The organism is Salimicrobium humidisoli (assembly GCF_002295105.1).
Classification (GTDB): domain Bacteria; phylum Bacillota; class Bacilli; order Bacillales; family Halobacillaceae; genus Salimicrobium; species Salimicrobium humidisoli.
In genome coordinates this window covers 1-106246 of record NZ_NSGH01000010.1, presented here as the reverse complement: position 1 = coordinate 106246, position 106246 = coordinate 1, and the positions used below count along the sequence as shown (strand labels likewise).

General features: G+C 49.7%; 107 protein-coding genes, 1 pseudogene and 2 riboswitches. Of the genes and pseudogenes, 79 read left to right on the top strand and 29 right to left on the bottom strand.

The window, feature by feature from the left end; translation table 11 throughout:
• Positions 1-135: 135 nt before the first annotated feature.
• On the bottom strand, positions 136-1518 hold the full coding sequence (gene gdhA / locus CKW00_RS07975; RefSeq protein ID WP_095822135.1) for an NADP-specific glutamate dehydrogenase: 1383 nt from the start codon (positions 1516-1518) through the stop codon (positions 136-138).
• Between the two features lie 163 nt (positions 1519-1681).
• On the opposite strand from gdhA, the gene CKW00_RS07970 reads away from it, so the two are divergent.
• Together CKW00_RS07970 and CKW00_RS07965 are read left to right on the top strand one after the other, a co-directional pair.
• Positions 1682-2575: a LysR family transcriptional regulator gene (locus CKW00_RS07970; RefSeq protein WP_095822134.1), complete on the top strand. Its 894-nt coding sequence runs from the start codon at positions 1682-1684 to the stop codon at positions 2573-2575.
• Positions 2576-2668: 93 nt separating this feature from the next.
• On the top strand, positions 2669-3820 hold the full coding sequence (locus CKW00_RS07965; RefSeq protein WP_095822133.1) for an MFS transporter: 1152 nt from the start codon (positions 2669-2671) through the stop codon (positions 3818-3820).
• Between the two features lie 101 nt (positions 3821-3921).
• Here CKW00_RS07965 and CKW00_RS07960 read toward each other — a convergent pair whose 3' ends face one another.
• Genes CKW00_RS07960 through CKW00_RS07950 form a run of 3 tightly spaced genes read right to left on the bottom strand, consistent with a single transcriptional unit; the run spans position 3922 to position 8185 of the window.
• The gene (locus tag CKW00_RS07960) at positions 3922-4308 is read right to left on the bottom strand and encodes a carboxymuconolactone decarboxylase family protein (RefSeq protein ID WP_233129743.1); all 387 of its coding nucleotides are present in this window, start codon (positions 4306-4308) and stop codon (positions 3922-3924) included.
• A 2-nt stretch (positions 4309-4310) separates the two neighbouring features.
• Positions 4311-5939, bottom strand: a complete 1629-nt coding sequence (locus CKW00_RS07955; RefSeq protein ID WP_095822131.1) for a thiamine pyrophosphate-binding protein — start codon at positions 5937-5939, stop codon at positions 4311-4313.
• Positions 5940-5941: 2 nt separating this feature from the next.
• Entirely contained in the window at positions 5942-8185 is a 2244-nt protein-coding gene (locus CKW00_RS07950) for an EAL domain-containing protein (RefSeq protein ID WP_095822130.1), read from the bottom strand.
• A 258-nt stretch (positions 8186-8443) separates the two neighbouring features.
• On the opposite strand from CKW00_RS07950, the gene CKW00_RS07945 reads away from it, so the two are divergent.
• Positions 8444-9424, top strand: a complete 981-nt coding sequence (locus CKW00_RS07945; protein ID WP_095822129.1) for a CAP domain-containing protein — start codon at positions 8444-8446, stop codon at positions 9422-9424.
• Positions 9425-9514: 90 nt separating this feature from the next.
• On the opposite strand, the gene CKW00_RS07940 is transcribed toward CKW00_RS07945, so the two are convergent.
• A complete protein-coding gene (locus CKW00_RS07940) occupies positions 9515-11881 on the bottom strand; it encodes a sensor domain-containing protein (protein ID WP_095822128.1) in 2367 nt (788 codons plus the stop codon).
• A 237-nt stretch (positions 11882-12118) separates the two neighbouring features.
• Here CKW00_RS07940 and CKW00_RS07935 point away from each other — a divergent pair, with 237 nt between their 5' ends.
• Positions 12119-12799: a hypothetical protein gene (locus tag CKW00_RS07935; protein ID WP_095822127.1), complete on the top strand. Its 681-nt coding sequence runs from the start codon at positions 12119-12121 to the stop codon at positions 12797-12799.
• Positions 12800-12918: 119 nt separating this feature from the next.
• Here the strand turns inward: CKW00_RS07935 and CKW00_RS07930 are convergent, their stop codons facing one another.
• Positions 12919-13395, bottom strand: coding sequence for a hypothetical protein (locus CKW00_RS07930; RefSeq protein ID WP_143544235.1), 477 nt, complete (start codon positions 13393-13395; stop codon positions 12919-12921).
• Positions 13396-13515: 120 nt separating this feature from the next.
• Here CKW00_RS07930 and CKW00_RS07925 point away from each other — a divergent pair, with 120 nt between their 5' ends.
• The 3 genes from CKW00_RS07925 to CKW00_RS07915 all read left to right on the top strand — a co-directional run bounded on the left by CKW00_RS07925 (position 13516) and on the right by CKW00_RS07915 (position 17666).
• Entirely contained in the window at positions 13516-14808 is a 1293-nt protein-coding gene (locus CKW00_RS07925; protein ID WP_095822125.1) for an acetamidase/formamidase family protein, read from the top strand.
• Positions 14809-14996: 188 nt separating this feature from the next.
• Complete coding sequence (locus tag CKW00_RS07920; RefSeq protein WP_095822124.1) at positions 14997-16382, top strand: YjiH family protein; 1386 nt, start codon at positions 14997-14999, stop codon at positions 16380-16382.
• A 15-nt stretch (positions 16383-16397) separates the two neighbouring features.
• The gene (locus CKW00_RS07915; protein ID WP_095822123.1) at positions 16398-17666 is read left to right on the top strand and encodes an aspartate aminotransferase family protein; all 1269 of its coding nucleotides are present in this window, start codon (positions 16398-16400) and stop codon (positions 17664-17666) included.
• Positions 17667-17721: 55 nt separating this feature from the next.
• Here the strand turns inward: CKW00_RS07915 and CKW00_RS07910 are convergent, their stop codons facing one another.
• Complete coding sequence (locus tag CKW00_RS07910; RefSeq protein ID WP_095822122.1) at positions 17722-19230, bottom strand: BCCT family transporter; 1509 nt, start codon at positions 19228-19230, stop codon at positions 17722-17724.
• A 342-nt stretch (positions 19231-19572) separates the two neighbouring features.
• On the opposite strand from CKW00_RS07910, the gene CKW00_RS07905 reads away from it, so the two are divergent.
• A complete protein-coding gene (locus CKW00_RS07905; RefSeq protein ID WP_095822121.1) occupies positions 19573-20214 on the top strand; it encodes a YczE/YyaS/YitT family protein in 642 nt (213 codons plus the stop codon).
• Between the two features lie 42 nt (positions 20215-20256).
• Here the strand turns inward: CKW00_RS07905 and CKW00_RS07900 are convergent, their stop codons facing one another.
• Positions 20257-21156, bottom strand: a complete 900-nt coding sequence (locus tag CKW00_RS07900; protein ID WP_095822120.1) for an acetamidase/formamidase family protein — start codon at positions 21154-21156, stop codon at positions 20257-20259.
• A 62-nt stretch (positions 21157-21218) separates the two neighbouring features.
• On the opposite strand from CKW00_RS07900, the gene CKW00_RS07895 reads away from it, so the two are divergent.
• On the top strand, positions 21219-21623 hold the full coding sequence (locus tag CKW00_RS07895) for a VanZ family protein (protein ID WP_095822119.1): 405 nt from the start codon (positions 21219-21221) through the stop codon (positions 21621-21623).
• Between the two features lie 70 nt (positions 21624-21693).
• Here the strand turns inward: CKW00_RS07895 and CKW00_RS07890 are convergent, their stop codons facing one another.
• The 7 genes from CKW00_RS07890 to hmpA form a co-directional block, all read right to left on the bottom strand.
• A complete protein-coding gene (locus CKW00_RS07890; RefSeq protein WP_095822118.1) occupies positions 21694-22986 on the bottom strand; it encodes a nucleobase:cation symporter-2 family protein in 1293 nt (430 codons plus the stop codon).
• Positions 22986-23570, bottom strand: coding sequence for a xanthine phosphoribosyltransferase (locus tag CKW00_RS07885; RefSeq protein WP_095822117.1), 585 nt, complete (start codon positions 23568-23570; stop codon positions 22986-22988). The genes CKW00_RS07890 and CKW00_RS07885 overlap by 1 nt, the downstream gene beginning before the upstream one ends.
• A gap of 153 nt (positions 23571-23723) precedes the next feature.
• A riboswitch (purine riboswitch) is annotated at positions 23724-23825 on the bottom strand.
• Positions 23816-24796 (bottom strand): GMP reductase, encoded by a 981-nt coding sequence (gene guaC, locus CKW00_RS07880; RefSeq protein WP_095822116.1) that lies wholly within the window; start codon positions 24794-24796, stop codon positions 23816-23818. (Overlaps the previous riboswitch by 10 nt.)
• Positions 24797-25134: 338 nt before the next feature.
• Positions 25135-25857, bottom strand: coding sequence for an amino acid ABC transporter ATP-binding protein (locus tag CKW00_RS07875; protein ID WP_076571092.1), 723 nt, complete (start codon positions 25855-25857; stop codon positions 25135-25137).
• A 5-nt stretch (positions 25858-25862) separates the two neighbouring features.
• Positions 25863-26519 carry an amino acid ABC transporter permease gene (locus CKW00_RS07870; protein WP_095822115.1) on the bottom strand — a complete coding sequence of 219 codons (657 nt, stop codon included), beginning with the start codon at positions 26517-26519 and terminating at the stop codon, positions 25863-25865.
• A gap of 84 nt (positions 26520-26603) precedes the next feature.
• Positions 26604-27425, bottom strand: coding sequence for a glutamine ABC transporter substrate-binding protein (locus CKW00_RS07865; RefSeq protein WP_095822114.1), 822 nt, complete (start codon positions 27423-27425; stop codon positions 26604-26606).
• 247 nt (positions 27426-27672) lie between these two features.
• Positions 27673-28860, bottom strand: a complete 1188-nt coding sequence (gene hmpA / locus CKW00_RS07860; protein WP_095822113.1) for an NO-inducible flavohemoprotein — start codon at positions 28858-28860, stop codon at positions 27673-27675.
• Positions 28861-29026: 166 nt separating this feature from the next.
• On the opposite strand from hmpA, the gene CKW00_RS07855 reads away from it, so the two are divergent.
• From CKW00_RS07855 to CKW00_RS07845, 3 genes are read left to right on the top strand one after another with little or no spacing between them, the layout of a single operon-like run.
• Positions 29027-29458, top strand: coding sequence for an RrF2 family transcriptional regulator (locus tag CKW00_RS07855; protein ID WP_095822112.1), 432 nt, complete (start codon positions 29027-29029; stop codon positions 29456-29458).
• Between the two features lie 27 nt (positions 29459-29485).
• Positions 29486-30958 (top strand): Na+/H+ antiporter NhaC family protein, encoded by a 1473-nt coding sequence (locus tag CKW00_RS07850; protein WP_095822111.1) that lies wholly within the window; start codon positions 29486-29488, stop codon positions 30956-30958.
• A 36-nt stretch (positions 30959-30994) separates the two neighbouring features.
• Positions 30995-31447 (top strand): hypothetical protein, encoded by a 453-nt coding sequence (locus tag CKW00_RS07845; protein WP_095822110.1) that lies wholly within the window; start codon positions 30995-30997, stop codon positions 31445-31447.
• A 23-nt stretch (positions 31448-31470) separates the two neighbouring features.
• On the opposite strand, the gene CKW00_RS07840 is transcribed toward CKW00_RS07845, so the two are convergent.
• On the bottom strand, positions 31471-32391 hold the full coding sequence (locus CKW00_RS07840; RefSeq protein WP_095822109.1) for a prenyltransferase: 921 nt from the start codon (positions 32389-32391) through the stop codon (positions 31471-31473).
• 100 nt (positions 32392-32491) lie between these two features.
• Positions 32492-33412 carry a prenyltransferase gene (locus CKW00_RS07835; RefSeq protein ID WP_095822108.1) on the bottom strand — a complete coding sequence of 307 codons (921 nt, stop codon included), beginning with the start codon at positions 33410-33412 and terminating at the stop codon, positions 32492-32494.
• 147 nt (positions 33413-33559) lie between these two features.
• On the opposite strand from CKW00_RS07835, the gene CKW00_RS07830 reads away from it, so the two are divergent.
• The 3 genes and pseudogenes from CKW00_RS07830 to CKW00_RS07820 all read left to right on the top strand — a co-directional run.
• A complete protein-coding gene (locus CKW00_RS07830) occupies positions 33560-33994 on the top strand; it encodes a YkvA family protein (protein WP_095822107.1) in 435 nt (144 codons plus the stop codon).
• 80 nt (positions 33995-34074) lie between these two features.
• Positions 34075-35244, top strand: a complete 1170-nt coding sequence (locus CKW00_RS07825) for an MFS transporter (RefSeq protein WP_095822106.1) — start codon at positions 34075-34077, stop codon at positions 35242-35244.
• A 140-nt stretch (positions 35245-35384) separates the two neighbouring features.
• Positions 35385-35819: pseudogene (locus CKW00_RS07820) on the top strand (PTS transporter subunit EIIC); the annotation flags it as partial.
• A 185-nt stretch (positions 35820-36004) separates the two neighbouring features.
• On the opposite strand, the gene CKW00_RS07815 reads toward CKW00_RS07820, so the two are convergent.
• Both CKW00_RS07815 and CKW00_RS07810 read right to left on the bottom strand, forming a co-directional pair.
• Positions 36005-37177, bottom strand: a complete 1173-nt coding sequence (locus CKW00_RS07815) for an iron-containing alcohol dehydrogenase (RefSeq protein ID WP_233129742.1) — start codon at positions 37175-37177, stop codon at positions 36005-36007.
• Between the two features lie 44 nt (positions 37178-37221).
• Positions 37222-38787, bottom strand: coding sequence for a long-chain-fatty-acid--CoA ligase (locus CKW00_RS07810; protein ID WP_095822104.1), 1566 nt, complete (start codon positions 38785-38787; stop codon positions 37222-37224).
• 147 nt (positions 38788-38934) lie between these two features.
• On the opposite strand from CKW00_RS07810, the gene gvpQ reads away from it, so the two are divergent.
• The 21 genes from gvpQ to CKW00_RS13710 all read left to right on the top strand — a co-directional run bounded on the left by gvpQ (position 38935) and on the right by CKW00_RS13710 (position 53671).
• Positions 38935-39408, top strand: a complete 474-nt coding sequence (gvpQ, locus tag CKW00_RS07805; RefSeq protein WP_095822103.1) for a gas vesicle protein GvpQ — start codon at positions 38935-38937, stop codon at positions 39406-39408.
• Positions 39409-39532: 124 nt separating this feature from the next.
• Complete coding sequence (gene gvpA / locus CKW00_RS07800) at positions 39533-39841, top strand: gas vesicle structural protein GvpA (protein ID WP_076570741.1); 309 nt, start codon at positions 39533-39535, stop codon at positions 39839-39841.
• A 21-nt stretch (positions 39842-39862) separates the two neighbouring features.
• Entirely contained in the window at positions 39863-40120 is a 258-nt protein-coding gene (locus CKW00_RS07795) for a gas vesicle protein GvpR (RefSeq protein ID WP_008586912.1), read from the top strand.
• A 14-nt stretch (positions 40121-40134) separates the two neighbouring features.
• Positions 40135-40974, top strand: coding sequence for a gas vesicle protein GvpN (gene gvpN, locus CKW00_RS07790; RefSeq protein WP_095822102.1), 840 nt, complete (start codon positions 40135-40137; stop codon positions 40972-40974).
• Between the two features lie 12 nt (positions 40975-40986).
• On the top strand, positions 40987-41745 hold the full coding sequence (locus CKW00_RS07785) for a GvpL/GvpF family gas vesicle protein (RefSeq protein WP_095822101.1): 759 nt from the start codon (positions 40987-40989) through the stop codon (positions 41743-41745).
• A 2-nt stretch (positions 41746-41747) separates the two neighbouring features.
• Positions 41748-41999, top strand: a complete 252-nt coding sequence (locus CKW00_RS07780) for a gas vesicle protein GvpG (protein WP_095822100.1) — start codon at positions 41748-41750, stop codon at positions 41997-41999.
• Between the two features lie 11 nt (positions 42000-42010).
• Positions 42011-42820: a GvpL/GvpF family gas vesicle protein gene (locus CKW00_RS07775; RefSeq protein WP_095822099.1), complete on the top strand. Its 810-nt coding sequence runs from the start codon at positions 42011-42013 to the stop codon at positions 42818-42820.
• A gap of 12 nt (positions 42821-42832) precedes the next feature.
• The gene (locus CKW00_RS07770; RefSeq protein WP_076570751.1) at positions 42833-43081 is read left to right on the top strand and encodes a gas vesicle protein; all 249 of its coding nucleotides are present in this window, start codon (positions 42833-42835) and stop codon (positions 43079-43081) included.
• Entirely contained in the window at positions 43065-43376 is a 312-nt protein-coding gene (locus tag CKW00_RS07765) for a gas vesicle protein K (protein WP_095822098.1), read from the top strand. Before CKW00_RS07770 ends, CKW00_RS07765 begins: the two co-directional genes overlap by 17 nt.
• 48 nt (positions 43377-43424) lie before the next feature.
• On the top strand, positions 43425-43748 hold the full coding sequence (locus tag CKW00_RS07760; protein WP_095822097.1) for a gas vesicle protein: 324 nt from the start codon (positions 43425-43427) through the stop codon (positions 43746-43748).
• Positions 43745-44740, top strand: coding sequence for a hypothetical protein (locus tag CKW00_RS07755; RefSeq protein WP_095822096.1), 996 nt, complete (start codon positions 43745-43747; stop codon positions 44738-44740). Before CKW00_RS07760 ends, CKW00_RS07755 begins: the two co-directional genes overlap by 4 nt.
• Positions 44741-44754: 14 nt before the next feature.
• Positions 44755-45120, top strand: a complete 366-nt coding sequence (gvpU, locus tag CKW00_RS07750; RefSeq protein ID WP_095822095.1) for a gas vesicle accessory protein GvpU — start codon at positions 44755-44757, stop codon at positions 45118-45120.
• Positions 45121-45194: 74 nt separating this feature from the next.
• Positions 45195-46037, top strand: a complete 843-nt coding sequence (locus CKW00_RS07745) for a Cof-type HAD-IIB family hydrolase (protein WP_095822094.1) — start codon at positions 45195-45197, stop codon at positions 46035-46037.
• A 33-nt stretch (positions 46038-46070) separates the two neighbouring features.
• Positions 46071-47060 carry a LacI family DNA-binding transcriptional regulator gene (locus CKW00_RS07740; RefSeq protein WP_095822093.1) on the top strand — a complete coding sequence of 330 codons (990 nt, stop codon included), beginning with the start codon at positions 46071-46073 and terminating at the stop codon, positions 47058-47060.
• A gap of 115 nt (positions 47061-47175) precedes the next feature.
• A complete protein-coding gene (locus CKW00_RS07735; RefSeq protein ID WP_095822092.1) occupies positions 47176-48573 on the top strand; it encodes a sucrose-specific PTS transporter subunit IIBC in 1398 nt (465 codons plus the stop codon).
• An 80-nt stretch (positions 48574-48653) separates the two neighbouring features.
• The gene (locus CKW00_RS07730) at positions 48654-50027 is read left to right on the top strand and encodes a glycoside hydrolase family 32 protein (protein ID WP_233129741.1); all 1374 of its coding nucleotides are present in this window, start codon (positions 48654-48656) and stop codon (positions 50025-50027) included.
• The gene (locus CKW00_RS07725) at positions 50024-50899 is read left to right on the top strand and encodes an ROK family protein (RefSeq protein WP_095822090.1); all 876 of its coding nucleotides are present in this window, start codon (positions 50024-50026) and stop codon (positions 50897-50899) included. The genes CKW00_RS07730 and CKW00_RS07725 overlap by 4 nt, the downstream gene beginning before the upstream one ends.
• A 50-nt stretch (positions 50900-50949) precedes the next feature.
• Positions 50950-51459, top strand: a complete 510-nt coding sequence (locus CKW00_RS07720) for a macro domain-containing protein (protein WP_095822089.1) — start codon at positions 50950-50952, stop codon at positions 51457-51459.
• A 111-nt stretch (positions 51460-51570) separates the two neighbouring features.
• Positions 51571-51843, top strand: a complete 273-nt coding sequence (locus CKW00_RS07715; RefSeq protein WP_095822088.1) for a YhdT family protein — start codon at positions 51571-51573, stop codon at positions 51841-51843.
• Positions 51840-53294, top strand: coding sequence for a sodium/pantothenate symporter (gene panF / locus CKW00_RS07710; protein ID WP_095822087.1), 1455 nt, complete (start codon positions 51840-51842; stop codon positions 53292-53294). The genes CKW00_RS07715 and panF overlap by 4 nt, the downstream gene beginning before the upstream one ends.
• Positions 53295-53500: 206 nt before the next feature.
• A complete protein-coding gene (locus CKW00_RS13710) occupies positions 53501-53671 on the top strand; it encodes a hypothetical protein (RefSeq protein WP_158221296.1) in 171 nt (56 codons plus the stop codon).
• Between the two features lie 109 nt (positions 53672-53780).
• Here CKW00_RS13710 and CKW00_RS07705 read toward each other — a convergent pair whose 3' ends face one another.
• On the bottom strand, positions 53781-54485 hold the full coding sequence (locus tag CKW00_RS07705; RefSeq protein WP_095822086.1) for a DsbA family oxidoreductase: 705 nt from the start codon (positions 54483-54485) through the stop codon (positions 53781-53783).
• Between the two features lie 125 nt (positions 54486-54610).
• Here CKW00_RS07705 and CKW00_RS07700 point away from each other — a divergent pair, with 125 nt between their 5' ends.
• The 5 genes from CKW00_RS07700 (at position 54611) to CKW00_RS07680 (ending at position 62466) form a co-directional block, all read left to right on the top strand.
• Positions 54611-55282 (top strand): M15 family metallopeptidase, encoded by a 672-nt coding sequence (locus CKW00_RS07700; protein WP_095822085.1) that lies wholly within the window; start codon positions 54611-54613, stop codon positions 55280-55282.
• A gap of 127 nt (positions 55283-55409) precedes the next feature.
• The gene (locus CKW00_RS07695) at positions 55410-60137 is read left to right on the top strand and encodes a 5'-nucleotidase C-terminal domain-containing protein (protein ID WP_095822084.1); all 4728 of its coding nucleotides are present in this window, start codon (positions 55410-55412) and stop codon (positions 60135-60137) included.
• A gap of 147 nt (positions 60138-60284) precedes the next feature.
• Positions 60285-60470, top strand: a complete 186-nt coding sequence (locus tag CKW00_RS07690) for a hypothetical protein (RefSeq protein ID WP_095822083.1) — start codon at positions 60285-60287, stop codon at positions 60468-60470.
• Between the two features lie 16 nt (positions 60471-60486).
• Positions 60487-60792 carry a DUF4212 domain-containing protein gene (locus CKW00_RS07685; RefSeq protein WP_095822082.1) on the top strand — a complete coding sequence of 102 codons (306 nt, stop codon included), beginning with the start codon at positions 60487-60489 and terminating at the stop codon, positions 60790-60792.
• Positions 60793-60804: 12 nt separating this feature from the next.
• Positions 60805-62466, top strand: a complete 1662-nt coding sequence (locus CKW00_RS07680; RefSeq protein ID WP_095822081.1) for a sodium:solute symporter family protein — start codon at positions 60805-60807, stop codon at positions 62464-62466.
• 129 nt (positions 62467-62595) lie between these two features.
• On the opposite strand, the gene CKW00_RS13775 is transcribed toward CKW00_RS07680, so the two are convergent.
• The 3 genes from CKW00_RS13775 to CKW00_RS07670 are packed head-to-tail and all read right to left on the bottom strand — an operon-like array spanning position 62596 to position 63543.
• Positions 62596-62760 (bottom strand): hypothetical protein, encoded by a 165-nt coding sequence (locus tag CKW00_RS13775; RefSeq protein ID WP_180962568.1) that lies wholly within the window; start codon positions 62758-62760, stop codon positions 62596-62598.
• Positions 62761-62776: 16 nt separating this feature from the next.
• On the bottom strand, positions 62777-63055 hold the full coding sequence (locus CKW00_RS07675; protein ID WP_095822080.1) for a hypothetical protein: 279 nt from the start codon (positions 63053-63055) through the stop codon (positions 62777-62779).
• A 38-nt stretch (positions 63056-63093) separates the two neighbouring features.
• Positions 63094-63543, bottom strand: coding sequence for a helix-turn-helix transcriptional regulator (locus CKW00_RS07670; protein WP_095822079.1), 450 nt, complete (start codon positions 63541-63543; stop codon positions 63094-63096).
• 158 nt (positions 63544-63701) lie between these two features.
• Between CKW00_RS07670 and CKW00_RS07665 the strand changes: the two genes are divergently transcribed.
• Positions 63702-64202, top strand: a complete 501-nt coding sequence (locus CKW00_RS07665; RefSeq protein ID WP_095822078.1) for a sigma-70 family RNA polymerase sigma factor — start codon at positions 63702-63704, stop codon at positions 64200-64202.
• Positions 64203-64226: 24 nt separating this feature from the next.
• Here the strand turns inward: CKW00_RS07665 and thrB are convergent, their stop codons facing one another.
• Genes thrB through CKW00_RS07650 form a run of 3 tightly spaced genes read right to left on the bottom strand, consistent with a single transcriptional unit; the run spans position 64227 to position 67499 of the window.
• A complete protein-coding gene (gene thrB, locus CKW00_RS07660; protein ID WP_095822077.1) occupies positions 64227-65150 on the bottom strand; it encodes a homoserine kinase in 924 nt (307 codons plus the stop codon).
• Entirely contained in the window at positions 65143-66201 is a 1059-nt protein-coding gene (gene thrC, locus CKW00_RS07655; protein WP_095822076.1) for a threonine synthase, read from the bottom strand. The genes thrB and thrC overlap by 8 nt, the downstream gene beginning before the upstream one ends.
• Positions 66201-67499 (bottom strand): homoserine dehydrogenase, encoded by a 1299-nt coding sequence (locus CKW00_RS07650; protein WP_095822075.1) that lies wholly within the window; start codon positions 67497-67499, stop codon positions 66201-66203. The genes thrC and CKW00_RS07650 overlap by 1 nt, the downstream gene beginning before the upstream one ends.
• 273 nt (positions 67500-67772) lie before the next feature.
• On the opposite strand from CKW00_RS07650, the gene CKW00_RS07645 reads away from it, so the two are divergent.
• From CKW00_RS07645 to CKW00_RS07615, 7 genes are all read left to right on the top strand, one after another.
• The gene (locus CKW00_RS07645) at positions 67773-67991 is read left to right on the top strand and encodes a hypothetical protein (RefSeq protein ID WP_095822074.1); all 219 of its coding nucleotides are present in this window, start codon (positions 67773-67775) and stop codon (positions 67989-67991) included.
• A 60-nt stretch (positions 67992-68051) separates the two neighbouring features.
• Positions 68052-69023 (top strand): mannose-6-phosphate isomerase, class I, encoded by a 972-nt coding sequence (gene manA / locus CKW00_RS07640; RefSeq protein ID WP_095822073.1) that lies wholly within the window; start codon positions 68052-68054, stop codon positions 69021-69023.
• Between the two features lie 4 nt (positions 69024-69027).
• Complete coding sequence (locus tag CKW00_RS07635; protein WP_095822072.1) at positions 69028-70722, top strand: phospho-sugar mutase; 1695 nt, start codon at positions 69028-69030, stop codon at positions 70720-70722.
• A gap of 79 nt (positions 70723-70801) precedes the next feature.
• Entirely contained in the window at positions 70802-71257 is a 456-nt protein-coding gene (locus CKW00_RS07630; RefSeq protein WP_158221295.1) for an IDEAL domain-containing protein, read from the top strand.
• A 262-nt stretch (positions 71258-71519) separates the two neighbouring features.
• Positions 71520-71750 (top strand): helix-turn-helix domain-containing protein, encoded by a 231-nt coding sequence (locus tag CKW00_RS07625; protein WP_008586984.1) that lies wholly within the window; start codon positions 71520-71522, stop codon positions 71748-71750.
• An 18-nt stretch (positions 71751-71768) separates the two neighbouring features.
• Positions 71769-71870: a DNA-binding anti-repressor SinI gene (gene sinI, locus CKW00_RS07620; RefSeq protein WP_073991979.1), complete on the top strand. Its 102-nt coding sequence runs from the start codon at positions 71769-71771 to the stop codon at positions 71868-71870.
• A 12-nt stretch (positions 71871-71882) separates the two neighbouring features.
• Positions 71883-72416 (top strand): hypothetical protein, encoded by a 534-nt coding sequence (locus CKW00_RS07615; RefSeq protein ID WP_095822070.1) that lies wholly within the window; start codon positions 71883-71885, stop codon positions 72414-72416.
• Between the two features lie 71 nt (positions 72417-72487).
• Here CKW00_RS07615 and CKW00_RS07610 read toward each other — a convergent pair whose 3' ends face one another.
• Positions 72488-73951 (bottom strand): APC family permease, encoded by a 1464-nt coding sequence (locus CKW00_RS07610; protein ID WP_095822069.1) that lies wholly within the window; start codon positions 73949-73951, stop codon positions 72488-72490.
• A 311-nt stretch (positions 73952-74262) separates the two neighbouring features.
• Between CKW00_RS07610 and CKW00_RS07605 the strand changes: the two genes are divergently transcribed.
• Positions 74263-75318: a glycosyltransferase family 4 protein gene (locus CKW00_RS07605; protein ID WP_095822068.1), complete on the top strand. Its 1056-nt coding sequence runs from the start codon at positions 74263-74265 to the stop codon at positions 75316-75318.
• Positions 75319-75403: 85 nt separating this feature from the next.
• Here CKW00_RS07605 and CKW00_RS07600 read toward each other — a convergent pair whose 3' ends face one another.
• The gene (locus tag CKW00_RS07600) at positions 75404-76393 is read right to left on the bottom strand and encodes an LCP family protein (RefSeq protein ID WP_095822067.1); all 990 of its coding nucleotides are present in this window, start codon (positions 76391-76393) and stop codon (positions 75404-75406) included.
• A 4-nt stretch (positions 76394-76397) separates the two neighbouring features.
• Entirely contained in the window at positions 76398-77051 is a 654-nt protein-coding gene (locus CKW00_RS07595) for a YigZ family protein (protein WP_095822066.1), read from the bottom strand.
• A gap of 147 nt (positions 77052-77198) precedes the next feature.
• Here CKW00_RS07595 and CKW00_RS07590 point away from each other — a divergent pair, with 147 nt between their 5' ends.
• From CKW00_RS07590 to CKW00_RS07455, 29 genes are all read left to right on the top strand, one after another.
• Positions 77199-78344 (top strand): sensor histidine kinase, encoded by a 1146-nt coding sequence (locus tag CKW00_RS07590; RefSeq protein WP_095822065.1) that lies wholly within the window; start codon positions 77199-77201, stop codon positions 78342-78344.
• 75 nt (positions 78345-78419) lie between these two features.
• Positions 78420-79097 carry a response regulator gene (locus CKW00_RS07585; protein WP_008587000.1) on the top strand — a complete coding sequence of 226 codons (678 nt, stop codon included), beginning with the start codon at positions 78420-78422 and terminating at the stop codon, positions 79095-79097.
• A 176-nt stretch (positions 79098-79273) separates the two neighbouring features.
• Positions 79274-80116, top strand: a complete 843-nt coding sequence (locus tag CKW00_RS07580) for a DegV family protein (RefSeq protein ID WP_095822139.1) — start codon at positions 79274-79276, stop codon at positions 80114-80116.
• Between the two features lie 283 nt (positions 80117-80399).
• Positions 80400-81437 (top strand): helicase-related protein, encoded by a 1038-nt coding sequence (locus CKW00_RS07575; protein ID WP_233129740.1) that lies wholly within the window; start codon positions 80400-80402, stop codon positions 81435-81437.
• Positions 81434-82066, top strand: coding sequence for a ComF family protein (locus tag CKW00_RS07570; protein ID WP_095822063.1), 633 nt, complete (start codon positions 81434-81436; stop codon positions 82064-82066). The genes CKW00_RS07575 and CKW00_RS07570 overlap by 4 nt, the downstream gene beginning before the upstream one ends.
• Before the next feature lie 36 nt (positions 82067-82102).
• Entirely contained in the window at positions 82103-82537 is a 435-nt protein-coding gene (locus tag CKW00_RS07565; RefSeq protein ID WP_095822062.1) for a TIGR03826 family flagellar region protein, read from the top strand.
• Between the two features lie 55 nt (positions 82538-82592).
• Positions 82593-82880, top strand: coding sequence for a flagellar biosynthesis anti-sigma factor FlgM (gene flgM / locus CKW00_RS07560; protein ID WP_233129739.1), 288 nt, complete (start codon positions 82593-82595; stop codon positions 82878-82880).
• 14 nt (positions 82881-82894) lie between these two features.
• On the top strand, positions 82895-83374 hold the full coding sequence (locus CKW00_RS07555) for a flagellar protein FlgN (protein WP_095822061.1): 480 nt from the start codon (positions 82895-82897) through the stop codon (positions 83372-83374).
• Positions 83375-83395: 21 nt separating this feature from the next.
• The gene (gene flgK / locus CKW00_RS07550; protein ID WP_233129738.1) at positions 83396-85309 is read left to right on the top strand and encodes a flagellar hook-associated protein FlgK; all 1914 of its coding nucleotides are present in this window, start codon (positions 83396-83398) and stop codon (positions 85307-85309) included.
• A gap of 9 nt (positions 85310-85318) precedes the next feature.
• Positions 85319-86254 carry a flagellar hook-associated protein FlgL gene (gene flgL, locus CKW00_RS07545; protein ID WP_095822059.1) on the top strand — a complete coding sequence of 312 codons (936 nt, stop codon included), beginning with the start codon at positions 85319-85321 and terminating at the stop codon, positions 86252-86254.
• A 71-nt stretch (positions 86255-86325) separates the two neighbouring features.
• Positions 86326-86862 (top strand): DUF6470 family protein, encoded by a 537-nt coding sequence (locus tag CKW00_RS07540; RefSeq protein ID WP_143544234.1) that lies wholly within the window; start codon positions 86326-86328, stop codon positions 86860-86862.
• 20 nt (positions 86863-86882) lie between these two features.
• The gene (gene fliW / locus CKW00_RS07535; protein WP_095822057.1) at positions 86883-87335 is read left to right on the top strand and encodes a flagellar assembly protein FliW; all 453 of its coding nucleotides are present in this window, start codon (positions 86883-86885) and stop codon (positions 87333-87335) included.
• Positions 87322-87549, top strand: a complete 228-nt coding sequence (gene csrA, locus CKW00_RS07530; RefSeq protein WP_095822056.1) for a carbon storage regulator CsrA — start codon at positions 87322-87324, stop codon at positions 87547-87549. The genes fliW and csrA overlap by 14 nt, the downstream gene beginning before the upstream one ends.
• 131 nt (positions 87550-87680) lie before the next feature.
• Complete coding sequence (locus CKW00_RS07525; RefSeq protein WP_095822055.1) at positions 87681-88871, top strand: flagellin N-terminal helical domain-containing protein; 1191 nt, start codon at positions 87681-87683, stop codon at positions 88869-88871.
• A 147-nt stretch (positions 88872-89018) separates the two neighbouring features.
• Complete coding sequence (gene fliD / locus CKW00_RS07520) at positions 89019-91124, top strand: flagellar filament capping protein FliD (RefSeq protein WP_233129737.1); 2106 nt, start codon at positions 89019-89021, stop codon at positions 91122-91124.
• Positions 91125-91139: 15 nt separating this feature from the next.
• Entirely contained in the window at positions 91140-91529 is a 390-nt protein-coding gene (gene fliS / locus CKW00_RS07515; RefSeq protein WP_095822054.1) for a flagellar export chaperone FliS, read from the top strand.
• On the top strand, positions 91529-91873 hold the full coding sequence (locus CKW00_RS07510) for a flagellar protein FliT (protein ID WP_095822053.1): 345 nt from the start codon (positions 91529-91531) through the stop codon (positions 91871-91873). The genes fliS and CKW00_RS07510 overlap by 1 nt, the downstream gene beginning before the upstream one ends.
• Before the next feature lie 319 nt (positions 91874-92192).
• Positions 92193-92972: a 3'(2'),5'-bisphosphate nucleotidase CysQ gene (gene cysQ / locus CKW00_RS07505; protein WP_095822052.1), complete on the top strand. Its 780-nt coding sequence runs from the start codon at positions 92193-92195 to the stop codon at positions 92970-92972.
• A gap of 157 nt (positions 92973-93129) precedes the next feature.
• Positions 93130-93681 carry a ribosome hibernation-promoting factor, HPF/YfiA family gene (gene hpf / locus CKW00_RS07500; protein WP_095822051.1) on the top strand — a complete coding sequence of 184 codons (552 nt, stop codon included), beginning with the start codon at positions 93130-93132 and terminating at the stop codon, positions 93679-93681.
• A gap of 285 nt (positions 93682-93966) precedes the next feature.
• Entirely contained in the window at positions 93967-94110 is a 144-nt protein-coding gene (locus CKW00_RS13705; RefSeq protein WP_158221294.1) for a DUF4806 domain-containing protein, read from the top strand.
• An 84-nt stretch (positions 94111-94194) separates the two neighbouring features.
• Positions 94195-96708 carry a preprotein translocase subunit SecA gene (gene secA, locus CKW00_RS07495; protein WP_095822050.1) on the top strand — a complete coding sequence of 838 codons (2514 nt, stop codon included), beginning with the start codon at positions 94195-94197 and terminating at the stop codon, positions 96706-96708.
• A 51-nt stretch (positions 96709-96759) separates the two neighbouring features.
• Positions 96760-97864 (top strand): peptide chain release factor 2 gene (gene prfB, locus CKW00_RS07490; protein WP_143544233.1). Its coding sequence is split into 2 segments (ribosomal slippage): positions 96760-96831 and positions 96833-97864, totalling 1104 coding nucleotides; the frame shifts between segments, so codons are not numbered across the junction.
• Positions 97865-98070: 206 nt separating this feature from the next.
• Positions 98071-98910: a YitT family protein gene (locus CKW00_RS07485; protein ID WP_095822136.1), complete on the top strand. Its 840-nt coding sequence runs from the start codon at positions 98071-98073 to the stop codon at positions 98908-98910.
• Between the two features lie 43 nt (positions 98911-98953).
• On the top strand, positions 98954-99325 hold the full coding sequence (cccB, locus tag CKW00_RS07480; RefSeq protein ID WP_095822048.1) for a cytochrome c551: 372 nt from the start codon (positions 98954-98956) through the stop codon (positions 99323-99325).
• Between the two features lie 236 nt (positions 99326-99561).
• Positions 99562-100248, top strand: coding sequence for a cell division ATP-binding protein FtsE (ftsE, locus tag CKW00_RS07475; protein WP_076570859.1), 687 nt, complete (start codon positions 99562-99564; stop codon positions 100246-100248).
• On the top strand, positions 100238-101131 hold the full coding sequence (ftsX, locus tag CKW00_RS07470) for a permease-like cell division protein FtsX (RefSeq protein ID WP_095822047.1): 894 nt from the start codon (positions 100238-100240) through the stop codon (positions 101129-101131). The genes ftsE and ftsX overlap by 11 nt, the downstream gene beginning before the upstream one ends.
• Positions 101132-101156: 25 nt before the next feature.
• On the top strand, positions 101157-102677 hold the full coding sequence (locus CKW00_RS13910; protein WP_095822046.1) for a murein hydrolase activator EnvC family protein: 1521 nt from the start codon (positions 101157-101159) through the stop codon (positions 102675-102677).
• Between the two features lie 213 nt (positions 102678-102890).
• A riboswitch (cyclic di-GMP riboswitch) is annotated at positions 102891-102976 on the top strand.
• A 571-nt stretch (positions 102977-103547) separates the two neighbouring features.
• On the top strand, positions 103548-105044 hold the full coding sequence (locus tag CKW00_RS07460) for a S41 family peptidase (RefSeq protein WP_095822045.1): 1497 nt from the start codon (positions 103548-103550) through the stop codon (positions 105042-105044).
• A gap of 198 nt (positions 105045-105242) precedes the next feature.
• Entirely contained in the window at positions 105243-106088 is an 846-nt protein-coding gene (locus CKW00_RS07455) for an ABC transporter ATP-binding protein (protein WP_093107268.1), read from the top strand.
• The last annotated feature ends 158 nt before the right edge of the window (positions 106089-106246 follow it).

Genomic DNA, 106246 nt, shown 5'->3' with positions numbered 1-106246 from the left:
AGCAGAGGGATCTCTTTTTGTGTATAAACGTACAGAAACATCCATAGAGAAAGGGCGTCCCTTGCAATGAAAGTCATTGGAAGGGACGCCCTTTTTTACTAATATTTACTGGTTTTGTCCCAGACTCTGTGTCTATTATATACCCTGCATGAGCATTGCACCGGCCACTCTTTTGAAGCCGGCAATATTCGCTCCTGCTATAAGATCTCCGGGCTTTCCGCATTCTTCCGCAGCTTCCTGGGAACGATCGTGAATATCTTTCATAATCGCTTTCAATTGCTCATCCACTTCCTCGAAGGACCAGGAGAGACGCGCACTGTTTTGGGCCATTTCCAAAGAAGATACTGCAACTCCTCCGGCATTGGCCGCTTTTGCCGGAGCAAAAAGAACGTCGTTCTCCTGGAAGAAATCGATCGCTTCAGCGTCGCATGGCATATTCGCTCCTTCTCCGACGGCGAGCAGTCCGTTTGCGACAAGGATACGTGCAGCTTCTTCACTGAGCTCATTTTGCGTAGCACACGGTAAAGCTATGTCACAGGGGACGGACCAGATGTCCGGACAGTTATCGAAGTAGCGGGCATCCGGGTGTTCTTCCACATACTTGGATATCCTTTCTCCTTCATCGATTTTCAAACGTTTTACCGTTTCAATATCAATTCCGTCTTCGTCATAGATATACCCTGAAGAATCACTGCAGGCTACAACGTTGCCTCCAAGTTCATCGGCTTTTTCCATCGCAAAACAGGAGACGTTCCCGGATCCTGAAACGACAACTGTTTTTCCACGGAAAGAAAGACCACGCGTTGCGAGCATTTCTTTAACGAAGTAGACAGTACCGTATCCCGTAGCTTCGGTACGCACAAGACTGCCTCCGAATTGTGGACTTTTTCCGGTCAGTACGCCGGCTTCAAAAGCTCCGCGCATCTTTTTGTATTGTCCGAACATATAGCCTATCTCCCGGGGCCCGACTCCGATGTCTCCGGCAGGTACGTCCGTGTCAGGGCCGATATGGTTGGAAAGTTCAGTCATGAAACTCTGGACGAAACGCATAATTTCACGGTCGGACTTTCCTTTCGGATCAAAGTCCGAGCCGCCTTTCCCGCCGCCGATCGGCTGGCCGGTAAGAGAGTTCTTGAAAATCTGTTCAAAGCCGAGAAATTTAATAATGCTTGAATTTACGGTCGGGTGAAAACGGAGCCCGCCTTTGTAGGGGCCGATTGCGCTGTTGAATTGGACCCGGAATCCGCGGTTAACGCGAACGGCACCGGTGTCATCCGTCCAGGGCACCTGAAAGCTAATCATTCTCTCGGGTTCTACGAGACGTTCGAGGATTCCGTTATTGATATACTCCGGATTTTCTTCAAGAAGGGGAATAAGGGAATGAAGGGTCTCCTTTACAGCCTGATGGAACTCGGGCTCATGAGGGTTTCTTTCTTTTACAGTCTGAAGAACCTCGGAAACATATTTGGTCGCCTTGTCTTTTTGTGGTTTCGTTATATATTGTTGGGTTGTTGGCATAAAATTACGTGCTCCTCTCTGACATTTTCTATAAGTGAAAGTACGATCGTTACAGTTGTATTTGAGTGTTATCTATTTTACAATTTATTTTTAATAAAACCAATCTAATTATTAGATTGGAATCATGAAGTTTTTCGATAATTTAGATAAAGGAGGGTTCAGTGTGGAATTAAAACAGCTTCGTTATTTCATGAAAGTAGCGGAATTGGAGCACGTTACAGACGCCGCTCTGTCTCTCGATATTTCCCAGTCGGCCGTGAGCCGCCAGATTTATAACCTGGAACAGGAACTCGGGGTCGAGCTTTTTTATCGCCGGGGGAGAAATGTCATACTGACTCATGCCGGTAAAATGTTTTATGAACATATGGACAGGATTCGTGTCCTGTTTCATCAGGCGGAGAGGGAAATACGGGAGTTTCAGAGTCCGAAAACAGGGACTGTCCATATAGGGTTTCCTTCAAGTATTGCTACCTATATTATGCCGGAGGTAGTTTCCGCTTTCAGGGAAGAGTATCCGGAAGTGAAATTCCGGCTGAGCCAGGGTTCTTATTACGAATTGATCAATATGGTTGTGAAGGGTCAGGTGAACATGGCTCTCCTCGCTCCCCTGCCGGAGGACGAGAGAGTGGAGGGGGAAACCCTGTTTACGGAGAAAGTAGTAGCTCTTCTGCCTTCGAGTCATCCCCTGGCTCAAGAGGAGGAGGAAATTGAAATCAACAGTTTAAGAAACGAAGAATTCGTCACGTTTCCGGAAGGATATATTTTGCGGGATCTGATTATGGAAGCTTGCCATAAAGGCGGGTTCGCGCCTGACGTTTCCTTTGAAGGGGAAGATATTGAAACGATCAAGGGCATGGTGTCGGCAGGTCTCGGTGTTTCTTTCATACCGGAAGTGACGCTGGTGGACGGCATGCCGAGGAACGCTGTCAAAATCCCCCTCAAAAACCCGGCCGTCACCAGGTCGATCGGAATCGTCAAATCAAAAGAGCGCCCCCTTCTGCCTACGGAGGAGACGTTCTACAAGTTTTTAATCGACTTCTTTTCCCATAGACGGTAGTCAAACAGGAAGTGGAAAGTTCCGGATACTGGAAAGAACGGAAGGTCGAGGGTAAAATAGGGGTATCTGCGGTGAGTAGAGGAGAGGTTGATTTTGAAAGAAATAACGGAACGTGATTACACCCTGCTTTCTATTATTTCTATATTTTTTATGACAGCCGGTATGGGAACCAGGCCGCTCGTGTCGATTCTCGGAAACGAACTGGGAGCCACTTCGTTTCAGATCGGGCTGATCATTTCCCTTTTCCCGCTGCTCCCTCTGTTTTTATCCGTACCGATCGGTCGATTTATAAACTTCCATGGAAGTAAAGGGCCACTGCTTCTCAGTGCTGCACTGACGATGGCTGCGCTCAGTCTGCCATTCTTCTGGACTTCCCTCACCGGGCTCATCGTATCCCAGGTGATAGCCGGGGCCTTTCACACTGCTTTCATCATTTCGGCCCAGAGTTATGTAGGTCAGTCGCGGGACGGAACGAAACGGGATCATCATGTCATGAAGTTCAGTATCGGAGCTGCGACAGGAACATTTCTCGGTCCGGCGATAGGCGGAAGCGTGGCGGACGGTTTCGGAACGCCGACAGCTTTCCTTCTTCTCAGTATCATCGGAATGATAGCCGTGGCGATGACGTTCCGACTCACGAAAGAACCGGAAAATGAACCGGGAGAAGAGGATGCGAAACGGAATGCGTCGATGGGAGAACTTGTCGGTATCGTGAACTTCCGTCGCGCTATATATATTAGTACGATGGTGCTCACGGGAAAAGATGCGTTCACCTCTTTCTTCCCGCTTCTCGGGGTGGAAATCGGTCTTTCCGGTACTGAAATCGGTCTTATCGTATCGGCCAACGCTCTGGCCGGTCTGCTCATTCGTTGGGGAATGACTTTTTTTCTGGCACGTTTTTCAAGAAATACGGTTGTGCTCACTTCCATTCTCGGTTCCGGAGTCATGTTCCTTCTTGTGCCGGTGTTCAATTCCGTCTATATCATAGGAATTATCGCTTTTATTCTCGGATTGGGGGTAGGGCTCGGGCAGCCCCTTTCCATATCGACCGCCCTTCATTCCCTGCCGAAAGATGTCGTCAGCCAGGGTCTCGGCGTACGTATTACGGCAAACCGCTTCGTCCAGGTCACTTCGCCTCTGTTGTTCGGAGGCGTAGCCCAGTTCATCAGCATTTCAAGCATCTTCTGGCTGACCGGGGCTCTCTATCTTTTCGGTTCGGTAAAAACGCGGATCCGGCAGGAGTGAGGACTTCCCGTAAATTTGAAGTAGTTGGGGATAACATTTTCCTCCGGATAACCAAAAAAGAAGAAGAAGGCGCATCTGCGCGCCTTCTTCTTCTTTTGGTTTCATCTGGAACTGTATTCCGAATTCTCCTGAAACACTTCCGCTGCTATCTGCATAGCCTGTACGGCTTTCGGAAAACCGACGTAGCCGGTACATTGGATAATGATTTCAGTTATCTCCTCCCGGGAGAGACCGACGTTCAGCGCCGCCTCCAGGTGGACTTTCAGCTGATCGAAAGCACCCTGGGTAATAAGCGAGGTAATCGTTACAATTTCCCGTTGCGAAAGAGAAAGGGCCTTCCGGGAATAAAGGTCTCCGAAACCGAAGGATACGATCATGTCCCAGAGGTCGGGGGAGACGTCTTTCATGCCTTTCATATCCTGCCTCACCTGTTCCGAAAAAAGTTCTTCCATCACTTTCTGTCCAGCTTCATACCTGCTGTTCTCCATCATTACTGCCTCCCCATGGTCGGCGGTATTTCATTACCGTCGACAATTGCATCGATGACTACCGGTTTATTCGTTTCTTTCATCGTCTGAAGGGAAGTTCGAATCGCTTCCTCCACCTCTTTTTTATTATAGCACGTATGAGCTTCCAGTCCCATAGAGCGGGCGAAAGCTGCCCCGTCAAGAGGGGTGTCGTATACTCCGCCGATCGAGGTCCCGATCATTTTTCTCATACCTTTTTCGACCATGTCGAGACGTCCATTATTCATCATAATGAACAACACGGGCGCATTGTAGTTGTAGGCAGTGGAGATTTCGGTGCCATGCATGAACATGCACCCGTCCCCCGTCAGACATGCGACCGTTTTATCGGGAGTGGCGAGAGAAGCGCCGATGGAATAACCGATACCGTTACCCATCGCTCCGAAAATATCGTCGAAGAAGTAGGTGCCCGGCTGCCGCACATCGAAGTGGCGGATGCCGTAAAAGGAATGGCTCCCGTCATCTCCGAACAGCACAGCTTCATCCGGCAGAGAATCCCGCATCGCTTCGATGACCGTGACCGCCGACATCAGTTCTGTATCTGCAACAGCCGGATGTCCGGCTGGAGGGAGGGGGCGTGGGTCTTTATTACCCGGCGGTGCTGCGGCGATAAGCGACTGAAGGTTCGCTTTTAAATCCCCGAGTACGGCTGTCGTCTCTGAATTCAGGGACTTGCCGATGAATGTAGGGTCATGATCGAAATGAAAGAGGCGTTTCGGCGTCATGTCTTCGGTGAATCCGGGGATGCTCATGTCGCTCAGTCTCGTTCCGAGTACCAGCATCAGGTCCGTTTTCTGTTTCAGATAGGCTGCTGCTTCCTCTGTACCGCCGAGCCCGAATCCTCCGAGGGAGAGGGGATGGTCCGAACGGAAACATCCTTTCCCGCCTGGAGTGGTGATGACCGGAATCTGCCAGCGTTCGGCAACCTCTCTCACTTCTTCATAGCTCCTGCTTGCATGAACCCCTTTTCCGAGAAAAAGCACCGGTTTTTCGGCTTCTTCCAGGAGAGGGGGGAGGTTGTATATCTCGGGGGAGATGACGGGAGTCCGGTCGGGAATATCGAGAAGAAACGGTTCCGCTTCTTCGAGAAGTATATCGAAAGGAATTGACAGGTGCACGGGTCCCTGTACTCCGGTAACTGCTTTTTCAAGGGCGTGGGCCAGAAGCGGAGCCAGACGTTCCGCATGTTCTACTCTTACGCTGAATTTCGTCACGGGTTCAAACATGCGGCACAGATCGGTGCCGAACATACTGGAATCCTGTCCCTGACCTTTGCCGGTGTCCTTCATGGAAGGGTGTCCGGTAATGATGAGCAGCGGAGTATGGAAAGCTTTAGCCTGCCCGGCTGCGGTAAGAAGGTTCGTCCCGCCGGGTCCGGACGTGCCGATAGCCACTCCCGGAGTATCTTTCATCATTGCGTACCCGGCCGCTTCGAAGCCCGCTGCTCCTTCATGCTTGCTCAGAACGAATTCGATGTCGGTGTTCAACAGTTCGAAAAGGATGGGAGAGATGGCTTTCCCCGGTATCCCGAAGACGTGTGTGATCCCCCAGTGGACGAAATGGTCGGTCAGTATAGAAGCGAGTTTCTTCATTATTAATTCCCCTCCTGTGGTGCCTGTGGGCGGATGTAGGATTTTTCGATATCATCAGCGGTGAGCGGTTTACTGAAATAGAACCCCTGGGTCACGTCACAGTTCTGGCGGATGAGGAAGTCGAGCTGTTCGCTCGTTTCTACCCCTTCGGCGATGACCTGCATACCGAGGTTGTGGGCAAGACTGATGATAGCATTCACGATAATCGCATCGTTCTCGTCGTGAAGGATTTCATTAACGAAGGATTTGTCTATTTTAATGTAGTCGATCCGGAACTTTTTCAGGTAGTTCAGGGAACTGTATCCGGTACCGAAGTCGTCGATGCTGATTCCTACACCGATTTCTCTCAGTTTTTCGAGTACGAGAAAAGAGCTGTCGTATTCCATCGCCATATACTCCGTAACTTCGAGGACGAGATACTCCGGAGCTAACCCCGTCCGTTCCAGAACGTCCTGGACGAGGTTAATTGTATTTTTCGTAAGGAACTGCTGGGTGGACATGTTGACGGAAACTTTTACCGGTCTGCCTCCCGCCTCCTGCCACTTCTTATTCTGAAGGCACGCTTCCTCGATAACCCATTCTCCGATTCTCGTTATGAGACCATTCTTTTCGGCAAGATGGATAAAGGAACCGGGAGAAATCAGACCGAATTCCGGATGCTGCCACCGTATAAGTGCTTCGACCCCCACCACTTCACCGGTAGTGTTATTGATCTGGGGCTGGTAGTGCAGAACGAATTCATTTTTCTCCAGCGCTTCCCGTAAGTCGGCTTCGAGCCGGAATTCTTCCATCATGTTCTCAAGGGAATAGGAGGAGTAAACGAAGTACCGGTCTTTCCCGTCCAGTTTCGCCTGGTACATGGCATTGTCGGCGTAAACCATGAACGTTTCCAGAGAGACGTACTCTTCCGGATAGTAGACGACTCCGATACTTGCGGTTGTATATAAATACTCATCGTCCACCTGAAAAGGATGGCGGAATTCCTGGAGTACTTCTTCGGCTTTTCGGGTCACGTAGTCCTCGTCTTCGAAATTTTGGAGTAACAGAACGAATTCATCTCCGCCCATCCGGGCAAGAATGTCGTTTTCACCGAGGTACTTTTTCAAATGCTTGCTCACTTCAATAAGAAGATGGTCTCCGCACGTATGACCGAAATTGTCGTTGATGATTTTAAAACGGTCGAGGTCTATGAACAGTAAAGCAAGACTGCTGCTTTCCCCGCTCTGAATTTCTTCGATGGCCCTTTTTGTCTCAATGTTCACATAGCGGCGGTTCGGAAGTCCGGTAAGGTCATCATGGTAGGCCAGGTAGTTAAATTTCTCCTGAAGGTTGTAGCGCTCGGTGATATCACGGAACTGACCGAAAGCGCCGGCCAGCTTCTCTCCTTCGTAAATAGGCTGGGCGTCGAAAAGGCAGATGACGCGGTCCCCGTTTTCGTCCGTGAATTTCAGTATTTCGTTGGAAAAGCTTTTCTCCTGTTCGAGAAGTTCTTCGAAATAGGAACCGGTGATCGGGGATTCCCGGATGTTGCGGCCGAGGACGTCATCTTTATCTGTTCCTGATATCTTTTGGGCGAAATCGTTGAACTCGGTAGTGATACCGTTCTCATCCGTGACAACTATGCCGTTTCTTGTACGGCTCAGCATGATCTGGTTCATAATATTCAGTTTTTTGTTCTGTTTCCTGAGCAGCAGTTCCCTTTCAATGGAGTCCACGACCTGCGAGAGCATTGTCAGGAATAAAGGGTTTCTGTATTCGATCGGCATCATGATCGACAGACTGCCGAGCAGATTATTATTATCGGTATAGCGGAAAGCGGTCCCGTAACAGGCGGTGCTGTGCAGGAACGTGTGGTAGTGACTTTTTCCTATGAGGCTGATGGGGTGTTGCTGATCAAGAGAGAGGCTGATCACGTTCGTTCCGGTATCTTCCTGGCGAAAGAGGCTGCCCGGAAATATGCCGAACTGCTCGATTGTGGAGCGGATCGTTTCATCCCCTTCCACTTTCAAAAGGTACCCTTCGGCATCGGCTACCCCTACAAGGATGGGCGTTCCTTTAAGGGAGTCCAGCAGTTTATTCGAAAAGAAACTGACGACGGATAATATTTCATCATACTCTTCTCTCTTGGCTTCCAGCTCGGAACTGGTCAATATGGTATCAGGACGCGGGATCTCGTTCGGGTCCATCCCGGCTGCTTCACATAAGCGCTTCGATTCAACGATGAAATCCGGTTCATTATTTGTCATAGGGGTCTCCTTAACAAGAATTTACTTTAACTATATACTTCTTTGTTCAAGCCTGTCAAAAGCATTTCGAACCTCCGATTCACGGGTGAATGCGGAAACTCCGGTTTCAATTAAGTGTCAGCACGTCTTCTCAGTGATAAAATTAGGGAAACAGCAGTCTCAGTAAAAGAAAAAAACGGGTGAGTATATAAAGGTAGTTATTATTATTATCGGCTGATGGGTCTTAAAAATAAATGAACAAGAAGGAGACTGAAGCGGATGAAGAAGGCAGTCGCGTTACTGGCACTCCTGTTCCTCGGAACGTGGGTCGTCACTACTCTGGATTCCGAATGGGATACCGTGAAGAAGGAAATGGATTCATTCATGGAGAAGTTCGAAAACTTGGAAAGCGGTCAGGTGATCGATCCGGCTCCTGTTTCTCCGGGAGAGGAGGAAGAGAAGGTCACCTCCGGGGAAGAGTCTTCGGCAACAGCCGGGGAGCAGACGGTACAAAGCATTTACGGAACCCCGTGGATATTGAAAGGGACGACGTCGGGGAATTTTTCTTTCGCCAATAAAGACAGCACCGGCCGCTATCTGGGAAAAGAAGGGGAGAGCTACGACGGAATAACCATTGGCGAGGAAAGCGCCACTGCAGAAAAAGCCTGGGGTGAACCGGCGGATGCGGTCAGACGGGGTATGACGAGTGTGCGGTCTCCGGCTGAAAACTATGACGTGTACGAACGGAACAATAAGGAAGTGACGGTCTTTTACGACCGTCATGAAGGGAACGTCATCAAGGCCATTTATATCGTTCCCAAAACCGTTACTGCGAATATGAACAGCTACTACGCGAATGAACAGAACTGGGTCGGGGAAGACCAGGCGGAAGTTATGTTCGGACTTATCAACAGAGACCGTACGGCGAGGGGACTGGAGCCGCTCAGCTGGAGAGAGGAACTGGTCCCTGTAGCAGAGGCTCACAGCACGGATATGACGGAGCGTGATTACTTCTCTCACACTAATCCGGAAGGACAGGGGCCGGCGGACAGAGCCAGGGAAGCCGGGGTATCTTTCCGGATCATCGGGGAGAACCTCGCTTACGGGCAGAGCAACGCCGTTTACGCCCACGAAGGACTGATGGATTCCAAAGGTCATCGCGACAACATTCTCAATCCTGCGTACGAAGAAGTCGGAATCGGTGTGGCAGTCGATGACAAAGGCGCTCCGTACTTTACGGTACTGTTCTATAAGGGATAGTGTATGACGGAAGAAAAAAACAGCCGGGACTTCCTTGGCAGCAGTAGCTGTCTGGAAAAGTTCCGGCTGTTTTTGTTTATGGAGTACGCATTATTTGTGAAAAAGTTTCGAATTGAAGTGGGAGACGATTTGTTCCGGTCCCATAGGTTTTGCAAAATAATACCCCTGGTACTTATCGCATCCGTTTCTTCTGAGGAAATCCAGCTGGCGGGCTGTTTCCACACCTTCTGCAATAACTTCAAGATTCAGGCTGTCGGCAAGGGAAATGATGGTAGTGATGATATCATTGTTTTCCCGGTCGATCCCTATATCTTTAATGAACGATTTGTCGATTTTGAGCTGGTGGATAGGGAACCGTTTTAAATAACTGAGGGAACTGTACCCTGTTCCGAAGTCGTCGATGGAGATTTTAACCCCGAGACCGCTCAGTCTGTTTAAAATGTCGGTGGCCTCTTCCGCATGTATTGCCATGGACTCTGTAATTTCCAGTTCCAGATATTTTTCAGGCAGCCCGGTCTCCTGAAGGACTTGTGCTACCATTTCGACTAAATCGTTATGGTAGAACTGCCGCATGGACAGGTTGACGGAAATTTTTACAGGCGGGTACCCTTCGTCCTGCCAGGCTTTTGCCTGTTGGCAGGCTTCCCTGATCGCCCATTCCCCGATAGGTACGATCAGACCTGTTTCTTCGGCAATCGTGATAAATTCGGATGGGGAGACGAGACCGAGGTCTTTATTTCTCCACCGGAGCAGTGCCTCTATACCGATTAAATGGCTGCTGTCTTTTTCGAACTGCGGCTGATAAACGAGAAAAAATTCCCGGTTTCCGAGTGCTTTGTAAAGGTGGGACTCTGTTTTAAGGTCCGTCTTCCGCTTTTGAACCTGACTGTTGTAAACCTGATAAGTGTTTTTGCCGAGGTTTTTCGCATGATACATAGCGTTATCCGCCTGGCGGATGAGTGCGGCGGTCGTACTGCTGTGCTCCGGCGACATGCTGATACCTATGCTCACTGTCACCAGTGCCTCATATCCGTTCAGGTCATAGCTTCGCTCCATTTCCGAAATGATACCGGCAGCTATTTCTCCCGCCTCTTCCATATCGACTTGCGGCAGGATGATCAGAAACTCGTCGCCTCCATACCTGAACACATTACCCCGGGAGCCGACAATCCGCAGCAGGCGGCGGGAGACTTGCTTCAACAGCTCATCTCCCATATGGTGACCCATATAATCATTAATGAATTTAAAACGGTCGAGATCCAGGAAGAAAAGGGCGAAATTCTCCCCCGACGCAAGTTTCTGTTCGATGGTTTCGTGGAAAAAACGCTGGTTCGGAAGCCCGGTGAGCGTGTCGTGATAGGCGAGGTGGTTCATCTTTTTATTAAGCTTTTTCAGCTCGGTTATGTTTTTGGCCACACAGTGGATACCCGTAATGCTTCCATCGATGTAAATAGGCACGAGTGATATATGCAGATACAGCTTCTCTCCATCTAACTTAGTGAGGTGCGTTTCATATTGGTAGGGCTGCCCCTGAAGGGAGGAGAAAAAATGTTTTCTCGTCTCATCCCGAACGTCTTCGGATATAAAAGGTAAAAACGATTTACCTCTCAGCTGTTCAATCGGCATGCCGGAAAGTTCTTCCGTACTTGCATTCGCATGGATGAATGTACCGTCTGTGTCAAATGTCATCACTGCATCCGTGTTATGTTCGAACAGAGAGCGGTAGCGCTGCTCGCTTTCGGTCAGAAGTCGTTCCGTGGCTTTTTTCACTGTCATGTCTCTCGCGATACCGATGACTCCTGTAATGACGTTGTCGATAATCAGAGGAACGGCGGTAACATCCATAATATGTCTGGCTTCATCCCGGGAGATGAGGACGGTTTCGAATCGTACCGTTTCCCCGCTAGTAACCTTTTCGAAATGGGGAAGGGTCGCTTTCCCGGCTTCTTCCGTAAGAAAATCCAGATAGGAGGAACCTTTGATTTTTTCGGGAGCATATCCGAACAGCTCTACACCGGAAGGGTTGATATTCGTATATCTTCCGTTCATATCCAGGGAGAAGATGGTATCCGGGTTGTACAGGTAAAGAGATTTGAACTGCTGATCCTTATGCTTGAGACGGTATTTTATTTCTCTGTTTTTCGTAATATCTTTGACTGTCGTGAGCGTGTAGAGGCTGGCATCCGAAAGAGTGAGGGAGCAGCTGACGATTTCGACGAGAAGTTCTTCCCCGTTTTTCTTATAAAGTACCTTTTCCTGCTTTTCGAGGGGGAGTGTATCGAAGAGATCAGAGAGCGGAAGGGACAGAAATTCCTCCCGTGTATATCCGAGATTCGATAAAACAGGAGCGTTGACTTCCACGAACCGGTCTTCATCGGGGACGCTTACCAACAGGCCGGTGTCCGCATTATGCAGTATTTTTAATAAATCCTCTTTTGTCCATGCGGATGCATCCATATCTTTTCCTCCCTGTCTGAAGTGGATATTCTATATCTTAGTTTAGCAGGGAAGAGAAATTGTTTCTATACTTTTCGATGAGTGACTGGGAAAATTTACTCAGAAAAGGTATATAATTTTGGAAAATAGGGAAAATAAAAGGAAGGTAAGCGTCGTATTTTATTTGTCATTCGGAAGTGTCTGGTGCGCATGGAGGAAGTGGGACAGTAAAATCCAAACCGGAAAGAGGAGAGACGTATGTGGAAATGGCTCATTGCTTTATCCATTCTGCTTGCCGCCTGCGGTACGGGGGATCAGACTCCCGAGGAATCTGCGGAAGCCGATGCCACCCCGGAAGCGGAAACATCCAAAGATGAAAGTGAAGGAGCGGCGGAAGAAAAATCTGAAGGTTCCATCGATGTCGATAAAGGGATGTTCAACGTAAAAGTGACACTCCCTAAAACGCTGTTCGAAATGGAAGACGGGGATTTTGAAGAAATAAAAGCTTCTGCGGAAGAAGAAGGAATCGGAGAAGTGACGGATAACGGGGATGGAACAATTACGTATAAAATGTCCAAATCGAAGCATAAAGAAATGATGAAAGAGATGGAGGAGGAGATTGAGAGTTCCCTAGAAGAGATACGGGAAGGTGGGGAATTCTCCTCTATTCAGGGGGTCACCGCAAACAGTGACTACTCCGAGTTTACACTCGAAGCAGAGCAGACTGCTTATGAGGAAAGTTTTGACGGATTTGCCGTCTTCGGTATCGGTGTCCTCGGTTTATATTATCAACTTTTCGATGGAGCGGACCCCGACGATTACAGCGTCGTCATCCACGTCACCGATGCTGCGACCGGAGAGGAGTTCGATACGGTGGAGTTCCCGGAAGTACTGGATAAAATGAGCGGCGGACAGGGAGAAGAGTACGGAACAGAATAGTGCAGACAAAACCGGACTTTGACGTCCGGTTTTTGTGTGCTTTTCAGCAGAGAAGATGTTCAGTAAGACTGTTCTGCTCCGGGAAAACTCCATTCGGAGCACAGGATCTGTGGAGGGGGTCAGGTGTTACGGTGACGTACCGAAGTTCCTTTCCGCAGCTGAATGAACAGCAGAATACTGACCGGAAGTATATAGAAGAATTCATACCGGATAAGAGAAAGGCCGTACGTCGCCCCGGTCACCGGATAAAACAGATGGACCCCGTTTCCGAGATAGTCGATACCGAGCGCACTTACTACGAGTACGAGTGTCAGTCGCCACCATATGGGAAAAAACGTCATGGTAAGCAGCGCCCGGGTGAAAATAGCGAAAAATGCGGCAATAAGGGGAACGGTGATCAGGGAGTGACCGATCAGCACACCGAACAGTTTGGGGAGGTCCGGCATCAGTACGATGACACCGACGCCCCCGAGAAGAACGAATCTTGCTTTTCTATTATGGAAGTCAGGTCCTTTGAATAATAAATCCGCCACCAGCAGCCCCGTAAGTATGTGGAGAAGGGTGGAGGGGATGTGACTGAGCAATAATTCCGTCATGAGCATCTATCCTTTCCTCTCTCTTGATACCCTGAAGAGGCAAGGGTGAAAAGTCTTTATTTTGTAGAATTGTCTGTAATATTCTAAAATTAAGACAATAACAATAAAGGGGTGTACAAAATGAAGGCTAAACAGACTGTTTTCGTTAACGATTTTACTGATGGCGTGCTGGATCCCTCGAAAGAAATGGAGTATAAAGTCCGGGACGGCGGGCACATCGTCGCCAATACGACGCCCGGATGCTGGGGGCCGATGATCACCCCTGCCTTGAAAGGCGGGCATGAAGTGACGAAGCCCGTGTACGTGGAAGGAGCGGAAGTGGGAGATGCAATCGCTATCCGTATCCATTCCATTGAAGTGACTTCTATAGCGACAGCTTCCGGGAACGACAAACCGGTCGAAGGGCGTTTCACCGGCGATCCGTTCATAGACGGGAAATGTCCGAACTGTGGTACGGAGAATCCCGAAACATATATCGAAGGCATCGGCCAGCAGGCGATCCGCTGTCAGGTGTGCGGAGAGGACGTGACTCCGTTTGCGTTCACGAATGCTTATTCCATCGCCTTCGATCACAAGAAAGAAATGGGTCTGACACTGGATAAACAGGCGGCGGAAAAAGTGGCGAAGGACTCGAAACATTACATGGCAACGCCCGAGGGCTCCATTCAGAATCCGGTCGTCACGTTTGCTCCCCACGACATCATCGGAGCTATGGCAAGACTGCGGCCTTTCCTCGGACAGCTCGGCACGACACCGTCCAGAGCCATTCCCGACTCCCACAACGCCGGAGATTTCGGGCAGTTTCTGATCGATGCTCCACATTCGTACGGACTCACGGAAGAGCAGCTGGAAGAGCGGACGGATGGACATATGGACATTAACCGCGTCCGGGAAGGAGCAGTGCTTATCTGTCCGGTGAAAGTGGAAGGCGGAGGAGTATACCTTGGAGACATGCACGCGATGCAGGGGGACGGAGAGATTGCCGGACATACGACGGATGTCTCGGGTATCGTCAGCCTGGAAGTGGAAGTGCTGAAAGGCGTCAACATTGAAGGGCCGATCCTTCTTCCGGTGGAAGAAGATCTTCCGTATCTTGCCAAACCGTTTACGGAAGAGGAGAAACAAAAAGCCGAAGCACTCCGGAAAGAATGGAATATAGAGAAAATGGAAGATTCTCTCCCCGTGTCTTTCGTCGGCAGTGGAGCGACTCTCAATGATGCGACGACGAACGGTATGGAACGTGCGGCGAAAGCTTTCGGCATTGATGTTCCGGAAGTGATGAACCGGGCCACGATTACCGGGTCTATCGAGATAGGCCGTCACCCCGGAGTCGTCACCGTCACATTTTTGACTCCGAAAAACTATCTGGCAAAAATCAGTCTTGAGGAAATAGTGAGTGACTTCTATAAATAAATCCGGAGCATCCGCCTGCATGGCGCGTGCTTTTTTTACACAGCAGCGGGTATATGTCCCGGAAATATCTATGCCGACGTTCATCTCCGTACATTTATTTTAAATTATGCTGATACATCCTGTTGAATAAAAATACATCATTGTGTATTATTAACCAACAAAGAATTTTGTGATTGGGGGAGAAAAGCATGGAGATTGATGAGTCTGCAACTGCGAAAGACAGCACTACCGGTAAATACACGACGAAGCAATTATTGAAATTTCTTATTCCATCATTGATCGGAGTGCTTTTGTTCCTTGTACCTATTTCTGTGAATGATACGGTCACGATCGGTCTCGGGGTGATGGCCGATGGCCTGCAGGCGGCTATTGGACCGTACATTCCTGCTTTTATGACAGCAGTATTGTGGGTTTCTGCACTCGGCAGTATAATCATCCGGTTTGTTCCTGAGAAATTATATAAAGATAATATTTTTATTCTCGCCATTTTCGACGTAGGAACGTTCTGGATTACGCTTCGGGTCATCGGTGCCATCTTTGCGGCTATGACGCTGTGGAGTATCGGTCCTGAAGTGATATGGTCGGAATTGACAGGAGTCGTCGTTCTTTACGATCTCGTTCCCGTGCTTATGGTCTGGTTTTTATTCGCGAGTCTGTTCATGCCGTTACTGCTGGAGTTCGGACTGATGGATTTCATCGGAGCGATGGTCAGAAAAGTGATGAACCCGCTCTTCCAGCTCCCCGGCCGTTCTTCTGTGGATGCCATGGCTTCCTGGATGGGGAGCGGTACCGTCGGTGTTCTTCTGACCACCCAGCAGTATGAACAAGGATATTATACGAAAAAAGAAGCTTCCATCATCGCTACGAACTTTTCGATAGCGTCTATCGCGTTCAGTCTTGTTATCGCAAGATTTCTGTCTATCGACGATATGTTCGTCCAGTTTTATGCTACGGTAGTGGTGTGCGGCATTGTAGCGGCAATCGTCATCCCGAGGATACCTCCGCTTTCCGGTAAAAAGACGACATACCATGGCCCGGTCGGCCGTCAGATACAGGAAGATGTTCCCGAAGGCTGGTCAACGTTCCGGTGGGGTGTGGACCGTGCCATAAAGAAAGCCGATCAGGTGAAAGGGGCCGGGGAAGTCGTTAAGAAAGGGCTGTTCCACGTAGCTGATATCTGGCTCGGCCTTATTCCGCTCGTCATGGCTCTCGGTACCGTCGCACTCATTATTGCGGAGTTCACGCCGATTTTCACTTTCCTGTCCTATCCGTTCATTCCTATTCTGAATCTGCTGCAGCTGCCGGAAGCGGAAGCGGCAGCCCCTGCGATGATCGTCGGCTTTGCGGACATGTTCCTGCCCGCGGTCATCGGAAGCGGAATCGAAGCGGAAATCACCAGGTTCGTCATCGGCGTTATGGCTCTGACTCAGCTCATTTATATGTCTGAAATAGGCGTGCTGCTCATTAAATCGAATATACCGATCAATCTGTTTGAACTATTCATCATTTTTCTGCAGCGGACGGCTGTAACTTTGCCGCTCGCCGCGCTGATTGCACATTTATTTTTCTTTTAGGAGAGGATTACAGTTATGGACGAAATAAAAGATCTTGTGGACAGACACCTGGCACCGAGTATGGCGAAAGACCACCCGAACCTTCCGGTAGAAAAAGAAGAGGGGCATTATTACTACGGAAAAGACGGACGGCAGTACCTTGATTTTACTTCGGGAATTGCAACGACGAACGTCGGACACCGGCATCCCAAAGTGGTGGAGGCGATTAAAAAAGGCGCAGATGAACTTACGCACGGCCCGTCCGGGGTTATTATGTACGATTCCATTCTTGAATTGTCACAGCGTCTTGCTGCCATCCTCCCCGGGGATCTCGACTGCTTCTTTTACGGAAACAGCGGTGCCGAAGCGGTGGAAGGCGCTTTGAAGCTGGCCCGTCACGTTACGGACCGCCCTTACGTCGTTTCTTTTCTCGGCGGATTCCACGGTCGTTCCATGGGGGCGCTGAGCGTCTCCACTTCGAAAAGCAAGTACCGGAAACATCAGCCGGTCAATGGCACATACCAGCTGCCTTATGCGGATCCGGAAGCGGAAGATCCGGTTGCAGAACTGGAGCATCATGCTGAACAGCTGTTCAAGTATCAGGTGGCCCCCGAAGAAGTGGCGGCATTTATTGTGGAACCCGTGCTTGGGGAAGGCGGATACGTCGTGCCCCCGGAGCCATGGCTCCGGAGAGTGAGGGAACTGTGTGACGAGCACGGCATTCTGCTTATTTTCGATGAAGTGCAGACCGGGTTTGGCCGTACCGGGGAATGGTTCGCTTCGCACACTTTCAATGTCACACCGGACATCATGGCGATTGCGAAGGGTATAGCGAGCGGTCTGCCCCTAAGTGCGACCGTGGCTTCGCGGGAACTTATGCAGAAGTGGCCGCTTGGCAGTCACGCAACGACGTTCGGCGGGAATCCTATTGCCTGTCACGCTGCAAATGCAGTACTCGACGTCATCGAAGAGGAGAACCTGCTTGCCAATACGAAAAAGCAGGGAGCTTACGCTTATGAGAGACTGCTTACTATGCAGGAGAAATATCCGGAAATAGGGAAAGTCCGGGCCCTCGGTCTTATGATAGGGATCGAAATGGTGAATCCGGTGACGAAAACTCCGAGCAGTGACGTGTTGTTCGACTGCCTGGATCGTGCTCTTGAAAAAGGGGTGCTGTTCTACTTCGGAGGAAACGAAACGGAAATTATGCGGATGATCCCGCCGCTTACAATTACAAAGGAAGAAATCGACCACGGACTTGATCTGTTTGAAGAAACCCTGAAGGAACGCTCAGGCAGCAACTAGATCATCAAAAGAAGCCGGCCTGCTTTTCTGATAAGCAGACCGGCTTTTAGTATGGCTATGAACTCTGTTTCTTCTCTTCTTCCGCTTCCATCTTCTTGTACTCCTCATTGAGCGCCTTGAAGAGGGCGATCACCATGAGAATCATGACGAAAGAGAACGGAAGCGCCGCAGCGATAATGGTATTCTGTATCGCCTGCAGCCCTCCTACGTACAGGAGAATGAGAGCCACGGAGGACTGCGCCAGTCCCCAGATGATTTTGATTCTGTTCGCCGGCAGCAGGGAACCGTACGTGGACTGCATACCGAGCACGAACGTGGCGGAATCGGCCGACGTAATGAAAAACGAACCGATCAGCACGATCGCGAGTAAAGAGAGAATGAGTGACAGCGGAAGCTGATCGAACATATTGAACAGGACGAGTTCCGTCGCATACTGGGTAAGTTCCGTACCCTTATTCTGGATGTTGCCGGAAGTCGTTCCGAAAACGGCGAACCAGATGGACACGAGCAGCGTGGGAATAGTAAGCACTCCGGTAAGGAACTGCCGGATCGTACGACCGCGGGAGACGCGGGCGATGAACATACCTACGAATGGAGCCCACGACACCCACCAGGCCCAGTAGAAAATCGTCCAGCTGTCGAGCCAGCTGCGGTTATCGCTCTCGAGAGGAGCCGTGCGGAAACTGATTTCGATGAAGTTCTGTATATACATACCGAACGTCTCCGTAAACATATTCAGAATCAGCACTGTCGGCCCGATGACCAGCACGAGAACGAGCAGAACGACGGAAAGAACCAGGTTCGTATTGGATAAATACTTGATGCCTTTGCTTAACCCTGTCCAGGCTGATATTAAGAATAACAGCGTTACGACAGTAATGATGAAGAACTGCGATGTAAAGCCTACTTCGACGTCGAACAGATGGGAAAGTCCGCCGTTGATCTGTACCGCTCCGAAACCGAGAGACGTTGCCACCCCGAAGACGGTTGCGAATACAGCGAGGACGTCGATCAATGTACCGAGCGGTCCATTCATTTTGTCGCCGAACAGCGGTTTCAAAGTCGTGGAAATAAGTCCGGGCTCTCCTTTTCTGAACTGGAAAAAGGCGAGCGCGAGCGCGGTGACTCCATACATAGCCCAGACGTGGATACCCCAGTGGTAGTAGGCGTAGACGAGTCCTTCTTTAAATGCTTTTCCGCTCCCTGTTTCGGCAGTAGGGGAATCGGAGAGATAGTGGAAAAGAGGTTCGGCCGCCCCGTAGAACACGAGACCGATCCCCATCCCTGCCGAAAACAGCATAGCTGTCCAGGTGGGCAGGGAAAACTCCGGCTTTTCCCCGTCTTTGCCGAGGCGTATTTTCCCCCATGGGCTGATGGAAATAGAGACGGCAACAATTACGAGTGCCGACATGAGTAACAGGTAGTACCACCCGAATGTGGTAGCCACATAAGATTTAATACTCCCGGTAATCCCTTCGAACTGTGCCGGGAATACAGCACCGAATATAACGGTTATGATGACTAAGGCAAGTGTAATGTAAAAAACTCTGGATACGTTCTTCATGTCTCCTCCTAAATAAATTATGGCGTAAAAAAATGGTGAATAAACAAAAAAATACTTCCGTAAAACTGAAATGTCCGTTTTCTAAGAACAATTGGAGCTCTACTGAAAGTATTTCACCTTACGTATTATACTTACTTTTTTAAAAATGACAAATGACGTTCGAAAAAAAAGCATGTGCAGAAATTCCGTTTATGTTTATATAAACATTTATAGACCGGTGTGCTCGTAAATAGAACGTTTTCAGCAAAAAATCGTCGATATATCTAAGGTTTTCTCCTTGTTTCTCTCTATATCTTCTAATAGAATGGCTTTTAGATTTCAGGAAAGAAGGAGGGGGGAGTCATGCTTTATCGTTCCTCTATATACTTGCTGGGTATGCTTATCAATTTTTTCGGGGTAGCGCTTCTCATTAACGCTACTCTCGGAGCAGGGTTCTGGACGGCGTTTTTTATCGGTGTCTCCGATCACTTAGGATTTACGACAGGTTTCTGGTACGGAGTGTTTCAATTTCTGATTGTTTTCGTGAACGCACTGCTTATGAAGCAGGCACCGGAAATCAGAGCGGCCATTCCTATATTTATGGAGAGTCTGATTCTCGATTTCTGGCTGGAGTTCGTGTTTGCACCGGTCAATCTGGCTAACTATCCGTTTCTCCTGCAACTTGCACTGCTGCTCGTCGCAGTAATGATCATCGGTCTCGGGGTGGCGATCTACATTCTGCCTCAGTTCGCCCGCGCTCCGGTCGATCAGCTGTTCCTTGCGGTGAGTCACCGATATAATTTGAGTCTGCAAGTGTCCCAGACGGCAGTAGCGGTCGTCATGGCTTCCCTCGCTTTCATCATCGGCGGTCCTGTAGGTCTTGGTACCATCGTTCCGATGCTTCTGCTCGGTCCGTGGATCCAGTGGTTCTATACGAGAGTGTATACAATGTACTATCGTTTCCGTCCTTCAGGAGATATGAGTCTCGAAGAAGAACTGCAATAAGAAAAAGTGCTTCGCAATCCCGCGAAGCACTTTTTCATTGGATCAGAATAGCTGAACGTCATACGCTTCCAGAACGTACCGCGGCATAGAGAAACGGGCTGTTTTGAGCGGATCCACTACCTGGCTCACTTCCACCTGACCTGCGGCGCTTGCAAGCATCGTCAGTTCCGATAAAGACATATCGAGGTGCGGGTGAAGATGATCGATCATCATTTCCACTGCTGTATCCACCGCATCATCCAGGGTTTCTTTAGATACGATCGCAGCCGCTCCTTCCTTGTCTTCAAGCATCGGGTAGGAGAGGGACTTTGTTTTGAGCGTTTCCACGGTCAGAGTCACTTCTGCCGGGATTTCAACCCCGGAAACGCTGACTTCCCCGTCTCCCATAGCCGCATGAAGGTCGCCGAGTGAAAGAAGCGCTCCCTTTTGGAAAACGGGGAAATAAAGAGTGGCGCCTTCTGCAATGCGTTTCGTGTCCATGTTTCCTCCGTGAGCATCAGGGGTACCACAGTTTACGCCTTCGCCTTCCGGTGCCACCCCGATAACGCCGATCATAGGATTCAGGGGTAAAGACAATTTCTCGTCAAATACTACTTTCCCGTCTTTCAAAGGAAGTATTTTAACTTCGAAATCTTCCATACGGTGACCGAGTACGCCGAGTCCGGGTCCTGTAAGCATGACCCCCTGGTCGCCGAGAGTGATATCATCAATATGGACTTTCAGTACATCGCCAGGTTCCGCATCCTCCACGTAGATCGGTCCGGTTGCGGGATTGATCTTCTCCCAGTCCATGCTTTCCATTTCATAATCTTCCGTCCGGATCTGGTTTTCGAAACAGTCGTATGTATCGACTTTGATCTGTTCACCGGAAGAGACGGTGAGAGCCGGAGGATTATCTTTATCCATAGAGTAGACGAAGTGTTCCTTCGCCAAATGTTTCATCGCGTTATCGACTCCTTTCCTTTGATTAGGTATCATTATATAGGAAAGGGAGGGGCCGGGTCATGTCAAAAGTTCAGAAAATTTCAGGAGTTCTTGCCATTCTCTGGATGGCATGCATTTTTTACTTATCCCATCAGGCGGGGGAGGAGTCGAGTCAGCTGAGTTCAATCGTTGCAGCCCTGTTCTCGGCGATCCCGGCAGCGGAGGACACCCTGCATTATATCGTAAGGAAAGGCGCGCACGTTTTTGCCTATTTTCTTTTGACGCTATTTCTTTACGGTGCTTTTCGCAAGTGGTACAAAGCTTCTGCCGCAGCCGTGCTGTACGCTGCGACCGATGAGTTCCATCAGACATTCATTCCGGGGAGGAGCGGACAGATCAGTGACGTAGCGATCGACAGCATAGGCGTTGTAAGTGCAGTCCTGCTGGTTTTCCTCGTTCTGAAAAGGAGCGGTCGGCGTACGTAAGGCCAGTGGCGATAATAAAAAAACAGCACATCACTCCCCGTAAGGAGTCCATGTACTGTTTCGGAGTTGTTCAGGATGCTCTTTCGGCAGCCGGTACTGCCACTGCGCTTTTTTTCGAAAAAGAGGCGTGGAAGACGATGTTGAGAACGATGGCGGTCAGACTTCCGGCTACGATTCCGTTACTCGTCAGAATCTGTATGCCTTCCGGAAGCGAACGAAAAAGCTCGGGAACGGTCGTTACGCCGAGTCCCATTCCGATAGAACAGGCGACGATCATCGAGTTTTCCGTGGAATCGCGGATAACCGGGCTGAGCATTTTGATGCCCTGGGAAATTACCATACCGAACATCGCAAGCATCGCACCTCCGAGAACGGGAGTCGGAATCACAGTAGTAATCGCGGCGATTTTTGGAAGGAAACCGAGGATGATCAGCATACCTCCCGTTGTAAAAATGACTTTCCGCGACTTTACCCCCGTCATATTCATCAGTCCGACGTTCTGGGAAAAAGCCGTGTATGGAAAAGCGTTGAAGACGGCGCCGAGAAAGATGGCGAGACCTTCCGAACGGTAGCCGCGGGTGAGGTCTTTCTCGTCCGGAACTTCGTCTCTCATATCACTGACGGCGAAGTAGACGCCTGTGGATTCCACGAGAGAGACCATGGCGACGAGCGTCATAGTCAAAATCGCCGACCAGTGAAAAGTGGGCATCCCGAAGTAGAAGGGTTCCACCATGTGGAATACATCAGCTTCTCCGACGGCCTGAAAGTCCACTTTTCCGAAGAGAGCGGCAATCACGGTTCCTGCAACGAGTCCGAGCATGATGGAAATGGCACGCGTGAATCCAGTTGAAAACCGGTACAGAGCGATGATGACGGCAAGTGTTCCGAATGCGAGAAGAAGGTTGGAAGCGGAACCGAAATCTTCCGCTCCTGCACCGCCGCCCATATTTTTGATCGCTTCAGGTATGAGAGTGATTCCTATCACCGTGACGACAGTACCGGTTACGACGGTCGGGAAAAAGCGGACGAGCTTCCCGAAGAAGCGGGCGAACAGCATGACGAGAAGACCGGAGGCGAGGAGCGCTCCGTATATCCCCGATACTCCGTACTGGCCTCCTATCGCAATCATCGGACCTATCGCTGTAAACGTACAGCCGAGAACGACCGGAAGACCGATGCCGAACCATTTCGTCCGGATCACCTGCAGAATAGTAGCGACCCCGCACATAAGCAGATCGATGGCGACGAGATAAGTGAGCTGGGCGGATGATAATCCGAGGGCGCCTCCTACAATCAGCGGAATGAGGACGGCGCCTGTGTACATGGCGAGCAGATGCTGGAAACCGAGTGCAGCTGTTTTCATCAATCTTCCTCCCTTTCAGTAAAAGTGATCGTTACTTCGGACATATCGCTTATGATCGCCAGTGATTCGATGCGGATATTACTGGCCCTTAAGTCGGAACCTCCGTTCTGAAAGCCTTTTTCGATGACGATGCCGCATCCGGCCAGGCCTGCGCCGGATTCACGGACGATATCGATCATTCCTTTAAGAGCCTGACCGTTGGCGAGAAGATCATCAATGATCAGTACGTGATCATTCTCACTAAGATACTCCTTCGATATACTTATGCTGTTCGTCGTTTCTTTCGTATAGGAATATACGTCTGCGGTGAACAGTTGATCGTTCAGCGTCAGGGACTTCTGCTTTCGGAGAAATACGACCGGGACATCAAAAAACAGTCCGGTCATGACAGCAGGTGCGATACCAGAGGACTCCAGCGTTATAATTTTCGTGACGGGTTCATTTTTGAATTTCCTATAAAAGGCTTCCCCGATGTCCTTCATGAAAGAGGGGTCTACACTGTGGTTCAGAAAAGAGTCGACTTTTATGACAGAAGGCGAGAGGACCACAGCTTCTTTTCTTATTTTTTCTTCAAGTGCTTTCATACGGCAGCATCTCCTAACAAAAGTTTTGACCAATCATTTTCGTTTTTAAATAAAAAAAGACGCATCTGCTGTGAAAAAGCAGACGCGTCTCTTACAGGGGGTGTCCCCTCATAAGCGGAATCGGTGAGGGCTCCCTTAGTAAGAGTCCTTCCCGGCACGTAACAGCTTTTTCATAGTCAGTCCCTTTACGGGGGACCGGTAGAAACTCGCAGGCCATATCCCTGCTATTATATGAAAAAGAAAAATCAGATTCTATCTCCGTTGAATATCGAGTTTTTGACGATTACATAATCGACGTGGCGCAGGCCTTCGATATCTCTGCCTCCCGCGTAGGAGATGGCGGACTGAAGGTCCTGTTCCATTTCTGTAAGGGTGTCTTTGATGTTCCCTTTGTGTTCCACGACTATTTTCTTGCCTTCCACGTTTTTCTTCTCACCTTTTTGAAACTCGGAAGCGGAGCCGAAGTACTCTTTATAAAGAGTGCCGTCCACTTCTTTCGTGTCTCCCGGGGATTCTTCGTGACCGGCGAACAGAGAACCGACCATGACCATGCTTGCACCGAAGCGGATCGACTTGGCTATATCTCCGTGCGTACGGATGCCTCCGTCGGCGATCACAGGTTTCGTTGCGGCTTTTGAACACCAGCGGACTGCAGCCAGCTGCCACCCTCCGGTACCGAAACCGGTTTTCATTTTCGTGATACAGACTTTGCCGGGACCGATGCCGACTTTTGTAGCGTCCGCTCCGGCATTTTCGAGTTCGCGTACAGCTTCCGGTGTACCTACGTTCCCGGCGATAACGAAAGTCTCCGGCAGTTCTTTCTTAATATAGCGGAGCATGTTCAAAACAGCGTCCGAGTGACCGTGCGCAATATCGATCGTCATATAATCAGGGATCATGTTTTCCTTTTTTAATGTGTCGAGGAAATCATATTCCTCTTCTTTTATGCCGACACTGATCGAAGAAATGAGTCCGGCCTTTTTCATCTCCCGTACGAAATCCAGTCGCTTCTCCGGTTCGAACCGGTGCATCACGTAGAAATAATTGTTTTCCGCGAGTTTCCGGGCGAGGGATTCGTCCACGATCGTCTGCATGTTGGCCGGAACGACCGGTAATCTGAATGTGTGCTTTCCGAGCGAAACGGACGTGTCGCATTCCGAACGGCTCGAAACGATGCATTTCGAAGGAATCAGCTGTATATCTTCATAGTCAAAAACGTTTTCCATGATTTTTCACCTCTAAAAGCGAATATTTTTTATATGTTTATGTTTATCATTCGTTCTATGAATAATGTAAAGGAATTTCTGATGTTTGTCAAAGTGAAAACCGAACAATATTTTAATTATAAAATAAATGTTCGGTTTTAAGTCAGGTATGCTGCTTCCGGACCAATAATAAAAGAACAGCACACAAGCTCTCCGCGAATTTGGATCGGGCTGCCGCAATCAGTCATATCGGCTGATTAAAAGGTGGCAGGGACCGGTCCGGCTCCGCAGAAGCCTGTGTGCTGTTCCCGGAATATCATCGCCGTCGGCGTGAATGTTCGGTTTCTGTCTCTATACTTTCACAATACTTTACTTAAAAACTCTCTCGTCCGTTCATGCTGGGGATTCCCGAACAGATTCTCCGGAATGTCCTCTTCCATAATAACCCCTTCGTCCATAAAAATGACCCGGTCTCCCATCTCACGGGCGAATCCCATTTCGTGTGTAACGACGACCATGGTCATTCCTTCTTTCCCCAGATCTTTCATTACTTCGAGTACGTCTCCCACCAGTTCCGGATCGAGGGCTGAAGTCGGCTCATCAAAAAGCATGATTTTCGGGTTCATCGCAAGAGAACGGGCGATGGCTACACGCTGCTTCTGGCCCCCGGAGAGGCTCTCGGGGTAGACGTCCGCTTTTTCTTCGAGACCGACTTTCCTTAGAATCGGGATGGCTTCTTTTCTGGCTTGTTCTTTGGAAACTTTTTTGATTTTCATCGGCCCGATCGTAATGTTTTCCATTACGGTCATGTGCGGGAAAAGGTTGAAGTGCTGAAAGACCATTCCTACGCGCGTACGCACTTCATTAATGTTTACGTTTTTGCCGGTGAGGTTGTCGCCTTCGATGAATACATCCCCCGAAGTCACCTCTTCGAGCAGATTAAGACAGCGTAACAGCGTACTTTTACCCGAACCGGACGGACCGATGACACACACGACTTCCTGTTCCTTCACTTTCATGTCGATCCCTTTCAGAACTTCGTTTTTTCCGAAAGATTTATGCAGGTTATTCACTGTAATCATTTCACTCATACATCCAGTCTCCTTTCCACTTTACGGAGGTACAGGGCTGTCGGCACCGTGATTGCAAGGTAGAGAAGACAGACCATCGTGAGAGCTTCAAAAGCGGCGAAAGTGGTGCCATAGTACTGCTGTCCCATATACAGCAGTTCTCCTACAGCAATTACCGAGAAAAGGGATGTATCTTTCAGACTGATGACGAACTGATTCCCAAGAGGCGGAATCATCCGTTTGAAGGCCTGGGGCCATATAATATACCTCATCGTCTGAGACCTGGTCAGACCAATGGAGCGCCCTGCTTCGCTCTGTCCTTTATCGATGGAGTAGACGGCGCCACGGACGATTTCTGCTATGTAGGCTCCGGCATTTAATGAAATCGCTATGATGGACGCACTGATTTTATCGATATTGAACCCGAGAAGGTCCGGGAGACCGAAATAAATGAACAGGATCTGGGCAAGGATCGGCGTCCCTCTGAGGGCTTCCACGTAAATTGAGGAGATTCCGTAAACGAGTTTATTTTTAGATAACCGTCCCATTCCGAAGATGGCTCCGAGAATGAATCCGAAAAACAGACCGACCCCGGTAATGATCAAAGTCCAGACCAGCCCTTCGAACAGGAAAGGTAATACCCGTATGTAGTGAGACTCCATAATTGCTTCCATGTACACGAACGCTCCTTCACTATGAATGGATAATTGAAATGGTGAAAATCAGACGTAACAGAAGACCGCTACGCCTGAGCTGGTTTATTCCGAGGATTCCGTGCCGTATTTACGTTCACCGAACCACTCTTCATAAATATCATCATACGTTCCATTGTCGATCAGTGTCTGAAGAGCTTCGTTGGCAGGGTCTACAAGTTCGGAGTCTTTAGGGAAAGCTATACCATACTGTTCTCCCTGAAGTGTCTCGCCGACCGTTTTCAGCTCACCTTTGGCATCGTTATTTACGTAGTACTTAACGTTCGGGACGTCGTACATGACTGCGTCCACCCGTCCTGCCTGCAGGTCCATGTATGCTTCCACAATACCCGGAAAAGTGACGACTTCGGCATCGGGATGGTTTTCTTTCAGGTACTGTTCACTTGTAGTACCGGAACGTGTCCCGACTTTCTTCCCTGCCAGGTCATCTTCCGATTTGATGTCGCTGTTGCTTTCCTGAACGGCGATCGTAAGTCCGGCGTCGTAATATGGTTCCGAGAAATCGATAGTTTCGGCACGTTCTTCGGTGATAGTCATACCGGCGATTCCGATATCATATCGTCCGGATTGCATACCGGCCACCACTCCGTCGAACTTCATGGATTCGATTTCCACTTCAAAACCGGCTTCATCGGCTACGGCGCGGATAAGATCCATGTCGAAACCTTCCATTTCACCTGTATCTTCGTTCAGAAATTCAAAAGGGACGAAGTTGTTATCAGTAGCGACAGTGTATGACTTCCCGCTTTTCCCTTCATCACCGGATGATTCTTTGCTTTCGTTGGCATCGCTCTCTTCGGATGAACCACAGGCTGCAAGTAACAACATGAAGAATGAAATAATTAAAAGACCTGACCACTTTTTCATCAATTTTCCCCCTCTTATAAGATACCTTTAATTATTGCAAACTTTAGCAATAAAGTAAATATTCTGAATAATTGAAGATTACGGGATATACTCCCGTATAACGGGGTTCGATGAAGAAAGAGGAGGCTTTCCTTTTAAATACTCACGCTGTCGTCCCTGTACGTTCCTGCATGAAAAAAACCGCAGAAAACAAAATGTTTTCTGCGGGCGGAACTGCTTCGTTACCGGAGTTTGTTTCTATAAAAATTTACAGTGTGCCTTTAGGGCCGAAAAATTCATAATTGACCTGATCGTCAGGAATTCCCCATTCGTGCAGGGCTCCGTTCATGGCACGCATGAATCCTTCAGGACCGCAGAAGTAGAAGTCCGCTTCTTTCGGTACAACGTTTCTGAGCCAATCGAGATCGACGTATCCGGCTTTGTCGTAAGCGGCAAGCGTTTTATCCTCTTCGGAAGGTGTTTCGTAGACGACGTACGTCTGTTCACCGTCCATCTCTTCTTTCAATCCGTGGACACCACCGTTTCTGGCAGCATGAATGAAGTAAACGTCGCGTTCATCCCGTGTTTTCTTGTACATACTCATGAGAGGAGTGAGGCCGACACCTCCACTCAGTAATACGACCGGGCGGGAAGTGGATTCGTCGAGGAAAAAGTCCCCGGCAGGTGCACTTATCGGCACGACGTCCCCTTCCTGTACCTGATCGTGGAGCCAGGTGGATACAAGCCCGGCAGGAATTTCGTCCGTTCCGCCTTCACGTTTGACGCTGATCCGCAGGTAATCCTTGCCGGGAGCATCGGATAAACTGTATTGTCTGCGCTGCGTATGCGGATAATCAGGGATATCCGCTTTGATCCCGATGTACTGACCGGGCCGATAGGAAGGGAGAGGACCTCCGTCTTCCGGTTTCAAATAGAAAGAGGTGATTTCTTCACTTTCTTTCACTTTTTTATGGATAGTGAAAAGACGATAACCCGTCCAGGCACTTGCTTTGTACTTCCCATCTTCGATACTGATGAAAAGGTCGGCTATCTCTCCGTAGGCGAGTTCCCAGGCGTCAATGACTTCTTCATCTACTGCGTCACCAAGAACTTCTTTGATCGCTTTAAGGAGATATTCTCCGATAATCGGATAATGTTCCGGACGAATGTTGAGGCTGACGTGTTTTTCAGCAATCGTTTCAGCGGCCGGAGCGATGGCGGAAAGATCATCAATGTGGCTGGCGGCAGCATAGACTGCGTTCGCAAGCGCACGTGGCTGCTTCCCGTCTTTCTGGTGAGTCATGTTGAAATAGTTTTTCAGTTCGGGACGTTCCGTAAGCATTCTTTTATAAAAGTGGGTGGTAATGGCCTCACCGTGTTCTGCGAGCACCGGTACGGTCGCTTTCACAATTTCTCTTGTTCTTTCATCTAAACGGCTGGTTACTTGAGTAGCCATATTCTCAACCTCCAAAAGATGTATTTTTAATATACCTTTATGATAGTAGTATTTAAAATGAATAACAATGGGTTTTCGGAGTCTTTTATGAATATTTTGTTAACGGAATCAAAAGCGGATATGATACCATAAGTGGTACGAGAAAAGTGAAAATGAGGAATGAAATATGAGGTTAAAGAAATATACAGACTATGCCCTGCGCGTTCTTATGTTCACCGCGGTGAAAGAAGAAGGGGAACTGGCCAGTAAGAAGGAAATTTCCGAAGCTTTCGGAATATCGATGAACCATCTTGCCAAAATTGTCCATGAACTTCAGAAATCGGGGTATGTGGAAACGGTGCGCGGCCGAAACGGCGGTATCCGCCTGGCCCGGGCCCCGGAGGACATCAACGTCGGGGCAGTGGTGAGGGTGATGGAAGATGACTTCAATCTGTTTGAGTGCTTCAGCTGCGATACGGATTACTGCGTCATTTCTCCCGTATGTAAACTGAAAGGCATCACGGGGAGAGCGCTCAGAGAATTTCTGAGAGTGCTTGATGCGTATACGCTTGCGGATATCGTCGAAAACAGACAGCAGCTTGAGGAGTTTTTAAACTAAACACAGGAATAGTTAGGTGGGAGAAGTATGAATGGTAACGACGCGATTAATGAAGCTACTGGAGAAAGAGAAGTAAAACGACTGGATTTTCGTGGCGGGCCGTTCGCTGCCGCGATTCCACTCGTTTTTTTCATTATATGGGCGATTACGCTCAGTGTGACGAATCTCGTCACGGAGAGGGCACTGATACTCGGTATAGTCATCGGTGTCGGGATCGGGCTGTTTTTCGTCAAGTCCAAATGGGCAGACTATGCCCAGTCGCTGATCAATGGTATGGCGCAGCCTGTGGGGATTGTCGCTATTATCGCCTGGTTCTGGGCCGGTATGTTTGCCACTCTTCTTTCGGCCGGAGGTCTCGTGGACGGGCTTATCTGGTTCGGCTTCCAGACAGGTCTTGAAGGGGGAGGGTACGTCGTACTTACGTTCCTGCTCGCCTCTCTTTTCTCGACTGCTGTAGGTACAGGGTACGGGACGGTCGCCACGTTCGGTATCCTTATGTATCCGGCAGGGATCGTCCTCGGTGCGGACCCCGTTATTCTGCTGGCTGCTATTTTGAGCGGTGCCGTTTTCGGAGATAACCTCGCGCCGGTCTCCGATACGACCATCGTATCCGCAACGACTCAGGACGCAGACGTGCCGGGTGTCGTGCGTTCTCGTTTCAAGTATTCGGTTTTTGCGGCTGTTCCGGCAGCCCTGCTGTTTTATTTCACCGGCGGGGGAGGTCAGACAGGGGACGCTACCCTCATCGCCGAACTGGAAAGTGAAGTGGCTGCAAGCGGACTGCTTATGCTGATTCCGTTTGCACTCGTACTGTACCTGGCGCTTAGCGGTCAGCATCTGATCACTTCGCTTACGTGGGGGATTCTTGCCGTCATCGTTTTCATCATATTCATGGATGTACCTCTTTCGAGTGTGCTTGATATTCATAGAGACAGCGCGGGGGAAGCGGTGATTGAAGGAGCTCTTATCGAAGGGATCAGCGGCTACTTCAATATGGCCATTCTTATACTGTTCATTATGGCATCGGCTCATCTGCTGGAAGCAGCAGGCACAATGGAGAGAATCAAAGATTTCTTTCTCGGAATCATCAAAAACGTCGTCCGGCGTGCAGAGCTTACCATGTTCGGAATCGTAGCTTTTCTCAACGTATTCATTACAATCAATACGGCCGCTGAAATTGCAGCTGCACCTTTTGTGAGAAAAATAGGGGAGGAAATGAATATCCATCCTTACCGCCGGGCTAATTTTCTGGATACCGTAACTTCGGCACTCGGCTACATATTTCCGTGGAGTGCCGGCGTACTGCTTGCGTGGACGACGATTCAGACGGCGGCCGAAAACTACGACTACGTTACAGTCGTATCACCGATGGAAGTATTCCCGTTCGTTTACCAGGGATGGGGACTTCTTATCGTAATGTTCGTTGCCGGCTGGACCGGCTGGGGCCTCAGATTCAAAGGTAAAAACGGCGAGGAAGTGAAACCGGGTGACGAAAAATAATACTGCACATATCAGTGCGAGTGAGGTGTCCGACTGGTGAAGTATGTTGCCGGAGTGTTGATTATTGCTTTTCTCGTAGCAGGAGGGGTATTTGGTGCCTTTTTTCTCACTTCCGGAAACGAGATAAAGGACCCGGAAGTGAGCAGAATTGTAGAAGACGACTACAATCTCGAAACGAATCGTGGACAGTCGGATGTGAAAGACAGCTATGAAAGTTTACTCACCCAGGCGGAAGACCGGCTTTCAGAGCTTAAGACAGAGGTGAAAGAAGATCTGGAAGAAGAGAGTTCTTACCTTGATATGTATGAAAAATATGAACCTGCTGCAAAAAAACTGGAAGAGAAAACCGATGAAAAATTCCAGGATCTGCACGAACAGTTACAGCAGGCAGGGGAAGAAGAGAAAGCTTCCACACTGAAAAAACAGTATGAACGGCAGAAAGAGCAGTGGAAAAAGTCGATTATAAAAGAAATGAAGGAGAGCCTCTGAACGGCTCTCCTTTCCTGTGTTTTTCAGATGAATAATCCTGACCAGAGACCCACGATTGCTGTGAGAAGGAATAATTTCTTTTGTTCCCGTGAAACATCTTCGTTGTCTTCAACATCCATACGCAGCACGATGAAAATGGCTGTGAAAGATAAAATAGCCGCCCCGGCACCTGCTATTGGACGTTCCAGAAAAACCCAGAAGGCACAGATGCTGCATAAAATAGAATAAAGAAGAGCGGGAAGGCTGCTGTATTTATCCCCGAACTTATTTTTCATCCATACGACAGTCGTAATTTTAGCCGGTGCAGCATTCTCATCTGCGAAACGGTCCGGAATATGATGGACCATGTTCCAGATCAGACTGAACAAAGCTACTAACAGAGCATTCTGATAAGCCCAGAGCGGCAGCGATTCCATAACGAGCCAGGGGCCTGCGAACCCTATGAAGAAAAAGGCAGGGAACATGGAGACCCATTCCCCGGCCCATGGGTAGTAACTCGACCTTACCGGCGGGAGGGAGTAGCTGGCGGAACTCCAAAACCCGATTAACAGCAGAGAAGCGATTTTTATGTAGTCGGTCAAAAAGAAAATAACGATTAAAGTGACGACAGTGGCTATGGCAAGGAGACCGATCGTGCGAAGAGTTCTGATAGTGACCAGGTTATTCTGTACGATGCGGCTTCCCCCGGAGAGAATAGCGGGGCTTTCTGCATCTGTCCCTGACATATAATCGGTATAATCATTCAGCACGTGCGTCAAAATTCCCTGCACCAGTACGACACCCGTAAGGAGCAGTACAATTACGACAGTAAGCTCTGCCGGGGAAAAGGAGTAGTACAGGAATATAGGTAACATGGAAGCTATAATAGCCGGCAAACTTGAAGAAAGTACGGCGACGATTCTGAGCATGGGGAACACGGTCTTGAATATCGAAGAAGCATTCATCATAGACCTCCTTTTTGCCTTATTTTACAGAGGGGAGGAAGGAATATCAATTAACCGCTTACATTCCCCGGGAAATATTTGCAGGAAGAGGCTTCCTTTCCTAAATAAACAGACCGGTCCATAAAGCTGCAATCATGGTAAGAATGAGCAGCATCTTTTCTTTTTGGGAGACGTCCCCGTCGTGTTCAAGGTCCAACTGCAGCACGATGAAGATAGAGACGAAAGAAAGAACAGCTGCACCGGCGCCCGCAACGGGACGTTCCGCGAAGATCCACAAAGAGCATAGACTGCATAAAAGAAAATAGAGGAGGGCGGGTGCACGACTGTACGTGTCTCCGAATTTATTTTTCAACCATACGACAGTCGTAATTTTGGGAGGTGAAGCATTCTCATCCGCAAACCGGTCCGGAATATGGTGGACCATGACCCAGGCCTGAGTAAACAGAGCTATGAGGAGGGCGTTCTGATATGCCCAGAGGGGCGGCGACTCCATAATGATCCAGGGACCTGCAAACCCTATGAAGAACACGGCAGGAAACATGGAGAACCATTCCCCGACCAATGGATAATAGCCCAGTCTCAGCGGAGGCATGGAGTAGGTAATGGAGCTCCAGAGCCCTATAAGCAGCAGAACGGATATTTTTATGTAACCGGAAAAAAAGAGGATGATGGCTGCAGTAAGAACGATGATAATAGAAATGACGCCGATTTTGAGGAGTGTCCCGGCAGTAACGAGGTTATTCTGAATGATGCGGCTTCCTCCTGAAAGAATGCCCGGGCTTTTATCATCCGTGCAGGACATACTGTCTGTATAGTCGTTCAGTATGTGCGTGAGAAACCCGTGGATAAGTAACGCTCCTGCAAGAAGTAAGAGGAGTACGAGCGTAAGTTCTCCTGCAGGATAGGAATGGTACAGATACATAGGCAGGGTGGTGGCTATAATAGCTGCGAAGCTTGAAAAAAGCACAGCTACAAGTCTGATAAGAGTGAAGGCTGTCCGAAATAGCGAAGGAACATTCATTGTAGACCTCCTTTTTGCTTTATTTTACAGAGGGGAAGAGGGAGTAGCAATTGAACTTCCCCATTTCCGGGGAAATATTCGTTCGGAAAGGAACGTTTACAGGTGAAGGGTAAGGGAAAACAACAGTCTAGAAGGAGTGATAGCATTATGAAGAAGAAGTTCGATCCAAAAAAACTTTATCGTGATTTCATGGGAAAGAATAGAGGGACGGTAAGAGAATACATGTCGAATCCGTCCAAGATGAAACAGCTGTTTCAGAATGCGGAAGAGAAAGCTGAGAAAAATGAAGGGTATCTTAAGGAAGCTGTAGAGAAGATCATGCTTCTGGCTTCTCTCCTCAGAGCGTACAAACGGGGAGAATACAGGGATGTATCCAACAAAACGATCGTTATGGTTGTAGTGACGCTTCTCTATTTCGTAACGCCTGTAGACGCGTGGCCGGATTTCCTTCCGCTCGGGTACGTGGACGACCTTGCTCTTCTCGGTTATACGATGAGAGTGATCAACGAAGATCTGGATGCGTTCCGTGAATGGAAGGAAGCGCAGGAACAAGAGGTAACAGTTGCCGAAAATAACTCCTGAAATACCGGGGGTTATTTTTTATAACGAAAATCCAACCTGCAAATAGCGGGTAATAACCGATCATCGGGAGGAGGGGCGGAATGAAAGATAATTTCTGGACCGGGAGAGAGCACGTCATATTTCTCGGTGCCATATTCTGTTTCTGGTTCGCAACTTACATATATGTACCGACGTTCAGCGTCTATCTGGAGCGTATCAATCTCATCTATTCCGAGATAGGGGTCATCCTCGGGGCATACGGCATTACGCAGATTCTGCTCAGGTGGCCGCTCGGAGTGCTTCTTGAATGGATGAGCGGTAATAAGAAAAAATGGCTTCTGCTCGGATTCATAATCGGTACCATAAGCGGAGTCATCCTTGCTGTATCCGCAACGTTTTCCATGGTTCTTATCGGCCGTCTCTTGGCCGGGGTAACGGCCTCGATGTGGGTAATGGCAACTATTATGTACGGTCAGAATTTCCCGCTCTCCAAAAGTACGCAGGCGATGAGTACGATGCAGTTCATGACCGTCTTCACTCAATTCGTCAGTATGCTTCTCTGTTCGGCACTGATCAGCTGGTACGGGTGGGACTTTCCTTTCTGGGCCGCTTCCGTATTCAGTCTCATAGGAGCTCTACTGTTGCTGGCCGTCCCGGAAATGAAATCCGGCGCAGAGAAAGGCGAGCGGACAATCCGGCAGATTTTCATGAAAACGCTGGGTATGAGAGAAGTGTGGGGGATCTCCGGTCTTTCGCTTTTTGCTTACGCCATCCTGTTCATCACTATTTTCGGCTTTTCCCCTCTTTATATTGTGGAACAGGGGCATTCGGAATCGGCGATTACGTGGCTCGTCGTCGCCTTCTTTCTTCCGCACATGCTCACGTCTCTTTCCCTTGCCTACATACCTCTCAGGGAAGGAAGCGGATTACGTCTGGTGTTCGGGAGCTTCCTGCTCTCCGCTGTCTTTCTGGCAGTTCTGCCCACTGCTTCGTTTGCAGGATTTCTTATCTTACACGCAGGTACAGGCTTCGCGCTCGGTATGATTCTCCCTCTCCTGCTCGGACGGGCAGCAGCTTTGGGGAAGGAGGGGGATGGCATGGCAGTGATGGGTATGTTCCAGTCGCTGTACGCCATTGGCATTTTTGCAGGCCCTTACGTGTCCGGGAAACTTGCCGAAGGGGCCGGGCTGACCGCTCCTTTTTACTTTGCCGCCGCACTCGCTGTCACAGGGGCGCTGCTTACGATGGTAATGAAGAAGTGGTTTTCCTGAATTCATAAAGAGAATGCTTCGAGCTTGTTTCCGCTTTTAATTTTTGTCATCGCAGTTGTGACAAAGACGTGTTTTTGTTTTCTTGTTTACCTCCATGTAATCGCTTTATTCTTAAGGTAACAACAAAGGAGGAATCGAGGATGGAACAAGCAGAAAAAAAGGGCGGAATCCGCGCGAAAGTACAGCGGTTCGGAAGCTTTCTCAGTGGAATGATTATGCCGAACATCGGGGCTTTCATTGCCTGGGGTCTGATTACGGCACTATTTATCGAAGACGGATTTTTACCGAATGAGGATCTGGCTTCACTTGTAGGTCCGATGATTACGTACCTGCTGCCTTTACTGATCGGTTTTACCGGAGGCCGTCTTATTCACGGCATACGGGGCGGGGTGCTCGGTGCAATTGCCACGATGGGAGTTATCGTAGGTGCACCGGAGACACCTATGTTCATGGGAGCGATGATCATCGGTCCGCTTGCCGGACTCAGCATAAAACTTATTGATGATGCGCTTGAAGGGAAAATCCGCTCCGGGTTTGAAATGCTCATCAACAATTTCACCGCCGGAATTGCCGGCAAGACTGGGAACGCTTGGAGCTTTCAAAGAAATAACGGGTCTGGATGACCGGGACGAACTGGTGGAAGCTATAGCAAAAAAACTGGATTGACGTGAAAACAGCCCCGCCGGAAATCGTGTAATGATTTCCGGCGGGGCTGTTCAGTGTTTCGTCCGGAATCGTCCGGATAATGATGTAATCTGACTCAAAATGCTTGGGCACGTACCTTTTCGTAAAGACACGACATTTCGTATGCAGACATAAATTTAGGAACCGGGTAAAGAGGATGTGCTTCCTGCAGTGATTTTTTGACCATTGCAGGGATATCCTCTTTTTTTATTTCCGGAAAAGTCTCTTCTATACTCATTTCTTCGTTCATCTTCCTGATTGATGCAATGAAAGCTTCGGCTTTTTCCTTGTCGTTCATCGAAGAAGTCGTAATACCGGCACTGGCAGCAAGGTCTGCCAGACTTTCGTATACGGTCTCTCCGTAATACTCAAGTACGTGAGGCAGAAGAGCGGCGTTCGCTGCTCCGTGCGGCGTGCCGTAAAAACCGCCGAGTGTGTGGGCGATAGAATGCGTGTAGCCGACGTAGGCTCTGGTAAAAGCGAGTCCTGCGTAATAGGCGGCCTGCTGCATGGCGAAACGCGCCTCTCTGTCGCCGGGATGATGGTAGGACGTGAGCAGATTTGCGAAAATAAGCCTGACCGCTTTCCGGCTCAGCAGTCGGGTTTCCCTCGTGCCGCTCCCTCCGATGTAGGATTCCACCGCATGAGTGAGGGCGTCCATCCCCGTAGTCGCCGTTATCTGAGCAGGAAGGTTAAGGACGAGCTCCACATCCAGTACCGCTTTGTCGGGGATGAGGGCAAGATCGATCAAAGGATATTTCTCCCGGCGTGCGGGATTGGAAATAACGGTAGCCGCTGTCCCTTCACTCCCCGTACCTGTCGTTGTCGGTACAGCGATAAGCATAGGCGTCTTTCTTCTCACGCGGAACAGCCCTTTCATATCTTCGATCGTCTTATCAGGACAGGCCACTTTCGCAGCTACCCCTTTGGCACAATCCATCGGGGAGCCGCCCCCGAAAGCGATGATCGCCTGGCAGTGGTGATAGCTGTATTCGTGCAGCGCATCTCTGATGTTATCAAGCGTCGGGTTCGGAAGGGTCCGGTCATAAACGATGTACTCGATGCCCTGCTCCCATATATTCTGGAGGAAAGCATCCATGATTCCGGAAGTCTTTACCCCGCTGTCCGTAACGATCAGCACTCTTTCATACCCGTCTTTCACGAGCTGTTCGGCAAGGGGCAGAACGCTTCCTCCCCCCTCATAAAGTTCCGGGCGCCGCCAGGGAAGAAGACGACTGGAGACTTTCATTGTTTTCTGGAAAGCACGGTACGCTATTTTCTTCTGCGGGCTGATCATGACTCTTCTACTGCCAGGTTGCGAAGCTTCACTTTCTGGATTTTTCCGCTTGCCGTTTTCGGAAGTTCTTCCAGAAACGTTACAGCCGTAGGGCATTTGAAGTGAGCAAGTTTTTCCCGTGAAAATGAGATGATCTCCTCTTCGCTCAACTCGGAACCTTCCTTACGTACGATGATCGCATGCGGCGTTTCTCCCCATTTTTCGTGAGGAAGAGCTATAACGGCCGCCTCCTGGATTTCATCGTGATCATAAAAGACACTTTCCACTTCAATGGAGGAAATGTTTTCACCGCCGCTGATGATGATATCTTTCTTTCTGTCGGTGATGGCGATTCTTCCGTATCCGTCCACAGTACCCATATCTCCGGTGTAGAGCCACCCGTTCCGCAGCGTGCGATTCGTTTCTTCTTCGTTCTTCCAGTAGCCTTTCATTACGCCGGGTCCTTTTACGATCACTTCTCCGACTTCTTTCCCGTCTTTTGCGACTTCTTCACCTTCCTCGTCCACTACCCGCACTTTTGTACCGATCACTTCGAGCCCGGCTTTCGCTTTCGCTGCATAATAATCATCGCCTTCGTACTCTTCCTCCGTGGATATATAGGAAGCGGTACTGAGCGGGGAGGATTCCGTCATGCCGTAGACCTGATAAAATTCCCAGCCGATTTCTTCTTCGATTTCTTTCACGAAAGCCTTCGGAGGGGCGGAGCCTGCAATGACCAGACGCATGTTATCAGGGGTCTCGGGCTTCGCTTCATGATATTTACTGATCAGGCCGTTAAGGACCGTAGGCGCCATATGCATAACGGTAGCGTTATGTTTGTGAGCCTTTTCGAGAATCTCTTCGGGTATGACTTTTTTCTGCATAATCTGCGTAGCACCATTGGCTGTGTAGTAAAAAGGGGCCCCCCAGCCATTTACGTGAAACATCGGAAGAATATGAATAAGTTTGTCCTGATCGCTCACTCTCAGATGATGCTGGATGGAGAGAGCGTGAAGGTAGTTGTTTCTATGTGTAAGCATTACGCCTTTCGGGTTCCCGGTCGTACCGCTCGTATAAAGAAGCGTCGCCGTATCGTTCTCTTTTACATCGGCACGGGGGAAATCGGAGTCAGGAAAAGAAGCGAGCCAATTTTCATACCCCGGCCTCCCGCTTTTATCCTCTTTCTCGCCATGAACGATAATATGTTCCACGGTATCAAGCTGTTCTACAATAGGTTCGATTAAAGGAACGAGTTCATAGTCCACGAACAGTACTTTACTACCACTATGGTCAAGGATGAAGCGGTAGTCTTCCGGTTTCAGACGGGTGTTCAGAGAGACCATGATCCCCCCGGTCTGAAATACTCCATAAAACCCTTCGTACATTTCGAGCGTGTTCGGAGCCAGGTAAGCTACACGATCCCCTTTTTCCACACCGAGACTCGAAAGTCCATGAGAGAGCTGCTGAACCCTTTTATATACCTCATTATATGTATGGGCATCACCATCCTGGTCGATGATGGCTTCCTTTGCACCGTAAACAGTTACGGCCCTGTCCAAAAAATCAGTAAGTAATAATTCCATGTTCGGAACCCCCTTTTATATAATTACGGGAATTATACCATAAACATGTAAGCGTTTTAAATATCTGTTATAAAACACGGATGCATGTTTAATTTAAAATAGAGAGGGAATACTTGATGAAACTGAAAAACGTGGAAGGGGGTTCCTATGTTAGAAGGAGCTGGAAAGGTCATGCGACTGGCCGGAAATGTCATTCCTAATGTAAAGAAAGCTCTGAAAAAATCGGATGACCCGGAAGAAGCGGTCGAAGAAACGCAGGAAGCAGCGAAAGAAGGCGTGCAGGAGACAGCTGAAGAGCAGTTCAAAGCATCCATCCAGGAAAAAGCTTCCGATATGAAGGAATCCCTCGAGGAACAGGTGCAGGAAAATGCAGAGTATGTAGACGAAAAGAGTGACGAAGCGGAAGAGAAAATGCAGGAAGGGCTGGAGAAAGCCGGTGAAAAAGTGAAGGAAGTGAAAGAATCCGGCGAACAGCTGCAGGAGAAGATCAGCGGCTCTTCCACAAAGAAAGTGAAACACGCCGACGATTTGAAAAGCGTCAATGAAATAAAAGGTGTCAAAGATATAAAAACCCCGAAAGATATAAAGGGAGCACCGTATATTCCGTCCTACAACGACTGAGCAAATAGAAGGGAAATCGGCATAGTGCCTATTGATTATTTATTGAAATATTCCGTAATGTCGTGTAGACAGCTGCTCTCATGGGAAAGGTAAGTAGGAATCCAAATTTAAGGAGGAATGAAACATGGCAGTACAAAAGTCAACAGACAGTTCCAGCTTGGCCGAAGTTATCGACAGAATTCTGGATAAAGGTATCGTAATCGATGCTTACGCCCGTGTATCCGTAGTAGGTATAGAACTCGTCACGGTAGAAGCACGTGTAGTTATAGCAAGTGTGGATACATGGTTAAGATATGCAGAAGCAGTAGGACTTCTGCGTGATGAAGTGGAAGATGAAGGTGTGGAAGGTGTAGAAGAACGCCTCAGCAGCCGCGGATCTTCAAGAATCGCTTCATCCGGTGGATCAAATGAAAAGAGTGAATTCAACGTTTAACGTGAGGAGGGCTTTCTCGTTATGAAGGCGATTAAAATCGTTAGAGAATTTTTTGAAGATGAAATCGCCCCGCCACACAAGATAGTCGCCATGGAGAAACAGCAGGAAGGCGGCTATCGCGGTCTGGTGGAAGTGGTTGAAGAAAGAGAATATATGAAGAAATATGCACATGATGAAATGATAGGTCTTTATGAAGTGTTCGTGGAAGATGATGAAGTATCAAGCTTTCAGCGGGTAAGCCTTCGTTACCGCACAGACCTTGAAGAGCAGTCATCATGAAGGAGGGAGCTTCAGTGACTACCCGTCAAAAAGAAGATTTTCATGAAAGTCTCATCAGACGCTCCCTCAGATACTTGAACACGGGTTTTCCCGTACACTTCACAGGACCTCCGGGGGTTGGTAAAACGACCTCCGCTCTTCAATTGGCGAAAAGAAGGAATCGGCCGGTTATTTTCATGAGCGGTCACGAAGATCTTTCCACGAATGATCTGATCGGTTCTTTCAGCGGCTACAAACGTAATAAACTGGATGACAACTACATCCATACCGTGCGCAAAGTGGAAGAGAATGTAGAAGAGTCCTGGAAAAAAGGAAGACTTTATGAAGCTGTTGAGCAGGGGTATACGGTTATTTACGATGAATTCACAAGAACTTCACCGGCCGTAAACAACCTTTTTTTACCGGTACTTGAAGAAAGGATTCTTCCGTTATTCGGTACAAAACGTACGGCTTCCTATATCGATGTCCACCCGAAGTTTGCGATGATTTTTACAAGTAACCCTATGGAATACTCAGGGGTGCACCCTTCTCAGGATGCCCTGCGGGACAGAATGGTCACTATGCGTTTTCAGCTTATGGAAGAAGAAAGAAAGCACCAGGTTCTGGCTTCCGAAACATCGCTTAAGGATAAGGATATCAGCATGATTCTTTCCATCGTATCCCGCGCGGAAGAAAAAAAAGATGAGCAGGGCGGCAGTGTGCGCCTGCCACTTATGATAGCCAAAGTCGCCGATCGTTACCAGATGAAAGTGACAGGGGACAACCCCAACTTCCGTGAAGTGTGCTATGACATTTTATGGCACCACGAAGACGATCTGAGCGACGAAGAGTTTGAAGAACTGTTCAGAAATTAGGGGGAAAATGACGTGAAAGAGGAAAATGGCATTTATCTTTTTGGTATCATCCGGTCGGAAGAACAGCAATCTTTCGGCCCGGTTACGTTTGATGAAGAAACGACAGAAACGTATACGGTGCAATTCAAAGAAGCCGCTGCAGTAGTAGCACCGGTATCAAAACGTATTTTCACACCGAACCGTAAAAATCTTACTGCCCATCAGGGCGTGATCTCAGGCATGATGGACAGAGAATTTGATGTCGTACCGGTCAGTTTCGGTAATGTGTTCCGCTCCGAAGAAGACGTTAACGCTCTTCTTGAGAATCTGCATCCGGAACTTGTGAAATTGTTCCCGGAAGTACACGGAAAAATAGAAGTCGGACTGAAAGTCACCGCGAAGAAAGAGTGGCTGGAGGAATTGACTTCCGGAAGTGAAACGCTCACTGCCCAGAAGAAACGGGTAGATGCAAAATCCAGGGAAGCCGGCTACTTTGACCGGATGAAGCTTGGAGAAATGGCTGCGAATCTCGTGAAAGAAAAACGGGAGGAAGTGGAAACGGATATCCACTCCAAACTGGAAGCCGAGGCGGTTTCGGCCAAAGCGAATGAACCTTCCGGAGAAAAGATGCTGCTGAATGGTGCTTATCTGATCGAAAAAGAAAAAGAGGAAGCATTCGATGAAGCGGTGAATGAGCTTCACGAACGGTGGAAAGATAAAGTGGACTTCCATTACACAGGACCATGGCCTGCGTATAACTTCATTAATATGAAATTAAAGGTGGAGAATTAAGCATGATTCATAAACTTGCTACTGCCCCGCTGAATCTCGTCGTGAAAGTCGGAGAAAAAGTGAAAGAGGAAGTGGACAAGGAACTGTATGACCTGGAAACGATTCAGCAGAAGCTTGTGCAGCTTCAGATGATGTATGAACTTGGTGAAGTGGATGAGACTGTATTCGAAGAACAGGAAGCGGTTCTGCTCGTAAGGTATGAACAGGCGAAACGGATGGAACTCGAAGAAATAGATGAAATGATGGACTCGTAGGGGGAAGATGTATGGGAAAATTAGTATATTTGTATGGAATTATACCGGAAGGACACGAAATCGGTGAAATTTGGGATTCCGAAAAATCAGCGATAGAAGGGGAAGGTCTCCCTTATATCGAAGATTTCGGAGGTCTGGCTGCTGTCGTCACTGAAGTGAGCGAAGAGGAATTCGGAGAGACAGCGATGGAAGAGAACTCCAACAACACAGCCTGGATACAGGAAAAAGCTTTTCATCACCACGAAGCTCTTCTTGAACTTCAACGTCATACTACCGTCCTTCCAATGAAGTTCGGCACCATTTTTGAATCTGTGGAAAGTCTTAAACAGATGATTGAAGACAAAGAAGACCACCTCCAACACACCCTCCAAACACTTGAAGGGAAAGAAGAGTGGAATGTGAAAGCTTATATTAATCCGAAAACGTTCTATGAGCGGGTGGCGGAAGCGAACGAAAATGTGAAAGCCAAACGCGAGGAAATCGAACAGATGAGTAAAGGCCGTCAGTACCTCGAGAAGAAAAAACTCGATAAATTCATCGAGGAAGAAATGTTCAAAGATCAGGAGAAGAAAGCCGAAGAGATGCACGATAGGTTAGCAGGATACAGTGAAGATTCGGAACGGAAGAAGAACTGGAAGAAAGACGTAACAGGAAGAGAAGACGAAATGGCTCTGAATTCCGCCTACCTGGTGAAGAGTGATGATCTGGAAAGCTTTCTCGATCAGATCAGGGATATGGAGAAAGAAAAAGAAGAAGACGGCTGGCTGATTGAAGCGACCGGACCGTGGCCGGCTTATCACTTTGCCACTATGGAAGAGTAAGGAGGAGAGCGTATGGCGGTCAGTGATCCCTATGAAAACAAAGACATTGCGCTTATAGACATACTGGATACCGTCCTGTATAAAGGTGTCGCTATCCAGGGAGATCTCGTCATCTCTATCGCGGGGATTGATCTTGTTTATGTAGACTTGAAAATATTGATTGCCGCTGTAGAAACTCTTGCTGAAGCAAGAGAGAAAGAAATAGCTTCTATTAAATTCGATGAGGAAAGGGAGGCGTTAGAACGTGCCACAGAAGACTAACGTACCGGAAAGTACTAAAGTACCGGAAAAAAGCGGAAAAATTGAACTGGACCCGGCCGGCGCCGAAGAAGGACTGGCCCAGCTTGTGCTTACGGTTATTGAACTTCTCAGGGATCTTGTGGAACGTCAGGCCATCCGGAGAGTGGAAGGCGGAAGACTCACAGAAGAGCAGGAAGAGGAATTAGGCATAGCCCTGATGAATCTGGAGACGAAAATGGATGAGTTGAAAGAAGTCTTCAATCTCACTGATGAAGATTTGAACCTGGATCTCGGTCCGCTTGGGAAACTTATGTAATTACGAATCGTCCGGTTTCGTCTTATATAGCAAAAAGGAGGAAATAGTATGCCTATAGAACAGTCAACCAGAAATGACAGTATCGTTGATGTACTGGAACTCGTACTGGATAAAGGTGTGGTCATTGCCGGAGATATCAAGGTCAACATTGCCGATGTGGAGCTTCTGACCATAAAGATCCGTCTGATTGTCGCCTCCGTCGATAAAGCGAAAGAAATCGGAATGGACTGGTGGGAAAGCGATCCATTCCTAAATTCACAGGCTGCGAGAAAAGAAGTGGAAGATGAGAACAGGGAACTTAAAGAAAGACTGGAAAGACTGGAGAACAGTATGTCCAATGACCGCAGGCAGATAGGAGAGGATAGCAAATGAGTAATGAAAATAAAAAAGGCTCCGGTAAAATGCTGAGAGCCATTGTCGGAGGCACACTCGGTGCCCTCGTCGGGTGGATTTTCAAACCGGACGTCAGTAATAAATCCGGCAAAGAAGAATCCGGACAGAAGGAAGAGAAATCCAGGCAAAATGATTCTAAAGCGGAAAAAGAGTCCGGAAATGAATCAAAAGCGAATAAAAAACAGGATGACAGCAGCAAGGAAGAGGAAAGCAGTACCCGTAAGCGGGATAAGGTGAAAGAAAAGCTGAAAATGAGTAAAGATGACAGCGATGATGAAGATGAGTCGGAAGAGGAATCCGGGGAAGACTCTGACGGGAAAGAAACTCGTAAAAGAGATAAAATCAAAGACAAGCTGACCCGGGACAAGAAGAATGACGATGAAGAAGACGATGAGGAAGACGATGAGGAAGACGATGAGGAAGAGGAAAGCAGTACCCGTAAGCGGGATAAACTGAAAAATACACTTAAAGGAAACAAACAAGATAAGAAAGAAGAGAATGAAGAGAAAGATCAGGAAGAGAACAAAGGCGACGAAGAGAACAAAACTACCGAAAACGATTCTGATGAATCGGCGGAGAAGAAGTCTGCCAGCAGCAAGTCTTCCCAAAACGGGAAAGCTCAAGATGACAAACAGAAGGACACCGGAAGTTCTGCGGAATCCGGCGACTCCGATGAATCTGGTGAAAGTGATTCAGGCCAGTCCGAGAAAAAGAAAACTTCGTCAAATAAGAAGAGCCAGAGCAGTAAGAAGAGCAGCAAGACTAAAAAAGATACTAAGAGCAGCGAAGACAACAAAGACAATAAAAACAGCAAAAACAGCAAAAACAATGGGGAAGATGATTCCTCTGTCGTCAAACGCGTAGAACCTTCTTCCAACAAGCAGAATACTGTGAAGAAGAGCTCCGGCAGTAAAAAGAAAACGGTGAATCAGGAAAATGCGGCACACCCTTCTTCTGAAGAAGAATCCTGAGAGGAGGACTAAGAATGGATGATATTTTAGAAACGTACGTTAAATCTGCGAATGAAGAAGATTTTACGGTCGATCTGACCCTTCAGGTGAAAGGGGCGTTAGTGACAGGCACTCTTACGTCTGCTTATGATTATCTGAACTCCACTTCCCACCTGCTGGAAAACGGCGGGGAAGCGTCACAGAAAATCAGCGAGCAGTTTGAGAAAGCTGCAGAATCGACGAAAGAACAGAAACATGATCACTATTCTTTCATTCATCTGAAAGACGCCAAAGTGTTCATCTCCGATACTCCGACCCCGGAAGAGGGCGGCGTTTACTGGAGAGGTACTCTTGAACAGGTGGACGGATATTTTCTCGGTAAAATAGAAGTCGAAGAATAACAGGGAACTGCCTTTTAATTAAGGCAGTTTTGTTATGTCCTGTGTTACTATTAATAGAAGAAGGAGGGGGTTATATGAAGGCTGTCGCACTGGATATGGACGGGACGATTCTGAATGATGAACACATCATTACCGATGAACTCCTTTCCCTTATGTCATCTTTACAGGAGAAAGGGTACTATATTTTTCTTGCCACCGGCCGCACACTCAGTGATGTGCAGGAAGTACTGGCTAAAGATATGAAGCCTGATGGCATCGCCGCTGCCAACGGAATGGTGGCCGTAGCCGGAGAAAAAATGCTCGCGGACGAAACGCTCGATGAAGAGATCGTCCGCAAGCTGATTGAAGAAAATCGTAAACACCGACTGTATTATGAAATACATATGAAAGATGGAAGACGGGTTTCTTTTAAGGAAGATGAAATATCCCTCGCAGAAGAACTGGAGGGGCCGAAAGCCGAAACGGTCCGCAAGCACGAGTGGAATTCACGCCAGAAAGTATGGAAAGAACAGTTGCAACTTGAAGAGGATCCCGATTTGAAGGAAGTAGTGAAAGTCTACTTCTTTACGAATGATCAGGAAAAACTGGAGAACTGGGAGGTCAGTCTGGGCGGAAACAAAGCCCCTTTCATCACTTCATCGTCCTCTGAACACAACGTGGAAGTGATGAAGGAAGGCATCAGTAAAGGTTCGGCACTTGAACTGCTGCTTGATTATTACAGCATCGCCCCGGAAGAGCTGGTTGCGATCGGGGACGGCGGGAACGACATCCCGATGCTTGAGCTGGCCGGGAGACCGGTAGTAATGAGTAACGCCCCTGAGGAACTGAAAGATCAGTTCCCGGAAGTGACCGACTATCCGAATACCGAAAACGGAGTGTATAAATTTTTGAAAGAAGCGCTGGAAGAGAAAGAATAATTTCCGGATTAAGCGATAATAGGAGAGAGTCAGATGACTACAATTAATGATATAGCTAAGTTGGCAGGTGTCTCCCGGACGACCGTGTCCCGCTTTCTGAATAACAGCGGCTATGTCGGCCAGGAAGCGAGTGAAAGAATTGCACAGGTTATTAATGAAACCGGGTATATGCCGAGTCAGTCCGCCCAAACGCTCCGCACGAAAAAGACAGGAGTCATCGGCATTATTCTGCCGAAAATCAGTACGGAAACCTCAAGCCGTGTCGTATCAGGAATCAATAAAGTGATGAAGCGGGAAGGTATGCAGATTCTGCTTACGGATACAGAGCTGGATCCGGATAAAGAAATTGAATATCTGCGCCTGCTCAAAAGCAGGCAGGCGGACGGGATCATCCTTCTGGCTACTAACATCGGGGAGCGGCTTCAGCAGGAAATAGAAGCCTTTCCTATTCCCGTGGTGGCTCTCGGTCAAAATATTCCGGGGGTGCCGTCGCTGACGTATGCGGATTACGATGCTTCCTCCGACATTATGCATCTCCTTATCGGGAAAGGGCACAGGAAAATCGGCTTTATCGGTGTCTCCGAAACGGATCCTGCTGTCGGAAAGTTGAGGCAGACCGCCTACACGGATGCCTTGAAGAGACAGAACCTGGAAGTGAAAGAGAGTTGGATGGCGGAAGGGGATTTCAGCATAGATTCAGGCTACGAAGCTATGAAACGGATCATTACCGACAACCGTTCCGATCCCCCGGACGCTGTATTCTGCGTCACGGACCGGATGGCGACAGGAGCGATGGAATATTTGAAAGAGCAGGGTTTCTCCATCCCGGGGGATGTTGCTGTAGCGGGAATCGGGGATGCCGTTATGTCCAGGTACATCACTCCTTCCTTGACTACAGTGAATTATTACAACGAAGAAGCCGGGGAAGCGGTCGGGGAGATGCTGCTTGAGACGATGGCCGGAATTAAGCACAGCAAAAAAATGATGCACAAGTATAGACTTATAAAAAGAGATAGTGTATAGTGAAAATTATCAACGATGTGTAATCGATTACACATCTTCTTTTTTAACAAAGTGTGAAAGCGCTGTTTTTTATTTATATGTGGAATCGTTCACACAATCTGAGGAGGGGTTACAATTGTCCAGTAATGAAGAGATTGCCAAACAGGTCATTGAAGCGGTTGGAGGAGAAGAAAATATCCAGTCAATCGCTCACTGTGCCACGCGTCTGCGGGTCATGGTGCATGATCATGAGAAAGTCGACGTTGACGGTGTGGAAGATATAGATAAAGTGAAAGGTGCTTTTTACAACTCGGGACAGTACCAGATTATATTCGGCACGGGTACAGTGAACAGAATTTATGAAGAAGTGACGAATCAGGGAGTAACCGGAACGACCAAGTCCGAGATGAAAGAAGAAAGTAAACAGCAAGGGAATCGATTCCAGAGGGCGATCCGTACGTTCGGTGACGTTTTCGTACCGATCATTCCCGTTCTGGTCGCTACAGGACTCTTCATGGGAGTGCGGGGTCTGGTAACACAGGAGCAGATACTCGCTCTTTTCGGTATGGCACCGGAAGATATTTCCGAGAACTTTATTTTATTCACCCAGGTACTGACGGATACTGCTTTCGTATTTCTTCCCGCCCTCGTCGCATGGTCGACGTTTCGGGTGTTCGGAGGAACACCGGTACTTGGACTGGTGCTTGGGCTCATGCTCGTCTCCCCGTCGCTTCCGAACGCCTGGGAAGTGGCCGACGGTACGGCTGAACCTCTGCAGTTTTTAGGGTTTATTCCCGTAATCGGGTATCAGGGTTCCGTCCTTCCCGCTTTTTTCGCAGGAATCGTGGGTGCGAAAGTGGAGAAGTTTTTCCGGAAACGTGTCCCGGAAGCACTCGATTTAATCGTAACTCCATTTCTGGTACTGCTTATTATGATTACGCTGTCCCTGTTTGCTCTGGGGCCTATCCTCCACATAGTGGAAGGCTGGATCTTCGACGGAACGAGAACGTTGCTTGAACTTCCTTTCGGTCTGAGCGGGCTGATCATCGGTTTCTTCAACCAGATCATAGTCATAACCGGGGTGCATCACATCTTCAATTTCCTTGAAATTCAGCTGCTTGAGAACCTCGGGTATAACCCTTTCAACCCTATCGTAACTGCTGCTATCGCCGCACAGGGGGGCGCAGCACTTGCTGTGGGTGTAAAAACGAAGAAAGCCAAGATGAAAGCGCTGGCTTATCCGTCCACGCTTTCCGCCTTTCTCGGAATTACCGAACCGGCGATTTTCGGTGTTAACCTCCGCTACGGTAAGCCGTTCATTATGGGACTGATCGGAGGAGGCGCTGGTGGTTTCCTGGCTTCGATTCTCGGCCTAAAAGCCACCGGAATGGCAATCACCGTTATACCCGGGGCGCTGCTGTATCTGAACGAACAGATCATCTGGTATATCGTAGTGAACCTGTTCGGTATCATCGTAGCCTTTGTCCTCACATATTTGTTCGGTTTCGATGAGAAAATGGAAGAGAATATGTAAGGGGAAAGTCGGGTACTCCGGCTTTCTTTCTTGTGATAAGATTTTTAAGGAACGGGGGAGAATTCATGAAGGAGACTGTAATGAAAAATGAAGCAAAAGAAGAGATAGCCAGGTGGGGAAATACGGTGAAACAGGACCCCTATTATCCTGCCTACCATATAGCACCGCCGGTCGGTCTTCTTAATGATCCGAACGGGTTCATTCACTGGAACGGAACATATCATCTGTTCTATCAGTGGATGCCTTTTCATACCGGACACGGGGCCAAATTCTGGGCGCATCTTACTTCCGGAAACCTGGTGGACTGGGAATTTCACGGCCCTGCGCTTGCACCGGACCGGTGGTATGACAGGTCCGGGTGCTACTCGGGGAGTGCTGTCGAACAAGACGGGGAGCTCGTCCTGTTTTATACGGGCAATGTCAAAAACGCGGAAGGCGAACGGGAGAGCTATCAGTGTAAAGTCCGCTCTCCGGACGGTGTCACGTTCGAGAAGCTTGGGGTAAGTATTGAACTTCCGGAGGGTTTCACCCCTCACTTCCGCGATCCGAAAGTATGGAAAGCAGGCGGCAGCTGGCATATGGTAATAGGAGCTCAGACCGAGGATAAGGAAGGATGTGTCGTCCTCTACGACTCTCCCGATCTTGAGTCGTGGCAGTACAGAGGGATACTCGCATCCGGACTCGGGTATATGTGGGAATGCCCGGACTTTTTCCATATGGAAGGAGACGTGCTGCTGTTTTCTCCGCAGGGCCTGGAGGAACAGGGGGCGGACTACAGAAATATGTACCAGTCCGGCTATATCATCGGGGATTTTGATACCGGATTCCGTACGGAGGATTTCAGGGAACTGGACCACGGCTTCGAGTTCTATGCTCCGCAGACGATGGAAGATGATTTTGGACGCAGAATAATGATCGGCTGGATGGGCATGCCGGATGGCGGGGAGGAATATTTCCCTACCCACGACTTTCACTGGATTCACCAGATGACGCTGCCACGGGAACTTATCCAGAAGGGAGACCTCCTCGTCCAGAAGCCTCTGGTCGAAATGGAAGAACTGCGTACGCGGAAAGTAGCCGGGGGTTCGCAGGAAAAATGGAAAGGGAAGATTCCTGCGAGCAGCGAGATTCTGCTTCAGAATATAGAAGGAGACGTGGACATAGAACTGTTCCGGTATATAACTCTTCGTTGCAACAACGGAAAAGCGGTATTGACGAGACCCGCGATGGACGGTTCGGGAGAGGAGTGGAGAGCCCGGACGCTTGAGTCGCCCCTTACGGAAATCCGGGCATTCGTCGATCATTCCTCGCTTGAAATTTTCATAAACGGAGGAGAGACTGTATTCTCCTCGAGGATATTCCCGGAAAAAGAAGAAAATTCCGGTATAATAAACGGAGACCTTTCCCTTACAGTATGGGAACTTCGCAGACAGACAGGAGGAGAAACTGTATGAAGCTCGGAGCAATTGAAGCCGGAGGAACGAAATTCGTACTGGCAGTAGGTAATGAAGAGGGAGAGATTCTGGAAAAAAAGGTCATTCCTACAGAACATCCCTCTATCACTATGCCGGCAGTCATCGATTTTTTCAGAGGGAAAGATATTGAAAGACTCGGGATCGGAAGTTTCGGACCTATTGATGTAAACGCGGACAGTGACTTCTACGGCCAGCTGCAGAAAACGCCGAAGACGGAGTGGGTGGATTACCCGCTCGGTAAAGAGCTGCAGGACCACCTCCTCGTTCCGGTCATCATTGATACGGACGTAAATGTGGCGGCCATGTCGGAAGCGAAGTGGGGGGAAGCTAAAGACGTGGACTCCTGTCTCTACATTACGGTAGGTACAGGAATCGGAGCCGGCGCCTACATAAAGGGTGAGACGTTTAGAGGCCTGTCTCATCCGGAAATGGGGCACATACCCGTGCGCCGTCATGCCGATGACGATTATGCGGGGGGCTGTCCGTATCACGGAGACTGCCTGGAAGGTATGGCCGCAGGACCTCATATCGAAAAAAGGTGGGGTCGCCCGGCTGAAGAGCTGGTGGACCGGAAAGAGGTATGGGAGATGGAAGCTTATTATCTGGCTCAGGCTCTCGTCAATTATATATACATCATCTCTCCTGAGAGAATCATTTTGGGCGGGGGAGTCATGAAACAGAAACAGCTGTTTCCGATGATCAGAACGATGGTACTGGAACTTCTGAACGGATACGTTAGCTCCCCGTACCTGACCGAAGATACTATCGACAAATACATCGTATCCCCCGGTCTGACTGATGAAGCGGGAGTAAAAGGGGCTCTTTATCTGGCCATGGGAAGCCGGATGTGAGAAAATTTCAGTAAAGGTCCTATCACCGATTATCCAGGAGGGATGTTTCGATGAAGATAGAAGTCGTTAAAGGAGATATAGCGGACCAGTCCGACATGGAAGCAGTAGTGAACGCGGCGAATAAAGAACTGCGGTCAGGGGGCGGCGTCGCGGGAGCTCTTCACAAAAAAGCGGGACCCGGGCTTCAGAAGGCCGGAGAGCCGTATGCCCCCCTGCAGCCGGGAGAAGCCGTCGTTACGGAAGGATTCGGCCTTCCGAACGATTTCGTGATCCATACGCTCGGCCCGGTATACAAAACGGATGAGCCGGCCCGGGAACTTCTCGGAAGCTGTTACAGGGAATCACTGGAGAGGGCACGGGAGCGTAATATAACCAGTGTCGCTTTTCCGCTGATTTCGACCGGTGCTTTCGGCTACCCCCTGGAAGCGGGCATCGATACGGCACTCGAAGTCGTCGAATCCTTTTTCTCGCGTCCGGGAAGCCTGCAGATCGTTCGGTTCGTTCTTTTCTCCGATGAACAGTATGAAACATTCAAACGAAAATACGAAAGCCGCTCATAATAGATGAGGGGCTTTTTGTATACCTTCTTTCCCGCAGATAATGCACTTCTCATTTAAGAGAAAATGTTGCATAATGGATAGTGTTATAACAAAAATCGGGGAGGGATACTGGTGGATAAGCACGACGAAAGATTCAAGGTGGCTAACCGGGAGGCTCTGATCGGCGTAGGTCTGGCGCTCATCAACTTTCTATGGTGGTTCGGTTTCGCATATGGACTCGGCAGTAAGCCTCCGGAGGAATACAGTTACATATTCGGTCTTCCCGCCTGGTTTTTCATGAGCTGTGTAGGCGGTTTTATACTTATGTCGGTGCTGGTCATCTTTGTAGTGAACGTATATTTCACGGACGTACCTCTTGAAGCGAAGGATGAGGATATAGAATGAACTGGGCGGTAATCATACCATTACTTCTTTTTATTATACTTATTTTTATTATCGGGTTCTGGGCGAACCGGTCCATCCGTCTCTCTAAAAAGGATTTCATGCAGGAGTATTTTTTAGGAGGACGGGAACTGGGCGGTTTTATCCTTGCCATGACGATGATGGCTACATACGGAAGTGCGAGCAGTTTCATAGGCGGGCCGGGGGTAGCCTACACCGAGGGTCTCGCCTGGGTACTGCTTGCGATGACTCAGGTCGTGACCGGGTACTTCGTACTTACGGTGCTCGGGAAGAAGTTTGCGATTAAGGCGAGGGAGTATAAAGCCGTGACCCTCACCGATTACCTGCGGACGCGGTATCAGAGCCACGTTGTAGCCCTACTTGCCGCAGTCAGTATCATCATTTTCCTGTTTTCTGCGATGGCAGCTCAGTGGGTAGGCGGAGCGAGACTCATCGAGACGGTGACGGGTATCCCTTACACATCGGCTTTGTTTATTTTCGCTGCATCCGTCCTTATTTATGTCATTATCGGAGGCTTCCGTGCTGTCGCCCTGACAGACGCTGTGCAGGGGAGCGTGATGTTTGTCGGTACGCTCATCCTGCTGATAGCCACCGTAATCGCAGGAGGAGGCGTCGAAGAAATAATGCAGGGGCTGACCCGGGAGAACCCGAACCTGATTACACCATTCGGCGCAGATCTCACTCTTACACCTGCCTACGTATCTTCTTTCTGGATTCTGGTAGGGGTGGCGGTCGTCGGGCTTCCGCAGGTGACGCTCCGGGCCATGTCCTATAAAAGTTCCAAAGCGATGCACAGAGCTATCATCATCGGTACTGTCGTGGTCGGTTTCGTGATGCTCAATATGCACCTGATCGGTGTATTCGCGCGTCCCATCCTTCCGGGTATCGAAGTAGGGGATAAAGTTATGCCTCTCATCGCTCTTGAAGTGCTGCCGGGCTGGATAGCAGGCCTCGTCCTTGCCGCTCCGATGGCCGCTATTATGTCCACCGTCGATTCCCTGCTGCTTCTTGTAAGTTCGGCGTTCGTTAAAGATATATATGTAACGTATCTGAAACCGGATGCGAGCGAGCGTCAGGTGAAGAGGATGAGTTTCGGAGTGACCGCTGTACTGGGCATTTTCGTGTTTCTTATGGCCCTGCAGCCGCCGGATCTTCTCATCTGGCTCAATCTGTTCGCTTTCGGGGGGCTCGAGGCCACTTTCATTTGGCCGGTGGTACTCGGCCTGTATTGGCAGAAAGGGAACAAGTACGGCGCAATCTCTTCGATGCTGACAGGGATTCTGTCCTATGTAATTGTCGATCAGTTCTTCAACCAGCCGCTCGGAGTCCACAGCGTCGTTCTTCCCGTACTGTTTTCTTTCATCGTTTACGTACTGGTCAGTGCCGGTACGACGCAGAACTACACCACTCCCGTGACAAATCCGACGAGATAATGACCCTCCGGCATTTATGCCGGGGGAATTTTTTTGAAAAACGGTTGAATCGGGTAATCCTCTGCGTATAAACAATTGATAAATGAAATATACCTCACGTGTTTTTGAAATTTGTACACGTGATACACCGGGTCCTCGCCGTTATGGCCTTTTGCCACATGTAACGGGAAGAAGTAGGATACATAGTGAGAGGAGGGGGGAAGCACTTGCATATCGAGCAGGAGCAGTGGTATACACTTACAAGATCATGTCATCACTGTAATACAGAAGAACTCGAAGATTATATGTTTTTTGTAAAGGACGGCGTCCGTGACGGCACCATCCTTTGTCAGGACTGCTATTATTTTTATCTGGAAATAAGCGGAAAGAAAGAATGATCCGGTGTCAGGAGAAAGCGCATATGGATACTGAGGAGTAAAAGGTATGAGGGAAATGAAAAGGCGAGCGTCTTGGGGGAGACGCTCGCCTTTTTTCTATAAATAATAATCAGTCACAACCGTCTTCGCTGCAGGTGCTTCCCTGCTGTGAATTGAGACTGGTAAAGGCGGGAGTACCGCGTTCTTCCTCCCATACCTGTTTCAGTGCATCTTCGAACGTTTCTTTCGGCTGCGCTCCGGATACCGCGTATTTACGATTGATGACGAAGAAAGGAACGCCCTGGACGCCAAGCTGATAGGCTTCGCGTTCTTCCTCACGGACACTCTCTTCATAATCATCCCCGTTCAGAATCCGTTCCACTTCTCCGGCAGGAAGTCCTGCCTCCACGGCCAGGTTGTACACAGTCTCGGAATCTCCGATATTTTTCCCTTCTGTAAGAGCGGCACTCAGAAACCGTTCGGTTACTGCATGACTTTTTCCCTGATCTTCAGCGAATTTGGCTATACGATGAGCTTCGAACGTATTAGCGGGAATCATCTGATCGAACCGGAAATCGAGTCCGACCGCTTTCGCCTGCTCTTCCATGGAAGAAGTCATTTCTTTCGTCTGTTCAAGTGACTGGTTATATTTTTTCGCCAGTTTTTCGTGCATCACCGGTGTCGTTTCCGTTTTCGCATCCGGGTCCAGCTCGAAACTTTTGTATTGTATATCCACTTCGGCATCACCCGGAAGCGATTCTAAAGCCTCTTCCAGGCGACGCTTTCCGATGTAACAGAAAGGACACACGAAATCGGACCATATTTCTATTTTCATATTATCCACCTCAACTAATTGCATGATATCTATCATTTTAGGATGCCGGATAAAAAAAATCCATTAATCTGATTACACGGAAGAGAAGTCCGTTTCGATTGTAAGGACAAAAGGGGGAATGATGTATGATAGTCAGTAAAAATGAACTGGTGAGACGGAGCGTGAAGAACATGGGCAATGTCGATCACCGGATTGCCGTATTTGGAAAGGAAATTATAGCCGCCGCGTATGATGAGGGTATTTTTGCTCAAATAACAGAAGGTCATCGTTCGTACCGGAGGCAGGCGGAATTGTATGGTCAGGGACGCCCCTGGTATCGGTGGAACGGGAGGAATTACGGCAGCCGGGGAAGTATCGTCACGCACGCAAAGCCCGGACAGAGCGTCCATAACTACGGACTTGCTTTCGATTTCTGTCTCGTGGACAAAAGCGGACAACAGGCAATTTGGCGGGTGAATGAAAGCTGGAGAAGAGTGGCATCTATATCAAAAGACCTGGGCTTTACGTGGGGCGGAAACTGGAAAAATTTCAAGGACTACCCTCATCTGGAATGGACACACGGGATGACGTGGAAAGATCTGTCGTCAGGACGGGGACCTTTCGATTACCCGGGGTTTCTTATCCGGAGAGGGAGCCGCGGCCGGAGGGTGAAGCAGGTTCAGCGGGAGCTGGATACTGTGGCAGACGGCATTTTCGGACCTCTTACGGAAAAAGCGGCAGTTACATTTCAACAGAAAAATAACATTCAGGTTGATGGTATTATCGGACCGCAAACATGGAATAAATTTTACAATTAATCAGTTCGTTCAGTTGTACGATTACAAATAATCAGTTTACAATTATTTATCAAAAAGTATACACAATATTACAGAACATCCTTTATAATAAGAATGCGATTACATTTTTCACAAGGAGGAGACGCATTTGAATTATGTAAAAAGGTTGGCTCTCGGAATCGGAGCAGCAGCTATGGTTTTATCCCCCTACGCAAGCGTGGGGAAGGTTAATGCTGAAGAGACATCGGACTTATTGTTTTCTGAATATGTGGAAGGGAGCAGTTACAACAAGGCTCTCGAAATTTATAACGGGACAGGGGGACCGATTGACCTCTCCGATTACACAGTAGAGCTTTATTCGAACGGAAGTTCAAGTGCTTCGAGTGAATTGAAACTCGAAGGTACGCTTTCATCCGGAGATGTACACGTCATTGCGCATACGAGCGCCGGCGAAGAAGTGCTGGCTGAAGCGGATACGACAAACGGCGGAGTGACGAACTTTAACGGAAACGACCCGGTAGTTTTGAAGAAGAGCGGAAGTGTCGTCGATTCGATCGGACAGACAGGAGCGGACGCGGAGTTCGGTAAGGACGTGACTCTCGTCAGAAAAGAAAGTGTGACTGCCGGGGATACTGCTCCGGATGATGCGTTCACCGCATCCGGCGAATGGAATGCTTTCAGTAAAGATACGTTTGAACATCTGGGAAGCTATGAAGTGAAGCAGGAAGAGGCTGTCGAAAAAATCAGTATCGCTGATGCGAGAGCAGCTTCAGAAGGAGCCACAGTACGTATTGAAGGTACGGTAACTGCTTCGTTCACGGCAGGAGGACAGACGAATCTGTACGTCCAGGATGAAACAGGAGGCGTAATCCTGCGCGGCCCTTCCCTGAACGTTGAGCTAGGCACGAGTGTGGAAGCACAGGGCACACTTGCCGATTACTACGGCATGACACAGATCGAAACGACGACGTCCATGATGGAAGAGACCGGAACTCCCGGGGTACCTGATGCTCAGACCGTCAGCAGCTCCGACATGAACGAAGACGTGGAAGGGGAACTCGTCCAGGCGGAAGACGTCACTGTTGAAAGTGTGAGCAGCGAAGGGGATTATACGCTTACGGATAACGAAGGTACCCTTTATTCCACTCCGGAAGAACAGGGGCTTCTCCAGGTAGGTGATACATATGAACAGCTTACCGGTGTAGTCGACTACAGTTTCGGAGAGTACAGAATAGTACCGAGGAATAAAAGGGATGTCGTCTCCGAAGTTTTTGCGGTCCAGGCTTCTAAAACTTCAGGCGACATTGTGGAAGGCAAGGAAGTGGAGCTGTATACGGCTGTCGAAAATTCGGAAATACGCTACACCACGGACGGTTCAGCGGCAGGAGCTGACAGCACCCTGTACACAGAGCCTGTCGTGATAAATGAGGATACGACGTTGAAAGCGGTCGTAGTGAAAGAGGACGGTACCGTAAGTGAAGAGAAAACCTTCACCTACAGCGTCCTGCCGGCAGCAGATAATGTGGAGATTCATGATTTGCAGGGGGCCGGCCACACTTCCCCGTATGAAGGGGAGGCAGTCAAAGGAGTAACGGGTGTCGTTACAAAACTTGACGGTTCCAACGGTTTCTATATGCAGTCCATGAATCCGGATGACGATATAAGAACTTCGGAAGGTATCTATGTTTATAAATCCGGTCACAGTGTGGAAGTCGGAGACGAACTGAAGGTTGACGGTAAGGTGACGGAGTGGAGAGAAGACGGCTACAGCGATGCCAACGATCTTCTCACGACCCAGATTTCTGCCGGAACAATTACGAAGGAGGCGTCGGGTGCCGAACTACCGGATACGGTAGTGATCGGGGAAGATCGTACGCAGCCTACGGAGACGGTGGAAGATGACGGAATGACTTCTTTTGATCCGGAGACGGACGGCCTCGATTTCTATGAAAGTCTGGAAGGAATGCTTATTGAACTTCCGGAAGCCACTGTCACCGGCCCTGTGAAGTATGATGAACTTCCGGTGTACGTGGAAACGAGTGAAGATCAGGCGTTTACGGATGTGGACGGGCTCCGACTTACCGAAGAGGACATTAACCCGGAAAGAATGATGATCGACGTAGACGGAAAAGGAATTCAGGCTAAAACCGGCGATTATTTCCAGGGTCCGATTACAGGCGTTGTGAATTACGACTACAGTAATTACAAAATACGTCCTGCCGGAGAATTTCCTGATCTGGCTGACGGAGGAGCCGAAGAGGAATTTGGTACGATAGAAGGTTCGGAGTCCGAACTGTCAGTGGCTACGTACAACATGGAAAACTTCTCTCCGGAAACGAGTCCGGAGAAAACGGCAAGAATCGCTGAACAGATGGTGGAAAACATGAACGCTCCCGATATCGTCGGGCTTGTCGAGGTGCAGGACAACAGCGGCAATAAAGACGACGGTACGGTGGATGGCAGTGAAAGCTATGAGACGTTGATAGCTGCCATAGAAGAAGCGGGCGGCCCGACTTATAAATATGCGGAAGTCGTTCCCGAAGACGGTCAGGACGGCGGTATTCCCGGTGGTAACATCCGCGTCGGGGTCATCTATAATCCGGACCGCGTATCGATGACGGAGAAACCGGCCGGAGACGCAACAACAGCGGTGGAGGTTACAGAAGATGGCCTTTCCCATAACCCTGCACGTATCGCTCCACAGAACGAAGCGTGGAACGAGTCACGGAAGCCGGTGGCTGCAGAATTCGAATTTAACGGGGAAAAAGTGATCGTGGTAACCAATCACTTCAACTCTAAAGGAGGAGATGGTGCGCCGTTCGGTTCGGAACATCCGTATGAGCTTGGAAGTGAGGAGCAGCGAATGAAGCAGGCTGCTGTGATCCGTGAATTCACGGAGAAAGCCGAAGCGGAAATGGACGATGCAAACGTTGTGGTCATGGGGGATCTGAACGACTTCGAATTCTCCAATCCGCTGGAGGAACTTGAGGGGGACGTATTGAACAACCTCATCGAAGACGTGGACCCTGAAGATCGCTACACGTACAACTATCAGGGGAACTCCCAGGTACTCGATCACATTCTGGCTACAGATGAGTTATATGACGACTCCGAAATAGAAACCATTAATGTAAACTCGAACTTCGGTGTGGAAGACGGCCGAGCTAGTGACCATGATCCTGTGCTGGCATCCTTCGAAATCGAACAGGAAAATAGTCATCCCGGCAAAGGAAATGGAAAAGGAAAAGATAAAGATAAAGAACACCCGGTATTTGATGAACATCCGGGCAAAGGGAAAGACAAGGGTGAAGACCACCCGGGTAAAGGGAACGGAAAACACAAAAATAAAAAGCTGGACCTTGAGCTGATGCATACGAACGATACGCACGGCCACATAGGTAACATTGCAATGACGAAAACTGCAGTGGACAACTACAGAGAAAAATATCCGGAATCCCTGCTCTTAAGCGGAGGAGATATTTTCTCAGGAACGCTGTATTTCCAGGAATTTCTGGGACAGGCCGATCTGAAGTTCATGAATATGCTTGAGTATGACGCCATGAGTTTCGGTAACCATGAGTTTGATTTAGGTGACGGTGAGAATGGACATAAAGCTCTTCAGGAATTCATCGAAGAGGCAGACTTTCCATTTGTAGCTTCCAACGTGGATTTTTCGGCTGACCCGCTTTTCGACGAAGTGGATGAGACGGGGACGGTAACGGCCGAAGCTGAAGACGGGGAAATCTACAGCGGTATCGTGAAGGAAGTTAAGGGCGAAAAAGTAGGCATCTTCGGTCTGACGACAGAAGAAACGAAGGATATTTCAAGTCCAAAAGACGTTACTTTCTCCAATTATATTGAAGAAGCGGACGCTATGGTGGAAGCTTTCGAAGACAGAGGCGTAAACAAAGTAATCGCTCTCACTCACCTCGGACTGAACGACACGGCGAAATATGATAACGATCTGATTCTTGCCGAAGAAGTGGACGGAATCGACGTAATTGTAGGAGGACATACGCATACGGAAATCACCGAGCCCCGTATTGTTGAAGATAAAGAGCCGACTGTCATCGTTCAGGCAGGAGAGTATAATAACAATCTCGGTACCCTTGAAGTCGAGTTCAACAAAAAAGGGGTCATCACCGGCTACGAAGGGGAACTCGTACCTCTTGAGGGTCTTGAAGAAGACGAAGAGTTAGCCGAAGAACTGAGACCATATACCGAGCAGATTGAAGCGATCCAGCAGGAAGAAATCGGCGTCACTGCCGAAGTACCGCTGAACGGCGTCCGGGAAGACGTACGTACGAAAGAAACGAATCTCGGAAACCTGATTTCGGACGGTATGCTGTGGAAAGCGAAACAGATCAATCCCGAAACGCAGATTGCCGTATCCAACGGAGGAGGCATTCGCGCCTCCATCGATGAAGGGCCGATTACGCTCGGAGAAGTGCTGACGGTGATGCCTTTCGGTAACTCCCTTGGAATTATGAATATCCAGGGAGACGAATTCAGAGCTGCACTCGAACACAGCGTATCGACCGCCCCGAATCCGGGAGGGCAGTTCCTGCAGGTGTCAGGGATGAAGTTTGAGTATGACAGTACTAAACCTGTCGGAGAACGTGTAGTCAATGCTGAAGTACTTCAGGATGACGGCACCTATGCTCCGCTTCAGGACAGCGAAATGTACTACGTCGCAAGTAACCTCTTCACGATTAAGGGAGGAGACGGTTACGGTATGTTTGAAACGGTATACAACGATCAAAGGGTAAGCGAGCCCGGCTTTGTGGATTACAACGTGTTCACACAGTATTTACAGAGTCAGGGAGGCAGCGTTTCTCCGGAGACTGAAGGACGGATCGTGGATATCGGTAAATAAAAAAGAGAGAGTGACTTCCGGCATAGCCGGGAGTCACTTTTTTTATTAAAATATTGACATTTATGTGAACGTCTAGTTAAATAATAGTTGGAATATTTAATGAATTTAGAAATTTCAGTTTATGAAGATCACGTAAGGGGGCGGGTCATGGTATTAGTTGCGGGGTTTGTTTTGCTTACGATCGTAAGCGTAGTACTCGGTCTTAAAAAGGGGAAGGCACTTTATCTTACTTTTCCTTTTGTCGCTTTAGCGGGATTCGTACTGGTTAAAATCGCTATGGTTCCGCTCCCGTTCTGGGAAACGGTCTCATTCATTTTCGATCTGAGAGATTAAAAGGGAGGGAAGCTATTTGAAGAAGATAGACAAGAAGACGGCCGACGCTTATTTTCGCACACGGACTACACTGATCGTCATTTATCTGCTCATAGGTTTCTGTGTTTCCTACGGAGTGGTGTTATTCGCAGAGCCTTTATCATCCATTACTTTCCTGAACATGCCGCTTCACTATTATATGGGGGCTCAGGGTGCCGTTTTGACGTTTATATTCCTGCTTTTCGTAAACGCAATTGTAAGCGATTTCGTAGACAGGAAATTCGGACTGTTGGATCTTGATAAAGAAGATGAAGACGAAAGCGGAAAAGCGGTCAATAAATAAGGGAGGGAAGGTATGGAAACTCAATTTTTAGTATCACTTACACTCATACTGGCAACATTTGCATTATACATAGGAATTGCGGTATTCAATACAGCCAAAAAAACGTCGGATTTTTATGTGGCGGACCGTGGGGTGCCCCCGGTGTTCAACGGGATGGCTATCGGAGCCGACTGGATGAGTGCGGCGTCGTTTATAGGTATGGCGGGCACCGTCATGCTGCTCGGTTACGATGGTCTGGCGTACATAATGGGATGGACGGGAGGATACCTCCTGCTTACGTTTCTTCTCGCTCCTCAGCTCCGGAAATACGGGAGATACACGGTGCCGGAATTTATCGGGGACCGCTACAAGAATGATACTGCACGGCTCATTGCAGCGGCAGCTACCATTATAATTAGTTTTACATACTCCGTCGGACAGCTCGCAGGCTCCGGTGTAGTGATCGGGCGGCTTCTGGAAGTGAACACAGCTGTCGGTACACTCGTCGGTGTGGTCCTTATCGCTTTCTATTCCGCCTTAGGAGGGATGAAAGGAATTACGTGGACGCAGGTGGCCCAGTACGTCGTTCTGATTGCCGCCTACGTCATACCGGTCGTATTTATGGCGCTGCAGCTGACGAACAACCCGCTTCCGTGGATTTCCTACGGGGAAGTCGTTTCGGAGTTCACCACACTGGATCAGGAACTGGGTATCACGGAATACCTCGTACCTTTCACGGAAGGGTCGAAATGGCAGTTCATCGCTCTCATGTTTACACTGATGGCCGGGACGGCGGGTCTGCCGCACGTAATCACACGGTTCTTTACGGTAGCCACTATGAAAGCGGCCAGATGGAGCGGTGCGTGGGCACTCGTGTTCATCGGACTTCTTTATCTATCCGCACCTGCCTACGCCGCCTTTTCCCGGTTCATTCTCATGACCCAGGTAGCCGGGTCACAAATCGATAATCTTCCTGCATGGACGCAGTCCTGGGTCGACACGGGGCAGCTGTCGGTCGCCGATACGAGCGGGGACGGCACGCTTCAGTGGTCCGAACTTGTCATCAGCGGAGACATCGTCGTAATGGCGACTCCGGAAATTGCGAACCTCGGCATATTCGTAATCGGGCTGATGGCAGCCGGAGCTATGGCTGCGGCACTGTCGACGGCCGGCGGGCTGATGATTACGATATCGGCCGCTCTCTCTCACGATATTTACTATCGTTCCATTAACCCGAAAGCGACAGATAGAAAGAGACTGGCAGTAGGACGCTGGTCCATCGTAATAGCGACGGTAGTAGCGGGACTGATTGCTCTGAATCCGCCGGGAGCCATTACCCAAATCGTAGCCTGGGCTTTTGCACTCGCCTCGGGGACCTTTTTCCCGGCCCTCGTTCTCGGAGTATGGTGGCGGCGGGCGAACGGCCCCGGAGTTGTTGCCGGGCTTCTCGTAGGTCTGACGGTGACGCTTACGTACATTTTCCTCGCTAAATTCGGAGGAATCACCCTGCTCGGCATCATCGACACGGGTGCAGGTATTTTCGGAGCTGCTGCCGGCTTCCTTACGAATATCATAGTATCCCTGTCGACGAAGCCGCCGTCTCAGCAGACGGTGGAAGAAGTGACCGATCTCCGCTATCCGGAACAGCTTATATATGAAAATGGAGAAGTATGGGTCAGGGAGAAAGCTGAATAAAGAAGGAGTCCCGTCCGATGCCGGCATCAGACGGGACTTTTCTTATTCTGGTACCGCCGCCCGTCTTTTCCCGGGAAATAAAAAATGCAGAGGAGTTGTGCTCCTCTGCAGACTTTCGGCATCCGGAAATCATTCTTCCGGATTTTTCTTTTTCTCTTTTACGTAAAGATAGACGTTCAAAAGTATGAAAGCGATGGCTATAATCCCGCCTACAGTCGTTAGTTTCAAAAGGTCGGTAAACATGCCGACCAGAAAATAAACGAGAAAAAACAGTGCGAAACCTAAATAGTACAAGACAATCCTTCCCCTTCTATAACGGATACATATAAAAGCGATAGATCGTGAATTCCTCTCCCTGCATAATATCATAAGCTTCTATATTTATCGACGAAAAAGTCAGACCGTCTTCCTGTTCGAAAGCAAGCGTCATCAAATAATCCTTATCTTCAATAAGAGGGATGGGTTGAGGATTGACGATTTCAATCACCCATTCGTAGGCGAACCTTTCTATGAAAGCATGTGTGAACTCGGTGTGCGTACCATCGAACCACAGATTGGCGAGGGATATTAAATCGCGTTTTGATTGCATATGATTTTCTCCTTCGATGTTAGTAGTAGTAGTTTCCCTTAATCGGGGGAGAATGAAACATAAGAGGATAGTTTTTGACGAAGTTTTTTTCGTTCGCGGAGAACGGTGGATTTGGAAATGGCCAACAGCGAAGCGATATCTTCCGTCGTGTAGCCCTCCATGGAGTAAGTGAAAATCTTTTCTTCCCTGTCATTGAAACCGGGGTGGATGAAATAGTGGTCAATATGGACGGAGGGGAGCCGTGGAGGTGTCGCCGTGAGGATCTCTTTGCGTCGTTTCGATTTACGGAGAGCGGACTGGTAGTGGAATTTCAATTCATGGTAGTAGTAAGTGGAGAATTTCGACCGGGAAGGGTTATAGTTACCGGCGCATCTGTGGTAAACGAAGTAGGCATCCTGCCGTTCATCTTCATACGGCGGCGGGATGCGGAGGAGATGGAGAACATCCGTGATCATCGGGTAATAGTCGGGGAACGGTTTTATATTCATAGTTCCCTCCTTTCATACCTATTATCTCCGTTTGTGGAAGGAAAAAGAAGAGAAATTTGAAAATTACAGCAGAAAAATCAATTTTTGTAAAAAATGATGACACCAAAACGCATTCTTACCACGATTATAAAGTAAGTAAAGAATAAGGATGTGATCACGTGTCACCGGAATCATTCGAAAAAATTGTAAAAGATCATGAAAAAAGAATCCATTATTTCATTCATCACCTCGGCATCAGAGACGACGAAGGAGATTTCTATCAGGAAGGTCTGATCGCTTTGTGGAATGCCTGTACGACATACGTTGCCGGAAGAAGCGATTTTTCTACATACGTGAACTGGAAAATAAAGAACGCCCTCATCGATCAGATCAGACAGAGACAGCGGCATGCCGAAAAGGAAGAGCATTATCGCCACATGACCGGACGTCCGGAAACCGAATATGCACCCCGCGAAGTGTTCGATGAAGAACTGTGGAAAGGTATAAGAGGCATGCTGACAGAGAACGAATGGAAATGGGTCACCCAGTTCATCATAGAAGACAAGGCGGTAGCCCAAATCGCCGTCAAAGAAAATGTGAGCCGGGATGCCGTGAAGAACTGGGGGAGGCATGCCAGGCGCAAGTTGAAACAATTCCCTTTACTCATGGAGGAAAAATAACAAAAAAAGAAGCCCCCGGGCCGATCAAGCCTCGGAAACTTCCTGATGAGCATGTACTTCCACCCGTACTCCCTCTGTATCTGTCCGCAACGACTCAAAATGAAGATGAGGAAACACCGACCTCAATTCTTCCACTTCTTTTTCTTTCAACTCCTCGAACAGACCGATCATCGTAGGCCCGGCCCCGCTCACATAAGTTCCGGCGCTTCCGGCGGTTTTCAAAGCTTTTGAAACCGGCGCGAAGTCAGGAAGAAGGGGGCTGCGGTACACCTGGTGAAAACGGTCCTTCTCCATCATCTCCCCGGCAAGTTTCCAGTCGTGTTGAGCAAGGGCTGCAACGAGAACATTGCCGGTACTGCTTGCATATACCGCTTCTTTATACGAAAAGTGTTTCGGGAGAAGATCTCTCGCTTCTTCCGTTTTCAGATGAAAATCAGGAACAACGGTGAGCCACTGCAGGGATTTGACGCCGTTCGTCAGTTTTACATATTTCGGGACGTCATAGTCATAGTGGGCGATGACGATCCCGCCGCAGATGGCGGGGGCGACGTTATCGGGATGCCCTTCGATTTTACAAGCCACTACCACTTTCTCCTGTTCGCTCAGATTCAGGTCGAGCAGCTGATTGGCGAGTTCGATACCTGCGACGACTGCCGTGGAGGAACTGCCGAGCCCACGGGAGACCGGCACGTCGTTCGAAGAGGTGACGGTGCAGGGGATGAGCTCTTTCTGTCCGTACTCCCGGGCTGTGAAACTGGCCGCCTGATACACGAGGTTATCCGTACCCGCCGGTATGAACGGCCGATCTGCCTCCGGGACGATGAAGTGCCAGTCGTCAGACGGCTCACAGTGGAAGGTGGCGTACTTCGTGAGAGCGATACCGACAGAATCAAAACCGGGACCGAGGTTCGCGGATGTAGCCGGAACTGTTATGGTGAAATTATTCATGATGTCCTCCTTTCAAAGCGTCCCTGAACGCCTGCAGGTCATTTTCGATGACTGTCGGTTTCAGTTCGCTCGTATCGATCGCTGTATTAGGGTCTTTCAGCCCGTTACCGGTTAACACGTGGACGACGGTGGAACCTTTAGTTATCTTTCCCTGTTCCAGCTTTTTGATCGTACCTGCCAGAGAGGCGCAGGAAGCGGGTTCCGCAAAGATGCCTTCTTTCTGGGCAAGCAGATGATAAGCCTTCATTATTTCTTCATCCGTCACCTTGTCGATCTCCCCGTCCGATTCTTCAACGACGGTATTCGCAGGTCCCCAGCTGGCGGGATTTCCGATCCGGATGGCGGTCGCCACTGTTTCCGGCTGTTCATAAATGCGGTCATCCGTGATCGCGGCCGCACCGCTCGCTTCAAATCCGAACATCTTCGGGAGACCGGTTGCATGTTTTTCGTTGTACTGTTTGAAACCGCGCCAGTATGCAGTGATATTGCCGGCGTTTCCTACCGGAATGGACAGGTAATCCGGAGCTTTCCCGAGTGCATCACACACTTCGAAAGCGGCCGTTTTCTGCCCTTCGATCCGGTTCGGGTTCAGGGAATTGACGAGTGTGATGCCGTCTTCTTTCGCGACTTCTTTTACAATTTCCAGCGCCTGGTCGAAATTACCTCTGATGGAGAAAACCTCCGCCCCGTACATGACAGCCTGGGCAAGTTTCCCTTCCGCTATTTTCCCGTCCGGAATGACTACGATACAGCGCAGATTCGCCCGGGCCGCAAAAGCAGCAGCGGAAGCGGACGTGTTACCGGTGGAAGCGCAGATGACGGCCTCAGAACCGTCTTCGATCGCTTTGGCCATCGCCATCACCATGCCCCGGTCTTTGAAAGAACCGGTAGGGTTGGCTCCCTCCACTTTTACATAAGCATCGATATCAAGGTCCCGGGAAAGGTTCTCAAGCCGGATGAAAGGAGTGTCCCCTTCATTTAATGTAAGTGCCGGTGTATCATCTGTCACCGGCAGCGAATCCCTGTAGTGATGAAGTAAGCCGTGCCACATCAGTCGTTTCCTCCTTCCACGCGGAACACACTGTCGACGGAACGGACGGATGCGGCCTGTTCCAGTGCTTCCATCGCTTGTTCAAAAGCTTCTTCGTTCACGGAATGGGTGATCATCATCAGCTCGCGCTCTTCCCGGGAATCGGAAGGCTGCTGGATGATCTGGTCGAAAGAAATATCTTTGTCGGCAAAAATCCGGGTCAGCTCCAGCAGAATGCCGGGCTGGTCGAGGACGTGCAGCCGGATATACTTCTTCGAGTACGTTTTTGCTTTCGGTTTCAGCAGCCGTTCGTGCTGCGGGTGGACGTAATTGTTCCCGCTGGTGCCGAGCCGGATATTCTTCACGACGGCAATCAGATCGGAAACGATGGCTGTAGCCGTAGGCCCTTTACCTGCGCCGGGACCGTAAAACATCGTCTCGCCGACGGCATCTCCGTAGACGTACACCGCATTATACTCGTCATTCACTGAAGAGAGCGGGTGAGTTTTCGGAAGGAGGGAAGGCTCGACGCTGAGCGTGATACCTTTCTCATCGTGTTCTGCGATTCCGATCAGTTTAATAGTATACCCGAGCTTGTCTGCGTAGGTGATGTCCGATGTGGACATACCGCGTATACCTTTCAGCTTGACGTCGCTCAGTCTCGTCGGCATGGAGAAGCCGAGTATGGAAAGGATCGTCATTTTTCTGGCCGCATCCAGACCGTCCACATCCGCTGTCGGATCCGCTTCGGCGAAACCGAGCTCCTGTGCTTCCTTCAGCACGTCATCAAAGTCGGAACCGTCCTGACTCATCTTTGTCAGAATATAGTTCGTCGTTCCGTTGACGATTCCCATCATTTTCCGGATGTTGTCGGAGGAAAGACCGTCGACGATGGAGCGGATGATCGGTATGCCTCCGGCCACGCTGGCTTCGTAATACAGATCCGTTCCGTTACGGACGGCCGCGTCGAAAAGGATTTCTCCGTGTTCCGCAACGAGATCCTTATTGGCGGAGACGATATGTTTTTTATTTTCGATCGCCTCGAGCAGGACGTTCAGCGTATGTTCCACGCCTCCCATCACTTCCACTACTACATCGATTTCGGGATCTTTCGTCACATCTTCGTAGTTCGTCGTGAGCTGGACGGCTTCCCCCGGAAGGTCTCTTGTTTTATGGATATCGTGGACGAGAGCCCTGGTGACTTTCACTTCACATCCCGTTTTATGTTTAATACTCTCCTTATTGTTGTGTAAAATTTCGATGACACCTGTTCCAACGGTGCCGAGGCCGAGCAGGCCTACCCTGATTGTATCTTTCATGTCATCACTCCCTGTCCACTTCTAAAATACATTAATGTTTATATAATGGACATTGTACATGAATAGAAAGGGGGCTACAAGATAAGTAATCTAAATATTTGCACGGAAAACGCTTTCTTAGTTGAGAAAAATATGAATAATACGAAAAAAAGATTGTAAAAGGTATTATTACCTATATAATTGTTACAGGACGGTAAAAATGGTAATTCATTTTACGCATACTCCCTGGCTCCGTTTATACCGCTCCGCAAATATATACAGGAGTTGAAGTGGATGAATTTACGTGAATTTATCGATACGTGTGCCGTCTCCATTGACGTATTGATTCACAGGCTTGGTGTTCAGGGGCATTACGAAGTGTTTTTCAGTGAAGCGAAAAAAATAGCCGAACAGGAATATACGGAGAATCCCGGTATTGAAATGAACATGCTGATGTCGAAGATACATACGCACTATCTGGAAATGCTAGATGCTTCCTTGCAGAAGAGATGAAATTAGCCGGCGGATGCCGGCTTTTTTTGTTATAATGGAGGAAAATAAAGGTGGGATCAGATGTATAAAGAACCGATCATGCTTGCCCCTCTTTTCAAGGAAAGAATATGGGGAGGGACGAAGCTCAAAGATATGTACGGGTATGCTCTTCCGTCCGAAAAAATCGGGGAATGCTGGGCGATTTCAGGGCATGAGAATGGAACGAACGAGATCAGGAACGGTCCGCTCGCGGGCACTACGCTGAAACAGGCGTGGGAGGATCACAGGGAACTGTTCGCCGGGGAAGAAGGAGAAGAGTTTCCACTTCTTACAAAAATTCTCGATGCCAATGATAAGCTGTCTGTCCAGGTGCATCCGGACGATACATACGCTGAAGAAAAAGAGAACAAGACTTACGGAAAGACGGAATGCTGGTACGTCATCGATGCCGAGGAAGGGGCCCAAATCGTTTTCGGCCATCATGCGGATACCGAAGAGGAGTTTAGGCAAAGGATAGAGAACGGGGAGTGGGAAAAACTGCTCCGGTATGTGAACGTGCAGGCGGGTGATTTTTTCTATGTACCGAGCGGCACGATCCATGCCATCGGGGCAGGAGTGAGAATCCTCGAAACACAGCAGAACTCGGATATTACGTACCGCGTCTACGACTACGACCGTACAGACGGAAACGGGGAGAAGCGGGAGCTGCATCTGGAGAAATCTATCGAAGTTGCAAAGATTCCGCACGAAGACCCCGTCACGGAGCGGACGGAGAGTATAGAAAAAGGGATGAAGCGGGAGCATTTGATCAGTGAACAGTATTTTTCCGTAGAACACTGGGACGTCCACGGCTCCACCGAAGAGATTGTGAACCCTTCCTATCTGCTGCTCAGTCTTCTGGAAGGAGATATAGTAGTGAGGACCGGAGGGGAGTCGCATCCGGTACGAAAAGGGGACCACTTCATCATCCCGGCCACGATCGATTCTTTTACACTGGAAGGGACGGGAGAGCTTATCGTATCCCATTCCAACAAAGAAAAATCAGGAGGTTGATACAATGGACTGGAAGAAGGAACTGAACAGATGGAAAGAAGAAGAAAATATAGACGGATCGCTGAAAGAACAGCTGGAGCTTCTCGATGAAGCCGAACTGGAAGATGCCTTCTACAAAGAGCTGGAGTTCGGTACCGGAGGGATGAGGGGTAAACTCGGTCCCGGTACGAACCGGATGAACGTTTATACGGTACGGAAAGCTGCGAAAGGGCTGGCGGAATACGTAAAGAATAAAAAAGGTGACAGTATCGTCATCGCCTATGATTCCAGATACCTCTCCGAAACGTTTGCGGTGGAAACAGCACGGGTCGCCGGGGCTGAAGGCGTGAAAGCCTACGTCTTCTCCTCACTGAGACCCACTCCGGCACTGTCTTTTGCCGTCCGTCATCTGGGAGCGGACGCAGGTGTCGTCATCACTGCGAGTCACAATCCGCCGGAGTACAACGGGTTCAAAGTATACAACGAAGACGGAGGGCAGCTGCCACCGGCCGAGGCGGAGAAGATGATTACGCTCGTTCAGAAGGTCGAAAACGAACTCGAAGTGGACACGGAAGAAGCCGGAACGCTCGAAGAAAAAGGTCTTCTTTCGTGGGTGGATACGGATGTGGATGAAGCCTACCTGGAAGCTGTGCAGGGCATCCGTCTGTCGGATGATATAGATAAAGATATGTCGATCATTTTCACACCGCTGCACGGAACTGCGCATCCTCTCGTTACGGACAGCCTGAAGCGGGCCGGATTTACGAACGTGAGTCTCGTGGAGGCTCAGGCGGAGCCGGACCCTGAATTTTCGACGGTAGCTTCCCCGAACCCGGAGGAAACCCAGGCTTTTACTCTCGCCATGGAGCAGGGCCAAAAGACAGGAGCGGAACTACTCATAGCTACGGACCCGGACGCGGATCGTGTGGGACTGGCCGTGCCGGGAGAGGACGGAGAGTACCGCGTGCTGAACGGAAATCAGACGGGCGCTCTTATGCTCGACTACATTCTGTCACAGAACGAAGAGCTTCCGGATAATAAGATCATGATCAAAACGATCGTAACCTCCGAAATGGGAAGAGCTATCGCTTCGAAATACGGAGCGCGGACTCTCGATACACTTACGGGCTTCAAATTCATCGGTGAAAAGATCCGTGAATTCGAGGCCTCGGGAGAAGCGACGTTCGCCTTCGGATATGAAGAAAGTTACGGGTATCTCGTCAGCAGCTTCGTAAGGGACAAGGACGCCGTCCAGGCTTCCCTGATGGGAGCTGAGATGGCGGCTCACTGGAAAAAGAAAGGGTACACCCTTCTCGAAGCGCTCGAAGAGCTTTATAAAGAACACGGCTACTATATAGAAGGAATGGACTCCCTCAAACTCGAAGGTCGTGCCGGAACGGAAAAAATTGCGAGAATCGTCGACAGTTTCCGGGAAACGGAGCTTAAAAAGGCGGGAGGCCTCGAAGTTCTGGCCACCGAAGACTACCAGTCGTCCGAACGTATTTTTGCGGATGGTACGAAAGAAACGATCGATCTCCCGAAATCGAACGTCGTGAAGTTTATTCTTGAAGAGGACAGCTGGTTCTGCCTTCGTCCTTCCGGTACGGAGCCGAAACTCAAATGCTACTACGGCGTGAAGTCCCGGGACCGCAGGAGAAGTGAGGAACTGCTTGAAGCATTACGGACGGAAGTTTCCGAAAAATGGCATGCAGTTAATTGAAACGCTTTCATTCATCTGGATTTTAAGGTAAAATGAGGTAATACACAGAAAATTCAGAATGAATGGGGTGGGAGTAATGATGCAACTTGAACATTTACAGCCTTATGCGATTATTGAAGACGGGCCGTTTCTCCGGATTATATTCGATCATTCCTATGTCACTCTGAATGTCGATGAAGAAACGTACCAGTTTATACCCTCGGAGTCATGTGAAATTTTCATCAACAAAGATCTGAATAAAGTGCACAACCTGTTCGACGTCTTCACTTTCGAAAGCGGCAAAGAAGTCCTTCACGTCACGGTCATCGATCTGATGCATATGAAGGAATTCCGGAGCGAACTGTATGGAATCATCCATTCCTTTTACGAAAAGCGTACGACGATTCCCGCAGCGGCAGTCCAGGAAGTGGTACAGGAGCTCGAAAGGGAGAACATCCTCCGGCTGATTGACCGGGCAATAGACGAAGGGGAAGAAGCGGCTTTTGTAGAACTGACGAACAGATTATCGGAATATGAGGGGAAAGTGGAAGAATAGCGATGGCCTGTAACGCATATAACCTCCGGGAGGCACTCTGAACTGTCAGGGTGTCTCTTTTTGTGTTTTTGTTCTCTTAAAAGAATAAAAGTAGTTTATAATGTAAAAGTTTATAAATGAACGAAAAAAAGAGATATAGCGAGTAAAATGTATAAAAAATGAAGGAAACGACGGAATTCGGCTCTTTCTATTTTCCTGCCGACAGCATATACTGAAAATATAAATTCGTTATAAAGAACAAAATGAATGGAGGATGGAATATGTGACGACTATCGGGGAAAGGATTCGCGTGCTCAGACTCGGCAGAGGACTTTCAGTGAGTGAACTGGCCAAACGTTCCGGGGTTTCGAAATCATATATCAGTAATATTGAACGCGGCGTGCAGAAGAATCCTTCCTATATCGTAATGAGCAAGCTGTCCAAATCTCTTCATGTACCTCTGGAAGATTTAATTTCGCGCACCGGCAATTCTTCGGACGAAGAAGCTAAATAACAGGGAGGCCTGCGATCCATGGAGAAGGTGGAACGGGATTGGATAGAGCTGCTGCAGGAAGCCAAAGATCTCGGTTTGACTCTTGAAGAAGTGAAGAGGTTCCTTGAAACCTGTGAGTGAAAGGAGATGCCGATGGGCGGAAAAACCGTTTTCAAAAGAAGCGCGGTCCAGTCGAATATTGTTGCACATATTGCTCCCGCCCGTCCCGGGTCAGGGCCTCCATCAAGAGATATAACTCCGGTCGTCACATCGTTTTCCCAACTCCGGGTAGTAAAGGAAGCGGGGCGTACCGGTGCAGATTTCATGAAGGGAATAGCCGGTGACTATTCCCCGCTTTCCTACCTTCAGGCGACGATATGCTATCATTTGCTGAATACTCATCCGGCCATGGAGAGCAATTCGGTGATAGATGAGTCCTATGTCGAAGTGCTCCGGAGCTTCGACCTCTGGCCTTTCGGTGATATCGCGAGAAGCCTCAATCCTCTGTTTTTCCGTGATTCCCTGGATCATCCCGTCGTAGTTTTTTTTACGTATCATCGTGCTGCAAGAGAGACGATAGTGAAACACGTGCACCGCTTCAACCGCGAAGGCTACAGTTTAAAATATGGAAGCCGGACGTGGGCGGTCCACAACAGAAGTCAGCTGTCGTTGAAAAGGATCAAATAGTCCGGGTTTCCGGATTGGACTTATATAAAAAGGTTCTGCTCCCGCCGAGACAGGAACAGAACCTTTTTATATTACACTTCTTCTTTTTCCAGAATGAGATAATTCATATCTTTCTCAGCTATATCGTTATAACGTTTCTGATTGGCAAAGTAGAAGACGATACCAAGCAGAATCCATACTCCGAGAGCTATATAAGATTCCCGGCCGAGCGATGAAGGCATCGGTGGAAACAGAAGCAGTACAAGAAAGCCGATGGAGCTGATCAGTCCGAGGAGGGAAAAGACCTTCCTCACCGGAGATACGAGAGCTTTCGGATTCTTCTTTTTGCCGCTTTCCGACCAGGCGAAATACTTATAAGCGGTAGCCGTACAGAAAAAGTAGGCGATCGCGACACCTGTCGAGGACATATCCACTACCCACAGCAATGCTTCGCGGCCGAACCACGGAGCAATCAGACAGATGAGCATAGTGAAAGCGACACCGACATAAGGGGTGTTATATTTCGGGTGCAGCTGACGGAACGCATTCGGTAAAATGCGGGCCCGGCCCATGGCGAAGGTAAGACGGCTCGATGAAATCATGAAACCGTTCAGACCGGTGAAAATACCCATGGAGACAGCGGCTGCAATGATGAAGACGCCGAGACGTCCCATATAGCTTTCGATGGCGTGACCGACACCCCACTCGATGTTCCGGGCGTTGATGATATTGTTGAGCTCCTGCCATGGCATGGTACTGGCGGTGATCAGAATCATCGCCGAGTAGGCAAGACCTGCTGCCAGAAGCGACCAGATAATGAGAGCGAATGCTTTCTTCGGACTGAAGTCGAATTCTTCCGCCGCCTGCGGAATGTTGTCGAAACCGACGTAGGCGAACGGGGCGAGAGCAAGAATGGTCAGAATCGAGACGATCATGGACTGATCAGGTTTGAAAGCCGGTGTGGCGTTCGATATCGAAGGCCCTTCCGTAAAAATAGCTCCGAGACCGAGCAGCACGATTCCCGTAATCAGCACCATAGCGAATATGAATTGCACGTTTCCTGAAAATTTGGCGCCGCGTATGTTCAGAAGACCGAAAATAATGATGGCAAGACTCGATAACAGAATCTGCATGATCGACACGTCATATCCGGCCACCGTATACAAAGTACCTATCGTCATGAAGTCCGGAAACAGGAACTTGGCCAGAAGTGACAGTGCCGAGGCGTTCAAAGCTACGATACACATATATCCGAGCGTGAGAAACCAGCCGGCGAGAAATGCGAACTTTCTCCCGAATCCTATGTAAGCATATGCGAATTCCCCGCCTGTAACCGGGAATTTTTCAATGAGATACCCGTAACTGACTCCGATGATCATCATAAGGATGGCACCGAGCAGAATACCTATGATTACCCCGAGTGGTCCGGCATCACCCATCCAGTCCGGTGGCAGGATGAACGCCCCCCAGCCGATAGCCGAGCCGAATGCAATCGCCCAGACCCACTGAGGCTTCAGTGATCTTTCTAATTTCTTCCTGTCTTCTTCTATACCCATAAGGTTAAAATCCTCCTAGAAACTTTTCCCGGCGAGACACAGCCGGGTTTATTTAACCACCATACCTCATTGTAAACAAAGTTAAACAAATGAAAAGTGATTTCCGAATGTTTTTTCAATCGGGGGAAGGGCCCGATGCTCTTCCGGACGGGACGGGGGCGGTATGAAAACTGGGGCTAAATATTTATTATTCCAGAAACCTTTTCTTCCGGAAGCGGCTATGTGATATACTCTTTGTAGTTTGTGAAAAAAGTAATTTGTTACGTATATCATCAAAGATGTAAGGGACAGATATAAAGAGGAGGATCTCCATGGAGTACCGGGCGTTGTTAGTCTGCTTTATCGCCGCGATAATAGTGACACCGCTGGTGAAAAAATTGGCTGTTTATATAGGGGCTACCGATAAACCGGACCCGAGAAAGGTCCACAAAGTACTGATGCCGCGTCTCGGCGGTCTGGCCATCTTTATCAGTTTCGTTATTGGATACTTCCTGTTCATGCCTCCGACCCCTATTTTCTGGCCCGTGTTGTTCGGAGCTGCGATCATCATCATCACCGGAATTTGGGATGACCTTCGGGAACTGTCGGCGAAGTGGAAGCTGGCAGGGCAGATTCTCGCTGCCGGTGTCGTCGTATATGCCGGGGAGGGCGTCGTCGTAACGTTCGTCAACATCCCGTTTACGGATAGTACGCTCGAGTTCGGTATGTTCAGCGAGATCATTACGATGATCTGGATTATCGCCATCACTAATGCTATCAATCTCATCGACGGACTGGACGGTCTCGCTGCCGGAGTTTCGTCTATCGCACTTCTTACCATTTCGGGGATGGCGATTACGATGGGGAACGTGTTCGTCGTATTCGCAGGGCTTATGATGCTCGGAAGTACGGTCGGGTTCCTTATCTACAACTTCTACCCGGCGAAGATATTTATGGGAGACACGGGAGCGCTGTTCCTCGGCTTTATGATCAGTGTGCTTTCGCTGCTCGGATTCAAAAACGTCACTCTGTTTTCGTTTGTCATTCCGGTGATCATACTCGGTGTACCGATATCGGACACGGTATTCGCCATCGTCCGCCGGAAATTGCAGAACAGACCGATGTCAGCTCCGGATAAGTCCCACCTGCACCATAATCTGCTGAATCTCGGTTACAGTCATCCGGAAACGGTACTGGTCATTTATACGATAAGTGCGCTTTTCAGTCTGGCTGCCGTCGTATTTTCGCAGGCGACGCTGTACGGGGCACTGCTCGTTATCGGTTTTCTCATTCTGATGCTTGAGCTGCTGGTGGAGTTCACCGGGCTGATCGGCAAAGACTACCGGCCGATTCTGAATCTGTTCAAAAATCAGCGTTCGAAAAAATAGAACAACTGTCAAAAGCCCCCCTGGAAAGCGGATTCTCCGTTTTTCAGGGGGGCTTTTATGCACGAATACCGGGGGCACCTCGTTATCAGCCGGGTGGCTCCTGTGCCTCAGGTTCCTCCGGAAGTTCAAGGTGGTCACGCAGCCGGTCTTTCGTTTTTTCAAGACTTTCTTCGTCCGTCATGAAGTACCACGCACCGTTACCGGCGTATCCGCCTTCTCCGTTCAGCTGCATCGTTTTGAAATCGAATCCGTCTTCCTTGAGGAAGTAGTCTTTGAACGCAATCATCTGATCGAACGTCATGTTGGTCGTCAGGTCTTCCCCGACCGCATCGATAATGTTGTCGTAGTTTCTGAAAGAGCTGAACGAATTCATTTCTCTCGCAATCGCTTTGATCAGTTCCATCTGTCTCTGTCCGCGGGCGAGGTCACTGTCGAGCTTTCTCGTACGGGCCAGCGCCAGCGCTTCTTCCCCGTTAAGCAGCTGCCTTCCTTCTTCGAGTTCGATAGCGCCGTCCTTCCCTTCGGAGTTCTGCTCCTCGAGATCGTAAGGAACTTCGTATTTGATTCCGCCGACGGCGTTCACCACTTCTATAAAAGCGCTGAAATTGAACCTGGCGTAATAGTCGACCGGAATATCGAGAAGACCTTCGACCGTTTCCACCGTGGAGTCGATTCCGCCGTAGGCGTGCGCGTGGGTGATTTTATCTTTGCGGTCCACTTCCGGGATATAGGTGTAGGTGTCTCTCGGAATACTCAGTAATCGTACGGATTTTTCGTCGTTGTTGAAGGTGGCGAGAATGAGGGCGTCGGAGAGGCTGCTCCGGTCCTCGTTCTTCTCAAGCCGGGCTGCACTCGCATCGACTCCGACAATCAGGACGGAGAGATTGTCTTCTCCGGGGGTGACGGCGGTGGACCGTTTGTCTGATTTGCCGCCGCGTCCGAGTTCTTCGTGGGAATCCTCTGCAGACTCACGGACTTTATCCGTCAGGTAAGCCCCGTATCCCGCTGCGGCTCCGACGGCCAGCAGCAGGACTGCCGCGAGGATCCAGAGGGTCGGTTTCAACCATGTTTTCATATAGTTACTCCTTCGATCCGTCATTAGTGAGCACGGACTCCATATAGGAGAGTTCGCCCTCTGTCACTGTGGCCTGGGCATTCGTGACGTCCGCTGTCCACTGGTGGAATTCTTCCTCTTTTCCGTGAGGGGCATACAGTACGAGTTCCGCTTTTTCCATATAGTTGATAGTTTTTAAAGGATAGGCCGACTGTCGCACCTGATTCTCCATTTTCCCGAGGAGAGAGTAGTCGATGGTGACGTGCATCTCCCTCATCAGCCGGCGTTCCACGACGCCCGTTTCCTCGATCGCTTCCGAAACGGCGCCGGAGTATGCGCGGATGAGGCCGCCGGCTCCGAGTTTTATTCCTCCGAAATACCGGGTGACGACGGTCGCCGTATCTTTCAATCCCCTTTTTTTCAATACTTCAAGCATCGGGACTCCGGCTGTACCACTCGGTTCTCCGTCATCGTTCGCTTTCTGGATGAGGTCGTGTTCGCCGATCATGTAGGCGGAACAGTTGTGCGTCGCATCCTTATGCTTCTTTTTAATTTCCGAAATGAACTGCTGTGCTTCCTCTTCCGTTTCGCACCTGCGTATATGGGCGATAAAACGGGATTTCTGGATAACTAGTTCTTTTTCTCCCTCATAATTTACCGTATAATAAGTATTTAACATATCGATGTCTGCCTCCTGGGTTTTTATTATATACAGGAACAGCCATATCAGCAAATGACGGAAATAGAGAAGGAATGACTTTTCACCCCCATAGAAGGACGTAGGCAGAACGAATGATATTAACAGGCATGGATGGAGGTCGTTTGAATGACAGACGTTTCGCCCGCTGAAAAGTCTCTGGATTCGATCATACAGGAAATGGTCGATCACGTTTCGATCAGTAAAGATGAAGTGTTCACCATCAGCGAGAAATCCCGGAAAGAACATGAAAGTCTGGAAGAGGAGCTCGAGGATTTGAAAGCCCGCATTTCCTCCTTCATCGATGAAGAGGAGAAGCTTGGGGAGAAAGTGAAGGGTTCGAGGAAGAGGCTCGCCCGGATGAGTAAACAGTTCAATGACTACTCCGAAGCGGAAATACGGGAAATGTACGAAGAGACGCACCGGCTGCAGACGGAGCTCACGGTGACAGGTGAGAAAGAGAAGCAGCTGAGGGAGCGGAGAGACGATATCGAACGCCGGCTCCGGGACCTCGGGGAAACGATTGAGAAAGCGGAGAATCTCGCCGGAAAAATATCGGTCGTCCTCAATTATCTGAATGAAGATTTCCGTGAAGTGAGCGAAGTGCTGCAGGATGCCAGGCAGAAGCAGGAGTTCGGACTCAGAATCATCGAAGCGCAGGAGGAAGAACGTCGCCGTCTTTCCCGGGAAATACATGACGGACCGGCACAAATGCTTGCCAACGTCCTGCTCCGGTCCGACCTCGTGGAGCGCACGTTCCGGGAACGTTCTCCGGAGGAGGCTATTCTGGAGATGCGCAGCGTGAAGAAAATGGTGCGCTCGTCTCTCTATGAAGTACGACGTATCATTTACGACCTCCGTCCTATGGCACTCGATGATCTCGGAATCCTGCCGGCTCTCCGGAAGTATCTGTCGACTGCTGCCGATTATCACGGTCTGGACATACGTTTCCAGCCTTTCGGCAAAGAGCGGAGACTCGATCCGCAGTATGAAGTCGCCATGTTCCGTCTCATCCAGGAAGCACTCCAGAATGCGGTGAAGCATGCAGGAGCGAGCCGGGTGGACGTGAAAGTCGAACTCACCTGGCGCACGATCATGATCATCGTGGAAGATGACGGCAGCGGTTTTGACGTGGAAGAGAAGAAGCGGACTTCGTACGGACTTATGGGTATGAATGAACGGGTCGATATGCTGGACGGGGAGCTTAACATCGCTTCTGTCCCGGATGCCGGAACGAAAGTGACGATTAAATTACCGATAAAGAAAGATATATAGCATAAAACTTTCAAAAAAGGGAATATAATTCTTAAAAAGTGATTATCAAGTCCGAAGAGCACAGGAGGAAAATAGATGTCTACAAAAATTTTACTGGTTGATGACCACAAATTGTTCAGGGAAGGTGTCCGGCGTATCCTCGAATTCGAAGAAGACTTCGAGGTGGTCGGAGAAGGGGATGACGGTACGGTAGCGATCGATCTTATTACGGAACATCAGCCGGATGTTGTACTGATGGACATCAATATGCCGAAAAGAAACGGAATCGAAACGACGGCGGAAGTGACGGAGCGTTTTCCGGAACTGAAAGTCATCATCCTTTCCATACATGACGATGAGAACTACGTGACGCACGCATTGAAAACAGGAGCGCAGGGGTATCTGCTTAAGGAGATGGATTCGGAATCTCTGATTGAAGCGATCCGGGTCGTGTCAGGAGGCGGCTCTTATCTCCACCCGAAAATCACCCACAATCTTGTGAAAGAGTACCGCCGTCTTTCCGACGGGACGAGCGATTTCGCCTATAAAGCCGTCGAGTACCGTAAACCTCTGCACCTTTTGACCCGCAGGGAATGCGAAGTACTGCAGCTGCTCGCCGACGGGAACTCGAACAAAGGCGTGGCGGAATCCCTTTATATCAGTGAAAAGACAGTGAAGAACCACGTCTCGAACATATTGACGAAGATGAACGTAAATGACCGGACGCAGGCGGTCGTCACCGCCATCAAGAACGGCTGGGTGGAAGTTTTATAATCATACATCCCTGAGAGCCGCGTATGTCCCGGAGATTTTTCGAAAAGCAGGAGGGCGGACCCGGTTCCGTCCTTTTTTTGTATGCGGAAAGAAGTTCGCGAATGTCCGAATTAAAGCTGAAATCCGGTCCGAAGTACGGTAGAATGAACGTAAGATATTCAGGAAAGGGAGATTCAATGAAAACTGCGGTTCTCACTGACAGCACAGCTTACATATCAGCACAAATGAGAAAAGAATCCGATATTCATATGGTACCTCTGAACGTCATTTTCGGAGAAGAAGCGTATCGTGAGGAAATCGACCTTACGGCGGATGAATTCTATTCGAAAGTGAAAGAGGCGAAAGAATTGCCGAAAACCTCCCAGCCTTCCGTCGGGACGATACTCGAGAAGCTGGAGGAGCTGAAGGAAGAGTACGATGAAGTCGTCGCCATTACGCTTTCAAGCGGAATCAGTGGCACTTACCAGTCCATGCGTTCGGCGGGGGAGATGGCTGAAGGAATCGAAATGCACCTGTTCGATTCGGAAATAAGCTGCCTCATGCAGGGGTATTATGCGCTCGAAGCGGCAAAACTCGCAGCGGACGGGGAGGATGCGGAGAAAATAATAGCCCGCCTGGAAGAGATGAAGGAAACGATGCGTGCATATTTCATCGTAGATGACCTCAATCATCTGGCCCGCGGCGGGAGACTGCACGGTTCCCAGGCGTTCATCGGCAGCATGCTGCAGGTGAAACCGATTCTGCACTTCGTCGATACGAAGATCGTTCCGTTCGAAAAGATCCGCACGTATAAGAAAGCACGGAAACGTACGCTCGCGCTTTTCGACGAGGATGCTTCCGGCGGAGAGAAGATCCGGGCGGCCGTCATCCATGCCAACCGGCCGGAGGAAGCGGAGCTTTGGAAAGAGGAGATAGAGAAACAGTATTCCAACGTCGCGGTGACCGTCAGTTATTTCGGCCCGGTCATCGGCACCCACCTCGGAGAAGGGGCTCTCGGCCTCGGCTGGTATAAAGAATAACCGTATTTATAAAATGACACGATTGATTGTTTGAGCGCCTTTCCCCCGAAGGCGCTTTTTTACTACCGTTACGTACAAACAAAGGGGGATTCACATGTTCAGCGGCCAATGGCTCCTAAAACAGGAATTACCAGATTATATCGATTCGTCCGCACTCCCGGCTCACCCGGGTATTATCCGCAGGCAGTGCCGGCGCTGCGGTAACAAAGTACGGTACAAGTTCGCGCGTTTCCCGCATGCGGCGTGCGGGAGGAAGTGCCTCTACTGCCGCAACTGCATTCTGATGGGACGTGTCACGTCCTGCGAATCGTTATACGAAATGCCTTCATCGTCGCAGCTTCCGTTCCCGGACACTTTGAAATGGAACGGGACACTCACTCGTCATCAGCAGCAGGCAGCAGACGAAATAAAGAATACTGTCCTGGGAAGAGGGCAGCTGCTCGTCCACGCCGTCTGCGGTGCCGGGAAAACCGAAATGATCTTCCCGGGCATCGAAGCGGCGTTGGCCCGGGGAGACAGGGTATGTATCGCCACCCCGCGGGCCGATGTCGTCCGCGAGCTGTACCCCCGTATCCGGCAAGCGTTCCCCGGCGTTCCGGCCGCCGCTTTGTATGGAGGACACTCCGCTCAAGTCACCTACACTCCTGTCGTTCTCAGTACGACCCATCAGCTCTGTCGCTACAAACAGGCTTTCGACGTTCTCATCATCGATGAAGTGGACGCTTTCCCCTACCACAACGACACATCCCTCCAATGGACTGCCCGGGAGGCAGCGAAACCGGATGCCGCTATCATTCACCTGACGGCGACGCCGGGGAGAAAACAGAAAAACATCCCGAAAGTATTCGTGCCGGTACGCTATCACGGGCACCCGCTGCCGGTACCCGCGTTCCACTTATTTCCCCGTATCAAAACGAAACTTCCGCACATCGAAGCAGGAGACCGGCAGCTGCTCATATTCGCTCCCACGATTTCGAGGGCCGAAACAATTGCAGAGGAGCTCCGCGTCCCCTTCGTGCACTCGGACACACCGGAGCGCGAAGAGGTGATCGACGCCTTCCGTAACCGTAAAATCCATACACTCGTAACGACGACGATACTCGAACGCGGCGTGACTTTTCCGTCGGTGGACGTGTACGTCATCGATGCCGGGCACGACGTGTTCGACGAAGCGGCTCTCGTACAGATCGCGGGACGCGCGGGCAGGAGCGCCGACGACCCGGATGGAGACGTGCGCTTTTATATGGAAGGAAAGACCGATGCCGTAATAGAAGCGCGTGATGCGATTAAAAAAATGAACAAAAGGGGATATGTAACGTGAAGTGTGTCTACTGCTTTCAGCCGGTTCATCCGAAAACGGACTGGAGTAACGCTTTCCTCCCCGGCCGCCCGTCACGCCTGTGCGAGGAGTGTGTGAACGGCTTTGAAGTCATCACGAAGGGGTGCCCGCGCTGCTGTAACCCGCGTTACAGTGAAACGTGTCCCGACTGCCGGGAAGACTCAGCGCTCATCTCGAACACGTCCCTTCTTTTCTACAACGATTTCGCGAAAGAGTGGATGGCCCGGTTCAAATATCGCGGGGATTATGAACTGATCGCTTCGATGTCCGTCTTTCTCCCTCCTTTTGTGAGAGGACGGGCCGTGCCGATTCCGCTCAGTGACGTGCGTCTCGCGGAACGGGGGTTCAATCAGGCGGAGGCGATCACTGAACTTTTGATGAAGAGACCGCGGCCGTACCTGAAACGGTCCCACTCCGAAAAGCAGGCGAAGAAATCGAAACAGGAACGAAAAAGAGGTGCCAATCCTTTTCTACCTGTACAAAAGGTGAGGGGGGATCTGCTTCTGGTCGATGACATCTATACGACGGGCACGACGATGAAGCAGGCGGCAGCCGTTTTGAAAGAAAACGGAGCCGATTCTGTCCGGGGCTTAACGCTGTTCCATTCCTGACGATAATAGAAGAAAGACGTACAGGGAGTGGAATATATGGCAGAACCGGCGAATTGTTCACGATGCGGCGGACTTTTTATGAAACGAACGCATACTTTCTGTGAGGCGTGCCGCAACCGCGAAGAGCTGGACTACCGCGCCGTTTACAAATTTCTGCGTGAGCGGGAAAACAGAGCGGCGACCGCCGATGTGATCGCGGAGGCGACAGGAGTCGACGAAAAGCAGATTCGTAAGTTTGTAAAAGACAGGCGGCTGCACCCGATGAACTTCCCCGGACTGTCGTATGCGTGTGAGCGGTGCGGCGGAGCGATCCGACAGGGACGGCTGTGCCCTTCGTGCAGCAAGGAACTGAACGAGGCTCTTGCTAAAATCGACAGAAATGAAAAAGCTCGCGAGAAACGGAACCACCGGGAAGAGAAGCCGGAAACAACCAGAAGTTCCTACTACTCGATACATCGTAAAAAGCGGTGATTGCCGCTTAACTTTCTCAAGGTTTTGCCGATATAATAAAGAAGAAGGACACGGAATGAACAGAAAAGAGGTGAGTCGGATGAGAATCAACGGAACGAATCAGACGAATTGGAATCCGTATCAGAAACAGGCGCAACAGCAGAAACAGGTGCAGGCGCAGCCGAATCAGGACAGACTGGAAATCTCCGATGCCGCCAAATCGATGCAGGAGGCGGGAAAACTTCCGGAAGCCCGTAAGGAACGTCTGGAGGAACTGAAGCTGCAGGTGGAGAACGGTACGTACAAAGCGGACCCTTCTGTCATTGCCAGAAAAATGACCAATTTCTTCTCTGAAGGAGAATAAAGGAGCCGTACGTTATGATTGAACCGATAATATCCGACATGAAGCGTCTCGTGAAGCTGCACAGAAGTCTGCTCTACGTCTCGAAGCAAAAGACGGAGGCGCTGAAGGCGAACGATACGTCAAAGCTCCGGCAGCTGGACCTTGAGGAGAAGAAGCATATCCAGGCGGTTCAGAAAGTGGAAAAAGGACGGCAGGAACACGTGAACGACTGGTACGCCAAGCAGGGAACGGAAGATCAGCAGACGATCAGCGATATGCTGACGCACCTGGAAGGGAAGGAATACGAGCAGCTGAATGAAGAGTATGAGGCGATGATTCTCGTGCTGGCCGACCTTAAACATCAGGAACGGCTGAACGCGGAGCTGACGCAGCAGTCGCTGCAGTTCATCAATCTCTCACTCGACCTTCTTAAGCCCGAACTCGCGAATCTGAATTACGGCGGCGAAGAGAAACCGGCGCACTCGAACAGGTCCATCTTCGATTCGAAGGCGTAAGGAAAAGAGGAATAACTTATGATGTCCACCTTTCATGGACTGGAAGTAGCCAAGCGCGGACTGTTCACCCAGCAATCCGCGCTTTATACGACCGGTCACAATATATCGAACGCCAACACCGACGGCTACAGTCGGCAGCGCGTCAATATGGAACAGACGGGCGCTTTCCCTTCAGGCTCGAGGAACCGGCTGGAGATTGCCGGTCAGATGGGAAGCGGCGTACAGGCCGGGAGCGTCCAGCGCGTGCGCGAAGCTTTTCTCGATGAGCAGTTCAGGTCCGAGGCGAAGAAGCTCGGGTATTACGATGCTCTTGAAAACGGGCTCGGCAAAATGGAAGACATTATGAACGAACCGACGGACCAGGGTCTCGCAAAAACGATGGACCGGTTCTGGCAGTCGCTGCAGGATCTTGCGGTGAACCCGGAGGACGCCGGTGCCCGTGCTGTCGTGAAAGAGCGCGGCAAAGCCGTGGCCGAGACGTTCAACTACCTGTCGAATTCGATACAGACGCTGCAGCGGGATGCGAAACGGGAAGCGGACATTACAGTGAAGAATGCCAACTCCATCCTCCAGCAGATCGATCAGCTCAACCGGCAGATCGGCAACGTGGAGCCGCACGGACAGCTTCCTAACGACCTGTACGATCAGCGCGACCGTCTCATCGACGACCTGTCCGAGATCGTCAGCGTAGACGTGTCGTATGAAAAGAGTGCCGCTTCTTCCAAAGACATAGCGGACGGCCTGGCGACGGTGCGTCTTGCCGATGCGCTCGGGCGTCCTGTCGAAGGAGCGCCGGCGCTCGTGGATGCAGGGGGAGATCCGGCGAGCTCGCTTTCCGTGGACTACCGGGAAACGGACGGCCGCGTCGCTTTCGACTCTCTTCACGTGTTGCAGCCGGGCGGGGAGACCGCGTCACTTGATTTCCATACATTACCTTCTCCCGGCAAACTGAAAGGTCTCGCCGATCTTGCCGGCACGGTAACGGCGACGCCTCAGAGCAGCGCGGTGATAGTATCGGATGCTTTCCCTGTTAATCAGGGATCAGGCGAGGCCATGTTCCCCGAAGGAACGCTTTCCTTTACCGGCTCCTTTGTGAACGAAGACGGAGAAGTCGAACAGGGAGAGACAGTGGAAATCGCTTCTTCCGGGAAAGAAACGATGGAAGGAATAGCGGCTCGGATCAGCAAAGAAAAAGGCGTCGAAGCGGAAGTACTTACCCAGGACGGGGAGCAGCGGCTCCTCGTCCGCTCGGAAGCGGCCGGACGCAGTGCGACGCTAACCGTTGCGGGTACCGGAGCGGAAGGCACCGGATTACAAGGGACAGCAGAAGGAAGTAACGGGCAGGAAGGAAGTTACGCTTCCATGCTTGATGATCTCGATAAGCTGGCCACCTCGTTTGCGACGCAGTTCAACGACGAACATAACGACGCGGAGAGTGCCGGACTCGAAGGAGGACCGTCAGCGACGACGGATTTCTTCTCCTACGGAAACTCCTACCCGGATGCAGGCGGCGTGCACAGAGGACTCGCTTCTGCAATCGATATAACCGAAGCAATCGAGAAGAATGCCGGAATGATCGCGGCGGCCAATTCGATGAGCGTCGGAGACGGAGACAACGCCCGGGACCTCGCTGCCCTGCGTGACAAAGTGGACGGACTCCTCGGCGAAGGGGCGACCGTCAGCACTTTTTATGAAGGGATGATCGGCGGGATGGCTGTGGAGACGCAGGAAGCGAAGCGGATGAGCGACAATATACAGACGCTCCGGGATTCCGTCCAGAACCGGCGCTTCTCGGTGAGTCAGGTCTCCCTCGATGAAGAGATGACGAATATGATCAAGTTTCAGCACGCTTACAATGCTTCCTCGAGGAATATAACCGCTATTGATGAAATGCTGGACCGCGTCATCAACCAGATGGGCGTCGTCGGAAGGTAGGGATGAGAGATGAGAATTACGCAGGGAATGCTTTCGAATAACATGCTGCGCAATATGAGTAAAAGTTACGAAAGTATGGGCAAATACCAGGATCAGTTTTCCACCGGCAAAAAAATCAGCCGCCCGTCCGATGACCCGGTAGTGGCCATGCAGGGAATCAACTATCGTTCCGAGCTCACGAAAATCGGACAGTTCCAGCGCAACATCGGCGAGGTGTACAACTGGATGGACAGTTCGGATGCGGCCCTCGATAAAGCGACGAAAGCTATGCAGCGCGTGCGCGAGCTGACGGTGCAGGCCAGCAACGATACGAACGGCGAGCAGAGCCGGGAGAGTATCGCCAAGGAAATCGAACAGCTGGCCGGCCATCTTAAGGATATCGGGAATACGCAGGCGAACGGCAAATACCTTTTCAACGGCACCGATACGCTCACAGCCCCGATGAACGCGCGGCAGGTGACGGACCCCGTGACCGGGGAGACCGGCGAAGTACGTCTGCCGGTAAACAGTACGCCCGTTTCAATTGAAGTATCAAAAGGCATTCATCTGCAGGCGAACGTCGACGGCACGAAGGTGTTCGGAAGCGGGAATACGGATGCGGACGGACGTCAGCTGTTCGATACGTTACAACAGCTCGCGGCTGACTTAAGGAAGCCGGGGACGCATGAAGAGGAGTTAAGCAGTTATCTTGGAAGCATCGACGAACACGTGAATACCATCATCGACGAGCGGGCCGATCTTGGCGCCCGGATGAACCGGAGAGATCTCGTCGAAGACCGGCTCGGCACTCAGGAAATCATCGCCACCCGGGTTCTCTCCAATAATGAAGATGCCGACATGGAAAAAGTGATTACGAATCTGAAAACAGAGGAAATTATACTGAGAGCCGCCATGGGGGCGGGAGCAAGGATCATTCAGCCGACGCTTATGGACTTTCTGCGTTAAGGAGCACCTGAGGAGACCAGGCGCTCTTTTTTATAACAGGAGAGAGGGGAACGGGTATGATGATGCCTAGAATGGAGATAAACACGCAGCAGGCGAGACTCGAGGTACGGACGCATAACGCGGAACTTACCATACGTCAGCCGAAAGCCGAGCAGCTTATTGAACAGCCGCCGGCAGACGTGACTATCAGGCAGCGGCCGGGAAAACTTTCGATTGATCAGACAACCGCCTGGCACAACCTGCAGTTCTATTCGTCGGCGGAGCGGACTGACCTGGTTGCAGACTTCGGTCAGCAGGACTGGATGAAGGGACTCGAGCGCGTCGCCCGGGAAGGGGACGAGTTGATGAGGATAGAGAATCAGGGGAACCCGATAGCCGCTCATGCGAAACAGAAAGCCGTATGGGAAATCGCTTATAACCCGGCACGCAAGCCGGTGCATGACCTGGTGAAAGTCAGTTATGAAGCGCGTCCCGCGGAGATTGACGTGAAGCGGAACGACCCGGTCATAACAACGAAGGCGAAACCTCCTGAATTCAGCTACAAGCCCGGGCGTGTGGACATTTCTATGGATCAGTACCCGCGTGTTACAATTGATTGGAAAATATGAGGGACAAAGGGGAGGGTTTTATGAAAGTGGCAACGAAATATTTCGGAGAAGTGGCAGTGGAGGAGAAAGAGATTGTACGCTTCCCTCAGGGGCTGCCGGGATTCAGGCACATCAATGAATTCGTGCTGTTACCGCTGCCGGACGCGCCGATGTACTCGGTGCTGCAGGCGGTCGGGGAGAAAGAGACGGCATTCGTCACAGCGAACCCGTATTTATTTTTCAAGGACTATGAGTTCGATATAGATGAAAATTCGAAAGTGGAACTGCAGCTGGAGACCCCGGAAGACGTGGAGCTGTACTGTGTCCTTACGGTGAAGGACCCGTTCCGCGAGTCGACCATCAATCTGCAGGCTCCCGTCGTCATCAACAAGCGGACGAATCAGGCGAAGCAGCTGATTTTAAACAGCAGCCGGTATCATACGAAACACGGGATCGCCGATCAGAAAGCGGGGGATGAGCATGTTAATCCTTAACCGGAAAGAAAACGAGTCGATCACGATCGGGGATGACATCGAAATCAAAGTGGTCTCCGTCGAAGGGAACCAGGTACGCATCGGCATCGATGCCCCGTCCCATCTGGACATTCACCGCAAAGAGATCTACATAGCCATCCAGGAAGAGAACAGAGCCGCAGCAGTGGCTTCCGATGATTTGATGAATCTGTTAAAAAGAAGTCAAAAAGAGTAAACAATCGAAAAAGCCGGCCGATATAATAAGTGTAAAGCCAAACACTTAAGTCGGCCGGCTTTTCCTTTGGCAACACACATCTTAACTATTCCACAAGGACGTGGAATCTAAAATCAGGGAGGATACTAATTATGCGTATTAATCACAACATTGCAGCTCTAAACACTCACCGTCAGTTGAACAGTGCCAACAATGCACAAAGCAATTCCATGGAGAAGCTTTCATCTGGTCTTCGTATTAACAAAGCCGGAGACGATGCGGCTGGTCTTGCAATTTCCGAGAAAATGCGTGGTCAGATTCGTGGTCTTGACCAGGCTGGGAAAAATGCTCAGGATTCAATCTCTATGATTCAGACGGCGGAAGGCGCACTGAATGAAACTCACGATATTCTTCAACGTATGCGTGAACTTGCCGTACAGGCTGGTAACGATACAAACACTTCGACTGATCGTGGAGAAATTCAGAAAGAAATCAACCAGCTAACTTCAGAAGTGAACCGTATTGGTAATACTACAGAGTTTAACAATCAAAAATTATTGAATGCTAGTGCTGGAGATGTTTCAGAGGGGGCTTCTGCTACTACAATTGCCTCACCAACAGCCATGACGGGTGACTCGGGTAATACTGCAGGTGCAGAAGTTGATATATCTGGTACTTTTACAGGTTCGGCAGATGAAACTTTAACAATACAGAAAACTGCTAGCGGGTGGTCGATTGATGGAGGTTCTTCAGATGTTACATTAAGTGGAAGCGATTTTTCTTATAAAGGAATGACGCTTGATACGTCAACTGCTACTGGTGTAGCTACAGGGGATTCTTGGACTCAGTCTTTAGAAGCAGCAACCCCAAGGGCTTCTTCATTCTCATCTCAAATTGGTGCCAATGAAAACCAAACTATGACACTGGAATTTTCTGATATGAGAGCTTCTGCTCTTGGCATAACTGGGGCAGCTTCAGATGCTGGATTTACTTCAGCAAACACAGTAACTGATGGAACAAACAATACTACAAATGAAGCAGCGCTAGATGTCTCTACAGCAGCGAATGCAGGTAATGCCGTTACTGCAATTCAAAGTGCGATTGATAACGTCTCGGCTGAGCGTTCTAAATTGGGAGCAAATCAAAACCGTCTGGAACATACTATAAACAACTTAAGCACATCTTCTGAAAACCTGACTGCGGCGGAATCCCGTATCCGTGACGTAGACATGGCGAAGGAAATGATGAACCAGACGAAGCAAAGTATTCTTTCCCAGGCTTCTCAGGCTATGCTTGCAAAAGCGAACCAGCAGCCACAGGGAGTTCTACAGCTTCTTCGTTAATATTGAATCATTTATCAGAGACTCCACTTCGGAGTCTCTTTTTTTATGTCCAGACTCCTCTTTTCTCCTCTTAACTTCTTCCATTTCAAGCCGATACATACTATAACGAAATACACCGCCAATCCTAAAAACTAAGCAGGTGAAATGATGAGTGATATGAGAATCGGAGGGCTCGCCTCCGGAATGGATACCGATAAAATCATCAGCGATCTGATGAAGGCGGAGCGCATGCCGCTGAAGAAAATGGAACAGGAACAGACCTCTCTCGAATGGAAAAGGGATGACTACCGGGAAGTGAACACGAAACTGCTCGGCTTCCGGGAAGAACTGGTGAACATGAAATTATCGGGAGCGTACCGGGCCCGTACCACTTCTTCCACCCATGAGAGTCTGGCAAGTATCACTGCCACTTCCGCCGCTTCGGAGACGGGCTACTCGCTCCAGTCCGTATCGCAGCTCGCGACTTCTGCGACGAAAGTGAACAGTGGCTCTCTATTCAATACAAAAGATCAGATAAGTGCCTCCAAGTCATTTGCGGAACTGGAGGAAAGCGGAAGCCTTGCCACGGGTGGCGGCTGGACTTGGCAGGCGGGAAGCGTCGAGAAGTATGCGACCTCAATCGGGGAAGCGACGGCAAATCCGGCTGTGCCTCTGAAAGAAGGGACCGCGATTCAGAATCCTCTGTCCGAGATGATGGTGAAAGTGGACGGAAAACGATTTGACGTCGTAGCTACGGTAGCGGAGCTTGATGAGAATTCAGTCATGGTGGACGCTTCCACCGGAGAATTGAGTTTCTCCAGGCCCCTTGAGTCGAAAGCCCGGCTTGAAGTGTCCTACGTAGCCGACCGGGCGGTGGAAAGTTCCGTCGCAGGAGCCGATGCGGACACCTTTAGCTTGAAAAAAGAGGCTATTGTCCCGGATAGCCTGACGGTTACCGTGGATGGGGCCTCCGGAACGGCGACTTATACGACCGATGCGAACGGGGACATATGGAACGAAGCGAAGGATGCCGTCATCGGGAAACTGGATGCCGGGACCGGGAAAATCACGTTTAATGAAGCGATAGAAGAAAAAGCGGAAGTGACGTTCACTTATCAGGAGAACTATACCACCTCTTCCCTCGGCGCCCATACGTCGGACGGACCGAAAGAAGAACTGTTTTTCATCCAGGCCTCCGATTCGGTGAACGACTTCGTGAAAGATGTAAATGATGCCGACACCGGCGTCCGTATATTTTTTGACGACTTCACGGGCCAGATGAGCGTCAGCCGTACCGAGACCGGAAATTTCAATGGTCAGAGTTCAGGAAGTACAGGTTATGATCAGAACGCCGATCATCAGGAAATTTTCACCTCAGGTGCTTTTATAAACAACGGGTTATTATTTGGTGGCGTAAAAGAAACAGGCGGGGATAATGCGAAAATGGAGCTGAACGGTCTCCAGACGGAGCGGACGTCCAACAACTTTTCCATGAACGGCGTTACGTTCAACCTGAAGGATACATTCGGAGCCCTGGGGACGAATAATCCCGGTACGACCGGAGTGAATCTGTCCGTCACCAACGATACGGAAGCCGTATTTGAAAACATCAAGAAATTCGTCGAAAAATACAATGAAACGATCGAGTTTCTGAACAATAAAGTGAACGAAGAGTTTTACCGGGACTACAAGCCGCTGAGTGACGAGGAACGGGAAGCGATGACGGATAAACAGGGAGAGCTGTGGGATGAGAAAGCCCAGAGCGGCCTGCTTCGGAACGACCGGACGATCCGGAGTGCCTTAAGCGAGATGCGTCAGGGATTCTATACACCTGTCCGCAACCCCGAGATCAGCTCGGAGTTCCAGCAGCTCTCGCGCATAGGCATTACGACCACCTCCAACTACCTGGAGGGCGGCAAACTTAAAATAAATGAAGCTGAACTGAAAAAAGCCATCCAGGAAGATCCGCAGTCGGTGGAGAAGCTGTTCACCTCACCGAGTGAGGACTACGGAAGGAAAGGCATCGTCCAGCGCGTCTACGACTCCACGCTGCAGACGATGGAGAAGATTACAGATAAAGCCGGCAACCAGTTCCAGTCGCTGAACCAGTATTCCATCGGCAAAGACCTTAAAGGGCTGAAAGAAGAAATGAGCGATTTTGAAAACAGACTGAATCAGATCGAAGACAGATACTGGCGAGAGTTCGGGGCGATGGAGAAAGCGATTCAGAAGATGAACCAGCAGTCGGCCTATATTATGCAGAACTTCTACTAACAGAGGGGGAATTACATGTCCATCCAGGCGTACGAAAACAACACTGTGGAAACAGCGTCCCAGGGCGAACTGGTCCTGAAATTGTATAACGGGTGCCTCAAGTTCATAAAAGCATCCGGCAAAGCAATGGAGAACAATGAAATAGAGAAGAAGAACCTGAATATCCAGAAAGCGCAGCGCATCATTCAGGAACTGATCATAACGACGGACCCGTCGTACGACATCAGCCAGCAGATCCTGCCGCTGTATGAATACATGAACCGCCGTCTGCTGGAAGCGAACACGAAGAATGACCGGGAGATTCTTGAAGAAGTCCGGGGGCTGGTGGAGGAGTTCCGCGACACGTGGAAAGAAGTGCTTATCCAGACGCGGAAAGCGGAATACAGTAAGGGCGGGAATGTGTAGTGGCAACGTGGGAAGAATTTTCGGCCATCACGCGCCATCTCGAAGGGGTCGTGCAGAGAAAGACGCTGAACCGCTCCGAACAGGTGGATGAAATCGAAGCGCTGATCGATAAGCGCGGACATATGATGCAGACACTACCGGAGCCCGGAGAGACGGAAAAACATATCGTAAGAGACGTCCTCGAACGTGACAAAACGATCAACCGGCGTCTGGAAATGATCTTCGCCGGCGTAAAAGAGGATATGCGGAACAATAAAAAGCAGAAATCGACGAAGAGCCAGTATACGAACCCGTACCAGGACGTAGCCGGTTCGGACGGCATGTTTCTCGACTCGAGGAAATAAAGCGGAAATGAAGAAACAACACAGAGAGCCCTGCGGGCGCGATGTGTTGTTTTTTTGTCTGCACACCTTCAGGCTATCCGCTTTTTTCTATTTTCAGGAGGTTTATTTTTTCTATTCCTTCATTATTTCCACATCCGCTGGTGCTATGATGCTCGTTCGATGGTGATGCCCGCGGCAAGCATCCAGCGATAAGCGATTCGTGAGAATCAATAACTTGATCAGGAAGGAGACCTCCTCCTGATTGGGGGATTTTTTTACGTTAGAAATATAAGCTTAAAGGGTACAAGGAATCGTAGCATACAGAATGGAGGTTTCGGTTATGAAGGAAGTAATTCAGGCTGCCTTACGGGCAGGCCAGGAAATCATGAACGTATATGAGACGGATTTTGACGTGGAGGAGAAGCAGGATCACTCCCCGATTACGAAAGCGGACGAGAAGGCACACGACGTCATCGTGAAGCATCTCGAGGAGTATGACCCGTCTATTCCCGTCCTTAGTGAAGAAGGGGCGCAGGTGTCCTATTCGAAACGTCAGGACTGGGATGAGTACTGGCTCGTCGACCCGCTCGACGGCACGAAGGAATTCGTGAAGCGTAACGGAGAGTTCACTGTGAACATCGCTCTTATCCGTGAAGGGAAACCGGTGTACGGTGTCATCTACGCTCCGGCACTGCAGGACCTGTACGTCGCTGATGCCGCAAAAGGCGCCTATAAATTCACGTCGGTCCTCGATAACTACAAAGACGGACTCGACGCTCTCCGTCTGCCTGCGATAGAAGCGAACAACGACACGGCTACCGTGATTGTAAGCCGCTCCCACCAGTCGGAGGAAGAAGAGAGTTTCATCAACCGCGTAAGTGAGAACTACAGTTCCATAAACACCCTCACTTCCGGAAGTTCGCTGAAGCTCTGTCTCGTTGCAGAAGGTGTGGCCGACTTTTATCCGCGCTTCAAACCGACGATGGAATGGGACACGGCTGCCGGTCAGGCGGTAGTGGAAATCGCCGGAGGCAAAGTGCACGTCGCGAATACGGATAAGGATCTCACGTATAATAAGGAAGAACTGGAAAACCCTTCCTTCGTTGCTTCCCGAAACTGAAAAATATTATATGGGCGTAAACCTGGGGAACCTCAAAACGGCAGAGGTTCTCCAACCTTTTTATCATTTTTCAGATAATTCGCTCTAGTTTATGCAGGAATCACCAGGGGTATGGTAGAATGTAAGGTATATAAGGATGAAAGGAGGACACTTCTATATGTTCCAATTTAATATTCGTGGTGAAAACTTAGAAGTGACAGATGCTATCAGAGATTATGTGGAGAAAAAGGTGACGAAACTTGAGCGTTACTTTGACACTCCCCCATCTTCTGAGGTCCACGTAAACTTAAGTGTCTACAACAAAGAGCAGACGATTGAGGTGACAGTTCCGATGAAGAACCTTCTGCTTCGTGCGGAAGAGCATAACACGGATCTATACGCTGCGGTCGATCTCGTTGTAGATAAATTAGAACGTCAAATCCGTAAACATAAAACGAAAGTGAACCGCAAGGCTCGCCAGGAAGGTGCTCCTAAACACGTATTCGCCGAAATGGAAAGAGACGCCCAGAGTCGTCTGGAAGAGGACGATGAGGAAGTGAAAATCGTCCGTACGAAACGGTTCGATCTGAAACCGATGGCCTCCGAGGAAGCGGCCCTTCAGATGGATATGCTTGGACACAGTTTCTACGTATTTACGAACGCGGATACGGATGAAACAAATATCGTATACAAACGTCGGGACGGCCGTTACGGTCTGATCGAGACCTGAATAACCACCCCCTTGTAGTGATACGGGGCAATGAAGAACGAAACAATGGATAACAATAAGTAAGACAGCGGACTGCATGGGAGAACAATCCCTGTGCAGTCCGTTTTTTGAGGACGATTGTAACGTAACACGGATTTTTACTCACTTTTTACATAAAAAACAAAAAGTCCGCCGTTACAAAATCGGATTTCTCCCCCGCATAAACGTCCTGAATGGCTTTCTTTCTCCTTTGTCATCCGTAAACCGGATGTGCTATAAAAAAGTAAAGAAAAGGAGCGATGCAGTATGTGCGGGAAGTGCGAACGTCTGGAAGCGAGAGTCCGGCAGCAGGAGGAGACGGTGGCTCAGCTCATTGAAATGATAGCCTCCGTAAACGGAAAGATGCAGTCGTTGAGCGAGAAGGAAAAAGGAGTCCCCGGGAGGCGGTGATTAGTTGTCACGCCTGTTCGGCAAGTGTTATCATATAGAATGGATATATTTACGATATTGCTATGATACAGAGGAGCGTTCAACATGCTTGGATCATTGAAGAAAATATTTGGAGACGGGAACCAGCGTGAAATCAAACGTCTGCAGAAAATTGTCGATAAGATTGAAGCCTTGGAACCGGAAATAGAACAGCTTACGGATGAAGAACTGCGTCAGAAAACAGATGAATTCAAGAAACGCTACGAAGACGGGGAAACGCTTGACGATCTGCTTAACGAAGCCTACGCCGTCGTCCGTGAAGGAGCGAAGCGCGTATTGGGTATGCGCCCGTTCCCGGTACAGATCATGGGGGCGATTTCCATGCACGAAGGGAACATCGCCGAGATGAAGACCGGGGAAGGGAAAACGCTCGCGTCCACTATGCCCGCCTATTTGAATGCTCTGTCCGAGGAAGGCGTCCACATCGTTACCGTGAACGATTACCTGGCGAGCCGTGACTCGGAGGACATGGGAGAGCTTTACAACTTCCTTGGCCTGACGACCGGCCTGAACGCGAACGGCCTATCGAAAGAAGAGAAGCGCGCGGCCTACAACGCGGATATTACGTACGGAACGAACAACGAGTACGGGTTCGACTACCTGCGCGATAACATGGTGCTGTACAAGGAACAGATGGTGCAGCGTCCGCTCCCGTTCGCGATCATTGACGAAGTCGACTCGATCCTTATCGATGAAGCACGTACGCCGCTCATCATTTCGGGAACGGCGAAGAAGTCGGCGGATATGTACAACGCGGCCAATGCGTTCGTACGTCTGCTGAAAATCGATGAAGACTTTACGTATGATGAAAAGACGAAAAACGTCCAGCTCACGGAAGAAGGAATTGACAAAGCAGAGCGCTATTTCAAAATCGAGAACCTGTTCGACCTCGGTAACGTGGCGCTCATCCACCACATCAACCAGAGTCTGAAAGCCCAGGAGACGATGCACCGCGATGCGGACTACGTCGTGCAGGACGGCGAAGTCGTCATCGTCGACCAGTTTACGGGCCGTCTCATGCAGGGCCGCCGCTACAGTGACGGTCTGCATCAGGCGATCGAAGCGAAGGAAGGGCTGCCGATCCAGAATGAAAGTATGACGCTCGCGTCCATCACCTTCCAGAACTTCTTCCGTATGTATGACAAGATTGCCGGTATGACCGGTACGGCGAAGACGGAATCCGAAGAGTTTCTGAGCATCTACAACATGCACGTCGTTCAGATTCCTACGAACAAACCGATCATCCGGGAGGATCATGCGGATCTCGTATATAAAACGACCGACGGGAAGTTCCGTGCCGTCGTCGAAGAAATCAAGGAGCGGTACGAGCAAGGGCAGCCTGTCCTTGTCGGTACCGTGGCGGTCGAGACGAGTGAGGTTATTTCCCGTTACCTGAAGAAAGCGGGCGTGCCGCACAACGTTCTGAACGCGAAGAACCACTTCCGGGAAGCGGAAATCATCGAAAACGCCGGACAGAAAGGCGCGATTACGATTGCGACCAACATGGCCGGCCGTGGTACGGATATCAAACTCGGCGAAGGCGTCGTCGACCTCGGTGGCCTCGCGGTCATCGGTACCGAACGTCACGAATCGCGACGTATCGATAATCAGCTCCGCGGTCGTTCCGGTCGTCAGGGAGACCCGGGTATGTCCCGGTTCTACCTCTCGACCGACGATGAACTGATGCGCCGGTTCGCTTCCGATAACGTCCGCAGCATGATGGAGCGTCTCGGAATGGATGATTCCCAGCCGATCGAGAGTAAGATGATCTCCCGTGCCGTGGAATCTGCCCAGCGCCGCGTGGAAGGAAACAACTTCGATGCGCGTAAGACAATCCTCTCCTTCGACGACGTACTCCGCCAGCAGCGGGAAGTCATTTATAAGCAGCGCTATGAAGTGCTCACTTCCGAGAATCTGCGGGAAATCGTCGAGCAGATGATTGAGCGTACGGTCGCACGTACCGTGCAGGCCCACACGGCTGATGAAGTCGACGAAAACTGGGAAATCGACGCCATCGTCAATTATCTGCGCTCGAACCTTCTTATGGAAAACGACATTACGGAAGACGATCTCAAAGGGAAAGAACCGGAAGAGATGGAAGAGCTTATCATGAAGAAAATTCTCGAGCGTTATGATGAGAAAGAAGCGGAGCTCACCGAAGAACAGATGCGTGAGTTCGAGAAAGTGATTCTGCTTCGTACCGTCGACCAGAAATGGATGGATCACATCGACCAGATGGATCAGCTTCGCCAGGGGATCCACCTGCGTGCCTACGGACAGAACGACCCGCTTCAGGAATATCAGATGGAAGGGTTCCGCATGTTCGAGGAGATGGTACAGGCGATCGATGAAGAGTCGAGCCGCTACGTCATGAAGGCTGAAATCCGCAACAACCTGCAGCGCCAGGAAGTTGCCGAAGGAGCCACCGCCGTCTCGGGTGGCGGAGAATCCAAAGAGAAGAAGAAAGCGAAACCGTACGTGAAGCAGGATACGGTCGGGCGTAACGACCCGTGTCCGTGCGGAAGCGGCAAGAAATATAAAAACTGCCACGGCAGCTGATGCATCCCCTGAGCTTGGGGAGGTACACATTATTTAGGAGTGATCAGAAAAATGGAAATGTCAGAAATCAAGCACAAGCTGGACGAAGCGAGCCGGCAACTACAGAACTTCAGGGGGTCTCTTTGACGTCGATCAGCGGAAGACCCGAATCGCCGAACTTGAAGAACAGATGACCGAACCGGACTTCTGGAACGACCAGCAGACGGCTCAGGAAGTCATCCAGGAAGTGAACGGGCTGAAAGGGCTCGTACACACATTGGAAGACTACGAGGAAACACTTGGGAACCTGGAAGTATCCTACGAACTGGTGAAAGAAGAAGAGGACGAAGAACTGCGTGCCGATCTCGAAACGGAGATCGAGCAGCTGCATAAAGACCTCGATCAGTTCGAGCTCGACATCCTCCTGAGCGAGCCTTACGACAAGAACAATGCGATTCTCGAACTGCACCCCGGTGCCGGCGGTACGGAATCTCAGGACTGGACGAGCATGCTTCTACGCATGTATAAGCGCTGGGCCGAATCCCGCGGGTTCAAGGTGGAAACCCTCGATTACCTTCCCGGGGACGAAGCCGGTGTGAAGAGCGTCACGCTCCTGATCAAAGGGCACAACGCCTACGGCTACCTGAAAGCGGAAAAAGGGGTGCATCGTCTCGTGCGTATTTCACCTTTCGATTCTTCCGGGCGTCGCCACACGTCATTCGCTTCCTGCGAAGTGATGCCGGAGTTCAACGATGAAGTGGAGATCGACGTGAAAAACGAAGATCTGAAAATCGATACGTACCGGGCAAGCGGTGCCGGCGGTCAGCACGTCAATACGACGGACTCGGCCGTCCGTATCACGCACGTGCCGACGAACACGATCGTGACTTGTCAGAATGAGCGGTCCCAGATCAAAAACCGGGAACAGGCCATGAAAATGCTGAAGTCGAAGCTGTACCAGCAGGAAATTGAGCGGCAGCAGCAGGAAATGGACGAAATCCGCGGAGAACAGAAAGAAATCGGTTGGGGGAGCCAGATCCGCTCCTACGTCTTCCATCCATACAATATGGTGAAAGACCACCGGACGAATACCGAAAGCGGGAATACCCAGGGCGTCATGGACGGACAGCTGAACATGTTCATCAATGCCTACCTGCGTTCCCGGATGGACGGGTAATATCATTCTTATAAAAGACACGGCGAACACTTTCGCTGTGTCTTTTCTTTTGTTCCCGGGAGCCTGCTTTCCGGTGTGGGCCCCTTTAACGTAGCAGTACGTTATCTTGCTGTCATTTACAGAAAAATGCGGTGCTGGTATACTCCTTAACGGTTAAAGATTGGAGGGGTTCCGTGGTTACACTGGATAAATATCGGAGAGAACCGATGCCGCCCCGGATGCGGCTGACGATAGAATTCTCCTACGTCATTATCGGTTCATTATTCATAGCACTTGCATTCAACCTGTTCCTGCTTCCGAACAATATCGCCTCCGGCGGTGTGGCGGGTATCAGTACGATTACGAAAGATGTATTCGGCTGGGAACCCGGAATTGTGCAGTGGGTGTTGAACATCCTGTTTTTCTCGATGGGACTATTCATACTCGGAAAGAATTTCGGCATCAAATCTCTCGTCGGGACGCTCATTCTGCCTTTTTTCGTCCTGATTACGAGTGACGTTGTAACGCCGACCGAAGACCAACTGCTCGGGGCTATCTTCGGCGGAATGGGGATCGGTCTCGGCCTCGGCATCGTCTTCCGCGGGCGGGCATCGACGGGCGGAGTGGATCTCGGAGCACAGGTGCTCCACAAGTTCACGAAACTGCCTCTCGGTATCTGTATCGCCATTCTCGACGGAACGATCGTATTCACCTCGGCTATCGTCTTCTCAGTGGAGGAGGGTCTTTATGCTCTCATCTCTTTATTCATTACGAGCCGCACGATCGACCTCGTTCAGGTCGGCTTCAATACATCGAAAAACGTCATGATCATTTCAAAGAAAGAAATGGAAGTGAGGCGTGCACTCCTGAATGATATCGACCGCGGAGTAACCGTGCTGAAAGGAGCCGGCGGATATACCGAGGAAGACCGGCCGGTTATCATGTGTGTCGTGCAGCAGAACGAATTCATGAAGCTGACCCGTACCATCAAGGAAATCGATCCGGGAGCCTTCATAGTAACGATGAACGCAACGGAAGTTCTCGGCGAGGGTTTCAAAACTTCCTGAATAGGTTATAATGACAATATATGAAAATTTAAGGGGGTATTACATGAAGTGGAAATTGTTGACTGTCCTGTTCGCTGCTATGTTCGTACTTGCAGCCTGTGGCGGAGGCGGAGATGAAGGATCCTCCGGTGATTCGGGTGATACAAGTACGGAAGAACAGGAAAGTTCCGGTGAAAGCAGTGGCGGTGAAGTGGATTCTGCAGCTGCCGAAGAAGCGTTCCAGGCTAACTGCGCAAGCTGCCACGGCGGTGACCTCGGCGGCGGTGTCGGACCTGCTCTTGATAGTGTAGGCGCTGACATGTCCCAGGACGATATCGTCACTATCATTCAGAACGGAAGAGGCGACATGCCGGCTCAAGATGTAGATGAACAGACAGCTACACAAATTGCAGGCTGGTTGGCTCAGAAAAAATAATACTTACCTTTATCTCTCCGGTGATTTTTACACCGGGGAGTTTTTTTATGGTAAAAACGTGACGGTTGTTCACTATTGATAACGGATTGTAGTTTTATTGAAATATAAATGTAACAATTTGTTGAACTAAATAAGATAAAATGAATGATGTAATATGTGCAGACTTTCAACAGAGAGAAAAAGAGAAAAAAATACGGGAAAGTCGGACTTTAAAGAAAAGTATAGGTGGTTAACATATGATTGAAATGCAGGGAGTTTACAAGACTTACCCTAACGGTGTCACTGCATTGAATGGTCTCGACGTGCGGATTCAACAGGGGGAATTCGTGTACGTGGTAGGACCGAGTGGCGCAGGGAAATCGACGTTTACAAAACTGATTTTCCGTGAGGAGAAACCTTCGAAAGGGAGTATCCATATCAACGATCTTGACCTGGCAGCTATGAAGGAAAGACGGATTCCCAAGCTGCGGCGGAATATCGGAGTCGTTTATCAGGATTTCCGTCTGCTGCCGAGACTTACTGTTTACGAAAATGTCGCTTTCGCTCTCGAAGTGATCGAAGAGCGCCCGGCGGAGATCAAGACCCGGGTTATGGACGTTCTCGAACAGGTACGGCTTAAGAACAAAGCGAGATTCATACCTGACGAGCTCTCAGGGGGAGAGCAGCAGCGTGTATCGATCGCAAGAGCCATTGCCAACCGTCCGCGCATTTTGATTGCGGATGAACCGACCGGGAATCTGGATCCCGAAACCTCATGGGAAATTATGCACATCCTCGAAGAAATAAACCAGACCGGCACGACTATCCTTATGGCTACCCACAACCGTGAAGTGGTGAACCGGGTACGTAAACGTGTCATCGCTATTGAAGACGGAGTTATCGTACGGGATGAGCGTCGGGGGGATTACGGCTATGAAGATTAGAACGATAGGCCGTCACCTCCGCGAAGGCCGTAAGAGTGTTTTCCGTAACGGGTGGATGACGGTATCGGCCATAGGGGCGACCACGACGACGTTGTTGCTGGTCGGAGTGTTCCTCGCCGTAATGCTGAATCTGAACCAGTTCGCAAATTCCATCGAAAATGATATTGAAGTCCGCGTATTCATCGAACGTACTGCAGATGAAAGCCAGGTCGAACAGCTCGGTGAGGATATCGAAGCGATCAATGAGGTGGCTTCGGTGGAATACTCCTCCAAAGACGAAGAGCTTGAAGGGCTCGTGGACAGTCTCGGGGATGAAGGGAAGGCGTTCGAACTGTTCGATCAGACGAATCCGCTCAACGACGTGTTCGTCATCGATCCCTCCAGCCCTTCCGCCGCAGACTCCATCGCTTCCGATGTCAGGGAGCTTGAGTTCGTGGATGAAGTGGATTACGGAGAGGAAGTCGTGCAGAGGATTTTCACTTTCAATGAATATGCACGCACAATAGGCCTTGTGCTCATTATAGGCCTCATTTTTACGGCCATTTTCCTTATTTCGAATACGGTACGTATAACGATCGTAGCCAGGAGAAAAGAAATCGGAATCATGAAGCTCGTCGGGGCGACCAATGCGTTCATACGCTGGCCTTTCTTCATTGAAGGGATGCTACTCGGCCTGCTTGGCTCCATCATCCCGGTTGCGGCTGTCACCGGAGGCTATTATTACCTTTATTATCATTTGAGGGATTCGATCAATTTCGATTTCGTCCAGCTTCTGCCATTTAATCCATTCATATGGCAGCTGTCCGGACTCATTCTGGCAATAGGCGTGTTCATCGGCATTTGGGGAAGTGTGATGAGCGTGCGTAAGTTTCTGAAAGTATAGAGAGTCTTAGGGAGGAATACGGAATATGAACAAAGAATCATCCACGCTGTTGATAACAGCACTAATTGCAGCATTACTATTCACCGCTTTTCCGGGAAGCGCATTTGCGAATCTCGGCAGCGTAAATAATAAGATCAGCGATCTACAGGAAGAAAAGAATAACGTCGACGATAAACAGAATGACGTATCCGAAGAGAAGAATCAGAAAGAAGCGGAACTCTCAGAGAACGAAAAGAAACAGGCGAAAGAGGAAGAAGCGATCAAAAAGATCGATTCGAAGCTTTCCGATACACTTGCGAAACTGAGGGAGAAGGAAGAGGAAATCTCTGCAACGGAAGAAGAGATCGAAGAACTAAAGAAAGAAATCGCCGATCTTGAAGAAAGTATAGCCAAAAGGGAAGAAATACTTACAGATCGCCTCCGCTCCCTGCAGCAGAACGGCGGAGACGTGAAATACTTAGAAGTACTGCTCGATTCCCAGAGTTTTGGGGACTTTCTGGAACGTGCTTCCGCTGTTACGACCATCATGGACCAGGATAAGAACATCTTCGATACCCACCTGGAAGAGAAGAAAATGCTTGAGAACAAGAAACAGGAACTGGTTGATAAGAAATCTTCACTCGAAGAGCAGAGAGCGGATCTGAAGCAGCTGAAGTCCGACCTCGACAGTCAGCTGAAAGAGAAAGAGAAGCTGATGGAAGAGCTTGAAATAGAGCATGGGGAGCTGCACAATACTAAACTTAATCTTGAGGAAGAACAGCAGATTCTTGAGAGACAGGAAGCTTCCATCCAGTCCGCTATCCAGGAAGCGGAAAAACGCGCTGCCGAAATAGAAAAGCAGAAGCGTGAAGAAGAAAGAAAGCGTAAAGAAGAAGAACGTAAGAGAAAAGAAGCGGCAGCAGCTAAAGCGGAAGCCGAGGCAAAAGCTGAAGCAGAAGCACAAGCCGCTGAACAGGAAAAAGAACAGGAAGAAGCAGAACCGATTGAGGAAACACAGGAAGTAAGCACAGCGAGTACTTCAGACAGCAGCTCTTCCGCCGCGCCGGAAGAAGCGTCCAAGCCGGAAACGTCCACATCCTCTGTGACAGAAAGTCCGGCACCTAAACCGGAACCGGCACCTGAACCGAAACCGGAAGCATCAGCACCCGCCACAGGAGGGTTTATAAATCCGGCCCCGGGTCCGGTCACTTCCGAGATGGGTCCTCGCTGGGGTCGCATGCATACCGGAATAGACATTGGTGGAAACGGAATCCCGATTAAAGCCTCCGCTTCCGGCCAGGTGTTCCGTTCGTACCAGTCCGGTTCCTACGGGAATGTCGTCATGCTTACACATTCCATAAATGGTAAGGTGTATACGACAGTGTATGCCCACATGCAGAACAGAGAAGTGTCAGAGGGAGACTGGGTGAGCCAGGGGCAGCAGCTTGGCCTTATGGGGAACACAGGACGGTCCACCGGCCCTCACCTTCACTTCGAACTGCACGAAGGTCGATGGAGTCAGGATAAACGGAACGCCGTCAACCCGCGCAAATATGTGAACTTTTAATAAGAGTTTCCACTTCCCGGGTGTCCGATCACCCGGGAAGTTTTTTTATAAATAAATAAATCTGAATTTTTAAATAAATATGTTGACTTACCCGTTATATTCATTATAATGAACAGTAAGAGGCGAATAACATTCCCGACAGAAAATAGTCGGTATCCTCTTAACACAGTGCTTTACCCATCGTGGGCAATGAAACCTTAAATAAATCCTGCTTTAACGAAAAGGCAAACCTTATGAAAATAAGGGACGCAAAGCCAGGGGTCTAAGGGAGAATCCTCCTAAGACAGCCGGTTATCGAAAAAAGGTGGTGATGATCAGTGACGAATAGCTGTTTATTGAATACGTACAGTTACGAGGTGACGCTGCATCCGATGCAGAATTCTCCGTAATATATAAGCGTGATTATGAAATGATTGAATCATTGCCCAAAAAACAGACCTTGAAGCAGTATATATAATTACCCACTCTATGTATGAAACGAAGAACACTTCCCCCTTTAATACGGTAGATCGACGGATGATAAAACAATAGATGTGCCCAGTCTTTTATTAAAACCGGTGAGCACATGAAAGAGTCAGGAGACAACTCCCCGGTCGAACTTCGGGTAAACGTCGCTCTATTTCCCGGGAAATAGTTCCGCTGTTCCGGTGAGGTCTCCCTCCGCTTTTAATGAAGACGAGACATGATGATTACCGCCGTTACCATCGACTCTCCCACTCTTAAGTCCTGATAACGGTTATTGTTAAGCCCTGCTTCTCTCGAATGAGAGGTGCAGGGTTTTTGAATGTGAAAAAAATAATAGAGCGGGTTTCTTTTTCTATGTTAAGATTAGGAAAGTATTTAAGTTCTTCAGAGAAAGGTGCCTTCACTATGAATTGGAAAAATCGTCACATAATTATACTGGCCGTTGTCGCGCTGCTCGTCGGGGCTGGCGGAACGTATATCGGTATGCAGTGGTTCGCTCCGGAAGAGACAGCGACGTCCACGGAGGACTCTTCATCCGGAGAAAGCTTCGGGGACATGACACAGGAGGAGCAGAAAGCTTTTATAGAGAATGCCCAAGGGTCTTCGAATTTAAAAAAGGTGGAAAAGGCTTACACCCTCATTGACGAACGTTACGTGGAAGATGTGGATAAGAGTACACTCGTCGAAGGCGCCATAGAAGGTATGATCAATAAACTGGATGACCCCTACAGTACGTACATGGATCAGGAGACGATGGAGCAGTTCAATCAGTCCATCGAGTCCTCGTTTCAGGGGATAGGGGCTGAAGTGAGTATGGTGGACGATAAAGTGACTATCGTTGCACCTATCAAAGGATCTCCCGCCGAAGAAGCGGGACTGAAGCCGAATGATCAGGTTCTGAAAATAGACGGAGACTCGACGAAGGGTCTCGATCTTCAGGAGGCTGTCAATAAAATACGTGGGGAGAAAGGTACGGAAGTCACACTCACTGTCGATCGTCCGGGAGCGCCGGAGCCGATAGAAATAACGATCACCCGTGATGATATTCCGAAAGAATCCGTGTATAAGGACACGAAAGAGGTAGACGGAAAGAAAGTCGGCGTCCTTGAAATAACGTCTTTCTCCGAAGAGACGTCGAAAGAGTTCAAGAAACATTTGACCGACCTTGAAGAAGAGGGAATCGAAGGGCTCGTCATTGACGTACGGGGGAATCCCGGCGGACTTTTCACAGACGTTCAGGACGTTCTGAAGCAGCTCGTTCCGGACGACAAGCCGATCGTTCAGATCGAAAGCAGGGACGGGGAGAATTCGAAATATTATTCCGAACGCAGCTCCGGAAAAGAGTATCCGATTTCTGTGCTGATTGATGAAGGAAGCGCCTCCGCCTCCGAAATCCTCGCCGCTGCGATGAAAGAGATCGGCGATCACCCGGTGATCGGTACTACGAGTTTCGGTAAAGGTACAGTACAGCAGGCCGTTCCGATGGGGGATGGCAGTACTCTGAAGCTGACGATGTTCAAATGGCTCACTCCGGATGGCAACTGGATCCATGAAGAAGGTGTGACGCCTACGAAGAAAGTGAAGCAGCCGGCATTTTTCTACACCCATCCCGTAACGGCCGAAAAGACGCTTGACACGTCGTCTTCCGGTGACAAGGTGAAAAATATTCAGCAGATGCTGAAGGGTCTCGGATACGGGAAAACGGAAACGGACGGCTCTTACGGGGAAGGTACGGAAGCTGCCGTAAAAGCGTTCCAGCAGGACCATGATCTGGAAGCTACGGGGGCCGTCAATGAAAAGACGGGCGGCGAACTTGAGAAACAAGTCGTCGAAGAAGTGCAGAAGGAAGAAAATGACAGACAGATGCAGAAAGCGCTGGACGTCCTTTTCCAAGATGCCTGAGACCGGCAGCCATAAGACCTGCAGCCCGGGTGGCTACGGGTCTTTTTGCGGAGAGAATACGTACGTAGTGAATGAAAACGATTCTCATATTCATTGACAATCCACAACCTGCCGCGTAAAATCTTATACAGAAACTATTTTTGTGCCGTCGTATAACGTTGGAAATGAAACCCTACAGAGTATAAAGGGAGAGATCCTATGGATACACTACAAACGAACAACCTCACATTAGGATACGGAGACTCGATCATCATCGACTCTCTCGATATAGAAATCCCGAAAGGTGAAATAACTGTTCTGATCGGAAGTAACGGCTGCGGGAAGTCTACTCTTCTCCGCTCGCTCGCCCGCCTTCTTAAGCCGAAGGACGGCCAGGTGGTACTCGATCAGAAGGATATTTCCCAGATGAAAACGAAAGAGGTAGCCAAAAAGATGGCCATCCTTCCGCAAAGTCCGTCCACTCCGGAAGGTCTTACCGTCTATCAGCTGGTCAAACAGGGACGTCACCCTTACCAGTCCTTCACGAAACGCTGGTCAAATGACGATGAGCAGGCGGTGGAGAAGGCTCTCGTCGATACCAATCTCGTCGAACTGAAGGAAAGAACGGTAGACTCCCTTTCCGGCGGTCAGCGCCAGCGTGCCTGGATTGCGATGACGCTCGCCCAGGACACCGAGACACTTCTCCTTGATGAGCCGACGACGTATCTCGACATGACCCATCAGATTGAAGTGCTCGATCTTCTGTTCGATCTGAATAAAGACCACGGCAGAACGATCGTAATGGTACTTCACGACATCAACCTCGCCTGCCGGTATGCCGACCATATCGTAGCGGTCCGCGACCAGACCGTCTATACACAGGGGAGACCTGAAGAAGTGGTTTCCTGTGAAATGATGCACAACGTGTTCGATATGATGTGTGATGTGAGAGAGGATCCTTTATTCGGTACGCCGATGTGTATCCCGCACGGGAAAGGGCGCTGTCTCATCAAACAGGCGCAGGAAGAAGCGAAGCAGAAACAGCACATATACTCCGTTACGTAATCGAACCCTCCTGGACGGGAGGGTTTTTTTAGGCTCTACAATATTTGTTGGGGTATCAGAAAAATTCAGCATAAAAAAAACACACAAGCTCCTTTATCTTTTACACTTGAATTGACGAGACCCAAGAAAAAGATAGGAGTTGTGTGTATATATGCATT

Bases quoted from the DNA above. Each gene is read 5' to 3' on its own strand.
- CKW00_RS07760 (WP_095822097.1), top strand. From the start codon at position 43,425: ATGCCTATAGAACAGTCAACCAGAAATGACAGTATCGTTGATGTACTG.
- CKW00_RS07645 (WP_095822074.1), top strand. From the start codon at position 67,773: ATGAATTTACGTGAATTTATCGATACGTGTGCCGTCTCCATTGACGTA.
- CKW00_RS07740 (WP_095822093.1), top strand. From the start codon at position 46,071: ATGACTACAATTAATGATATAGCTAAGTTGGCAGGTGTCTCCCGGACG.
- hpf (WP_095822051.1), top strand. From the start codon at position 93,130: ATGTTCCAATTTAATATTCGTGGTGAAAACTTAGAAGTGACAGATGCT.
- sinI (WP_073991979.1), top strand. From the start codon at position 71,769: ATGGAGAAGGTGGAACGGGATTGGATAGAGCTGCTGCAGGAAGCCAAA.
- csrA (WP_095822056.1), top strand. From the start codon at position 87,322: ATGTTAATCCTTAACCGGAAAGAAAACGAGTCGATCACGATCGGGGAT.
- cysQ (WP_095822052.1), top strand. From the start codon at position 92,193: ATGAAGGAAGTAATTCAGGCTGCCTTACGGGCAGGCCAGGAAATCATG.
- CKW00_RS07460 (WP_095822045.1), top strand. From the start codon at position 103,548: ATGAATTGGAAAAATCGTCACATAATTATACTGGCCGTTGTCGCGCTG.
- CKW00_RS07745 (WP_095822094.1), top strand. From the start codon at position 45,195: ATGAAGGCTGTCGCACTGGATATGGACGGGACGATTCTGAATGATGAA.
- CKW00_RS07955 (WP_095822131.1), bottom strand. From the start codon at position 5,939: ATGAAGAAACTCGCTTCTATACTGACCGACCATTTCGTCCACTGGGGG.
- CKW00_RS07595 (WP_095822066.1), bottom strand. From the start codon at position 77,051: ATGTTAAATACTTATTATACGGTAAATTATGAGGGAGAAAAAGAACTA.
- CKW00_RS07705 (WP_095822086.1), bottom strand. From the start codon at position 54,485: ATGAAAATAGAAATATGGTCCGATTTCGTGTGTCCTTTCTGTTACATC.
- CKW00_RS07825 (WP_095822106.1), top strand. From the start codon at position 34,075: ATGAAAGATAATTTCTGGACCGGGAGAGAGCACGTCATATTTCTCGGT.
- CKW00_RS07700 (WP_095822085.1), top strand. From the start codon at position 54,611: ATGATAGTCAGTAAAAATGAACTGGTGAGACGGAGCGTGAAGAACATG.
- CKW00_RS07935 (WP_095822127.1), top strand. From the start codon at position 12,119: ATGTGGAAATGGCTCATTGCTTTATCCATTCTGCTTGCCGCCTGCGGT.
- CKW00_RS07775 (WP_095822099.1), top strand. From the start codon at position 42,011: ATGGGAAAATTAGTATATTTGTATGGAATTATACCGGAAGGACACGAA.
- CKW00_RS07635 (WP_095822072.1), top strand. From the start codon at position 69,028: ATGGACTGGAAGAAGGAACTGAACAGATGGAAAGAAGAAGAAAATATA.
- gvpU (WP_095822095.1), top strand. From the start codon at position 44,755: ATGGATGATATTTTAGAAACGTACGTTAAATCTGCGAATGAAGAAGAT.
- flgM (WP_233129739.1), top strand. From the start codon at position 82,593: ATGAACAGAAAAGAGGTGAGTCGGATGAGAATCAACGGAACGAATCAG.
- secA (WP_095822050.1), top strand. From the start codon at position 94,195: ATGCTTGGATCATTGAAGAAAATATTTGGAGACGGGAACCAGCGTGAA.
- CKW00_RS07920 (WP_095822124.1), top strand. From the start codon at position 14,997: ATGGAGATTGATGAGTCTGCAACTGCGAAAGACAGCACTACCGGTAAA.
- CKW00_RS07770 (WP_076570751.1), top strand. From the start codon at position 42,833: ATGGCGGTCAGTGATCCCTATGAAAACAAAGACATTGCGCTTATAGAC.
- CKW00_RS07455 (WP_093107268.1), top strand. From the start codon at position 105,243: ATGGATACACTACAAACGAACAACCTCACATTAGGATACGGAGACTCG.
- CKW00_RS07940 (WP_095822128.1), bottom strand. From the start codon at position 11,881: ATGGATGCATCCGCATGGACAAAAGAGGATTTATTAAAAATACTGCAT.
- CKW00_RS07670 (WP_095822079.1), bottom strand. From the start codon at position 63,543: ATGAATATAAAACCGTTCCCCGACTATTACCCGATGATCACGGATGTT.
- CKW00_RS07755 (WP_095822096.1), top strand. From the start codon at position 43,745: ATGAGTAATGAAAATAAAAAAGGCTCCGGTAAAATGCTGAGAGCCATT.
- gvpA (WP_076570741.1), top strand. From the start codon at position 39,533: ATGGCAGTACAAAAGTCAACAGACAGTTCCAGCTTGGCCGAAGTTATC.
- CKW00_RS07900 (WP_095822120.1), bottom strand. From the start codon at position 21,156: ATGAAACATTTGGCGAAGGAACACTTCGTCTACTCTATGGATAAAGAT.
- CKW00_RS07930 (WP_143544235.1), bottom strand. From the start codon at position 13,395: ATGACGGAATTATTGCTCAGTCACATCCCCTCCACCCTTCTCCACATA.
- CKW00_RS07485 (WP_095822136.1), top strand. From the start codon at position 98,071: ATGCCGCCCCGGATGCGGCTGACGATAGAATTCTCCTACGTCATTATC.
- thrB (WP_095822077.1), bottom strand. From the start codon at position 65,150: ATGAATAATTTCACCATAACAGTTCCGGCTACATCCGCGAACCTCGGT.
- CKW00_RS07630 (WP_158221295.1), top strand. From the start codon at position 70,802: ATGCAACTTGAACATTTACAGCCTTATGCGATTATTGAAGACGGGCCG.
- cccB (WP_095822048.1), top strand. From the start codon at position 98,954: ATGAAGTGGAAATTGTTGACTGTCCTGTTCGCTGCTATGTTCGTACTT.
- CKW00_RS07890 (WP_095822118.1), bottom strand. From the start codon at position 22,986: ATGAAAACAGCTGCACTCGGTTTCCAGCATCTGCTCGCCATGTACACA.
- CKW00_RS07875 (WP_076571092.1), bottom strand. From the start codon at position 25,857: ATGATTACAGTGAATAACCTGCATAAATCTTTCGGAAAAAACGAAGTT.
- CKW00_RS07855 (WP_095822112.1), top strand. From the start codon at position 29,027: ATGAGGTTAAAGAAATATACAGACTATGCCCTGCGCGTTCTTATGTTC.
- fliW (WP_095822057.1), top strand. From the start codon at position 86,883: ATGAAAGTGGCAACGAAATATTTCGGAGAAGTGGCAGTGGAGGAGAAA.
- panF (WP_095822087.1), top strand. From the start codon at position 51,840: ATGAACTGGGCGGTAATCATACCATTACTTCTTTTTATTATACTTATT.
- CKW00_RS07810 (WP_095822104.1), bottom strand. From the start codon at position 38,787: ATGGAATTATTACTTACTGATTTTTTGGACAGGGCCGTAACTGTTTAC.
- guaC (WP_095822116.1), bottom strand. From the start codon at position 24,796: ATGGAAAACGTTTTTGACTATGAAGATATACAGCTGATTCCTTCGAAA.
- CKW00_RS07555 (WP_095822061.1), top strand. From the start codon at position 82,895: ATGATTGAACCGATAATATCCGACATGAAGCGTCTCGTGAAGCTGCAC.
- CKW00_RS07725 (WP_095822090.1), top strand. From the start codon at position 50,024: ATGAAGCTCGGAGCAATTGAAGCCGGAGGAACGAAATTCGTACTGGCA.
- CKW00_RS07605 (WP_095822068.1), top strand. From the start codon at position 74,263: ATGGAGTACCGGGCGTTGTTAGTCTGCTTTATCGCCGCGATAATAGTG.
- fliD (WP_233129737.1), top strand. From the start codon at position 89,019: ATGAGTGATATGAGAATCGGAGGGCTCGCCTCCGGAATGGATACCGAT.
- CKW00_RS07795 (WP_008586912.1), top strand. From the start codon at position 39,863: ATGAAGGCGATTAAAATCGTTAGAGAATTTTTTGAAGATGAAATCGCC.
- CKW00_RS07885 (WP_095822117.1), bottom strand. From the start codon at position 23,570: ATGAAAGCACTTGAAGAAAAAATAAGAAAAGAAGCTGTGGTCCTCTCG.
- CKW00_RS07650 (WP_095822075.1), bottom strand. From the start codon at position 67,499: ATGAAAGATACAATCAGGGTAGGCCTGCTCGGCCTCGGCACCGTTGGA.
- ftsX (WP_095822047.1), top strand. From the start codon at position 100,238: ATGAAGATTAGAACGATAGGCCGTCACCTCCGCGAAGGCCGTAAGAGT.
- CKW00_RS07565 (WP_095822062.1), top strand. From the start codon at position 82,103: ATGGCAGAACCGGCGAATTGTTCACGATGCGGCGGACTTTTTATGAAA.
- hmpA (WP_095822113.1), bottom strand. From the start codon at position 28,860: ATGGCTACTCAAGTAACCAGCCGTTTAGATGAAAGAACAAGAGAAATT.
- CKW00_RS07950 (WP_095822130.1), bottom strand. From the start codon at position 8,185: ATGACAAATAATGAACCGGATTTCATCGTTGAATCGAAGCGCTTATGT.
- CKW00_RS07830 (WP_095822107.1), top strand. From the start codon at position 33,560: ATGAAGAAGAAGTTCGATCCAAAAAAACTTTATCGTGATTTCATGGGA.
- CKW00_RS07865 (WP_095822114.1), bottom strand. From the start codon at position 27,425: ATGAAAAAGTGGTCAGGTCTTTTAATTATTTCATTCTTCATGTTGTTA.
- CKW00_RS13910 (WP_095822046.1), top strand. From the start codon at position 101,157: ATGAACAAAGAATCATCCACGCTGTTGATAACAGCACTAATTGCAGCA.
- CKW00_RS07835 (WP_095822108.1), bottom strand. From the start codon at position 33,412: ATGAATGTTCCTTCGCTATTTCGGACAGCCTTCACTCTTATCAGACTT.
- CKW00_RS07720 (WP_095822089.1), top strand. From the start codon at position 50,950: ATGAAGATAGAAGTCGTTAAAGGAGATATAGCGGACCAGTCCGACATG.
- CKW00_RS07580 (WP_095822139.1), top strand. From the start codon at position 79,274: ATGAAAACTGCGGTTCTCACTGACAGCACAGCTTACATATCAGCACAA.
- CKW00_RS07840 (WP_095822109.1), bottom strand. From the start codon at position 32,391: ATGAATGCTTCTTCGATATTCAAGACCGTGTTCCCCATGCTCAGAATC.
- CKW00_RS07610 (WP_095822069.1), bottom strand. From the start codon at position 73,951: ATGGGTATAGAAGAAGACAGGAAGAAATTAGAAAGATCACTGAAGCCT.
- CKW00_RS07680 (WP_095822081.1), top strand. From the start codon at position 60,805: ATGGAAACTCAATTTTTAGTATCACTTACACTCATACTGGCAACATTT.
- CKW00_RS07915 (WP_095822123.1), top strand. From the start codon at position 16,398: ATGGACGAAATAAAAGATCTTGTGGACAGACACCTGGCACCGAGTATG.
- CKW00_RS07850 (WP_095822111.1), top strand. From the start codon at position 29,486: ATGAATGGTAACGACGCGATTAATGAAGCTACTGGAGAAAGAGAAGTA.
- CKW00_RS07730 (WP_233129741.1), top strand. From the start codon at position 48,654: ATGAAAAATGAAGCAAAAGAAGAGATAGCCAGGTGGGGAAATACGGTG.
- CKW00_RS07910 (WP_095822122.1), bottom strand. From the start codon at position 19,230: ATGAAGAACGTATCCAGAGTTTTTTACATTACACTTGCCTTAGTCATC.
- flgK (WP_233129738.1), top strand. From the start codon at position 83,396: ATGTCCACCTTTCATGGACTGGAAGTAGCCAAGCGCGGACTGTTCACC.
- CKW00_RS07780 (WP_095822100.1), top strand. From the start codon at position 41,748: ATGATTCATAAACTTGCTACTGCCCCGCTGAATCTCGTCGTGAAAGTC.
- gdhA (WP_095822135.1), bottom strand. From the start codon at position 1,518: ATGCCAACAACCCAACAATATATAACGAAACCACAAAAAGACAAGGCG.
- CKW00_RS07960 (WP_233129743.1), bottom strand. From the start codon at position 4,308: ATGGAGAACAGCAGGTATGAAGCTGGACAGAAAGTGATGGAAGAACTT.
- gvpQ (WP_095822103.1), top strand. From the start codon at position 38,935: ATGTTAGAAGGAGCTGGAAAGGTCATGCGACTGGCCGGAAATGTCATT.
- CKW00_RS07905 (WP_095822121.1), top strand. From the start codon at position 19,573: ATGCTTTATCGTTCCTCTATATACTTGCTGGGTATGCTTATCAATTTT.
- manA (WP_095822073.1), top strand. From the start codon at position 68,052: ATGTATAAAGAACCGATCATGCTTGCCCCTCTTTTCAAGGAAAGAATA.
- CKW00_RS07540 (WP_143544234.1), top strand. From the start codon at position 86,326: ATGGAGATAAACACGCAGCAGGCGAGACTCGAGGTACGGACGCATAAC.
- flgL (WP_095822059.1), top strand. From the start codon at position 85,319: ATGAGAATTACGCAGGGAATGCTTTCGAATAACATGCTGCGCAATATG.
- ftsE (WP_076570859.1), top strand. From the start codon at position 99,562: ATGATTGAAATGCAGGGAGTTTACAAGACTTACCCTAACGGTGTCACT.
- CKW00_RS07945 (WP_095822129.1), top strand. From the start codon at position 8,444: ATGAAGAAGGCAGTCGCGTTACTGGCACTCCTGTTCCTCGGAACGTGG.
- CKW00_RS07895 (WP_095822119.1), top strand. From the start codon at position 21,219: ATGTCAAAAGTTCAGAAAATTTCAGGAGTTCTTGCCATTCTCTGGATG.
- CKW00_RS07925 (WP_095822125.1), top strand. From the start codon at position 13,516: ATGAAGGCTAAACAGACTGTTTTCGTTAACGATTTTACTGATGGCGTG.
- CKW00_RS07815 (WP_233129742.1), bottom strand. From the start codon at position 37,177: ATGAAAGTCTCCAGTCGTCTTCTTCCCTGGCGGCGCCCGGAACTTTAT.
- CKW00_RS07590 (WP_095822065.1), top strand. From the start codon at position 77,199: ATGACAGACGTTTCGCCCGCTGAAAAGTCTCTGGATTCGATCATACAG.
- CKW00_RS07600 (WP_095822067.1), bottom strand. From the start codon at position 76,393: ATGAAAACATGGTTGAAACCGACCCTCTGGATCCTCGCGGCAGTCCTG.
- CKW00_RS07690 (WP_095822083.1), top strand. From the start codon at position 60,285: ATGGTATTAGTTGCGGGGTTTGTTTTGCTTACGATCGTAAGCGTAGTA.
- CKW00_RS07575 (WP_233129740.1), top strand. From the start codon at position 80,400: ATGGGACGTGTCACGTCCTGCGAATCGTTATACGAAATGCCTTCATCG.
- CKW00_RS07870 (WP_095822115.1), bottom strand. From the start codon at position 26,519: ATGGAAGCAATTATGGAGTCTCACTACATACGGGTATTACCTTTCCTG.
- CKW00_RS13705 (WP_158221294.1), top strand. From the start codon at position 93,967: ATGTGCGGGAAGTGCGAACGTCTGGAAGCGAGAGTCCGGCAGCAGGAG.
- CKW00_RS07675 (WP_095822080.1), bottom strand. From the start codon at position 63,055: ATGCAATCAAAACGCGATTTAATATCCCTCGCCAATCTGTGGTTCGAT.
- thrC (WP_095822076.1), bottom strand. From the start codon at position 66,201: ATGTGGCACGGCTTACTTCATCACTACAGGGATTCGCTGCCGGTGACA.
- CKW00_RS07525 (WP_095822055.1), top strand. From the start codon at position 87,681: ATGCGTATTAATCACAACATTGCAGCTCTAAACACTCACCGTCAGTTG.
- fliS (WP_095822054.1), top strand. From the start codon at position 91,140: ATGTCCATCCAGGCGTACGAAAACAACACTGTGGAAACAGCGTCCCAG.
- CKW00_RS07615 (WP_095822070.1), top strand. From the start codon at position 71,883: ATGGGCGGAAAAACCGTTTTCAAAAGAAGCGCGGTCCAGTCGAATATT.
- CKW00_RS07585 (WP_008587000.1), top strand. From the start codon at position 78,420: ATGTCTACAAAAATTTTACTGGTTGATGACCACAAATTGTTCAGGGAA.